This window comes from Pseudomonas sp. Soil_N_39 (assembly GCF_057655955.1).
This window is the reverse complement of sequence record NZ_JBDGLI010000014.1, coordinates 1-115343: the sequence shown is the minus strand read 5'-3', so window position 1 is coordinate 115343 and position 115343 is coordinate 1. Positions and strand designations below refer to the sequence as shown.

80 protein-coding genes (1 of these 80 running past the window's edge) are annotated in these 115343 nt (G+C 62.3%); 55 read left to right on the top strand and 25 right to left on the bottom strand.

Annotated elements, in window-relative coordinates; translation table 11 throughout:
- The 4 genes from AC3A5O_RS20405 to AC3A5O_RS20390 form a co-directional block, all read right to left on the bottom strand.
- A protein-coding gene (locus tag AC3A5O_RS20405; RefSeq protein WP_487753645.1) for a dermonecrotic toxin domain-containing protein crosses the window boundary here: on the bottom strand, window positions 1–1040 show its 5' end (the start). The gene continues 3661 nt to the left of window position 1, outside the view; the window shows 1040 of its 4701 coding nt (coding positions 1–1040); its start codon is at window positions 1038–1040; its stop codon lies beyond the left edge, outside the window.
- Between the two features lie 163 nt (window positions 1041–1203).
- Window positions 1204–5907 carry a dermonecrotic toxin domain-containing protein gene (locus tag AC3A5O_RS20400; protein ID WP_487753644.1) on the bottom strand — a complete coding sequence of 1568 codons (4704 nt, stop codon included), beginning with the start codon at window positions 5905–5907 and terminating at the stop codon, window positions 1204–1206.
- A gap of 140 nt (window positions 5908–6047) precedes the next feature.
- The gene (locus tag AC3A5O_RS20395) at window positions 6048–6767 is read right to left on the bottom strand and encodes a FadR/GntR family transcriptional regulator (RefSeq protein ID WP_053119770.1); all 720 of its coding nucleotides are present in this window, start codon (window positions 6765–6767) and stop codon (window positions 6048–6050) included.
- Window positions 6768–7031: 264 nt separating this feature from the next.
- Window positions 7032–8768 (bottom strand): IlvD/Edd family dehydratase, encoded by a 1737-nt coding sequence (locus tag AC3A5O_RS20390; RefSeq protein ID WP_487753643.1) that lies wholly within the window; start codon window positions 8766–8768, stop codon window positions 7032–7034.
- A 193-nt stretch (window positions 8769–8961) separates the two neighbouring features.
- Here AC3A5O_RS20390 and AC3A5O_RS20385 point away from each other — a divergent pair, with 193 nt between their 5' ends.
- The 3 genes from AC3A5O_RS20385 (at window position 8962) to AC3A5O_RS20375 (ending at window position 13062) form a co-directional block, all read left to right on the top strand.
- Window positions 8962–10284 carry an MFS transporter gene (locus tag AC3A5O_RS20385; protein WP_122565596.1) on the top strand — a complete coding sequence of 441 codons (1323 nt, stop codon included), beginning with the start codon at window positions 8962–8964 and terminating at the stop codon, window positions 10282–10284.
- Window positions 10285–10476: 192 nt separating this feature from the next.
- Window positions 10477–11469 carry an AraD1 family protein gene (araD1, locus tag AC3A5O_RS20380; protein ID WP_487753642.1) on the top strand — a complete coding sequence of 331 codons (993 nt, stop codon included), beginning with the start codon at window positions 10477–10479 and terminating at the stop codon, window positions 11467–11469.
- A gap of 12 nt (window positions 11470–11481) precedes the next feature.
- Window positions 11482–13062 (top strand): aldehyde dehydrogenase (NADP(+)), encoded by a 1581-nt coding sequence (locus AC3A5O_RS20375; RefSeq protein ID WP_305490521.1) that lies wholly within the window; start codon window positions 11482–11484, stop codon window positions 13060–13062.
- Between the two features lie 316 nt (window positions 13063–13378).
- On the opposite strand, the gene AC3A5O_RS20370 is transcribed toward AC3A5O_RS20375, so the two are convergent.
- Window positions 13379–14623 (bottom strand): acyl-CoA dehydrogenase family protein, encoded by a 1245-nt coding sequence (locus AC3A5O_RS20370; RefSeq protein ID WP_305481693.1) that lies wholly within the window; start codon window positions 14621–14623, stop codon window positions 13379–13381.
- A gap of 376 nt (window positions 14624–14999) precedes the next feature.
- Between AC3A5O_RS20370 and msuE the strand changes: the two genes are divergently transcribed.
- From msuE to AC3A5O_RS20330, 8 genes are all read left to right on the top strand, one after another.
- Window positions 15000–15563, top strand: coding sequence for an FMN reductase (gene msuE / locus AC3A5O_RS20365; RefSeq protein ID WP_305467224.1), 564 nt, complete (start codon window positions 15000–15002; stop codon window positions 15561–15563).
- Window positions 15564–15602: 39 nt separating this feature from the next.
- The gene (gene sfnG, locus AC3A5O_RS20360; protein ID WP_122565589.1) at window positions 15603–16700 is read left to right on the top strand and encodes a dimethylsulfone monooxygenase SfnG; all 1098 of its coding nucleotides are present in this window, start codon (window positions 15603–15605) and stop codon (window positions 16698–16700) included.
- 14 nt (window positions 16701–16714) lie between these two features.
- Complete coding sequence (locus AC3A5O_RS20355) at window positions 16715–17875, top strand: AMP-binding protein (RefSeq protein ID WP_487753641.1); 1161 nt, start codon at window positions 16715–16717, stop codon at window positions 17873–17875.
- Between the two features lie 14 nt (window positions 17876–17889).
- Window positions 17890–18672 carry an ABC transporter ATP-binding protein gene (locus tag AC3A5O_RS20350; protein WP_487753640.1) on the top strand — a complete coding sequence of 261 codons (783 nt, stop codon included), beginning with the start codon at window positions 17890–17892 and terminating at the stop codon, window positions 18670–18672.
- Window positions 18673–18739: 67 nt separating this feature from the next.
- Window positions 18740–19621 (top strand): branched-chain amino acid ABC transporter permease, encoded by an 882-nt coding sequence (locus tag AC3A5O_RS20345; protein WP_122565586.1) that lies wholly within the window; start codon window positions 18740–18742, stop codon window positions 19619–19621.
- Between the two features lie 11 nt (window positions 19622–19632).
- Window positions 19633–20700 (top strand): branched-chain amino acid ABC transporter permease, encoded by a 1068-nt coding sequence (locus tag AC3A5O_RS20340; protein WP_122565585.1) that lies wholly within the window; start codon window positions 19633–19635, stop codon window positions 20698–20700.
- Between the two features lie 72 nt (window positions 20701–20772).
- The gene (locus AC3A5O_RS20335; RefSeq protein ID WP_122565584.1) at window positions 20773–22098 is read left to right on the top strand and encodes an ABC transporter substrate-binding protein; all 1326 of its coding nucleotides are present in this window, start codon (window positions 20773–20775) and stop codon (window positions 22096–22098) included.
- Window positions 22099–22154: 56 nt separating this feature from the next.
- Window positions 22155–22949 carry an ABC transporter ATP-binding protein gene (locus AC3A5O_RS20330; protein WP_305481689.1) on the top strand — a complete coding sequence of 265 codons (795 nt, stop codon included), beginning with the start codon at window positions 22155–22157 and terminating at the stop codon, window positions 22947–22949.
- Between the two features lie 161 nt (window positions 22950–23110).
- On the opposite strand, the gene AC3A5O_RS20325 is transcribed toward AC3A5O_RS20330, so the two are convergent.
- The 5 genes from AC3A5O_RS20325 to AC3A5O_RS20305 form a co-directional block, all read right to left on the bottom strand.
- Window positions 23111–24214 (bottom strand): sigma-54 interaction domain-containing protein, encoded by a 1104-nt coding sequence (locus tag AC3A5O_RS20325; protein WP_305490516.1) that lies wholly within the window; start codon window positions 24212–24214, stop codon window positions 23111–23113.
- 328 nt (window positions 24215–24542) lie between these two features.
- Window positions 24543–25574, bottom strand: a complete 1032-nt coding sequence (locus AC3A5O_RS20320) for an HlyD family secretion protein (RefSeq protein ID WP_122565581.1) — start codon at window positions 25572–25574, stop codon at window positions 24543–24545.
- Between the two features lie 6 nt (window positions 25575–25580).
- A complete protein-coding gene (locus AC3A5O_RS20315; protein ID WP_305481686.1) occupies window positions 25581–27143 on the bottom strand; it encodes an MFS transporter in 1563 nt (520 codons plus the stop codon).
- Window positions 27140–28597, bottom strand: a complete 1458-nt coding sequence (locus AC3A5O_RS20310; RefSeq protein WP_487753639.1) for an efflux transporter outer membrane subunit — start codon at window positions 28595–28597, stop codon at window positions 27140–27142. Before AC3A5O_RS20310 ends, AC3A5O_RS20315 begins: the two co-directional genes overlap by 4 nt.
- Window positions 28598–29273: 676 nt before the next feature.
- Entirely contained in the window at window positions 29274–29654 is a 381-nt protein-coding gene (locus AC3A5O_RS20305) for a response regulator transcription factor (RefSeq protein ID WP_122565578.1), read from the bottom strand.
- Window positions 29655–30002: 348 nt separating this feature from the next.
- On the opposite strand from AC3A5O_RS20305, the gene AC3A5O_RS20300 reads away from it, so the two are divergent.
- The 6 genes from AC3A5O_RS20300 (at window position 30003) to AC3A5O_RS20275 (ending at window position 40928) form a co-directional block, all read left to right on the top strand.
- Window positions 30003–35486 (top strand): trifunctional serine/threonine-protein kinase/ATP-binding protein/sensor histidine kinase, encoded by a 5484-nt coding sequence (locus AC3A5O_RS20300; protein ID WP_487753638.1) that lies wholly within the window; start codon window positions 30003–30005, stop codon window positions 35484–35486.
- A gap of 134 nt (window positions 35487–35620) precedes the next feature.
- Entirely contained in the window at window positions 35621–36214 is a 594-nt protein-coding gene (locus tag AC3A5O_RS20295; protein ID WP_122565576.1) for a lecithin retinol acyltransferase family protein, read from the top strand.
- Between the two features lie 81 nt (window positions 36215–36295).
- Window positions 36296–36946 carry a response regulator transcription factor gene (locus tag AC3A5O_RS20290; RefSeq protein WP_122565575.1) on the top strand — a complete coding sequence of 217 codons (651 nt, stop codon included), beginning with the start codon at window positions 36296–36298 and terminating at the stop codon, window positions 36944–36946.
- Between the two features lie 123 nt (window positions 36947–37069).
- Window positions 37070–38332, top strand: coding sequence for a serine hydrolase domain-containing protein (locus tag AC3A5O_RS20285; RefSeq protein WP_305490512.1), 1263 nt, complete (start codon window positions 37070–37072; stop codon window positions 38330–38332).
- A gap of 115 nt (window positions 38333–38447) precedes the next feature.
- Complete coding sequence (locus tag AC3A5O_RS20280) at window positions 38448–39785, top strand: alginate export family protein (RefSeq protein ID WP_305481683.1); 1338 nt, start codon at window positions 38448–38450, stop codon at window positions 39783–39785.
- A gap of 39 nt (window positions 39786–39824) precedes the next feature.
- Window positions 39825–40928, top strand: a complete 1104-nt coding sequence (locus AC3A5O_RS20275) for a polyamine ABC transporter substrate-binding protein (protein WP_122565571.1) — start codon at window positions 39825–39827, stop codon at window positions 40926–40928.
- 51 nt (window positions 40929–40979) lie between these two features.
- Here the strand turns inward: AC3A5O_RS20275 and AC3A5O_RS20270 are convergent, their stop codons facing one another.
- Window positions 40980–41591 (bottom strand): TetR/AcrR family transcriptional regulator, encoded by a 612-nt coding sequence (locus AC3A5O_RS20270; protein WP_060742654.1) that lies wholly within the window; start codon window positions 41589–41591, stop codon window positions 40980–40982.
- 498 nt (window positions 41592–42089) lie between these two features.
- Here AC3A5O_RS20270 and gabP point away from each other — a divergent pair, with 498 nt between their 5' ends.
- The 4 genes from gabP (at window position 42090) to AC3A5O_RS20250 (ending at window position 48233) form a co-directional block, all read left to right on the top strand.
- Window positions 42090–43490, top strand: a complete 1401-nt coding sequence (gene gabP, locus AC3A5O_RS20265; protein ID WP_122565570.1) for a GABA permease — start codon at window positions 42090–42092, stop codon at window positions 43488–43490.
- A 306-nt stretch (window positions 43491–43796) separates the two neighbouring features.
- Window positions 43797–45518, top strand: coding sequence for a type I secretion system permease/ATPase (locus AC3A5O_RS20260; RefSeq protein ID WP_460078136.1), 1722 nt, complete (start codon window positions 43797–43799; stop codon window positions 45516–45518).
- Window positions 45511–46881, top strand: coding sequence for an HlyD family type I secretion periplasmic adaptor subunit (locus AC3A5O_RS20255; protein ID WP_122565568.1), 1371 nt, complete (start codon window positions 45511–45513; stop codon window positions 46879–46881). The genes AC3A5O_RS20260 and AC3A5O_RS20255 overlap by 8 nt, the downstream gene beginning before the upstream one ends.
- Before the next feature lie 2 nt (window positions 46882–46883).
- Entirely contained in the window at window positions 46884–48233 is a 1350-nt protein-coding gene (locus AC3A5O_RS20250; protein WP_305481680.1) for a TolC family outer membrane protein, read from the top strand.
- 591 nt (window positions 48234–48824) lie between these two features.
- Here AC3A5O_RS20250 and AC3A5O_RS20245 read toward each other — a convergent pair.
- On the bottom strand, window positions 48825–54437 hold the full coding sequence (locus AC3A5O_RS20245; RefSeq protein ID WP_487753637.1) for a putative Ig domain-containing protein: 5613 nt from the start codon (window positions 54435–54437) through the stop codon (window positions 48825–48827).
- A 409-nt stretch (window positions 54438–54846) separates the two neighbouring features.
- Here AC3A5O_RS20245 and AC3A5O_RS20240 point away from each other — a divergent pair, with 409 nt between their 5' ends.
- The 4 genes from AC3A5O_RS20240 to AC3A5O_RS20225 all read left to right on the top strand — a co-directional run bounded on the left by AC3A5O_RS20240 (window position 54847) and on the right by AC3A5O_RS20225 (window position 58975).
- Window positions 54847–55290 carry a CopD family copper resistance protein gene (locus AC3A5O_RS20240; protein WP_305481678.1) on the top strand — a complete coding sequence of 148 codons (444 nt, stop codon included), beginning with the start codon at window positions 54847–54849 and terminating at the stop codon, window positions 55288–55290.
- A 91-nt stretch (window positions 55291–55381) separates the two neighbouring features.
- Complete coding sequence (locus tag AC3A5O_RS20235; RefSeq protein WP_487753636.1) at window positions 55382–56755, top strand: oxygen-independent coproporphyrinogen III oxidase; 1374 nt, start codon at window positions 55382–55384, stop codon at window positions 56753–56755.
- Window positions 56752–58140, top strand: a complete 1389-nt coding sequence (hemN, locus tag AC3A5O_RS20230) for an oxygen-independent coproporphyrinogen III oxidase (protein WP_487753635.1) — start codon at window positions 56752–56754, stop codon at window positions 58138–58140. The genes AC3A5O_RS20235 and hemN overlap by 4 nt, the downstream gene beginning before the upstream one ends.
- 235 nt (window positions 58141–58375) lie before the next feature.
- Window positions 58376–58975: a LysE family translocator gene (locus AC3A5O_RS20225; RefSeq protein ID WP_487753634.1), complete on the top strand. Its 600-nt coding sequence runs from the start codon at window positions 58376–58378 to the stop codon at window positions 58973–58975.
- A gap of 50 nt (window positions 58976–59025) precedes the next feature.
- Here the strand turns inward: AC3A5O_RS20225 and AC3A5O_RS20220 are convergent, their stop codons facing one another.
- Window positions 59026–61683, bottom strand: a complete 2658-nt coding sequence (locus tag AC3A5O_RS20220; protein ID WP_487753633.1) for an excinuclease ABC subunit UvrA — start codon at window positions 61681–61683, stop codon at window positions 59026–59028.
- 194 nt (window positions 61684–61877) lie between these two features.
- On the opposite strand from AC3A5O_RS20220, the gene AC3A5O_RS20215 reads away from it, so the two are divergent.
- The 9 genes from AC3A5O_RS20215 (at window position 61878) to nahK (ending at window position 75379) form a co-directional block, all read left to right on the top strand.
- On the top strand, window positions 61878–63350 hold the full coding sequence (locus tag AC3A5O_RS20215) for a hypothetical protein (protein WP_487753632.1): 1473 nt from the start codon (window positions 61878–61880) through the stop codon (window positions 63348–63350).
- A gap of 301 nt (window positions 63351–63651) precedes the next feature.
- Window positions 63652–65802, top strand: coding sequence for a transcriptional regulator NosR (gene nosR / locus AC3A5O_RS20210; protein ID WP_487753653.1), 2151 nt, complete (start codon window positions 63652–63654; stop codon window positions 65800–65802).
- A 53-nt stretch (window positions 65803–65855) separates the two neighbouring features.
- On the top strand, window positions 65856–67775 hold the full coding sequence (gene nosZ, locus AC3A5O_RS20205; RefSeq protein WP_122565559.1) for a TAT-dependent nitrous-oxide reductase: 1920 nt from the start codon (window positions 65856–65858) through the stop codon (window positions 67773–67775).
- A 26-nt stretch (window positions 67776–67801) separates the two neighbouring features.
- Window positions 67802–69112 (top strand): nitrous oxide reductase family maturation protein NosD, encoded by a 1311-nt coding sequence (locus tag AC3A5O_RS20200; protein ID WP_122565558.1) that lies wholly within the window; start codon window positions 67802–67804, stop codon window positions 69110–69112.
- Window positions 69109–70026, top strand: a complete 918-nt coding sequence (locus tag AC3A5O_RS20195; RefSeq protein WP_122565557.1) for an ABC transporter ATP-binding protein — start codon at window positions 69109–69111, stop codon at window positions 70024–70026. The genes AC3A5O_RS20200 and AC3A5O_RS20195 overlap by 4 nt, the downstream gene beginning before the upstream one ends.
- Window positions 70023–70853, top strand: coding sequence for an ABC transporter permease (locus AC3A5O_RS20190; RefSeq protein ID WP_122565556.1), 831 nt, complete (start codon window positions 70023–70025; stop codon window positions 70851–70853). The genes AC3A5O_RS20195 and AC3A5O_RS20190 overlap by 4 nt, the downstream gene beginning before the upstream one ends.
- A 30-nt stretch (window positions 70854–70883) precedes the next feature.
- Complete coding sequence (locus AC3A5O_RS20185) at window positions 70884–71411, top strand: nitrous oxide reductase accessory protein NosL (protein WP_305467193.1); 528 nt, start codon at window positions 70884–70886, stop codon at window positions 71409–71411.
- A gap of 241 nt (window positions 71412–71652) precedes the next feature.
- Window positions 71653–72816 (top strand): nitric oxide-sensing protein NosP, encoded by a 1164-nt coding sequence (gene nosP / locus AC3A5O_RS20180; protein WP_122565554.1) that lies wholly within the window; start codon window positions 71653–71655, stop codon window positions 72814–72816.
- On the top strand, window positions 72746–75379 hold the full coding sequence (gene nahK / locus AC3A5O_RS20175; RefSeq protein WP_487753631.1) for a hybrid sensor histidine kinase/response regulator NahK/ErcS': 2634 nt from the start codon (window positions 72746–72748) through the stop codon (window positions 75377–75379). Before nosP ends, nahK begins: the two co-directional genes overlap by 71 nt.
- A 127-nt stretch (window positions 75380–75506) precedes the next feature.
- On the opposite strand, the gene AC3A5O_RS20170 is transcribed toward nahK, so the two are convergent.
- The 6 genes from AC3A5O_RS20170 to AC3A5O_RS20145 all read right to left on the bottom strand — a co-directional run bounded on the left by AC3A5O_RS20170 (window position 75507) and on the right by AC3A5O_RS20145 (window position 80723).
- On the bottom strand, window positions 75507–76172 hold the full coding sequence (locus AC3A5O_RS20170) for a response regulator transcription factor (protein WP_053122521.1): 666 nt from the start codon (window positions 76170–76172) through the stop codon (window positions 75507–75509).
- A 60-nt stretch (window positions 76173–76232) separates the two neighbouring features.
- On the bottom strand, window positions 76233–76766 hold the full coding sequence (locus tag AC3A5O_RS20165; RefSeq protein ID WP_122565552.1) for a PQQ-dependent catabolism-associated CXXCW motif protein: 534 nt from the start codon (window positions 76764–76766) through the stop codon (window positions 76233–76235).
- 254 nt (window positions 76767–77020) lie between these two features.
- Window positions 77021–77815 (bottom strand): ABC transporter permease, encoded by a 795-nt coding sequence (locus AC3A5O_RS20160; RefSeq protein WP_122565550.1) that lies wholly within the window; start codon window positions 77813–77815, stop codon window positions 77021–77023.
- The gene (locus AC3A5O_RS20155; RefSeq protein ID WP_122565549.1) at window positions 77812–78543 is read right to left on the bottom strand and encodes an ABC transporter ATP-binding protein; all 732 of its coding nucleotides are present in this window, start codon (window positions 78541–78543) and stop codon (window positions 77812–77814) included. Before AC3A5O_RS20155 ends, AC3A5O_RS20160 begins: the two co-directional genes overlap by 4 nt.
- Window positions 78540–79529: a YVTN family beta-propeller repeat protein gene (locus AC3A5O_RS20150; RefSeq protein ID WP_305467189.1), complete on the bottom strand. Its 990-nt coding sequence runs from the start codon at window positions 79527–79529 to the stop codon at window positions 78540–78542. The genes AC3A5O_RS20155 and AC3A5O_RS20150 overlap by 4 nt, the downstream gene beginning before the upstream one ends.
- A 27-nt stretch (window positions 79530–79556) precedes the next feature.
- Window positions 79557–80723, bottom strand: a complete 1167-nt coding sequence (locus AC3A5O_RS20145) for an ABC transporter substrate-binding protein (protein WP_122565547.1) — start codon at window positions 80721–80723, stop codon at window positions 79557–79559.
- 378 nt (window positions 80724–81101) lie between these two features.
- Between AC3A5O_RS20145 and AC3A5O_RS20140 the strand changes: the two genes are divergently transcribed.
- Window positions 81102–82355, top strand: a complete 1254-nt coding sequence (locus tag AC3A5O_RS20140; RefSeq protein ID WP_487753630.1) for a HAMP domain-containing sensor histidine kinase — start codon at window positions 81102–81104, stop codon at window positions 82353–82355.
- Window positions 82355–82993, top strand: a complete 639-nt coding sequence (locus tag AC3A5O_RS20135) for a response regulator (protein WP_305467184.1) — start codon at window positions 82355–82357, stop codon at window positions 82991–82993. Before AC3A5O_RS20140 ends, AC3A5O_RS20135 begins: the two co-directional genes overlap by 1 nt.
- A gap of 186 nt (window positions 82994–83179) precedes the next feature.
- Here AC3A5O_RS20135 and AC3A5O_RS20130 read toward each other — a convergent pair whose 3' ends face one another.
- The gene (locus AC3A5O_RS20130) at window positions 83180–83824 is read right to left on the bottom strand and encodes a pentapeptide repeat-containing protein (protein ID WP_487753629.1); all 645 of its coding nucleotides are present in this window, start codon (window positions 83822–83824) and stop codon (window positions 83180–83182) included.
- A 128-nt stretch (window positions 83825–83952) separates the two neighbouring features.
- Complete coding sequence (gene exaA, locus AC3A5O_RS20125; RefSeq protein WP_487753628.1) at window positions 83953–85818, bottom strand: quinoprotein ethanol dehydrogenase; 1866 nt, start codon at window positions 85816–85818, stop codon at window positions 83953–83955.
- Window positions 85819–86071: 253 nt separating this feature from the next.
- Here exaA and pedF point away from each other — a divergent pair, with 253 nt between their 5' ends.
- The 10 genes from pedF to mqo all read left to right on the top strand — a co-directional run bounded on the left by pedF (window position 86072) and on the right by mqo (window position 98155).
- Entirely contained in the window at window positions 86072–86533 is a 462-nt protein-coding gene (gene pedF / locus AC3A5O_RS20120) for a cytochrome c-550 PedF (RefSeq protein WP_122565541.1), read from the top strand.
- 5 nt (window positions 86534–86538) lie between these two features.
- A complete protein-coding gene (locus AC3A5O_RS20115) occupies window positions 86539–87414 on the top strand; it encodes a substrate-binding periplasmic protein (RefSeq protein ID WP_487753627.1) in 876 nt (291 codons plus the stop codon).
- Between the two features lie 10 nt (window positions 87415–87424).
- The gene (locus AC3A5O_RS20110) at window positions 87425–88180 is read left to right on the top strand and encodes a quinoprotein dehydrogenase-associated SoxYZ-like carrier (protein WP_122565539.1); all 756 of its coding nucleotides are present in this window, start codon (window positions 87425–87427) and stop codon (window positions 88178–88180) included.
- 16 nt (window positions 88181–88196) lie between these two features.
- Window positions 88197–89132 carry a quinoprotein relay system zinc metallohydrolase 1 gene (locus tag AC3A5O_RS20105; RefSeq protein WP_487753626.1) on the top strand — a complete coding sequence of 312 codons (936 nt, stop codon included), beginning with the start codon at window positions 88197–88199 and terminating at the stop codon, window positions 89130–89132.
- A 276-nt stretch (window positions 89133–89408) separates the two neighbouring features.
- Entirely contained in the window at window positions 89409–91184 is a 1776-nt protein-coding gene (locus AC3A5O_RS20100) for a PQQ-dependent methanol/ethanol family dehydrogenase (protein WP_487753625.1), read from the top strand.
- Between the two features lie 295 nt (window positions 91185–91479).
- Window positions 91480–93000, top strand: a complete 1521-nt coding sequence (gene exaC, locus AC3A5O_RS20095) for an acetaldehyde dehydrogenase ExaC (protein WP_122565536.1) — start codon at window positions 91480–91482, stop codon at window positions 92998–93000.
- Between the two features lie 273 nt (window positions 93001–93273).
- A complete protein-coding gene (gene pqqA, locus AC3A5O_RS20090; protein WP_003243383.1) occupies window positions 93274–93345 on the top strand; it encodes a pyrroloquinoline quinone precursor peptide PqqA in 72 nt (23 codons plus the stop codon).
- Window positions 93346–93478: 133 nt separating this feature from the next.
- Window positions 93479–94636 carry an alcohol dehydrogenase-like regulatory protein ErcA gene (ercA, locus tag AC3A5O_RS20085; protein ID WP_122565535.1) on the top strand — a complete coding sequence of 386 codons (1158 nt, stop codon included), beginning with the start codon at window positions 93479–93481 and terminating at the stop codon, window positions 94634–94636.
- Window positions 94620–95990, top strand: a complete 1371-nt coding sequence (locus tag AC3A5O_RS20080; RefSeq protein ID WP_122565534.1) for a hybrid sensor histidine kinase/response regulator — start codon at window positions 94620–94622, stop codon at window positions 95988–95990. Before ercA ends, AC3A5O_RS20080 begins: the two co-directional genes overlap by 17 nt.
- A gap of 521 nt (window positions 95991–96511) precedes the next feature.
- Complete coding sequence (gene mqo, locus AC3A5O_RS20075) at window positions 96512–98155, top strand: malate dehydrogenase (quinone) (protein ID WP_122565532.1); 1644 nt, start codon at window positions 96512–96514, stop codon at window positions 98153–98155.
- A 248-nt stretch (window positions 98156–98403) separates the two neighbouring features.
- On the opposite strand, the gene AC3A5O_RS20070 is transcribed toward mqo, so the two are convergent.
- Window positions 98404–98880, bottom strand: a complete 477-nt coding sequence (locus tag AC3A5O_RS20070) for an Rrf2 family transcriptional regulator (RefSeq protein WP_122565531.1) — start codon at window positions 98878–98880, stop codon at window positions 98404–98406.
- Window positions 98881–99025: 145 nt separating this feature from the next.
- Here AC3A5O_RS20070 and AC3A5O_RS20065 point away from each other — a divergent pair, with 145 nt between their 5' ends.
- A complete protein-coding gene (locus tag AC3A5O_RS20065) occupies window positions 99026–99922 on the top strand; it encodes an NAD(P)/FAD-dependent oxidoreductase (protein WP_122565530.1) in 897 nt (298 codons plus the stop codon).
- A gap of 61 nt (window positions 99923–99983) precedes the next feature.
- Here AC3A5O_RS20065 and AC3A5O_RS20060 read toward each other — a convergent pair whose 3' ends face one another.
- Complete coding sequence (locus AC3A5O_RS20060) at window positions 99984–100838, bottom strand: CAP domain-containing protein (protein WP_354336996.1); 855 nt, start codon at window positions 100836–100838, stop codon at window positions 99984–99986.
- Window positions 100839–101032: 194 nt separating this feature from the next.
- On the bottom strand, window positions 101033–101806 hold the full coding sequence (locus AC3A5O_RS20055; RefSeq protein ID WP_122565528.1) for an L-iditol 2-dehydrogenase: 774 nt from the start codon (window positions 101804–101806) through the stop codon (window positions 101033–101035).
- A gap of 474 nt (window positions 101807–102280) precedes the next feature.
- Here AC3A5O_RS20055 and AC3A5O_RS20050 point away from each other — a divergent pair, with 474 nt between their 5' ends.
- Together AC3A5O_RS20050 and AC3A5O_RS20045 are read left to right on the top strand one after the other, a co-directional pair.
- Complete coding sequence (locus AC3A5O_RS20050; protein ID WP_122565527.1) at window positions 102281–103210, top strand: AraC family transcriptional regulator; 930 nt, start codon at window positions 102281–102283, stop codon at window positions 103208–103210.
- Window positions 103194–103826 carry a hypothetical protein gene (locus tag AC3A5O_RS20045; RefSeq protein WP_305481663.1) on the top strand — a complete coding sequence of 211 codons (633 nt, stop codon included), beginning with the start codon at window positions 103194–103196 and terminating at the stop codon, window positions 103824–103826. Before AC3A5O_RS20050 ends, AC3A5O_RS20045 begins: the two co-directional genes overlap by 17 nt.
- 238 nt (window positions 103827–104064) lie before the next feature.
- On the opposite strand, the gene AC3A5O_RS20040 is transcribed toward AC3A5O_RS20045, so the two are convergent.
- Window positions 104065–105840, bottom strand: coding sequence for a sigma-54-dependent Fis family transcriptional regulator (locus AC3A5O_RS20040; RefSeq protein ID WP_122565524.1), 1776 nt, complete (start codon window positions 105838–105840; stop codon window positions 104065–104067).
- A gap of 285 nt (window positions 105841–106125) precedes the next feature.
- Here AC3A5O_RS20040 and AC3A5O_RS20035 point away from each other — a divergent pair, with 285 nt between their 5' ends.
- The 6 genes from AC3A5O_RS20035 (at window position 106126) to AC3A5O_RS20010 (ending at window position 115200) form a co-directional block, all read left to right on the top strand.
- Complete coding sequence (locus AC3A5O_RS20035) at window positions 106126–107598, top strand: benzaldehyde dehydrogenase (RefSeq protein WP_487753624.1); 1473 nt, start codon at window positions 106126–106128, stop codon at window positions 107596–107598.
- 69 nt (window positions 107599–107667) lie between these two features.
- A complete protein-coding gene (locus AC3A5O_RS20030) occupies window positions 107668–108435 on the top strand; it encodes a coniferyl-alcohol dehydrogenase (protein ID WP_122565522.1) in 768 nt (255 codons plus the stop codon).
- Between the two features lie 91 nt (window positions 108436–108526).
- Entirely contained in the window at window positions 108527–110176 is a 1650-nt protein-coding gene (locus AC3A5O_RS20025) for a DUF1302 domain-containing protein (RefSeq protein ID WP_487753623.1), read from the top strand.
- A gap of 15 nt (window positions 110177–110191) precedes the next feature.
- Entirely contained in the window at window positions 110192–111553 is a 1362-nt protein-coding gene (locus tag AC3A5O_RS20020) for a DUF1329 domain-containing protein (protein ID WP_122565520.1), read from the top strand.
- Between the two features lie 70 nt (window positions 111554–111623).
- Window positions 111624–112727 carry a WD40/YVTN/BNR-like repeat-containing protein gene (locus AC3A5O_RS20015; protein ID WP_487753622.1) on the top strand — a complete coding sequence of 368 codons (1104 nt, stop codon included), beginning with the start codon at window positions 111624–111626 and terminating at the stop codon, window positions 112725–112727.
- Window positions 112728–112779: 52 nt separating this feature from the next.
- The gene (locus tag AC3A5O_RS20010; RefSeq protein ID WP_460078156.1) at window positions 112780–115200 is read left to right on the top strand and encodes an efflux RND transporter permease subunit; all 2421 of its coding nucleotides are present in this window, start codon (window positions 112780–112782) and stop codon (window positions 115198–115200) included.
- Window positions 115201–115343 lie beyond the last annotated feature (143 nt).

Below are 115343 nucleotides of genomic sequence, written 5' to 3'. Positions count from 1 at the left end.
AGTTGAGCCGACGTTTTAGGCGTGAGGCGAGGGGCATCGAGCAGAGCGCGGGCCGGGTCGCTCAAGTCGTTGTAGAGCTTTTTCAGGTTTTGCAGGCCGATCCGAGCGGGCAGTTGTACGGTCTTGAGGTCGGCCAGTTGCTGTTCCAGCAGCATGGCTGCCTGGATTTCGAAGGTATTGCCGCTGATCTCGTAGCGCTGGCAGGTGACGGTGTCGACCACGTACCGACTGGCGATCCGTTCGCGCCAATGTTGGTTGAACGCCTCCAGGGAGGTGAAGGCGTGCACCGCGCTGCCGGGGCTGCACAACAGGAAGACGGTGGCGTCTGTGGTAGCGCGGGTCAGGAGGATGTCGCTGCCGATCAGCACGGTGCTGGTCGTGCCTTGGGTGACCAGGGTCTCCAGGCTGTAGGCGTATACCGGCGCCTGGCGGTTGTCACGCAAGCGTCTGTCACGGTCCGGCCAGCGGATCACTTGGTCCAGGGCTTCACGTGCCGGGTCGGTGAGCCCCGGTTGTTGCAGCCCACGGATATGCAGCATGTTCTTGAAGGTGTCGCTGAGCCATTGCCAGCGGCTGATAGGGCTGTTCGCCTCGGTGGGTGGGCTGGCATCGAGGTCGTCGCTCCAGTAGCGGGACAGCGCCTCTTCCAGCCCGATGGGTACGCTCCAGGACAGCTCACGCAATACCTTTTCGATGACCTTCATGTCCAGCGTTTGATTGCCTGACCAAAGACGGTGGGGAACGCTGTCGGAAAGGTAGTAATCCAGATTGCCCTGTGGGCTCAGATCCAGGGGGGTACCAAGCGCCAAATAGTTGAGGACCCATGCCATGAACGATTGAAAGTGCCAACCGCGCCCGACCACGTCCGGTGTTGCCAATTGGGTCTTGGCGAGGTCGAGGGTCAGCCAGGGGTATTTGTCCTTGAGGGCTTGCTCAAGCATGCGCTGGGCGACCTGTTCGAAGGTCGGGCGGCTGGCGAATTGCAGGCTGACCCGTTGTGCCAATGCGGCGGCGGTGTCAGCCGTGGGGAGGGCGGTCATGAGAAGTCCTTTTCATAAGTGCCATGGCCGTCGGAATGACGACCAGAAAAGTATCGACTTCGCGGTTCCGGGTGGGTGGTATATACATACCACCCTGTCGAATTCAGGTTGTGGCAGGTCTCGCCGCAGCCCGCAAAGCTGAGCCCTTGATCTTGCGCTGTGATCAGGGCGCCAGCGGCAGGAACTTGCTTTGCGCCAAGGATTTGCTGATCTGTCCTCGGTGTACGTTCACCACTGCGTAGGGGCTGTCCGCCTTGGCGAGGAGTGAGTGGTAGTGTTCCCGCCGTTGCTCCTTGGTTTTCAGGTGCGCGACGCTGTAGTCGGCTTTGGGTGTGTCAGCCTTTTCGTAGTGAAAGTGCGCATACCAAATGGGAAAACCGTCACGGTCGTTGACGGCGTATTCCTGGAGAAAATCCTTGCGATCGCCTTTCAAGGCCTGACGTTCGCCGAGTCGGGCGATTTGTATCAGTTGTTTTTCGAACAGGAACCGAAGGTTGCTATCGGTGGGCGGCAATTTCAGGCTCAATTCGATGCGCAGGGCACTGCCCTTGCTCCTCAGGCTGGAAACAGCGTCTGACAGTTGTTTGCTCAGTGCCTGGTCCGCGGGCGTAGGCGAGGTTTGCGCTGCGCTGAAGGCTCGGTCGAGTTCTCCGTGGAGCGCGCTGAATCGACTCGCCTCATTGTTCACGATTTCCTCGATTTCCTGAGGGTAGCGGCAATATTTCTTGTAGCTTTCAGCGCGGCGTAAACGTTCGGCCAATTCGTCCAGCAGCTTTCGCGCATCAGTCTTGATGGCTTTGACCGACCTCGTTCGGGGGGCGGGGGCGGGTACCGGCACCGGAGGCCGCACGTCAACGACATCCCAGACATCGTCGTGGCGCGAATAGGTGGCGATCACCTGGTCACTGGTTTCGGAACGCAGCTCGACGACTTCAATCGGCAAGGCCGTGCCGGCCGGTTTCAGGTCACCAATCAAAACACCGCTTTTGCGGGTCCTGATCACCTGTTTCTGCGGGCGCCCGGGCGCTGCCTTGGGGCGCCTGGGCGCACGCCTGCGTGGTTTTGGCTCGGGTTTGATTTCAACCGCCAGTTTCCCTGACACGTCCTGGTACAGACTCTCGACCACCTTGATGAACCGGTCGAAATAGGCTTCGTCGATATCGTCGGCATAGAGGGTTTTAATGCCCTGCAAGGCATCCAGGGATTGGCCATAGTGCTCGGTCAGGCTCTCCAGTACCTCCAGTTGTTCCGAAGGGAGTAGCTCGTAGAGTCGCAGCGCGACATGGGAGCGCATTTGTTCTCCCAGCGGCTTGACGATGCGTAGCAGGCTGCCGGACAAATCAGATTCAGGGTTCTTGATCGCCAGTTGTGGAAGCGTAGAGAGCTGCAAGGCTTTGCAGCCGGTCGCATCTCTTTCGCCCAATGGAAACTCCCTGGTCACGCGTTCAACCGCTTGGACTCCGGCTTCATCCAGGTTCAATAATCTTTCCAGGTAGTCGTCCTGGAGTTCCAGCCAATGAATCGATCGATCATTGATATCCGTCAGTGTGTCGAGGAACCTTCTGTGGGCCGGCAGATCACGGTTGGCAGCCTGCACTAGGTTGGGGTCTGTGAATTGGGGATGGGTGGCCCCGATGGCCGCATAGTCCCTTTCAGTGAGCAGGAAGGCTCTGCGGGCATTTCTGACCACGTTTTCCAAGAGAAAGCGCAAGAATGCAGGCGCAAGCGCGATACCCAGGCTGGCGCGTTCGGGCGCGCTGTTCACCAGGCGCATATACATGTCGGTCTGCTCCTGGAGCAGGTCATGGAGCACTTTGCGCTTCGGTGCGCGCTGCGCCTCGGTATAGTTTCCCTCCTCAAGCCTTGCCAGCACTCGCTGGGCAACATCCAAGGCTCTTTGTCGACCAGGCTCTTGCGCGGTGTACTGCTTTACCTCGTGGAGCAATTCGCTGGATCGTTGGGCATTGAGACGACGCTGTGCAGCCACGCGCTTGGGCGGCGCCCCTCCCAGCAGGCGCAGGCGCAGGTCCAGGATCCATTGGCCCTGGGTATCGACGCGTAACGGCGGACCTTTTTGGGTCGAGTCGAGCGGATCGACGATGGTGGCGCTGCCGTCCTCTTCCGGGGTGACTCGATACAGCAGGCCTTCAACATCGGCGTGCCATTTGTTGTCGATCACGTACAGGCCCTTGTAGGGCCCATAGGTGATCGGTTCGGGCAGTGAAGCCGGATGCGGTACTTGCAGGCGCTGCAGACGGGTGCGCTGTTCCGGCGTCAGGCGCTGACGGGGATTGGCGAAACTGAAATCCAGGGCCCTGCTCGCGGCTTCGGCGTGGGTGCCAGGCAAGCCAACGGCCCCCTCTATGATGTTTGGCGAGGCTGGCGCAGGCCACTGCTCGGCAACGGTCCGCGGCGCGGGTGGACGCATGGCGTGTTTCTTGACCGATTCGGGCACTGGGGCGCGAGCAGGCGCACGTCCGGAGGGGAACTGGCTCACCAGCATGGCCAGGTTGACCAGCAAATCGACGGCCGCCAGCTCCCGAGCCACCGGATCTTCATTGATCAGGGCCGGGATGTCGTTTCGGGCGCTGGCCATCAGGTTCCACAGCCAGACGGTGGTCATGGCCGGGCCACGCAGCAAGGGAAACAGCAGCGTGTTGAACAACAGGCTGCCACCCTCGAGCAGCACCGCCCAGCGGCTCTCGCTGTTGGAGACCGAGGCCCGGTCGGCCTGGGTGACCAGGGCCTGGGCGTTGCAGCCGTAGAGGTACTGCATGAGTTGGCCTTTTTGCAGCGATTGCAGCAGATCGTCGTGGCTGTCGTCGTTGGCGAGGGTCGCCGGGGCGGGCTTTTCAGGCTGCTCGAACTCGTCACCCGGGAAAAACCGCACGATGTGTGGCTCCAGGAAACCACCATTGGCATACACCGGGCGTGCGGCATCGGACAGCCAGGTCAGGACGCTGCCCTGCAAGTCCCCGGCAGCGGTGATGGCCTGCAACAGGGCCTCACGGGTCGCAAATTCCTGTAGGGCAGGCGCGTACAGCGGTCGATACAGCAGGTGCGGGCCGGTGGTGATGTCTTGCGCCTCGATGATGAACTGGTTGGCCACCACATCGGGCTGGGCCTGGGGTTTGCGCAGGAACGCCAGGTGCCGCATGACCACCTGACTTCCGTCGACCTGCTGGGCGTCTGCCGCGGGTTGGAGGACGGCTTCGACCAGGCGCAGGCCTTTGCGGGTCATGCCGTTTTCGTTGTCGAGCAGCTGTTTCAATGCCTCCAGCGCCAACTGCGCCGGCATCTGCTGGGCAAACATGTGTTGACGCCACTGTGCCCGAGGCGAACTGCCGAGCAACTTTTCTCGCAGATAACGAGGATAGTTCGCGCCTATGTCGACCTGTTCGATCAACCCGCCTTTGCGGGTAATGAAATCCGGCGTGATCCAGGCCGGCAACGTCAGGCCCAGGCGATGGCTGAGCTTCAGGTTCCCACTTGGCCGGGCGACGAGGTTGTTGATGGCCAGGTCGGTCAGGCTCATGTTGCGCTCTTCGCTGATACCGACGGCCCCGGGATAACCCGCCGAGACAGTGAACGTCAGGCGCACATCGTCGAGCTGGAAGTGGCTGGAGGGCACCTTGTCCGGGCTGCTGTCGTTCGTTTGTGTCATGCGGTTGAGCAAGGCGTTGGCGGTAAAGGCCCTGATGTCACTGGTGTCACTGAGAAAGGTCTGGCCCTGGTTGCGTTTTTTCGCGCTGGCCAGGGTCAGGCTGTAGCGCTGGAACGCGGTCTGATCGGCGATGGAGGCTGTTTGCAGCCATCCGGGCAATAGCGGTTCGAGTTGCGCCGACGTTTCAGGCGTGAGACGTGGGGCGTCGAGGAGGTAGCGGGCCGGGTCGCTCAAGTCGTTGTAGAGCTTCTTCAAGTCTTGTAGACCGATCCGAGACGGCAGTTGTACAGCCTTGAGGTCGGCCAGTTGCTGTTCCAACACCATCGCCGCTTGAATCTCGAAGACATTGCCGCTGATCTCGTAGCGCTGGCAGGTGACGGTGTCGACGATGTACTCGCCGGCGATCCGTTCGCCCCAATATTCATTGAAGGTTTCAATGGATGCAAAGGACTGCACGGGACCACCGGGGCTGCACAACAGAAGTTCGATGGCGCTGCGAGTGGGCCAGGTCAAAAGGATCTCGGTGCCGACCAGCACGGTGCTGGAGGTGCCTTGAGTGATCCTGGTTTCCAGGCTGTAAGCGTACACAGGCGCCTGATTGTGGCGACTGAAACGCAGGTCACGGTCCGGCCAGCGGACGATCTGGTCCAGGGCCGCACGTGCCGGATCGCTGAGGCCCGGCTGTTGCAGCCCGCGGATGTTCAGCGTGTTCCTGAGCACATCGCTGAGCCAGCCCCAGCGGGTGATGTTCGTACCGGTTTGGCCGCTGGTGTCGAGGTCGGTGCTCCAGTAGCGGGTTAGCGCATCTTCGAGTCCGATCGGCAGGCTCCAGGCCAGTTCAAGGAGCAATTTTTTGATGACTTTCATGTCCGGTTTTTCGTTGCCTGACCAGAGGCGGCGGGGAATGCTGTCGGAAAGGTAGTAATCCAGATTGCCCCGTGGGCTGAAATCCATGGGGGTGTCCGAGGCCAGGTAATCGAGGACCTGGGGCATGAACGGTTGGAAGTGCCAACCGCGCCCGACCACGTCCGGCGTTGCCAATTGGGTCTTGGCGAGGTCGAGGGTCAGCCAGGGGTATTTGTCCTTGAGGGCTTGCTCAAGCATGCGTTGGGCGACCTGTTCGAAGGTCGGGCGGCTGGCGAATTGCAGGCGGACCCGTTGTGCCAATGCGGCGGCGGTGTCAGCCGTGGGGAGGGCGGTCATGAGAAGTCCTTTTCATAAGTTTCATGGTTGTCGGAATGACGACCAGAAAAGTATCGACTTCGCTGTTCCGGGTGGGTGGTATATACGTACCACCCCGTTGCGGGCGGGGTATGGCAGGTCGCGCTGGAGTTCGGGGGATGTCAGGCGGGATCGCTGCCCAGCACCACATTCAGCGCGCTGCGGGCATCGTCCAGCTGCACCAGCGTGGCATGGCGGGCGCCGAGGGCGTCGCGGTTCTCGATGGCGGTGAGGATCGCCTTGTGTCGCGGCATCGCCAGCTCATGCAGGTTGGGCCGCTGGTTGGAGTGCTTGAGCGCTTCGGCGATGGCCACCGACAACATGTTGCAGAGGTTGGCGAGCAGGTCGTTGTGGGTGGCGTCGGCGATGCGGCTGTGGAAGTCCAGGTCCGGTTGCAGCACGGCCTCGGGGGTCGGGGCTGCCTCCATGCGTTGGTAGGCTTCACGGATGGCGGCGATGTCGGCTTCGTCGGCGAACTGGGCGGCGAGGGCGGCGGCGGCTGGCTCGATGATGCTGCGCACACTGGTCAGCAGGTTGAAGAATTCATTCTGCGGGCTGCTCTGCATCAGCCAATGCAGCACATCCGGGTCGAGCATGTGCCATTCCCGCCGGGCCTTGACCACCGTGCCCACGCGCGGACGCGAATACACCAGGCCTTTGGCGACCAGCACCCGCGTGGCTTCGCGCAGCACCGGGCGGCTGACCGCATACTCTTCGCACAACAGGGCTTCGGCGGGCAGTTTATCGTCCGGTTTGAAACGCCCGGAGACGATCTGCATGCCCAGTTCCTGGACGATGCGCGCGTGCATGCTTTTGCGGTCGGAGGGTTTGCGGTAATCCATGGGACGCGGCGCGATCCTGTGCGAGGGGAATGTTGCGCATGATAGCAGGCGCGGCGATGGCGGGTCGCTAATGCGATTTTTTGAGGTGGATGCAGACCCCATTGTAGGAGCTTATGTGGGAGCTGAGCTTGCTCGCGATGAGGCCCTTCCAGTCAATATCTCTGTTGTCTGGTGCACCGCAATCGCGAGCAAGCTCAGCTCCCACAAAAGCTTGCATCCCACAGGGGATGCCCACAGGGGGATGCCACAAGGGGATGGATGGGGTCAGTGGGAGTGGCGTGGCACCTCGGCGCCGCGGCAGCCGACCAGGAAGTCGAAGTCACAGCCCTGGTCCGCTTGCAGGACGTGGTCGATGTACAGCTGGCGATAGCCCCCCACGAGCAGTTGCTGCGGTGGCACGAGGTCGGCCAGGCGCGCGGCGAGTTCAGCGTCCGGGATGTCCAGATGCAGGCGGCCGCTGGCGCAATCGAGTTCGATCCAGTCGCCTTCCTTCACCGCCGCCAGGGGGCCGCCAGCGGCGGCTTCCGGTGCCACGTGCAGCACCACTGTGCCGTAGGCGGTGCCGCTCATGCGTGCGTCGGAAATCCGCACCATGTCCGTCACGCCCTGGGCCAGCAGCTTGGCCGGCAAGCCCATGTTGCCGACTTCGGCCATGCCTGGATAACCCTTCGGCCCGCAGTTCTTCATCACCAGGATCGAGCTGGCGTCCACGTCCAGTTCCGGGTCATTGATCCGTGCCTTGTACTCGTCGAAGTTCTCGAACACCACCGCGCGACCGCGATGCTGCATCAGTTCGGCGGTGGCGGCGGACGGCTTGAGCACCGCGCCCAGTGGCGCCAGGTTACCGCGCAACACGCAGATACCACCGTCGGCGCGGATCGGATTGTCCAGGGTGCGGATGACTTCGTCCTGGCCGTAGATCGGTGCGTCCTTGGTGTTTTCGCCGAGGCTCTTGCCATTGACGGTCAAGGCGTTCGGATGGGGAATCAGGTTGGCTTCGCCCAGACGCCGCAGCACGGCGGGCAGGCCGCCGGCGTAGTAGAACTCTTCCATCAGGAAGCGCCCGGACGGCTGCAGGTCGACGATGGTCGGCATGCCGCGACCGATGCGGGTCCAGTCGTGCAGGTCCAGTTGCACGCCGATGCGTCCGGCAATGGCCTTGAGGTGGATCACCGCGTTGGTCGAGCCGCCGATGGCCGCGTTGACGCGAATGGCGTTTTCGAAGGCTTCCTTGGTCAGGATCTTCGACAGTTTCAGATCTTCACGGACCATTTCCACGGCGCGCATGCCGGACATATGGGCCAGCACATAACGCCGTGCGTCCACGGCCGGAATCGCCGCGTTGTGGGGCAGGGAGGTACCGAGGGCTTCGGCCATGCAGGCCATGGTCGAGGCCGTGCCCATGGTATTGCAGGTGCCGGCCGAGCGGGACATGCCGCCCTCGGCCGCGAGGAAATCATCGATGGTGATCGTGCCGGCCTTGACCTGTTCGCTCAATTGCCAGACCACGGTGCCCGAGCCAATGTCCTGGCCCTTATGCTTGCCGTTGAGCATCGGCCCGCCGGTGACGACGATGGCCGGGACGTCGCAACTGGCGGCGCCCATCAGCAACGCCGGGGTGGTCTTGTCGCAACCGGTGAGCAGCACGACGCCGTCAATCGGGTTGCCGCGAATCGCCTCTTCCACGTCCATGCTCGCCAGGTTGCGGGTCAGCATAGCGGTGGGACGCAGGTTCGATTCGCCGTTGGAGAACACCGGGAATTCCACGGGGAAGCCCCCGGCTTCGATCACGCCGCGCTTGACGTGCTCGGCGATCTGCCGGAAGTGCGCGTTGCACGGCGTCAGCTCCGACCAGGTGTTGCAGATGCCGATGATCGGCTTGCCGTGGAACTGATGGTCGGCGATGCCCTGATTTTTCATCCAGCTGCGGTACATGAAGCCGTTTTTGTCGGCGGTGCCAAACCATTGGGCCGAGCGCAGGGAGGGTTTCTTATCAGACATGATCGATTCTCTTATTGTATGACTATATTGTTCTAGCTGAAGCGTAACATAAGCGCAATTTGTGCGGTTTGGAAGTGTTGTTGGGTAAATAGTATTACTATATAGTCCGATTCAACGGAGGGGTTGTCCTGGCGGTCATTCGCGAGAGAAATCCCCCGAGGTTCCATAACAACAACAATCGGAGACCGGTCCCATGAGCCAGGAATTGCGGCTTATTCGTCGCATCACGCTGAAACTGATTCCCTTCCTGATCCTGCTGTACCTGATCGCCTACGTGGACCGCTCTGCAGTGGGCTTCGCCAAGCTGCACATGGGCGCCGACCTCGGCATCGGCGACGCCGCCTACGGTCTGGGTGCCGGGCTGTTTTTCATTGGTTATTTCCTGCTGGAGATCCCCAGCAACCTGATGTTGGAGCGCTTCGGTGCCCGGCGCTGGTTTGCCCGGATCATGATCACCTGGGGCGCCATCACCATCGGCATGGCCTTCGTGCAGGGACCTCACAGTTTCTATGTGATGCGCTTCTTGCTGGGGGCGGCCGAAGCCGGGTTCTTCCCGGGCGTGCTGTACTACATCACCCAGTGGTTCCCGGTGCGCCATCGCGGCAAGATCCTCGGTCTTTTCATACTTTCCCAACCCATCGCGATGATGATCACCGGCCCCGTGTCCGGCGGCTTGCTGGGCATGGACGGGATCCTTGGCCTGCACGGCTGGCAGTGGCTGTTCATCGTCATCGGCCTGCCGGCGGTGCTGTTGACCTGGCCGGTGCTACGTTACCTGCCGGATGGCCCGCAACAGGTGAAATGGATGGACCAGGCCGAGAAGGACTGGCTGACCGGTGAGCTGAAAAAAGACCTGCAGGAATACGGCCAGACCCGCCATGGCAATCCGCTGCATGCCCTCAAGGACAAGCGTGTCTTGCTGCTGGCGCTGTTCTACCTGCCGGTGACCTTGAGTATCTATGGCCTGGGCCTGTGGTTGCCGACGCTGATCAAGCAGTTCGGCGGCAGCGACCTGGTGACCGGTTTCGTGTCGTCGGTGCCGTACATCTTCGGCATCGTCGGCCTGCTGATCATTCCCCGCAGTTCCGACCGTTTGAACGACCGCTACGGTCACCTGGCCGTGTTGTACGTGCTGGGCGCCATCGGCCTGTTCCTCAGCGCCTGGTTGTCGGTGCCGGTGTTGCAATTGGCGGCGCTGTGCCTGGTGGCGTTTGCGCTGTTTTCCTGCACGGCGGTGTTCTGGACCTTGCCGGGACGTTTCTTTGCCGGCGCCAGTGCGGCGGCGGGCATTGCGCTGATCAACTCGGTGGGCAACCTGGGCGGCTACATTGGTCCGTTCGTGATCGGTGCGCTGAAGGAGTACACCGGTAACCTGGCCTCGGGGCTGTACTTCCTGTCGGGCGTGATGGTCTTTGGCCTGGTGTTGACTGGCGTGGTTTACCGGTTGCTGGAGCGCAAGCATGTGCTGCCGGCGGATCAGTTCGCGGCCAGCGCCCGGGGGGCGACGCGTACCTGATGTGGAGTGGGCTGCCAGGAGGTTAAGTGTTGAGCCTGCTGACGCTTTCGCGAGCAAGCCCGCTCCCACACTGGATTGGTGGTGGTCACAGGATCTGTGTATTGCGCAGATCCAATGTGGGAGCGGGCTTGCTCGCGAAGGGGCCCTTATGTTCACCACACCTATTGATGTTTGTTTACAGGGAGAAAACCCATGCGTTTAGTTCAGTTCGAATTGAGTAACGGCGAACGCCGCGTCGGTGTGGTCGAGGGCGATCAGGTGCACGAAGTGCAGGGCGCCGGCACCGTGCGCGAGCTGGCGCTGGCGGCCATCGAAGCGGGCGTGAAGCTTGAACAGCAGGTCGGCAGCCTGGGCCTGGGGGCGAGTCATGACTATGCGCAGTTGCTCGATGAGCTGCGCATCCTGCCGCCGCTGGACCATCCGGACCCGGCGCACCTATTGGTCAGCGGCACTGGCCTGACCCACCTGGGCAGCGCCTCGGCTCGGGACAAGATGCACCAGCAGGCCGGCGACGAAGCGACCATGACCGACACCATGCGCATCTTCAAGTGGGGCGTGGAGGGCGGGAAACCCCAGGCCGGGCAGGCCGGCGTGCAACCGGAATGGTTCTACAAGGGCGACGGCAGCATTGTGGTCCGCCCGGGCCATCCGTTCCCGCTGCCACCCTTTGCCGAAGACGCCGGCGAAGAGCCGGAAATCAGCGGCCTGTATGTCATCGGCCACGACGGCAAGCCCTATCGCCTGGGCTTTGCCGTGGGCAACGAGTTTTCCGACCACGTGATGGAACGCAAGAATTACCTGTACCTGGCCCATTCGAAATTGCGCAGTTGCAGTTTTGGTCCGGAACTTCGCGTGGGTGAACTGCCTCAACATCTGTCCGGGACCAGTCGTATTCTGCGCAACGGCGAAGTGCTGTGGCAGAACGAGTTCCTCAGTGGCGAGGCGAACATGTGCCACAGCCTCGAAAACCTGGAATTCCACCACTTCAAGTACAGTCAGTTCCTGCGCCCGGGGGACGTCCACGTTCACTTCTTCGGCACCGCGACCCTGTCGTTCGCCGATGGCATCCGCACGCAGCCGGGGGATGTGTTCGAAATCAGCCAGGCTGAATTCGGTGCACCGCTGGTCAACGGCATTGCCCCGGTGGACGCAGTGTTCAACCCAGGTACTATCGGCACACTTTAAAGGAGACTTGCGATGACCCAGATCCTTGGCCACAACTACATCGGCGGGGCGCGCAGCGCGGCCGGCCAGACTCGCCTGCAAAGCGTCGACGCCAGCACCGGCGAGGCCTTGCCCCATGAATTCATCCAGGCCACGGCCGAAGAAGTCGACGCCGCCGCCAAGGCCGCCGCAGCGGCTTATCCAGCCTATCGCAGCCTGAGCGCGGTGCGCCGGGCCGAATTCCTCGAGGCCATTGCCGATGAATTGGATGCCTTGGGCGATGATTTCGTGGCCGTGGTCTGCCGTGAAACCGCGTTGCCAGCGGCACGGATCCAGGGCGAGCGCGGTCGCACCAGCGGTCAGATGCGCCTGTTCGCCAAGGTCCTGCGTCGCGGTGATTTCTACGGCGCGCGCATCGACCGGGCATTGCCTGAGCGCACGCCATTGCCGCGTCCAGACCTGCGTCAGTACCGCATTGGCCTGGGACCGGTGGCGGTGTTCGGCGCCAGTAACTTCCCCCTGGCGTTTTCCACGGCCGGTGGCGACACGGCGTCGGCCCTGGCGGCCGGTTGCCCGGTGGTGTTCAAGGCCCACAGCGGCCATATGGCGACCGCCGAGCACGTGGCCGATGCAATCATCCGCGCGGCTGAAAAAACCGCGATGCCGGTCGGTGTGTTCAACATGATCTACGGTGGTGGCGTCGGCGAATGGCTGGTCAAGCATCCTGCGATCCAGGCCGTGGGTTTCACCGGTTCCCTCAAGGGCGGGCGTGCCCTGTGCGACATGGCGGCCGCACGGCCGCAGCCGATCCCGGTGTTCGCCGAAATGTCGAGCATCAACCCGGTGATCGTATTGCCGCAGGCGCTGGAGACCCGCGCCGAGAGCATCGCTCGCGACCTGACCGCTTCGGTGGTGCAGGGCTGCGGTCAGTTCTGTACCAACCCGGGCCTGGTGATCGGTATTCGCTCGCCGCAGTTCACTGCTTTCACCCAGCAAGTGGCTGCGCTGATCGGCGACCAGGCGCCCCAGACCATGCTCAACGCCGGCACGCTGCAAAGCTACGGCAAGGGTCTGCAGAAACTGCTGGCGCACTCGGGCATCGAACGCCTGGCCGGGCGCGAGCAGCAGGGCAGCCAGGCCCAGCCGCAGTTGTTCAAGGCCGACGCCAGTCTGTTGATCAACGGTGATGAGGCGCTGCAAGAAGAAGTGTTCGGCCCAACCACGGTGTTTGTCGAAGTCGCCGACCAGGCGCAACTGACCGCCGCGCTGAACGGCCTGCACGGCCAACTGACGGCCACGATGATCGGCGAGCCGGCGGACTTCGAACGCTTCAGCGAACTGACGCCGCTGCTGGAACAGAAAGTTGGCCGCATCCTGCTCAACGGTTATCCGACCGGGGTGGAGGTGTGTGATTCGATGGTGCACGGCGGGCCTTACCCGGCGACATCCGATGCCCGTGGTACGTCGGTGGGCACATTGGCGATCGATCGTTTCCTGCGCCCGGTGTGCTTCCAGAACTACCCCGACAGCCTGTTGCCCGAGCCGCTGAAGAATGCCAACCCGCTGGGGATCCTGCGGTTGGTGGATGGGGTGCCGGGGCGCGAGGCGCTCTGAGGGTTGCGGGGAGGCCGTTGCATTCAAGTTGAATGTGTCGGCCTCATCGCGAGCAAGCTCGCTCCCACATTTTGATCTTCAGTGGACACAAAATTCGTGTTCAACACAGAACCGCTGTGGGGGCGAGCCTGCTCGCGAAGAGGCGGGCCCATCCAACATTTTCCTCGACTGGGACGCCGTCTTCGCGAGCAGGCACACCGAGCCTAAGCAATGTGCCGAGTGGTGGGGCAAAAGCGATTTGCTTACTTTTTCCTGGGCCGGCATTCCGGCTTTTCAGAAGTGAGCCGCTGTAAAAGCGGAACCGCCAGTAGCCGTCTCACAGCTGCTTCGACCCCCCGCCAATCTGCCAGACATAAGGCGGTTCCGTCCCGTTGATTTCCCAATCACCAATAATGCGCTCCTTGTAGATCAACGGATTGTGCGAGGCCGCGGTGCGGGCATTGCGCCAGTGGCGGTCGAGAGCCTTGCTGGTGCTGGTGGCTGAAGCACCGAGGGCATTGAACAGGTCGCTGGTGGCACGTAATACCAAGTCGGAGATGACCACCTGGGCCTGGGCCGACTCCAGCTCGGCGGCGATGTTAGCGGTGTGTTCGGTCTCGGCGTTCTGGCTGAAGCGGCTTTCATAGGCGCGTTGGGAGGCGCTCGCGGCTCGCAGGGCGGTGGCTTCGGCGGCGTAGACCTGGGCCGATGCCCTGCCGACCACTTGTTGCACCTGCACGTCCTGGCTCACTTCGCTGGCATTGCCGGTGCTGAAGACCCGCGTGCGTTTGCGCACTTGCTCGGTGATGTCGTGGACCGCAGCGCGGCCGGCGCCGGTCAACACGGCCAGCAACACCAATTGATAAAACGCGGTCTGGTATTTGAAGCGGGTGGAGAAGTCGATGAGGTTTTCCACCTCGACCAACGCATTCTCGAACAGCGACGTCCCACTGCCAGTGGTGCGTTGGCCGAAGCCGTCCCAGTCATCGTTTTGCTTGACGCCCGGCTGGTGCACGCGGACGGCGGCAATCACGTCGGCGCCGTTGTCGTCGCGCTGGGCATACACGTCGATCCAGTCGGCGAAAATACTGCCGGTGCTGTAGTACTTGGTGCCATTGACGACCCATTGATCCCCCAGGCGGGAAACCCGAGTAATGACCTCGCCGATTTTCACCGTGCCGACTTCCGTCCAGGCGTTGCCCACCAGCTCACCCTCGACAAAGCGCTTGAACCAGGTGTCCTGTGGGCTGCTGGCGTGGGCGTTGAGGCGGTCTTCGACAAATGCAAAGTGCCCGCGCAAGGCCTGGGGCAGGTTGGAATCGGCTTCGGCCAGTTCGATCAGCAATTGCAACAGCTGCGGCAACGAGGCCCCGGCGCCGCCATATTCGACCGGTACGCGGATGGCGCCAAAGCCGGCTTCCTTCAGCCATTTCACCTGTTCAAAGGGCAGGCTGCGCGTCTGCTCACGCGCCAGGGCGCCGGCCTGGATGCGCGCAAAGATCGGCCGGAAGCGTTCGGCCAAGGGTTCATAGTCGGCGCCCGTGGAAAGGATCGGCGGCAGGTGTTGTTGCTGTGCGGTCATGTTGATGTTCCTTCTGGATGGCGAGTAGGCGGGCAGGGTGAAAACCTGCCGGTGCCCAAGGCCATTGCACAGTCCATGCCCGGGGCCCGACGCCCGTAAATGCGGGGTCTTTAGGGCATTCATCGATGAAAGGCTGTGCTGGCTGCGGACAATCTGTTGCGCAACTGTGTGCCGGGCAACAGTTGCCGCGACGGGCATCGGCAGGCCAGGTGTTCGCCAGGCAACAGCGGACCAACAGCTTGCCCGTCAGGCGACAGTGCAGTGGTTCGATGATTCATGTAATCCATTGATTATTAAGGTGATATTCAACTGGCACGGTTGCTGCTCTACACCTCATGCAGACGCTGAGGTGGCGTCTCCAGGCATGGGGTAAACGATGAGCAAGCAATTCAAAGTGGTGGCGGTGTCAGGCAGCGTGCAGTACCCGTCACGCACCCTGGCACTGCTCCAGGCGTTGGTGGACCGGCTCGGGCAGCAATTGCCGATCGAGGTGCGCTTGATCGAACTGGCCAAGGTCGGTCCACAGTTCGCCGGGGTGTTGCGTCGCGAGGCGTTGCCGGCTGCCGTGCAGGAGGATCTGCATGCCATTGAATCGGCCGATCTGCTGATCGCCGCCAGTCCGGTGTACCGAGCGTCGTACACCGGCCTGTTCAAGCACCTGTTCGATTTCGTTCATCACGAAGCCCTCAAGAATGTACCGGTGCTGTTGGCCGCGACAGGGGGCTCGGATCGCCATGCCTTGATCATCGATCACCAGTTGCGGCCCCTGTTCGGTTTCTTCCAGGCCTTGAGCCTGCCGGTGGGGGTCTATGCCAGCGAAACCGATTTCAGCCAGTACCGAATCTCCAATGCGCAGGTGCTGGAGCGCATCGAGCGCGCCGTCGAGTCGGCGTTGTTGAGCCTGGACCCGAATGCCCAGCGCAACGCCAATGCCGCCTGATCCATTTTTCCTTTCAAAACGAGCCGTGGAGTACATGCAATGAGCCAGGACACGATCAAATTTGCCTACTGGGTGCCCAACGTCAGTGGCGGGCTGGTGGTCAGCAAAATCGAACAACGCACCGACTGGGGCATCGACTACAACCGCAAGCTGGCCCAGATCGCTGAGGCGGCCGGCTTCGACTACGCCCTGTCCCAAGTGCGTTTTACCGCCGGTTACGGCGCCGAATACCAGCATGAGTCCGTGGCGTTCAGTCATGCCTTGTTGGCCGCCACCACGCGCCTGAAAGTCATCGCCGCGGTGTTGCCGGGGCCGTGGACGCCGTCGGTGTTGGCCAAGCAGATCGCGACCATCGATCACCTGACCGGCGGCCGTGTGGCGGTCAACATCGTGTCGGGCTGGTTCAAGGGCGAATTCACGGCCATTGGCGAGCCGTGGCTGGAGCACGATGAGCGTTATCGCCGTTCCGAAGAATTCATCACTGCGCTCAAGGGCATCTGGACCACCGACAACTTCACCTTGCGCGGTGACTTCTACCGCTTCCACGACTACACCCTCAAGCCAAAACCACTGCAACAGCACCCGGAAATCTTCCAGGGTGGCAGCTCACGTGCGGCTCGGGACATGGCTGCTCGGGTATCGGACTGGTACTTCACCAATGGCAATACCGTGGAGGGCGTCAAGGCGCAGATCGATGACCTCCAGGCGAAAGCCGCGGCCAACCACCACAAGGTCAAGGTTGGCGTGAACGCCTTTGTCATTGCCCGCGACACCGAAGAAGAGGCCCGTGCGGTCCTCGCCCAGATCATCGACCAGGCCGATCCCGAGGCCGTCAATGCCTTTGGCGATGCGGCGAAGCAGGCCGGCAAGTCCAGCCCGGAAGGCGAGGGCAACTGGGCCAAGTCCAGCTTCGAGGACCTGGTGCAATACAACGATGGCTTCAAGACCAACCTGATCGGCACACCGCAGCAGATCGCCGAACGCATCGTCGCCCTCAAGGCCGTGGGTGTGGATTTGATACTCGCCGGTTTCCTGCACTTCCAGGAAGAAGTCGAGTATTTCGGCCGCAAGGTCCTGCCGCTGGTGCGTGAGCTGGAGCAACGCAAAGTGGCGGCCAAAACGGCGGCGGTCGCTTAAGCGCGGGAGGCAGCATGGGCACGTTCACCGAAACACTCGACGCGGTCCCGGCCAGCTTGCCCCAGTGGTTGCAGCGCCAGGCGCATCGGCACGGCATGGACGTCGCGCTGCGCCATAAGCACCTGGGTGTCTGGCAGGAGCGAACCTGGGCGCATGTGGCGGACGAGGTGCGTCGTTTGGCGAGTGCCCTGCAAACCCGTGGTTTTGCGGCGGGCGCGACCCTGACGATCATCAGCCGACCCAGGCCGCAGGCGCTGCTTGCCGCATTGGCTGCGCAGTGGCTGGGGGGCGTGGCGAGCCTGTTCGACCCGCTGGACGCAGCGGCCGAACAGGTGCAACGGCTCGCCACGCTGCAACCGGGTTTCGTCCTGGTCGAAGGCGTGGAAGAAATGCGGCGTCTGCATGCGGCGCGGGTGGCCGTGGGAGTGTGGGTCTACCTCGACAAGCGTGGCCTGTCGGATTCGGCGCCATTTGCGCAAGCGCTGGATTACGCCACGCTGGTTGCCGAGCGGCCAATCGATGGCCTGGCGCCGCAAGGGCGAGTGCTGCAAACGGCCTTTGTCTTTTATCGCGGGGCCGGTCAGGCGATTGAGGAGCAACGCGTCAGCCACGCCGAGCTGTTGCAGGAGGGCCAGCGGTTGGTGACGCGTGAAGGCCTGGGACGGCACGAAGAGGCATTGGCCGCACGGGCGTTCGCTTCGGGCGGGCAAGCTCGCTACCTGCTGGCGCCTTGGTTGATGGCCGGTTTTCGGCTGAACTTCCCTGAGAACCTGGCGACCCGTGATCGTGACCGGCGCGAGCTGGGCCCGACGCTGGTGGCCGGGACGCGGGAAACCTACGAGCGTTTGCACTGCTATGCGCTGGAGCGTTTGCCGGAGCCGGGCAGTTGGCCGCGCCGGCTGGTGGATTGGGCGTTGGCAACGCAAGCGGGGCCGCTGCAACGGCACCTGGGGGACTGGCTGGTTCGCCGGCCTTTGCGCGACGTGCTGGGCTTTTCCCGGACTCGTGCGCCGTTGCTGGTGGGCGATGCTTTGCCGCCCGAAACCCAGGCCTTTTTCCAGGTATTGGGTATCAGGGTTCGCCAGTGGGAGGACGCGGCCCACTGGGAAGCACCGTCGAACCTGGTGCAGCACACCACCGATGACTGGAGCGGACTCCAGTCGCAACTGGCCTGAGAGGAGACGCCCCCATGACCGAGACGGCCGTCACGCATTTGCTGGAGCTGGAGCATATTTCGCTGTCATTCAAAGGCGTCAAAGCGGTCACGGACATCAGCTTTCGCGTCGCCACCGGTGAGATCTGCGCCTTGATCGGCCCCAACGGCGCCGGCAAGAGTTCGCTGCTCAATGTCATCAGTGGCGTGTACCAGGCCCAGGATGGGCACATCCGTTTTGATCGACAGGAGCGGCGCCGGATGCGCCCCCACGACATGGCGGTCCGTGGCATTGCCCGGACATTCCAGAACATCGCGCTGTTCAAGGGCATGAGCGTGCTCGACAACGTGCTTACCGGACGCAACCTCAAGCGCCGCAGCACCTGGATCGAGCAGGCGCTGCGCATCGGTCGCGCCCGGGCCGAGGATGACAGCCAGCGCGAAGCGGCCGAACGGGTCATTGCGTTCCTGCATTTGCAGCCTTGGCGCGACGTCCTGGTGGGCACGCTGCCCTATGGTTTGCAGAAACGGGTGGAGCTGGCCCGCGCGCTGGCGGCGGAGCCCCGGCTGTTGCTGCTGGACGAGCCCATGGCCGGGATGAACGCCGACGAGAAGCAGCAGATGAGTCGCTTCATCGTCGACATCAACCGTGAGCTGGGCACGACGGTGGTGTTGATCGAGCACGATATCGGCGTGGTCATGGACATCAGCGACCACGTGGTGGTGCTCGATTACGGTCGCAAGATCGGCGACGGCTCGCCTGAAGACGTACGGCAGAACCCTGAGGTCATTTCGGCCTACCTGGGCACTCGCCACTGACACCGGATATTCGACGCCTTCCCGTCAGGGAGGGCAGGCAAGTTGCGCCCGCCGAATAGGAGCGACGATGGAATTTTTCTTTGAAGTATTGATTGGCGGATTGTTGGCGGGGGTGATGTACGCCTTGGTGGCCATCGGTTTCGTGCTGATCTACAAGGCCTCCGGGGTGTTCAATTTCGCCCAGGGCGCGATGGTGCTGTTCTCGGCGCTGACCTTCGTCAGCCTGCTGGAGCGCGGTGTGCCGTTCTGGCTGGCGTTCGTCATCAGCCTGGCGGCCATGGTGCTGATCGCCGTGGCGGTGGAGCGGGTGGTGCTGCGGCCCTTGGTCAACCGTTCGCCAATCACGCTGTTCATGGCCACCCTCGGGCTGTCCTACGTCATTGAAGGCTTCGCCCAGGCACTGTGGGGCGCCCAGGTGCATGGCCTGGAACTGGGTATCAGTGATGAACCGCTGGAACTGGGCGGGATGTTGTTGTCGCAGTTCGACATTTTTGCCGCATTGACTGCGGCGTTCCTGGTGCTGCTGTTGTCCTGGTTGTTCAACAAGACCCGGCTCGGATTGTCGTTGCGGGCGGTGGCCGATGACCCACTGGCGGCGCTGGCCGTGGGCATTCGTTTGCAGCGGGTCTGGGTGGTGGTGTGGGCGGTGGCGGGGTTTGTCGGGTTGGTCGCCGGCCTGCTCTGGGGCGCTCGCCTCGGGGTGCAGTTCTCGCTCTCGCTGGTGGTGCTCAAGGCCTTGCCGGTGTTGATCATCGGCGGCTTCACCTCCATCAGCGGGGCGATTGTCGGCGGCCTGATTATCGGTGCTTCGGAGAAGCTGGCGGAGGTTTACCTCGGGCCCTTCATCGGTAGTGGCATCGAGAACTGGTTTCCCTACGTGCTGGCGCTGCTGTTTCTGCTGGTGCGTCCGGCGGGGTTGTTTGGCGAACGGGCCATCGAACGGGTTTAGGGGAGCGCATCATGTTTTATCGAGAAGCAGGCCAGTTCAACACCCGTTATGCCCAGGACCGCCGGGTCTTCGCCCTGCGCCAAGACCGTCACGGACTGGCCGCGTTGCTGCTGTTTGCCTTCGTCGGGGTGCCCTGGTTGGGTAACGACTACTGGTTCAGTGCGATTCTGATTCCGTTTTTGGTGCTGTCCCTGGCCGGGTTGGGGCTCAATTTGCTCACCGGTTATGCCGGGCAGCTGTCCCTCGGTTCAGCGGCGTTCATGGCGGTGGGAGCCTTCGCCACCTACAACCTTGAAATACGGGTTACCGGCTTGCCGTTGTTGTTCAGCATCGCCCTGGGCGGGTTGGCGGCGGCGCTGGTGGCGGTGCTGTTCGGCCTGCCGAGCCTGCGCATCAAAGGTTTCTATCTGCTGGTCTCGACCCTTGCGGCACAGTTCTTCGTGACCTGGGCGCTGACCCGGTTCAGTTGGTTTTCCAACAACAGCGCCTCGGGCGTGATCAGCGCGCCGCGCCTGGATGTGTTCGGGGTGAATCTCGACGCGCCGGCCGGCCGCTATCTGCTGACCCTGAGCGTGGTAGTGGCGCTGTTCTGGCTGGGCAAGAACCTGGTGCGCAGCGAGTTGGGGCGCAACTGGATGGCGGTGCGCGACATGGACACCGCCGCCGCGGTCATCGGCATTGCGTTGGCGAAAACCAAGCTGCTGGCGTTCGCCATCAGCGGCTTTTTCCTCGGGGTGGCCGGCGCGCTCTGGGCCTTCGCTTACCTGGGGACGGTGGAACCCCATGGTTTCGACCTGAATCGGTCGTTCCAGATCCTGTTCATCATCATTATCGGCGGCCTCGGCAGCCTGCTGGGCAACTTCCTCGGCGCGGCTTTCATCGTGCTGTTTCCGGTGTTGCTTTCGAACCTGGTGTCGCTGCTGCCCGGCGGGCTGGTGGACGCCGGCCAGGTGGAGAACCTGCAGAAGATGATATTCGGCGCCCTGATCATCCTGTTCCTGATCAAGGAGCCAGAGGGCCTTGCGCGCCTCTGGCAGAGATTTCGCCAACGCGCACGGCTGTGGCCGTTGCGCTACTGAGCGATGCGCACAGCGCGGGTTTGCAGTTCCATTTTGTTGGCTTATCCATGGCTTCATAACAAGGAAAATCCGATGTTCAAACGATCATTCGCCAGCAGCCTGGCACTGGCCCTGAGCCTCACCGCCGCGGCCTTCACCGTCCAGGCGGACAACGAACAATACTTCCCGCTGCAAAGCTATCGCGTCGGCCCTTATGCGGCCGGCGGCACTGGTTTCTTCGGCGGCTTCATCGACTACCTCAAGTACGTCAACGCCAACGGCGGGGTGAACGGCGTCAAGCTGACCTGGAGCGAGTGCGAAACCGAATACGTGGTCGAGAAAGGTGTCGAGTGCTACGAACGCCTGAAGAAAGGCTTGAACGGCGCGCCGGCGGCGGCCACCAACCCGCTGTCGGTGGGCATCGCCTACGCCACCCTGGAGCGTTCGACGGCCGACAAACTGCCGCTGATCACCATCAACCATGGGCGTACGGATTCCACCGATGGCAGCGTATTCCCCTACGTTTTCCCGTTGCAGTTGAACCCGTATTCCGAGGTCTCGGCGATCATCAACTACATCGGTCAGCGCGCCGGCGGGTTGGACAAGCTCAAGGGCTTGAAGATCGTCACCCTGTATCACGGCTCGCCCTACGGCAAGGAAACCAACGAGGTCCTGCAAACCCTGGCCGACAAGTATGGCTTTGCGCTGACCTTGCTGGAGGTGCCGCACCCGGGCAACGAGCAACAATCGCAATGGCTGAATATCCGTCGGGAAAAACCCGATTGGGTGATCCTGCGCGGTTGGGGCGTGATGAACCCGGTGGCGCTGAAAACCGCGCAGAAAGTCGGTTTCCCGGCCGACCACATCATCGGCAATATCTGGAGCAACTCCGAAGATGATGCCGCGCCGGCCGGTGCCGCGGCCAAGGGTTTCATCGCAATCACCACGCACCCTTCGGGCACTGACTTTCCGGTGCTGCAGGGCATCAAGCAGCAAGTGGTCGACGCCGGTAAGGGCGACCTGGCCGATCCCAAGCGGTTCGGCACCGTGTATTACAACCTCGGCGTGGTCAACGGCATCCTCAACGTAGAAGCGCTGCGCATTGCTCAGCAGAAATTCGGCAAGCAACCCCTGACCGGCGAGCAGGTGCGCTGGGGCTTCGAAAACCTCAAGCTCGACGACGCGCGACTCAAGGAACTCGGGGCGTTGGGCCTGGTGCAGCCGTTGCAGTTGTCGTGCTCGGACCATGAAGGCGGCGGCGCGGTGCGCTTCCAGCAATGGGACGGGACCCAGTGGAAGCTGATCAGTGACTGGGTGCAGGCCGACCGCGCCCTGTTGCGGCCGATCATCGAAGCGTCTTCGCACCAATACGCCCGGGAAAAAGGCATTACCCCGCGTGATTGCAGCAAGGAATCCTGAGGCATCGCGGCGACCGGGCGCACGCGTCCGGTCGCTATCTGAAAAGGCGAAACAGTATGGCGACGAACGTGCCGATCCTGCAGATCGACGACATTGAAGTCCTCTACGAACAGACCATCCTGGCCGTGCGCAGCGTGTCGCTGAAGGTGGCGAAAGGGCAGGTCGTGGTGCTGCTGGGCGCCAACGGCGCGGGCAAAAGCACCACACTGAAGGCGGCTTCCAACCTGGTGCGCGCCGAACGGGGCGACGTGGTGCGGGGGCGGATTGTCTACCAGGGGCGCGAGGTGACCCACAGCGCGCCTCACACCTTGGCGGCGAACGGCCTGGTGCAAGTGCTGGAAGGTCGGCATTGCTTTGCCCAGTTGACCGTGGAGGAAAATCTTCTGGCCGGCGCCTTGACGCGACAAGTGCCGCGGCGCCAGTTGCTGGCCGACCTGGAGTTGGTCTATGGCCATTTCCCGCGCCTGAAATTGCGGCGCAAAAGCCTGGCCGGCTACACCTCGGGCGGTGAGCAACAGATGATCGCGATAGGCCGCGCGCTGATGGCCAGGCCGCAACTGGTGTTGCTGGACGAACCGTCGATGGGCCTGGCGCCGCAGATTGTCGAGGAAATCTTCGAGATCATCCGCCAACTCAATCAGAACGATGGCGTCAGTTTCCTGATCGCCGAACAGAACATCAACATCGCCCTGCGCTACGCCCATTATGGCTATGTGTTGGAAAGCGGTCGTGTGGTCAGTGAAGGCAGCGCCGAACAACTGGCGGCCCGTGGTGATCTCCAGGATTTCTACTTGGGTGCGCGGACGCGGGACCAGCAAGCGGCTGGGATGGAAGCACAGCGCTCCCCATAAAAGAGCCCTCGCCGAATCGCTTTTGTGGCGAGGGAGCTTGCTCCCGCTGGGCTGCGCAGCAGCCCCAAAGCCAGTCACCACGTTGTATCAGGTGGAGGTCATCAGCTTGATTGGGGGCGCTTCGCACCCCAGCGGGAGCAAGCTACCTCGCCACGGGGGACTCAGGTCGACAGGTTGACCACCTGGCCATCCCGCGTGTCCAGTGCCGGGCGGCGTCGATTGACCACCAGCTCGCCAATCCTGATCAGCAATGTGCGGGTGACGTTGCGACTCAGGCCCAGCAGGCTGGCGGTATGGACCTGATTGCAATTGGCGTATCGGTAGGCGGTGCGCAGCAACTCGGCCTCGACCTTTTCATACACATCGCCATGCTCCTGCTCGAGCAGTTTCTCAAAGGCTTTGTGCAAGAGTGCTTCTGCGCTTTGAGGGGCCGCCTCCGGTGGGTTGTCCTGGCGTTCGATACGGAGGTTCGACAGGTGCAGGTCCTGCGCGCCAATCACTTTGTTGCGGCAAATCAGCAGCGTGTGATGAATGACGTTTTCCAGCTCGCGGATATTCCCCGGCCAGGAGTAATCGAGCAACTTGCGTTGCGCCTGGGCGTCCAGCGTCACCTCGCCGTGACCGAGCCTGTGGCTGTACTGCGCAATGAAGTGGTGTATCAACGGCAGGATGTCGCCGGGACGTTCGCGCAGCGGCTTGAGCGCCAGGCTGACCACGTTCAGGCGGTAATAGAGGTCTTCGCGAAAGTGCCCGGCATTGATGGCTTTTTCCAGCTGTACGTTGGTGGCCGCCAACACACGCACGTCGATCTTGATGCTCTTGCGCGACCCCAGCCGGACCACTTCGCGTTCCTGCAACACCCGGAGCAACTTGACCTGGATCGGCAACGGCAAATCACCGATTTCATCGAGAAACAGGGTGCCGCCGTCCGCTTCCTCGAACCAACCGGCCTTGGCCGTCAACGCGCCGGTAAAGGCGCCTTTTTCATGGCCGAACAGCTCGGCTTCCACCAGAGTCTCGGAAAACGCTCCGCAGTTGACCGCAACGAATGGCTTGTGGCGACGGGCGCTGAGGTTGTGGACATGGCGCGCCACCAGCTCCTTTCCGGTGCCGGTCTGGCCGATGATCAACACGCTGGCCTCACTGGGCGCCACTTGTTGCAGATGAGCCAGCAAGGCGCGGGAAGTGGGGTCTTCGAAGACCTGGGCAGTGGCACGAATCGAGGTGGCCAGGCTGGGGGAGGGAGGTAGTGTTAGAAGCTGCATGACGGTGGCCCGTTAATGAGATTGCCGTGACTGAAGGTGGGGAGTGCCAACGCTCCTTGATGGCAGCACCGCGGGAAGCCATTGGGCTTAAGACTTAATCTAAATGATCTAAAAAAATGATAATAAATAACTTTAAGTTATTTGCTTAGGACTGAGCCTGCACATCGAATCGGTAACGAGGGGATTCACTGTCGGGTTCTGTAGGAGCTGGCGAAGCCTGCGATCTTTTGATCTTCGCTTGCGATTCAAGTGTCTGGGGAAAGATCGCAGCCTCGTTTCACTCGTCAGCTCCTACAGAACCCAGCTCGTCACAAAAGCCCTGAGGTATTTATCCGTCAGTACGGATATGTGGGGTAACGGACATCCCCACGCGCAGTTTCGCCGCCGCGGGCTGGTCGGGGTCGATGCGAATGCGCACGGGCAAGCGCTGGACGATCTTGGTGAAGTTACCGGTAGCGTTGTGCGGCGCAATGGCCGAGTAGCTGACGCCGCTGGCTGGCCCCAGGCTTTGCACGGTGCCGGCCAGCGACTCGCCCGGCAACGCATCGACCGTGATGTCCACGACCTGGCCCATCGCGACGCGTGCCAGTTGCGTCTCCCGGAAGTTGGCGGTGATGTAGACGGCGTCGAGCGGCACAATCGCGAGCAAGGGTTCCCCGGTATTCACGAACGCGCCGATGCGCACGGACTTCTGCCCGATCGTGCCGGCTATCGGCGCCGTGATGCGGGTATAGGACAGCTTCAGTTCCTCGATGGCCTGCGTGGCCTGGGCGTGGGTGAGGGTGGCCCCGGCTTTTTCCAGATCGGCCTTGAGGACATCCACTTGCTGCCGGGCCGCCTGTAGACCCGCCTCGCTCCTGTTGCGGCGCGCGAGCTGAATGCTCAATTGCGCCTCGGCCTGTTGTTGCGCTTGCACGGTGCCCGAGCCGTCGTTGGCCAGATTGCGATACCGCGCCTGGTTGGCACTGGCCAGCTTGAGTGCCGCTTCATCCGCAGCCACCGCCGCTTGTGCCTGGGCAATGGCGGTCTGCTGTCGGCTCAGGTGCGCTTGCAGGCTGGCGATGCTGGCCCGGGCACTGGCGACCTCGGCTTTGGCTGCGGTCACCGCGGCGACGAAGTCACGGTCGTCAAGTGTCGCCAACAGGTCGCCTTTCTCGACCCGCTGATTGTCTTCGATCAACACCGTCTCTACCGTACCGGATACTTTCGGCGCGACCGCGGTGAAGTCGGCGTGGACATAAGCATCGTCCGTTGACTGGGTCGAGGCATTGGATTCGGGGCGATTGAGGTAGAGCACCCCAGCGACTGCCACGGCGAGCAGTACGACACTGACGATTTGGGCTTTTTTCGGTAAGGCCATGATGAATTACCCCTGTGAGGAGGAAGATGAGGCGGCCTGCGTGACAGGTGCCGGGATGTAGGCCAGCCGAAGCACGAGGGGAATCAACAGCAGTGCCAGTAGGGCCAGCGCGTGATAGGCATCGGCGATCGACAACACCATCGACTGCTGGCCGACGATTCCCAGCAGGTGTGAGGGCTGCGGCGCAGAGGCCAGGGCATTGCTTGCCAGGGCCGCCTGGTCCAGCAACATTTCCCCATGGAAGCGGCTGCGCACCACCACGAACTGTCCGACCAGCGCCGCGCCGAACAACGACCCGAAGGCGCGCAGGGTGTTGATGGTGCCGGACACATAAGGGCCTTCGGCAGGCTGTACCACGCTGGTGATCAGAAACAGCATCGACACCACTGTCATTGGTTGCCCCAGGGCTTGCAGCGTTTGCGCCACGACGAACTGGTCGCGGTTCCACTCGCTGGTCAACTGCGCGCCGCAAAGGCAGGCCAGGGCGATCAGGCACAGCCCCAAGGCGAATACGAAGCGCGCATCGACCCATTTCTGGTAGAGCAGCAGCGCCACCAAGGCTCCGAGGATTAATTGCGGCAGCGCGACGATCAGCCCGATCGAGGCCATCTGCAACGGGCGATAGTCTTGCAGCGGCCCCAGGTAAATCGCCGGCAGCAGCGAGCTGGACATCAGCACCACCAGCAGCGATACGAACAGAATGCAGCCCAGTCCCAGGTTGCGGCGCCCCAGGATCTGCAACTTGATGAACGGCGAGGGATGAAACCACTCGGTCAACAAGTAGACCGCCAGCAAGGCTAGGCCAGCGACCATTGACGAGGTGATCAACGGCGAGTGAAACCAATCCAGCCGTATGCCTTGATCCAGGGCGACGGTCATCAGGCCAAGCGCCGGGACACCACAGGCCATGCCGGCCCAATTGGCCTGGCGAAAGCGTGGGCGCTGAACCGGTTCCCTTGGCAGCCCCCAGGCGATCAGGCCGGCAGCGATCAGGGCCAGGGGGATGATCTGCCAGTACACCCAGCGCCAGTCCTGCAGTTCATCTGTCCACTGTCCCGCCAGCCAGATGGCCAGGTTGGGCGCGAAGGTCGCGGTCATCGCGTACATCGCCAGACCGTACAACCGAATGGGCGGCGGCAGGAATTTCAGGGCCGCCATCATCAGCAGCGGGATCGTCGTGCCGCTGGCGACGCCTTGTATAAAGCGCAGGCTCAGCAGCAGGTCGAGGTCGTGGATGAACGGCAGGAGCAGCGCCAGCGAGGTACAGGTGGCGAGCATCCACAGCTCGAGGCGCCGGACCGAGAGCGTCAGGGCAAACCACGCCGAAAAGGGCATGGCGATCAGCTCCCCGGCGCTATACGCCGTGGTGAGCCAGGATGCATCGTCCAAGCCAAAGCCCAACGCGCCTCTCACGTCCGCCAGCGCCAACGCACCGACACGGGTGTTCAGCCCAGCCATCATGGCCGCGAGGAAGATGCCGACCAGGCCAACCAGCGGGCGTTTCGAAGACTGGGTCAAGGGGGCTTCTCGGGGCGCGATCTGCGCGGGCGACAAAGCGAGGCTGTTCATGGATGCAGCTCCGGGTCCCAGCCGCCACCCAGGGACTTATAGAGATTGACCACCGTCAACGTGGCGTTGGTGGCGCTGCTATTGAGGTTGGTCTGGCTGGCGAGCAGGTTCAGTTGCGCCGTGAGGACGCTCAGGTAGTCGGCTGCACCCTGTTGGTAGCCGCGTTCGGCTGCGTGTAGTGCTTGCTTGTTCTGCTCATACGAAACCCGCAACTCGTCGTGTTGACGCTGTTGCGCGGCCCAGGCGTCCAGGGCGTCGTCCACTTCGTGCCAGGCGCGCAATACGGTTTGCCGATAGGCAAGGGCGGCGGTTTTTTGCCGTGATTCGTTCAGGGCCAGGCGTTGCATCAAGCGACCGCCCTGGAAAATCGGCAGATAAACTGTTGGCCCGACGGAAAAGAAGCGAGAGTCCCAACTACTCAGGTCACCGCTATCGAACGCTTCCACGCCGATTCGCCCTTTCAAGCCGAGGCGTGGGTAGAAATCCGCCTTGGCCACGCCGATGGCCGCGGTGGCGGCGTGGAGCTGCGCTTCGGCGCGCAGGATGTCGGGGCGCCTGTGGGCCAGTTCCGACGGTATCCCGACCGGAACCCGGGTGGGCAGCGAGGGCAGGGGCATGGCTTGGCGCAGTTGTGCATCGAGTGCGCGGGGTGGTTCACCCATCAACAGCGCAAGGGCATTCATCTGGGCGTTGCGACGCTGGGCCAGGTCGGGAAGCAGGGCCTTGATCGTCGCCAGCTGTGCGCGAGCGGATGCGGTTTCGAAGCGTGTCGCCACGCCATTGCGCTCGCGGCTTTCGGCCAGGCCCAGGGTACGCTCGGCGATCGCCCGGTTCTGTTGGGCGATGTCCAGTTGCGCCTGGGTGCCACGCAGTTGCAGGTAGGTCCGTGCCACTTCGGCGGACAGGGCAATCCGAGCGGCTTCGCGATCATAGACTGTCGCCTCCAGGGTCGCCGCCGCACTTTCGCGCGCGCGACGGGCCCGGCCCCACAGATCGATTTCCCAACTGGCATCGAAGCCCTGCTGCCAAAAATTGCTGGGGGCCGTGGGAGCGCCCAGTGCGGCGAACTTGCCATGTTCGCTGAGCGCCTCCCGGGCGTAGCTGGCGTTGGCACCGACGCTGGGCAGCAGTTGCGAAGCGGTAATCCCCAGGTGCGCCCGGCTTTGATCGATGCGATCGGCGGCCATCTGCAAATCAAGGTTGCGGGCTTGTGCCCGTGATTGCAGTTGGGTGAGCAGCGGGTCGTTGAACAGTTGCCACCATTGGCTGGGGACGGCGGCAGGGAGCAGGGCAGTGTCGCTCCCGTGCTCGGGTCGGGGCGTCAGTTGTGCGGCGTCAAGTTCGCTCTCGGGCTTCATGAAGTCGGGGCCCACCGCACAGCCGGTGAGGAGGAGTGGGGTGAGCACGATCATGGGTTTCAAGCAGCGTTGAAGTAACTCGAAAAAAACCGACATGGGCAGTTCCCCGCAAGGTTGCAGCGCAGCTGCGCGAGCGTGCGCCTGGGCTCAATCGATCCTGGATAGCGAGTCGTCCGCTGTGGGGTCATGGTATTGAGCGATTGCGGCGAGGGCACTTCTACATCGGTTCAGCCAAGCCATACCTCAGTGGTGGGGATGTATACGAAGGTATGTGTTGGACCGGGGGGCAGGGTGTTCAGCCATCGTGGTTAATGGAGCACCGAGATCAATGTCCTGCGCGAGGCGGCCTGACAGCCGGCCTGGTTTTTGCGAACGCATTTAGCCTTTGGGAGCGAACCTGCTCGCGATGAGGCCAGCAAGCCCAACATCCATGTAACTGAGCCACCGCCATCGCGAGCAAGCTCGCTCCCACACTGGATCTCCAGTAGACACAAAACTCATGAGCACCACAAAACCTGTGGGGGCGAGCTTGCTCGCGATGAGGTCAGCAAGCCCGATATCGATGTGACTGAGCCACCGCCATCGCGAGCAAGCCCAACATCCATGTGACTGAACCACCGCTTTCACGAGCAGGCTCGCTCCCACAGGAGAAACGCGGTCTCACCAAGAACCAGGTCGGCTCTCAGGCCGCCTTGTGGCCCCCGGAGCAATGCCTTCGTTCGGGCATGCCGAGCCTAAGCGAGGCAGAAGCGCTTTGGTTACTTTCGTGCTTTCAGTGTGTCGGACGCAGCGCCACCTCGATGCAGTCCAGCAGCTTGTCGGCATCACAGGGTTTAGGCAGGCAGGCGACCAACCTCGGTATGTGTGCACCAAGGTCCGGGTAAGCGGTAATGAAAATGGTGGGGATCCGCAACCCCATGGCACCGAGCCGTTCATGCAGCTCAACACCACTCATGCCCGGCATCTGGATGTCGGAAATCAGGCAGTGCGTGCCTGCCGGGGCATTGGCGTCAAGGAACTCGATGGCACTGCAATAGGTTCGAACCTTGTAACCACTGGAACGCAACAGGCTATCCAGGGCTGTCCGAACGGATTCGTCATCGTCAACAACGGCGATAGTTGTCGTGTTGCGCATCTGCGTGGCTTGCGTCATAGGGGTCGCTCGTAACAGCGCCTGTCGTGACTACACGATACGCGGTCCCATAAGGCGCAGAAGTATACCTACGTATAACGCGCTAAAACCAAAGGGTTGGCGCCGGGTGCCGGGTATGTCGCCCGGCCACGAAAAAATTGTGAAGGGCTTTCGTGAAGCGCTAATCTAGAGGGCGCAACACGCCCCGTCCTGGATCCCGGCACACGCTTCACCTTCAGGCATCCAGCGCAGCCACGGAAGTCGCCTCCAGGCGACGACATCGGCAAGTGCGACATGACACTGGACGACAGCCGACGGCAAAGTGCGGCAGAACAGACAATAGTGTTCCTGTGCCGATGGAATAACAGCATGCAAATATTATGGGACGATGGTGAGCGTATCTTCTGTCGAGAATTGCGCTCGGGTACAGACGGCGACAACACGGTCCTGGTGGCCCGGCCCGCCACCGAACAACCTCGCCCCGGCTGCCTTGAGCGGCTCACCCATGAGTTCGGCCTGAAGGATGAACTCGATCGCGCCTGGTCGGTGCAACCGCTCGACATGGTGCGCGAAGGGCCCCAGGTGCAACTGGTGCTCGAGGATCCCGGTGGCGTGCCGCTCGTGCAACTGCTGATCGCACCGATGGAAACGGCGACGTTCCTGCGTCTTGCGGTGAGCATTGCCGTAGCGCTGGGCAAGCTCCACCAGCGCGGCATCGTCCATAAAGATATCAAGCCCAGTCACATCCTGGTGAACTGCGCCGATGGCCAGGCCCGACTTACCGGGTTCGGCTTGGCCTCGCGACTGCTGCGGGAACGACAGGCCCCCGAAACCCTGGCTGGCACGCTCGCCTATATGGCCCCCGAGCAGACCGGCAGGATGAATCGCTCGATCGATTCGCGCAGTGACCTCTATTCCCTCGGTATCACGCTGTACCAGATGTTGACTGGCTCGCTGCCGTTCACCGCGTCCGACCCGATAGAGTGGGTTCACTGCCATATCGCAAAAAAGCCCTTGGCGCCCAGCGTGCAGGTCGAAACCATCCCCGAGATGCTGTCCCGGATTGTCATGAAGCTGCTCGCCAAGACCGCCGAGGAGCGCTACCAGACGGCCGCGAGCGTCGAACATGATCTGCGCCGTTGCCTGGCGGAGTGGACGCAATCGCGGCACATCGAGGCCTTTGCGCTGGGTGAACAGGGCGCATCCGATCGGCTGTTGATCCCCGAGAAGCTCTACGGCCGTGAGCGTGAAGTCCAGACGCTGGTCACGGCGTTCGGTCGGGTGGTCGAAACCAGCGCGCCGGAACTGGTGCTGGTGACCGGCTACTCCGGTATCGGCAAGTCCTCGGTTGTCAATGAATTGCACAAGGTCCTGGTGCCGCCGCGGGGACTCTTCGCCAGTGGCAAGTTCGATCAATACCGGCGCGACATTCCTTATTCGACCCTGGTGCAGGCCTTCCAGAGCCTGGTGCGCACATTGCTGGGCAAGAGCGACACGGAGCTGGCGAGTTGGCGCGATACGTTGTTGGAGGCGCTGGACGTCAACGCGCGGCTCATGACCGATCTCATCCCCGAACTCAAACTCATCATCGGCGAGCCGCCGGCGGTCCTGACCCTTGACCCTCAACAGGAACAACGCCGATTCCTGTTGGTGTTCAGGCGTTTCATCGGGGTGTTCGCCCGCGCGGACCATCCGCTCGCCCTGTTTCTCGATGACCTGCAGTGGCTGGACGCGGCAACGCTGGACCTGCTGGAGGATCTGCTGATCAGCGCCGATGTGCGGCACCTGATGCTGGTGGGCGCCTACCGCAGCAACGAGGTGGATGCCTCGCACCCGCTGACGGGCAAGCTCAAGGCCATTCGGAATGCGGGGGGCAAGGTCAGTGAGATCACTCTGGCGCCCCTCGCCAAGGAGCATATCGAGCAGTTGATCGCCGAAGCCCTGCATGACGCGCTTCATCGCATCGAGCCGCTGGCGCAACTGGTGCTGGACAAGACTGCGGGCAATCCGTTCTTCGTGATCCAGTTCCTGCAGGCGCTTGCTGACGAGCGATTACTGACCTTCGACCACGAAGTCCGGCAGTGGTGGTGGGATCCGCAGCGCATTCACGCCAAGGGCTACACCGACAATGTCGTGGACCTGATGGTCGGCAAACTGGTCCGTTTGCCGGCCGACACGCAGCAGGCGCTGCAGCAACTGGCCTGCCTGGGAAACTTGGCCGGGCTCAAGGCGCTTGCCACCGTTTTGGACATCCCCGCGGCGCAAGTCCGGGCGGTGCTGTGGGAGGCGGTTCGCCAGGAACTGGTCGAGCGGCTCGACGATGCCTATGGATTCGTTCACGACCGTATTCATGAGGCCGCCTACTCGCTGATTCCCCAGGCCGCGCGTGCCGAGACGCACCTGCGCATCGGACGGCTGCTCACGGCGCAAACGGGCGCGCAAGCGCTTGAAGAGACGATTTTTGAAATCGTCGGCCAGCTCAATCGCGGCGCGGCATTGCTCACCGACCGGGTTGAGCGGGAGCAGTTGGCTGAATTCAACCTGATGGCCGGCCAACGGGCCAAGGCCTCGACGGCCTATGCTTCGGCACTCAACTACCTGGCCACTGGTGCGCAGTTGCTGGATGAGGATTGCTGGACATGTCGTCATGAATTGATTTTCGCGTTGGAATTGAACCGGGCCGAATGCGAGTTCCTTACCGGGCAACTCGGTGCCGCAGACGAACGCCTGAAGGCCCTTGCCGATCGCGCCTTGACGGTGATCGAACGGGCCAACGTGGCGTGCCTGCTGATGGACGTCTACCTGCTCCTGGATCGCAGCGATGGTGCGGTGGCTGTCTGTCTCGACTATCTGCGTCATGTGGGGATCGAGTGGTCGGCCCATCCGAGCGACGACGATGTGCGAGACGAGTACGACCGCATCGGCGAACTGCTGGGCGACCGGGCCATCGAGGACCTCATCGATCTGCCGTTGATGAAGGACGCGACGTCCCTGGCGACGCTCAACGCACTGGGCAAGCTCTTTGCGCCGGCGTTGCAGAGTGAAGCGAACCTGGCGGACCTGTTGATCTGCAAGGCGGTCACCCTGAGCCTGGAGCAGGGCAACTGCGATGCGTCCTGCGTGCTGTACGCCAATCTGTTCCGGGTCGCGGGCCGGCGGTTCGGGGACTACCAGCTAGGGTTCCGCTTCGGCCAGCTCGGTTGCGACCTCGTTGAAAAACGCGGCCTGAGGCGATTCGAGGCCAGCACTTATCTGTGCTTTTCCTGTTTTGCCGTGCGTTGGATGAAGCCCGTGGGGCAGTGCCGGGACCTGTTGCGTCGGTCGTTTGCGGCGGCGAACCGGATCGGCGACCTGCCGTACGGAGCGTATGCGGGCAATAACCTCACCGCCGATCTGCTGTTCGCTGGCGAGCCGTTGGCCGATGTACAGGGCGAAGCGGAGCGGGGCCTGGCCTACGCCAGGACGGTGCACTTCGGGCTGGTGACGGACTTTATCGTCGCGCAGTTGGCGCTGATCCGGATGCTTCGCGGCGTGACGCTGACCTTCGGCAGCCTGGACGATGGCCAGTTGAGTGAGCCGATCATCGAAACCCATTTGTCCAGCAACCCGGACCTGGTGCTGGCTGAATGTTTGTACTGGGTCCGCAAACTGCAGGCCCGCTACCTGGCTGACGATCCTGAAGCGGCCCTGGCAGCGGCGGCAAAGGCCCAGGGTCTGCTCTGGGTTTGCCAGTCGTTCTTCGAGGAGGCCGAATACCATTTCTACGGCGCCCTGGCGCGAGCTGCCTGTTGCGACCGTGTGCCGGTGGATGAGCGCGAACCTTACTGGGTAGCGATGGCGGTCGATCACCGTCAACTCCAGACGTGGGCGCAGCAATGTCCGGAGAACTTCGCGAGCCGCACCGCATTGGTCGGTGCTGAAATTGCCCGGGTCGAAGGGCGTGTCATCGACGCCGAGCTGCTGTACGAGCAAGCTATCCAGGCCGCACAGGACAGCGGTTTCGTCCATATCGAGGCGTTGGCCAATGAACTCGCGGCGCGCTTCTATGCCGCCCGTGGCTTCGGCAAAATCGCCCGTCTCTACCTCCAGGATGCCCGCTACGCCTACCAGCGTTGGGGCGCCGACGGCAAGGTGCGACAGCTGGAGAACACCTATCCGTCGCTGAGGACCGAAGCGGCTGTGCCCGGTCCAACGACGACGATGACGACACCGGTCGAGCACCTGGATCTTGCCACCGTGCTCAAGGTCTCCGAGGCGGTGTCCGGTGAAATCGTGCTGGATAAGCTGATCGACATGGTCATGTGCACGGCGATTGAACAGGCCGGCGCCGAACGCGGGTTATTGATTCTGTCGAACGAAGGCGAGCACCGTGTCGCGGCGCAGGTGACCACCGGCAACCACGCAACGCAAATCCACAATGCCCCAGTGAGCGCGGCACTGTTGCCGGAGTCGATTCTCTACCACGTCCTGCGCACTGGAGAGAGCGTTTTTCTTGACGATGCCCAGATCGCGGCGCCGTTTGCCGCAGACCCCTACATCCGCCAGCAGCATGCCCGCTCGATTCTCTGCGTGCCGTTGCTGAACCAGGCCAAGCTTGTCGGCGCGCTCTACCTGGAAAACAATTTGGTCGCCCATGTATTCAACCCAACCCGGATCGCCGTGTTGAACCTGTTGGCATCCCGTGCGGCCATTTCGTTGGAAAATGCCCGTTTGTACCGTGAGGTCGCCGGGCGTGAAGCGAGGATCCGGCGCCTGGTAGACGCCAACATCATTGGGATTCTGTTTTGGAACGCCGATGGCGACATTATCGAAGCCAACGATGCCTTTCTGCGCATGGTCGGCTACGAGCGCGAAGACTTGGCCTTGGGCCGCCTGGGCTGGCGGGACCTGACGGTGCCGGAATTCCGGGAACTGAGCGAACGCTCCTTGGCCCAGGCGCTGCTCACCGGGCACGCCCGGCCCTATGAAAAGGAATATTTTCGCAAGGACGGCAGCCGCCTGCCGGTCATCGTCGGCTTGGCGCTGTTCGAGCCCAACAGCCGGGAAGGGGTCGCTTTCGTGTTGGATCTGACCGAACGCAGGCAGGCAGAAGAAAAAATCCGCGAAAGCGAGCGACGTTATCGCGAGGTGCAAACCGAGCTCGCTCACGCCAACCGTGTCGCGACCATGGGCCAGTTGGTGGCTTCGATCGCCCATGAAGTCAACCAACCGATTGCCGCAACGATCCTCAATGCCGATGCCGCGCTGCGTTGGCTGAACACCCAGCCCCCTGAAATCGAGGAAGTCCGCCAGGTGCTGGGGCGTCTCATCTTCGACGCCAATCGCGCCGCGGACGTGCTGGGCCGGATCCGTGGGCATATCCGCAAGGCGCCACCGCAAAAAGGCCCAGTGGACATCAACGGTGCCATTGGCGAAATGATCGAGTTCACCCGTGGCCAGATCATCAAGCGTGGCGTCTCGATCCAGACGCAATTGGCCGCCGGCTTGCCGCTCATCGAGGGTGATCGGGTCGAGTTGCAACAGGTGTTGCTCAACCTGATCATGAATGCGCTCGAGGCGATGAGCAGCGTCAACGAGGGCGAACGGCAGTTGTGGGTCTGTGCAACGTTGGCGGAGGCCGGTTGGGTACTGGTGAGCGTGAGCGATTCGGGGCCGGGGTTCGCCTCGGAAAATGTCGATCAAGTGTTCACTTCGTTCTACACCACCAAGCCCACCGGCCTGGGCTTGGGGTTATCGATCTGTCGTTCGATCATCGAGTCCCACGGCGGCCGCTTGAAGGCCAGTGCCAACCAACCCCGTGGCGCTACCGTTCAATTCACGTTGCCCATCGTCCAGGGGCAAATGCATGCCTGAGGTCTGGACAGCGTCCGATTCATACTTAGGTTTAAAGGCCGCATATCAATAGATCACCGGCACCACTCCCACGTACAAATGCAACTGCGCGACCCCGGCGATAGATTGGCCTCAAGGGTTGCGGAGTATGCGCCATGATCGATTTAACTCACCGGGCAATGGATGGACTTTCTGCGCTTCGTTCGATCGCGCTGATTTTCATGACGCTCGTGACGTCGAGCGCTTTCTATCGCCTGGGGACGCCGATGCTTGACGGGCAGATGTGCGCAGCGGCCTGCAACCGCGGCCTGTCTGACATGGCCTTGAAGTGGGTGCATGTCGAACAGGCGGGGGACACGTTGCCGATCGGCGCGCACCTGATCAGTCCACGCGGATTCTACCTGCATCACGGGATCTACCTGGGCGGCGCGAAAGTCGCTCACTACTCCGGGTTCAGCGGTTCGCTGAGATCCGGCCCCATCGAAGTGATCGAGCTTGAACATTTCGCCCATGGCAAACCGGTCTGGATAGCGCAAGAGCCGTATGAATATTCCAACGATGAAGTCGTCAAGCGGGCGCGTTCACGACTCGGGGAAAACCAATACCGGATCCTGTCCAACAACTGCGAGCACTTTTGCAACTGGTGCATCAGCGGAAAACACTACAGCGCCCAAGTCGATGCCTACTTCCAGCGTCCCCGTTATCTTTTCGCTTTTATTTCGATGTTGGAACCGCATCTGATTGCCTAGTTTCTCCCCAGGGCACGGGGCAAGTCACGCAAGGTCGCTGTGCTACACTTTTTTTCGTTTCACTCGTCGGAAGGGGCGTGAATGAACGGTAATTCTTCATCCAATGAGCCGGGTTTCAAAGGTTCCATTGTGTTCGTGGTGGATGACGATGCCTCCATGCGCGATGCGTTGAGTAACCTGCTGCGCTCTGTCGGGATTCGCGTCGAGACATTTGCTTCCACGGCGGAATTTCTTCGGCAACCAAAGACCGAGTGCCCCAGTTGTCTGGTCCTCGATGTGCGACTGCAAGGCGCCAGTGGCCTCGACTTCCAGGCGCAGTTGGCGGAGTCGGATTCGAATATCCCGATTATTTTCATCACCGGCCACGGCGACATCGAGATGTCAGTCAAGGCGATGAAGGCCGGTGCCGTGGATTTCCTGGCGAAACCTTTCCGTGAACAGAACCTGTTGGATGCAGTGTCCGCCGCGCTTCAGGCGGATGTCCGGCGGCGGCAAGTCGAGCAACAGTTTTCCGATTTGCATGCCCGCTACCAGACACTCACCGTGCGTGAAAAAGAGGTCATGGGTTTTGCGGTCACGGGGCTGATGAACAAGCAAATTGCCGGGCAGATGAACCTGAGCGAAATCACCGTGAAGATCCATCGCGCCCACGCCATGAAAAAAATGTGTGCCAAGTCGTTTGCGGACCTGGTCCGGATGGCCGAAGCATTGGGCACGGGGCAGAGTCGATGAGGGTTCACGAATGGAAGGCTGATAAGTGATATCGATAAAAAGTTTTATTGACTAAAAAATTACATCGGATAATTATTCCCCTGCATCTGCTTTCACGCAGAGTCATTTCGCAGGGGCAACCCAATGAATCAGAACACCGTGCCTTCACTGGCCAGTCTTTACGTCGAGACTCACGAATCGCCCTCTGACGCGCGCCTGGCGCCTTCGCTCATGCAAGGCTTTCCCGCCGAACCCCACCACCGTGTCACCTGGCATAACTGGATGAGCCCACCCTTCAACCAATGGGGCTTCCGCAACCTGGCGCGCTTGCGCCCCTCCATCGACGTGCAGGCCGGCACCGGGCCGGTCAGTGCATTCAAACAGGCGCTCCAGCCGCTGGATGCGCTGCACTTCGACAGCGAGTGTGGCTTGAGCATCAGCGTGATCGATCACCTGATCGCCAGCCAGACCGATGCGTTCCTGGTCCTCAAGGGCGACACCGTCCTGTTCGAGCGCTACTTCAACGGCCAGCGCCCCGAGGACCGGCACATCATGTTTTCGGTGACCAAGTCGCTGATCGGCACCCTGGGCGAGCAACTGGTCTGCGAAGGCCTGCTGGACCCGACGTTGACGGCCGCTCATTACGTACCGGAACTGACGGGCAGCGCCTTCGGCGATGCGACCGTGCGCCAGCTGTTCGACATGGCTGTGGCCGTCGATTACAGCGAGGTCTATGAGGACCCGGATTCAGAGAGTTCCCAATACGGCTACGCCTGCGGTTTCCAGCCAGCGCCGGCGCAGTACACGACGTTCGAATCCCTGTACCAATACTTGCCGTCATTGAGAAAGCGCGGCAGTCACGGTGGCTTTTTCCATTACGTGACGGCCACCACCGAGGCGTTGGCTTGGGTCATGGAGCGGGCGTCTGGCAAGGCGTGTCACCAATTGCTGCAGGAGATCTGGAGCCAGTTGGGCTGTGAGCGTGACGGCTACTTCCTGGCCGATCCCTGGGGCCGTAGCGTGGCCGGTGCCGGGTTCAGCGCGACCTTGCGGGACATGGCGCGGTTAGGCCGCTTGCTGGCCAACGATGGCCGCCAGGGCGGGCGACAACTGCTCTCGGCCGAGGCGCTTGCCGGTATCGCCGCCGGGGCCGATCCCGCGATCTATGCCGCCTGCGCCGACTTCTCGAGTTGGACCCCCGGCGCGTCCTACCGCAGCCAGTGGTATGTCTTCAACGACCACAGCCAGGCGCTCATGGCCGGTGGCATCCACGGCCAATACCTGTTCATCGACAAACCGTCCGGCGTGGTGATCGTCAAGCAGTCGTCCCTGGGCGAAGCCGTGAGCCCGTTCGACGGTGACAGCGTGCGCATGCTGCGTGCCATCGCGGCGCAACTGACGCCCTGACTTCATCCGATAAACACAACAATTTCGTTCCGCTCACCTGGCCCGGCCAGGTGTTGGCGCGGGTTTGCGCCGCCATTCACTGCCCTGTAACAACAATAATCAACAGGAGCTTCATATGGTTTCCATGACGCGTTTGTCCCGAACGTTCCTCGTGCTCGGGTTACCCTTGACCGCCCAGGTTGCCTGGGCGGGCTACACCTTCGAGGAGGGCAACCTCAAGGGCGAGGTCAACTTAACGGCCGGTGGCGCAGCCGTGTCCACCCGCAACGTCAACTTTGGCGGCGGCGTGGTGGACATGCGCAGCGGCAAGAATGGCGGCACGAAAATCGACTGGCAGGAGTTCTACGTCAAGCCGGGCATCAAGTTGGAATACGCCGTACAGCCGGATTTCAGCCTGCTGGCCGGCGGCTCCCTGGTGGGAGCGACCACCTTCGGTGATGGCGATGCCGGTGGCTTCACCCGCAGTTCCGACGGCAAGGTGTCGACCGAAGAGTTCTATGGCGGTTTCCGGGCCGGCGAGTGGACGGTCACGGGTGGTCGCCAGAATTACATGATCGGCAACGGTTTCATCGTGATGGATGGCAACCTCGACCAGTTGAACGACGGCGCCTATTGGCTCGCCCCACGCACCGCCTTCAAGGATTCGGCGGTGGTCGCCTGGGACCATGGCGCGTGGAAGGTCCAGGGCTTCAGCCTGGGGACCGACAGCGACCTGGGTGACTTTCGCATGAGCGGCGTGAACCTGGACTACAACCTCGACGACCAGGTGACGCTGGGTGCCACCGCGTTGAAGGTCAAGGCCATGGGGCCCAAGGGCAGCACGTTGCCGCGTCGCCGCGATGGCATGCTGGTGTACAACGTCAGGGCGTTGGGCGCCAAATTCCCGGGCATCCCGGACCTGACCCTCAATGCCGAATATGCCTTGGAGCGAGGCAGCGGCGAAGGCGTGGACTACGACGCCAAGGCCTGGTACGGCCAGGCGGATTACACCTTCAGCACGCTGCCGTTGACCCCGGTGATCGGCTACCGCTACGCGAGTTTTTCCGGCGACGACAACCTCACCGACAACCGTCAGAAAGCCTGGGATCCGTTGAGCAAGGGCTTCGTCGACTGGAGCACCTGGCTGATCGGCGATGTCGTCGGCAACTACCTGATGTTCAACAGCAACGAAAACGTCCAGCAGTTCTCACTCAAGACCCACCTCAACGAAACCCTCACCCTCGGTGCGATCCACTACCAGTTCTGGCTCGACGAAAAAAACTACATGGGCACCGCCGTCAGCGACAAACGGTTTGCCGACGAGAGTGTAGTCTTCCTGGATTGGGCGCCGTCGAAGTCGTTGTCCACCTCGCTGTCGTATAACTGGGTCAAGCCCATGGCAGCGGCCAAACAGGTCTTCGGCGACGACCGGAAATTCAGCGCGCTGGAACTCTACTTCACCTATCGCTATTAAGTGCCGCGAGCCTTCGCGGCCGCGCTGGAGTGTTTGATCATGAACATGTTTTTGCGCAACACCTTGCTGGGCGCTGTCGTTTCGATGCTGGTCAGTGGCGCGAGCCTGGCCGAAGAGCGGACGGTGCGAATCTACAACTGGATCGAGTACCTGCCACCGGAAATCCTCAAGAGTTTCGAGGAGGAAACCGGCATCCGCCCCATCTATGACGTCTTCGACAGTGTCGAGACATTGGAGTCCAAGCTGCTGACCGGCAACTCCGGGTATGACGTGGTCTACCCGAGCAGTTCCAACGTCAGTCACCTGATTGCCGCCGGCGCCGTCCAGCCCCTGGACCGCAGCCAGTTGCCGAACTGGCAGCATCTGGACCCCGAGTTCATGAAGTCGCTGGAGGCGGTGGGTGATCCGGGCAACCGCTATGCAGCGCCGTACCTGTGGGGCACGACCCTGATCGGCTACAACGTCGACAAGGTACGCCAGGTGCTGGGGGCCGATGTGCAAATGAACACTTGGGACATCCTCTTCAAGGAAGAGAACATGGCCAAGCTGGCCAGTTGTGGCGTCGGCCTGCTGGACGCCGCCAACGAGATCGTGCCCATTGCCTTGCACTACGAAGGGCTGGACCCCAATAGCCAGAAACGTGAGGACTATGCAAAAGCACAGGCGGCCATGCTCAAGGTTCGCCCCTATATCACCTACTTCAATTCGTCGCGCTATGGCATGGACCTGGCCAACGGCGAGATCTGCGTAGGAGTGGGTTGGTCCGGTGGGGTGGCCCTGGCCAAGCGACTGGCCGAAGACGCAGGGAAGGGGGTCAAGGTGGAAATGGCGTTGCCCAAGGAAGGCGCGCCGATGTGGTCGGATGTCATGATGGTGCCCACCAACGCCCCTCATGCCAAGGAGGCCTACGCGTTCATCAACTACATCTTGCGTCCGGATGTCATTGCGCGAATCAGCAACAAGATCGGTTACCCCAACCCGAACAAGGAGGCCACGGCGTTGGTCAATGCCGACATTCGCAATAATCCCGCCATGTATGTGCCGGACGAGGCGCGCAAGACTCTGTTTGCCTTGGAGCCGGTGCCAGCCGCCGTGGAGCGGATCCGCACCCGCACCTGGACTGGCATCAAGACTCATCGCTGATCAGCGTGACCCGGCGTTGCGGCGCCGGGTCCGTATCGGTGGGTGACGCCCTCAGGCGCGCATGCCCAGGAAGAGCAATTCGGTGATCCGCCGGACCTGGGTGGAGTGTGCCTCAATGTCCGGTTGTTCCTGGTTGACCAGCCTGAACAGCTGCAAGTGCGAATAGTCGTTCAGCAGGAACGCGGCAAGGTCGACGTCCAAGTCGGCGCGCAGTTTGCCGGCCTGTTGCAATTCCCTGATCAGCCCACTGATTTCCGCCCTGAGCGCATCGTTCATGGCGCGATACCCCTCCGGCAGCCCGTTGTCGCCACCAAACAGGATCAGCGGCAGCAACTCGCGCCACAGGCTCGGGTGCATGACCTCCAGTGCGTAGCCGGTCAACAGCCGCTCCAGATAACACAACGCCTCGACCGGGTCTTCGATTTCAGGCATCTGGCTGCGGGTATCCGTGAGCGCGCGCTGGTCGGCGTCGTGGAGGATTTCCAGGATGATCTCCTGTTTGTTGCCGAAGTACTTGAACACCGTGGGCGCCGATACGCCGGCCTGGCTGGCGATCTGTTCGATGGTGGTGTTCTGGAAACCCTGACGCTCGAACAGTTCGACCGCCGCCTTGCTGATGGCTTGCCGGCGTTCGGCTTTTTGACGTTCACGCAGTCCGCTCACGGGAGGTCCTTGTTGGAAGAAGAGGTTAAGTGCCTTGGCGCAGCAACCCTGTGGGAGCGAGCTTGCTCGCGATAGCGGTGGATCAGTTGCATTGAAGTTGACTGAAACACCGCTATCGCGAGCAAGCTCACTCCCACAGGATTGCTGGTTGGCAGCAGGCCGGGTGTAGATAAGCAAAATACTTAACCCAGTAAAGTTTTTAAAGGGTTTATTTCATTACTGCCCCCATAGACTCGGCTGAATGCCGCGGTCCAGACGCCTGGCAGGAGGCAAAACGCCATGCCTTACTTGGCGAAATCAGGCACATAGGTGGCGCGTTCAGGTAACTAACTCGGGAGGGAAGGCAGGTAACGTGGCGCGACTTTTCACCGCAAGCGCGCACGTTCGCCCTGGGTGGATCAATACAACCAAGCGGTGCCGCTTCCAGGAGGGCGGCAAACCAGCAACACCGACTGTCCCTGCGCGCGTCTCAATGTTCGATCACAAGAGAATAAGAAAATGACCAGCCCCAGCTTCAAGGACTCGAACGGCCATCTGGCACAGGGCTTCAAGCCTCGTCACGTCACCATGTTGTCCATTGCCGGCATCATCGGTGCGGGTCTGTTCGTGGGATCGGGCCATGCCATTGCCGCCGCCGGCCCGGCGGTCATGCTGGCTTATCTGTTTTCCGGATTGTTGGTGGTCCTGGTCATGCGCATGCTGGGCGAGATGGCGGTCGCCAATCCGGACACCGGCTCCTTCTCGACCTATGCCGACCAGGCTATCGGACGCTGGGCCGGCTTCACCATCGGTTGGCTCTACTGGTGGTTCTGGGTGCTGGTGATTCCCATCGAAGCGCTGGCCGCCGGTCATGTTCTCAACCAATGGTTTCCCGCCGTCGATGCCTGGGTATTCGCCTCGGTGTCGATCGTTCTGCTGGCGGTGACGAATCTGTTCAGCGTGTCGAAGTACGGTGAGTTCGAGTTCTGGTTCGCCATGGCCAAGGTCGTGGCGATCATCGGCTTCATCTCCCTGGGGTTCGCGGTGCTGATGGGCTGGATTCCCGAGCGCGAAGCCAGTGGCCTGAGTCGGTTGATGGAGGAGCACGGCGGGTTCGCCCCCAACGGCCTGTCGGCGGTGGTGGGCGCGTTCATCACCATCATGTTCAGCTTCATCGGCACGGAGGCGGTGACCATCGCCGCCGCCGAATCCGATAACCCCGCGCAGAACATTGCCAAGGCCACCCGTTCGGTGATCTGGCGTATTGGTGTGTTCTACCTGCTGTCGATCTTCGTGGTCATTTCCGTGGTGCCCTGGAACGATCCGCTCCTGGCTTCAGTCGGTTCCTACCAGCGGGCGCTGGAGTTGATGAACATTCCTCACGCCAAATTCCTGGTGGATGTGGTGGTGCTGATCGCCGTGGCCAGTTGCATGAACTCCTCCATCTACATCGCCTCGCGGATGTTGTATTCCCTGGGGCGTCGTGGCGATGCGCCAAAGGCCTTGAAAGTGACGTCCTCGGCCGGTGTCCCGCGGTCGGCGGTGATTGCCAGTACCGTATTGGGCGCGGGCGTCACCTTGTTCAGCTACTTCATGCCCGCCGGCCTGTTCCAGTTCCTGCTCGCCAGCTCCGGCGCCATCGCCTTGCTGGTGTACCTGGTGATCGCCATCTCGCAACTGCGCATGCGCCGGATGTTGCAACGGCAGAATATCGAGCTGCCTTTTCGCATGTGGTTGTTCCCCTGGCTGACCTGGTTGGTCATCGTGTTCATCTCGGCGGCGTTGGCGGTCATGATGATCACGCCCGAGCACCGCAGCGAGGTCAGCACCACCCTGGGCCTGGCGCTGATCATTTCCTTTATCGGCCTGGCGACGTCGCGGCATCCGCCTCAACCCGAGCGTGTCGCTTCCCTCGGCTAGCCCCTCATTTTTTCCTGTTGACGCCACGTTACTGGCGTCAACAAAACTGCCTTTCAAGCCCATTCAAGAGGCAAAAACCGCCTTCTTGAAGCGCGGCCCTTCCGCCTGTCACCCACTTGCAAACCCAGCCTTGCGAAGCGGCACTAACCCGTGGCCGCGTTGTCAGTAATGGGCGCCTGTAGGGATGAGGATCGTCCCTGGTATCGGCACATCGGCTGAATAGTTTTTTCTCGAGCCTCCTCGGGAAAAAGAGCCTCGCGACGGATTGCGTCCTAGACCGACAATTTCTCTTGCAGGCTATTTCCCATGGGGTTTCTACTCGATCCGCGTCATGACATCGATGCTGCCTTATTGAGCTACCGCCGGGTGTTCTGGGCCCTGGCGCTGTTCAGTGGCGTGATCAATCTTTTGGTGCTGGTGCCGTCGCTGTACATGATGCAGGTCTACGATCGCGTCCTGACCAGTCGCAACGAAACCACCTTGTTCATGCTCACCTTGATGGCCCTGGGACTGTTCATGTTCAGTGCCCTGATCGAATGGGTGCGCGGCGAGGTGATGATTCGCATGAGCGCGGGGCTGGACGACGCCTTGGGCGAACGGATTTTCGACGCCGCCTTCGCCCGCAGCCTGCGCGAACACAACGCCAACCCGGCGCAGGTGCTCACCGACCTGGCGACGTTGCGGCAGTTGATCACCGGGCAGGGTTTGATCGCGTTGCTCGACGCCCCCTGGCTGCCGATCTTCCTGCTGGTGGCGTTCATCTTTCATCCCTGGTTCGGCGTGCTGACGGTGGTGCTCGCCCTGGTGCTGATCGGCTTGGCGCTGTGGGGCGAACTGGCGACGCGCACGCGCCTGGGCGAAGCCAATCGCCTGGGGGTGCAGTCGTCGATCTACGTCAACAGCACGCTGCACAACGCTGAAGTCATCCAGGCCCTGGGCATGCTCGGGCCGTTGCGCCAGCGCTGGAGCCTGTTGCAGCAACGCATCATTGCCGCCCAGGCCCATGCCAGCGACCGCGGCGCGCGCATCACCTCGGCGACGCGTTTCGTGCGGATCTCCGGGCAGTCCCTGGCCTTGGGGCTGGGCGCCTTGCTGGTGCTCGAAGGCCAACTGTCGGCGGGCATGATGATTGCGATGTCGCTGTTGCTGGGGCGAGCCCTGGCGCCCGTGGAAATCGCCATCGGTTCGTGGAAGCAGTTCAACGCCGGGCGCCAGAGCTACCAGCGCCTGAGCCAATTGCTGGCCCAGCACCCGCGCGAACGCCTGCGCATGCCGTTGCCGCCGCCCACCGGCGCGGTGCGCCTGGAGCAGTTGTATATCGGCCCACCGGGTGCTTCGCAGCCGATCCTGCGCGGGATCAATTTCAGCCTCGCCAAGGGCGACGTGCTGGCCGTGGTCGGGCCCAGCGCCAGTGGCAAATCGACGTTGGCCCGGGCCCTGGTCGGGGTCTGGCCGGCCATGGGCGGGTCGGTGCGCCTGGACGACGCCGAGATCAGCCAGTGGTCCCACGACGCCCTGGGCCCGCACCTCGGCTATCTGCCCCAGGACATCGAGTTGTTCGACGGCACGGTCGCCGACAACATCGCTCGTTTCGGTGAGCAGGACGCCGACCAAATCATCGCCGCCGGACGGCAAGCCGGTATCCACGAAATGATCCTGCGGTTTCCCAAGGGCTACGACACGCCGCTGGGCCCCGGCGGGCTTGGCTTGTCCGGTGGACAGAAACAACGCCTGGGCCTGGCGCGCGCGCTCTATGGGCAACCGTCGCTGATCGTGCTCGATGAGCCTAACTCCAATCTCGATGATGCCGGTGAGCTGGCATTGGTCCAGGCGATCAATGCACTCAAGGCGGCCGGCAGCACTGTGGTGTTGATCACTCACCGGCCCAGTGTGCTGGCGGTGGTCGACCACATCCTGGTGCTCAAGGACGGTACTCAACAAGCGTTCGGCCCTCGGGACCGAGTGCTCAAGGCATTGATGCCGGGGCCGCGACCGGCCGCGGTCAGGGAGGCGGGCGGGGATGCGTGATCTGACTCCAGGGGCACAAGCGTACAGCGAGCACGGGCTGAGCGTGCTCGGCACCACAACGCTGCCCAGTGCCAGGACCGACGCCGGGAACGCAGCGCGTTATGGCATGGGATTCCTGATCCTGACGCTGGGTGGTTTCCTGCTCTGGGCCTGCCTGGCACCCCTCGACCAGGGGGTGGTGGGCAGCGGCACCGTGGTGGTGGCGGGGGAGCGCAAAGCGGTGCAGTCGTTGGTCGGCGGGGTGGTGGAAAAACTGCTGGTCAGTGATGGCGACCGCGTCACCCAGGGGCAATTGCTCGTGCAACTCAACACGGTGCAGGCGCAGTCGCAACTGGACGTGACCCTGGGCAAGCTGCTCAACGATCGCAGCATCGAGGCGCGCTTGATTGCCGAGCGCCTGGGCAGTGCCGAGATCCAATGGCCCGCCGAACTGCTGGCCCACGCCGACGAGCCGCGAGTCAAGGCAGCCATGGCCTTGCAGAGCCAGTTGTTCATCACCCGACGCGCGGAGTTGGGCAGTCGCTTGCAGATCATCGAGCACGAAGCCGCGGCGTTGCAGCAACAGCTACTTGGCTACGAAGGCGTCAAGCGCAACTACGACGCGCAGATGCGTTTCCAGCAACAGGAGCTTGAAGGCCTGCGTGATTTGGCCCGGGAAGGCTACGTCCCTCGCAACAAACTGTTCGAGGCCGAGCGCAACGCGGCCCAATTGGCGGGGCAGATCGCCTCTGGGGTGGGCGATGTCGGCAGGACCCGGCAGGCGATCAACGAAAGCCGGCTCAAGGCCTTGCAGGCGCAGCAGGAATTCCGCCGCGATGCCGAAACCCAGCTCAGTGAAGTTTCGGCCGAGGCGGCCGGTTATGCCGATCAGATTCGGGCCTTGCAGTTTGAAGTCGACAACGGTGCGATCCGTGCGCCAGTGGCCGGGCAGGTCATGGACGTGAGCATTCATACGGTCGGCGGTGTCGCGCAGGCCGGGCAGACCCTGATGCAGGTGGTGCCGCTGGATGCGCCGATGGCGATCACCGCCCGCTTCGAGCCGCTGATGGCCAACAAACTGCGCCCGGGTCTGCCGGTGCACGTGCATTTCACCGCGCTGCAACGGGTGGATACGCCGACGGTCACCGGCACCGTGACGACGGTGTCGGCGGACCAGTTGATCAATGAACAGACGCACCAACCGTACTTCTCCGCCAAGGTCGAGATTCCTGCCGACACCGTGGCCGCGTTGCAGAGCGCCGGCCTGCTGGTACGCCCCGGCATGCTCGCCGATGTCACGGTGGTGACGGGCGAACGCACCTTGATGAATTACCTGATGAAACCTTTGCGTGAACGCTTGCTGGCAGCCTTCAAAGAGGAATGAGCATGGTCGACCGTTGCCGCTACCGTTGGCGTGTGTTGCTGGGCCTGTATACCGGTTGGGCGGTGATCAATCCGCTGTGGGCCGCCGAGGCTGGCCTGAGCCTGACCGCCGCCTACGACGCCTCGCGCCTTAACGATCCGACCGTGCAATCGGCGGCCCACGCTTTCGAAGCTTCGCGGCATGAAGAAGACATTGGCCGTGGTGGCCTCTACCCGCAAGTGTCGCTGACCTCACGCTACGGCTATGGCGGGCGTACCGATGGCGGCGATGACAGCACTTACGTCAACAGCAACGATTACCAGGCGAACAACGTCACCCTGGCGGCGCAACAACCGCTCTACGACAAGGCCCGCTGGGCGGCGTACCAGGAAGGCAAGGCGCGTGGGCAACTGGGCACCCAGGTGTTCGACGTGGCCGGCCAGACCTTGTATGACCGGGTGGCAAAGGGGTATTTCGACGTCGCCCGGGCCGAGAACGAGATCAAGTTGATCGCTCAGCAAAAGGCGGCCATCCAAGGCTTGGTCATCCAGAGCAAAAAGCTTTATGAGGGCGGCCAGGGCGCGATCACCGATATCGATGAGGCCCAGGCGCGGCTCGACCTGGTGCACGCCCAGGAGGCCGAAGCCCAGGCGCGCCGCGTGGCCGCCTTGCGGGCCTTGTCCGGACGGGCCAGCATGCCCATCGATGACATCCTGCCGATGCGCGAGGAATTGGCCGCCGGCAGCCCGATCCCGCCGGAGCAGGATTTACCGTACTGGACGGCGATTGCCCGCCAAGCCAGCCCCGAGCTGGCCGCCCGGCTGGCGGCGGTCAAAGTTGCTGAAGCTCAGGCCGACAGCCAGCGTGCCGGGCATTATCCGACCCTGTCGCTGACCACTCAGTTGACCCGCCGGGAAACCCGTCAATACCAGGAACTCGACCCGCGCCAGGACACCTATTACGTGGGTGTGCAGCTGGACATTCCGTTGTATCGCGGCGGTGCGGTGCGGGCCTCGGTGGCCAAGGCCGAAGCGCAACTGGCCGGCGCCCAGTCCGACTACGATGTGCAGCGCCAACAACTGGCCGAGGATATCGAGGCCGATTATCTGGGCGTCGTCGCCGGGTTTACCAAGAGCAAGGCCATGCAACGGGCGGTGGAGTCCAACCAGCGAGCACTGGCCTCGACGGAGAAAGGCTTCCAGGGTGGCGTACGTTCTACGGTGGATATTCTTGACGCCCAGCAGCGGCTGTTCCAGGCCCGTCGAGATCTGCTCAACACTAAGCTCGACATGCTGCAAAGCTATGTGAGCCTGCACACCCACACCGGCCAGATGAACCGCGCGGTGCTGGAGCAGGTGCAAAGCCTGTTCTAGACAATCCAGGGGGCAAGTTTGCACTTACCCCTGTGGTGAGGGGGTGGCCGCCGCGTCTTCGACGCTGCGCTGTCGCGCAGTGAACTTGACCCTGTGGCGAGGGGATTTATCCCCGCTGAGCTGCGCAGCGGCCCTAAAGCAGTGAACTCAATCTTCCTGGCGCACCGAGTTGGCTGGTTTGGGGGCTGCTGCGCAGCCCAGCGGGGATAAATCCCCTCGCCACAAAAACGGTCAGACCCTGTGCTTGCCTTCAACCTTTCAGGTACAACACGACCCCCCCTGTGGGAGCGGGCTTGCTCGCGAAAGCGGTGGTTCAGTCAGCATCTTTGTTGGAGGTGCCGACGCCATCGCGAGCAAGCTCGCTCCCACAGTTTGATCTGCGGTTGACCTGGATTTTTCAGGCACAGCACTGAACCGCCTGTGGGAGCGAGCTTGCTCGCGATAGCGGTGGGTCAGTCAACATCAATGCTGAATGTACCGCCGTCATCGCGAGCAAGCTCGCTCCCACATTTTTGATCTGCGGTTGACCTGGATTTTCTGGCACAACACGCTCCCTGTGGTGGGTTTCAAGCCCCCTAGTGGGGGCTTGATTCAGGCGGTGAAGTCGCTGGCGTGCAGCTCCTTGACGCCGACCAGTTCGAAATCGAACTCGGGGGTGGCGTCGGCGTTGGTGCTGCCGGAGAGGATGCCATCGACGAAGCGCAGCTGGCCGGTGGCGTTGGTGGCGTCGAAGGCGTTGCTGCCGATGAACGTGAAGGTATCGACCGTGGCGGTCAACGGGTTGGCATCCAGGCCGGTGAGGTCCAATTTGTCGAACTCCGCGCTCTTGAAGCCGTTGATCACATCGCGCAAAGCCCCGACGCCCATGTCCGACAGCGCACCAAACGCGTAGGTGTCCGCGCCGGTGCCGCCGGTAAGGTTGTCGGTGCCCGCGCCGCCGATCAAGCGGTCATCGCCGGAACCGCCCACCAACGTATCGTTGCCGGCCCCACCGTCGAGGACGTTCGCCGCACTGTTCCCCGACAGCGTGTCGGCGTAGGCGCCTCCTTTCAGGTTCTCGATGAATTTCAAGGTATCGAGCCCGGACCCCACGGTGTTTTGTTGCGCAGACGTCGAGAGGTTGACGGTGACGCCGGACAGCGCGCGTTCAAAGCTGGCTGTGTCAATGCCATCGCGTCCATCCAGGACATTGTTGCCGGCACCGGCGAACAGCGTATTGCCCAACGCGTTGCCGATGCCATTGGCGGCACCGGTACCATCGACATACAGGTTCTCGACGTTGTTGCCCAAGGTGTAGGTCGCCAGACTGCTGTGCACGCTGTCGATCCCGCCCGTCACCGTATTGCTGTTGGTCTCGATCACGCTGTCATCGGCATTGTCGACAAAGTAACTGTCGTTGCCATCGCCACCGCTCATGCTGTCGGCCCCCGCGGCGCCGTCGAGCACGTTGTTGGCGGCATTGCCGGTGATGAAGTTGCGCCGTTCATTGCCGGTGCCGTCGATGTCCGAAACCCCGGTGAGTACCAGGTTCTCGAGATTGGCCCCCAGCGTCCAACTGACCGAGGCCTGCACCGTGTCGATCTGTGAGGTCGAAGTGTTGGTTTCCACCACGCTGTCGAAGGCGTTGTCGACCACGTAGATGTCGTTGCCATCGCCACCGGTCAGGGTGTCCGCGCCGAGGTCGCCATCCAGGGTGTCGTTGCCCGCGCTGCCCACCAGGGTGTCGTCCTGGTCGGTGCCGGCGATCATCCCGCCCTGGTTCTGGCCTTTGTCGAAGATGTCCTGCACGCTGTTGTTGTCGTTGGGGTTGCCTTGGAAGCCCAGGTCATCGGCGATGTAGTCCGCCAGGCGCTGGCCGACGATTTCCGCCGATTCTTCGTGCAGGTGCCAGACGTCATCGGGGTACACCAATGGATCGACTTCATAGCGCAAGGGCAGGTCGGTGTAGTCCACCGCCAGCTTGACGTCGGCGCGTTCTGCGGCCATGGCTTCCTGGGCGGCGCGGACATAACCGACGCCTTCGACGATGGCAGCGATCTTCTCTTCCGAGTAACCCCGGGCCCGGGCCGCGTCCTCTGAGTAATGACCGGTTTCCATCAGGTACACGCTGAAATTGCCGAATTGGGCATGCAGGTAATCGAAGACTTTCAGGGTCGCGGCCTTGTACGCCGCCGCGGCTGCGGCCTTGTCCGTGGCGCGGGCGATTTCCTGGGCGGCTTCCTCGCCCTGGCCCCAGATGATGCCCATGGTGACGTTATCGATCGACTGCAGTTCGGTGCGCTGGTCGCGCAGCAACGTCACCGCCCGCAACAGCGCCTGCCCCGGTTGGTTGGTGTCGGTCAGCCACCAGCACAGCTTGAGTTCCTCGGCGCTGAGCGTGGACAGGCCGTTGACCGTGCTGCCGCCGACCGCGATGTCGATACCGTTGCCATCGGCATCGGTGAACTGGCTGCGCACGTCGTAGGTGGTGTAGCGGCTCAGGTCATTGACCAGCATCGAGGTGCCGGATTGGTTGTCGTCCTCGGTCATGCGCAGCAAACGCGCATTGGATTGGCCGAGGGTCGGCAGGTAGAGAATGTCCTGCTGGGCACGCTCACCGAAGACGAAATCGTTGGCGGTGAGGGTGTTGAGGTAGTTGCCGTTGAGGGCGATCTCGAAGCGATTGCCATCGGCGTCGGCTTCGGCGGACTTGACGTAGGTCTTGTCGCCGGCAGCGTTCAGGGTCATGTACAACGTGCCGTTGCTGCCATCGCCGAGGCCGAGCAAGCCCAGCCCCGAAACGTCGATTTTGTCGACGCCGACGGTGAAGTCATAAATCGTGTCGGTGGCCGTGACACCCCCGGTGTCGTAGTCGCGGTAGCTGTCGGACAGGTTGTTGTAGCGAAACGTGTCGGCGCCATCGCCACCGTACAACGAATCCCGTCCGGCGCCGCCGTCGACGATGTCCGCACCGGTCCCGGCCTTGATCGTGTCGTTGCCGCCGAGGCCGAGGATCAGGTCCGCTCCCGTCGTGCCGTTGAGGGTTTCGGCGTTGTTGGTGCCGGTGATGGTATTGGCGGGCGCATCGGCCACCACCAGGGTGAAGTTGTCGCTGACCGAGGCGCCCGAGGGATCGGTGGCCTTGACCAGGACGTCGTAGTTGCCCGCCGCGGTGCTGGTTGGCGTGCCGCTGAAGGTCAGGTTGGTGGCATTGAAACTCAGCCAGGCGGGCAGGGCGTTGCCGTTGGCGAGGGTCGCGGTGTAGGTCAGCACATCCTGGTTGGCGTCGGTGAAGCTGTTGCTCGCCACGGTGTATTGGAATGGCGTGCTTTCACTGGCGTTCTGGTCCAGGAGTGGGGTGGCCACGACTGGCGCCACGTTGGTGGGGTTGGTCTGGTCGGCGAAGACGAAGTGAGTGGCCGTCAGGCTGCTGACCAGGTTGCCCGCTAGCGACACTTCGAAGCGATTGCCGTTGGCATCGACCGTGAGGTCCTTGAGGTAGGTGCGGTTGGTCGACGAACTGTAAGTGACCTGCAGGGTGCCGTTGAGCCCGTTGCCCAGGCCGGTATAGCCCAGGGCTGACACATCGATCTTGTCGGCGGCCACGTCGAAGTCGAGGATCTGGTCACTGGCGCTGGTGGAGCTGGTGCGGTAGCTGTCGAGTTTCGAGGTGTAGCGGAACACGTCGGCCCCGGTGCCACCGGTGAGTTTGTCGACCCCGGTGCCGCCGACCAGGATGTCGTTGCCGGCGCCTCCATTAAGGGTGTCGTTGCCCGCGCCACCGAACAGTTGCTCATTGGCCGCGGTGCCGGTCAGCGTGTCGTTGTTCGGCGTGCCATTGATCACAATGGCGGCGGGGACGTCCTGCACGGCGAGAGTAAAACTGTCGCTGACGGTGGCGTTGCTGCCGTCGGTCGCCGTGACCTGGATCGAGTAGGTGCCCGACGCGGTGTCGGGCGGCGTGCCGCTGAAGGTGCGGGTGGCGGCATCGAAGATCAGCCAACTGGGCAGGGCGCTGCCATTGGCGAGCTTGGCGGTGTAGCTCAGGCTGTCGTTGTCCGGATCGGTGAAGCTGGTGGCCGGCACCACGTAGCTGAACGGGGTGTTTTCGCTGGCGTTCTGATCCACCAGCGGCGTAGCCAGCACCGGCGCCTGGTTGGTCGGCGACGTGGTGGCGAAGACGAAGTTGGCGCTGGTCAGGGTGTTGAGGTAATTACCGTCCAGCGCCACTTCGAAGCGGTTGCCATTGGCGTCGGCCTCCAGGGATTTGATGTAGGTCTTGGTGCCGGCACTGTTGAGCACCAGGTACACGGTGTTGTTCTTGCCATCTCCCAGGCCGGTGAAACCCATGGCCGAGAGGTCGATCTTGTCGGCGCTGACGTTGAAGTCGGTGATCAGGTCGCCCAGGTTGGCACCGCCGGTGTTGTAGTTACGGTAGCTGTCCAGGCGATTGGCGAACACAAAGGTATCCGCCCCAGCGCCGCCGGTGAGGGTGTCCATCCCGGCGCCACCGTCGAGCTTGTCATCGCCGGCGCCGCCACTGAGGCTGTCATTGCCCGCCAGGCCGAGCAAGGTGTCGGCCGCATCGCTCCCCAGCAGCGAGTCACTGCCGCTGGTGCCGGTGATCACCCGGTTGAAGATGAAGTTGTTGGCGGTCAGGGTACTGGCCAGGTTGCCCGAGAGGATCAGCTCGAAGCGATTGCCGCTGGCATCGGCGTCGAAGTCCTTGATGTAGGTGCGGTTGCTGCTGGCGTTGTAGCTGACTTGCAGGGTGCCGCCACGGCCATTGCCCAGGCCGGTGAAACCGAGGCCGGCGAGGTCGATCTTGTCCTGGGTGACGTCAAAGTCGGTGATGGTGTCATCGAAGCTGGTGGTCGCGTTGCGATAACTGTCCGACTGAGCGACGAAACGGAACGTATCGGCGCCGGTGCCACCGGTGAGTTTGTCGACGCCCGCGCCGCCTACCAGGATGTCGCTTCCGGCCCCGGCGTTGATGGTGTCGTTGCCCGCCGCGCCATAGAAAATCTCGCTGGCGCTGGTGCCCGTAAGGATGTCGTTGCCGGCCGTGCCTTGCACGGTGGTCATGGGCACCGTGGCGCTGACGTAGCTGCCGTCGCCATAGACCAGCGTGGCGCCCTTGCTGGTGTGGCTGATGGTGTTGGCGATGATGGCGTTGCGGTCGGTGCCGTCTTCATTGCGCTCTGCAACACCGTAGGTCGACAGGTCGCTGCCGCTGATGATGTTGCCCTGGATGAGGTTGTCGCTGCCGTTGAAGTACTTGCCGGACACGCCCAGGGTGTCGTCATAGGACTGGATGATGATTTCCGGTACGGCACTGCCCAGTGCGTTGTTGTTGAGGGTGTTGTCGATGACCTCGACGTGGTTGCTGCCGTAGATGCGGATCCCGGCGCTGGCGTTGTCATGGATATCGATGCCCGTGACGGTCACTTCGCTGGAGAGCTTGATCAGCACGCCTTCGGCGCCGTTGCCATACGCCTCGCCGCCGGTGATGGTGATGTTGCTGGGCGAGGGGATGTCCTCGCTGCCACGCTGGACCACGATGCCGTTGCCGCCGTTGTCGTAGGCGACGTTATTGGTCATGGTGAAGTCGTGGGTGCTGGTGACGACGTTGAAACCGTGGCGGTCGTTGTTGTAGGCGATGTTGTTTTCGAAGGTGCTGTCGCTGAGGAAGTCGGCGACGAAACCGTCCAGGCCGTTGCCGTGGGACACGCTGTTCTTGATGACCATGTTGACGGTTTGCTCGTGGGGGTCGAAACCGTACCCGGAGCAATCCTTGATCTCGACGCTGTCGAGGGTGACGTTGGAGTCGTAGCCTTCTTCGCCGGGAATATAGCCGTTGAACCAGCCGTCGACCTTGCCGGTGGTGCTGTCGCGGTTGCCGTCGATGGTGAGGTTGCTGACGCCGAAATCGTGGGTTTCCTCGCCATACGCCGAGCGGATGATGCCGGTGATCTTGGTGTCGGAGCCATCGGCCAGCTTGACCGTGGTGTCACCCATGCCGTCGCCGTACAGGTAGACGTTGCTCTTGAGCATCAGGCAGCCGTCGGAAGGTTCTTCGCCCCCCGAAACGATGTAGGTGCCGGTCGGCATGTACACCTGGCCTCCGCCGGCCGCAGCCGCCGCATCAATCGCACTCTGAATGGCTGCCGTGTCGTCGGTGATGCCATCTCCTTTGGCGCCAAAATTTTGTACGTTGAAAATCATGAGCTTATCTCCGTATCAGGCTTAAACCTCGGTAGACGCCAATATTCCATCGACGACCTCGGTGTTATGACCCAACGGAGCGCAAAAGTTGTGACCGCATATCGGGGAAAGTGTCAAAAAGCCGGACTAACTGATCAGCGGTTGTTTGGGGATGGGCAGGAACAACGTTCCGTTGACGCTTTCTTAACGCTAACGACGCCCTTTGTGGGAGCGAGCTTGCTCGCGATAGCGGTGTATCAGTCGCCATTGATGCCACTGAACCGACGCTATCGCGAGCAAGCTCGCTCCCACAGGGTTTGTGGTGGGGCGGACATACGGTTTCCTTGATTGGCATCAACCCCGCTTCAGGGACCGCGCGATAACCTCGACTAAACCATCGTCCCGCTGAAAGGGGCGGCCGAGGACGCTCATGAGTTATCCGCTGTTTCTGACCTTGCATCTGTTTGCCGCGCTGGTGTTCATCGGCACGGTGTTCTTCGAGGTCCTGTTCCTGGAAAGCATCCGCAAGCAACTGCCCGCCAAGGTCATGGTGTTGCTGGAACAAGGCATCAGCCGGCGCGCCCGGCAGTTGATGCCGTGGGTGCTGCTGGTGTTGTTTGGCGCAGGCGGTGGCATGGTCTGGTTGCGCTATTGGCCGGCGTTGTCGGCACCGTTGCAGTCGTCCTTCGGCGTGCTGCTGGGGCTGAAGATCCTGTTGGCGGGCAGTGTGCTGGGGCATTTTCTCTGGGCCATGTGGCTGTTCAGACGCGGGCGAATGAACGCCCGTTACGTGCACATCATCCATGTCAGCGTGTTCCTGCATATGGTCGCGATCGTGCTCCTGGCCAAGGCCATGTTCTACGTCACCTGGTAAGCGCTGGCGGGGGCGAGGCGCTTGATACAGGTCAAGGTGGCCCGGCGGGTTAGCGCGCAAACTGCCCCCGCACAGCTACTCGGAGATTGTCATGTTCGACCCGTTCCATACCCTCGGTGAGCGACCCTCGGAACGTGTCCCTGCGGTGGCTGATTTCGATTGTCCGGTTGGCACGCGCAGGTTCCATAAAGGTATCGGCTCCCTCGACCTGCTTCGAGGGTTGCGCACCAGTCGCCAGAAACGACGGCCCCTATCCGTGGCGGTGCACTTGCCTTCGCGCTTGCGGCTGGCGTCATGTTCGCCCCTTGCCAGCGACTGCCGATGCGGCGAGATCGAAGGCTATCTGCAACGCCTGGCGTATGAGATGGGCCTGGTCGGTTGCCACCTGGGGGCAGGGCGGCGGGTCGAGCAGTTCTGCCTGACCGGCGGCACGCCGGTGATCGCTCATTTGCAAAAGCTGATGAGTGATCTGCGCAAACGCTTCGACTTCAGCGAGTACGACGGCGCCGATCACAGCATCGAGGTGGACCTGCATCACACGGACTGGTCGACCATGGGGCTGATCCGTGACCAGGGTTTCACCCATGTCAGCATCGGCGTGCCCGACATTGGCGTCGACAGCGAGCTGCCAGTCGATTGCTACCAGAATCCGGCGCCGATCCATTCGCTGATCGATGCGGCGCGCACGTTTGGTTTTCGCTCCATCAACATCGATTTGGGCTACGGCCACGCCTGGCAGACGCCCAGCAGTTTTGCCCTGAAGCTGGCAACGTTGATCGAACTGGAACCGGACCGGTTGCACGTTTTCGACTATGCCCGCGCGCCTTATCGTTATCGCTCGAAGAACGCCGGGGTGGCCGGTTCCTTTTGCAGCCCGGCCGACAAGGACGCCATGCGGCGCATCTGTTGCGAACAGTTGATTGGCGCCGGTTATCACTACATCGGCCTGGGCCAGTTCGTCAGGGCCGACGATGACTTGGCGGTGGCCCAGGAGCATGGACGCCTGCACCGCAATTGTCAGGGGTTTACCCGTCACGGTTGCTGTGATCACGTGGGCTTCGGTTTGTCGGCCATCACTCAGATCGAGCACCTGTACGTACAGAACACCGACGACCTGCTGCACTATTGCCAGCAACTGGACGCCGGGCAATTGCCGGTGTGTCGCGGCTGGCGCTGTGAAGCGCAGGATCAGGTCAAGGCGAGCGTGACCGAGCAGCTTTCCTGTGATCTGGAACTGGATATACCCGCCATCGAAGCGCGTTTCGGCCTGGTGTTTCGCGAGCACTTTGCTTCCGTCTGGCCGTCGCTGGAAGCGTTGCAAGATCAGGGATTGATCGAACTGTCGAGCCGGTTTATCGGCATCCTGCCCGCCGGACGCTTGAGCGTGGATGCGATCTGCGATCTGTTCGATTCAGCGCCGGATGACGCAAGCCCACCCGTTTTTGAAAAGTTGCCCCCATCATGAAAACTGCTTCCGGTTTCAATCGGGCCCTGGTGGAGAAATACGACCGCCCGGGACCGCGCTACACCTCCTATCCGACAGCCCCGCAGTTCCACCAGGCCTTCGCCATGGACGAATACCGCCAGGCCGCCCAGCGCAGTCACGAGGCTGCGCTGCCCAAGCCGTTATCGGTGTACATCCACATCCCGTTCTGCCAGAGCCTCTGCTATTACTGCGCGTGCAACAAGATCATCACCCGCAAGACCCATCGCGCCGTCGAATACCTGGCCTACCTCAAGCGTGAAATAGCCCTGCAGGCCGCCTTGTTCGACCGCGCGCGCAAACTGACCCAGTTGCATTTGGGCGGCGGCACGCCGACTTACCTGACCCATGAGCAACTGGCCGACCTGATGGACTGCCTGCACCAGTCGTTCGATATGGACGACAGTGATGCCCATGAGTTTTCCATCGAGGTCGATCCGCGGACCATCGATGGGCAACAGATCCAAGGCCTGCGCCAGTTGGGGTTCAATCGCCTGAGCTTCGGCGTCCAGGACTTCGATGCCCAGGTGCAGCTCGCTGTCAATCGGGTGCAAAGCGAGGCCCAGGTCGTCGAACTGGTGGAGGCCGCGCGCCGGGCGCGCTTCAAGTCCGTCAGCGTCGATCTGATCTATGGCCTGCCGTTGCAGACCGTCGCCAGTTTCGATGTCACCTTGAGCAAGATCATCGCCCTGCGTCCGGACCGGATCGCGGCCTACAGCTATGCCCACCTGCCGCAACGGGTGCGGGCGCAGCGGATGATACGGCCCGAAGACATGCCGCCGCCCGAGCGCAAACTGGAGCTACTGGAGCTGACCATCAATCGCCTGACCGAAGCCGGCTATGTCTACATCGGCATGGACCACTTCGCCCTGCCGGATGATGAACTGGTGCGCGCTCGCGCCCAGGGTACTTTGCAGCGCAATTTCCAGGGGTATTCCACTCATGCCGATTGCGATCTGATTGGTCTGGGAGTGTCGTCGATCGGCAAGGTCGGTGACAGCTACAACCAGAACGTCAAGGAGCTTTCCCAGTATTACGCCCGGCTGGACCAAGGCCTGCTGCCGGTGCAGCGCGGCTATCGGTTGAGTGACGATGATCGACTGCGGCGCGAGGTCATCAATGAACTGATGTGCCATGGGCGCATCGACTTCGGTCGGATCGACAACGCCCACGGCATTCGATTCGGCGAATACTTCGCCGATGCCCTGGACCGGCTCCAGGAGCTGGTACGCGATGGGTTGCTGGAGATTCGCGACGCCGAGCTGGTGTTATTGCCCCAGGGACAATTGATGATGCGCAACGTGGCGATGGCGTTCGACGCGTACCTGGGGGCGGACCAGACGGTTCAGTATTCGCGTACGGTCTGATGTCCGAACCGCTCTTGTGGCGAGGGAGCAAGCTCCCTCGCCACAAGAGGTCGATTTTGTCCCGCCAGGACCATCCTGTATCCGGCATCTGGGAGATGGACGATGAAAGTTTGACCACCATCGTCTTGCCGCCGCAGTGTAAAGTGCGCGTTGTAAGCGGCGCTGGGGCTGCAGTGGTGATGGATTGACCTGCCCCTGAACGTTCGCCGTGCAGGTTTCTGGTATGGAAAATTCTATGGATTATGTTGCGCTTTCGTTGTTGGCCGTATTGTTGGTTCCGGGGCCGACGAACTCATTGTTGTTACAAGTCGGTGTGAGTCGAGGGCTCAATGCGCGCTCGATGCGTTTCGTCGCAGCCGAATGGTTGGCGTACGTTATCCAGACGACGATGTGGGGGGTGTTCATTGATCTGCTCATTGCGGAACACTCGTGGGTGGTGACCGCCACCAAGATTTTTGCCGTGTGCTTCTTGTTTCATATTTCCCTCAAGCTTTGGCTCTCGGTAAAAAATGACGCGCCTGGCGCAACTGCGGGTATTACCGTTGCGGATCTGTTTGTGGCAACGCTGACCAATCCCAAAGGGTTGTTTTTTGTTTCCTTCGTTGCTCCGGCGGGTACGTTCTTGTCGCTGGATAACTGGCTGTCATTCATGTTGCTGTTTTCAGCCATTGTTTTTCCGGTAGGGCTTGTGTGGATTGCGGCTGGCGCTTTTTGTGGCCGAAAATTTCACGCGATTGTGTCTGGACGATTTTTGAATCGAGCCATCTCTGTGGTGATTGGGTTGTTCGCTTGCAGCATGCTTTTCAATATCGCATCCCAGGTACATTTCGCCTGAATCTGGGCCGATATTGACGCCAGGGCGCCTGACAATTCGGAGTTGGACCTTCAATTTTCAAGCTGCAAAGCCCTTTCCAGGAACCCTGCCGTTCGACTCTCCCGGCATTTCGCTACAGTCTCCGGAGACCCGCAAACCACCACGTTTCCGCCCTGGGTGCCAGCCCCCGGGCCGATATCGATGACCCAGTCACTCTGCGCCACCACTCGCATGTCATGTTCCACCACAACCACCGTATGACCTTCTTCCACCAGGCGATTCAACTGCACCAGCAAACGGTCTACGTCCTGGGGATGCAACCCGTTGGTCGGCTCGTCCAACACGTACAAGGTTGCGCCACGAGCCTTGCGCTGCAGTTCTGTCGCCAGCTTGATCCGCTGGGCTTCGCCGCCGGACAGCTCCGTGGCCGGTTGGCCAAGGCGCAGGTAGCCCAGGCCGATATCTTGCAGCACTTGCAACGAACGCCTGGCCGCCGCTTGTTCGGCAAACACCTCGAGGGCCTGGTTCACGGTCAGTTGCAACACCTGGGAAATGTCCAGGCCCTGCCAGCGAACTTCCAGGGTCTGCGGGTTGTAGCGCGCGCCGTGGCAGGTGGGGCAGGGGGCGTACACGCTGGGCATGAACAACAACTCCACGCTGACGAAGCCTTCACCTTCGCAGGTCTCGCAGCGCCCCTTGGCGACGTTGAAGGAAAACCGCCCGGCATCGAACCCCAGCGCCTGCGCCTGCTCGGTCGCGGCGAACAGTTTGCGCACGTGATCGAACAGCCCGGTGTAAGTGGCGAGGTTGGAGCGCGGGGTGCGGCCAATGGGTTTCTGGTCCACCTGCACCAGCCGCTTGATCGCGTCGAGCCCCGCAGCCACGCGCCCAGTGCTGGTTTGCACGGGTTCGTCTTCCAGGCTTTGCTCATCGGGTTCGGCGTTGGGGCTGGCTTGACCCAGGTGGGCGCCGACCAGATCCAGCAGGGCCTGGCTGACGAGACTGGATTTGCCTGAGCCAGAAATGCCGGTCACGGCGGTGAAGCAGCCCAACGGGAAGGCTGCGCTCAGATTGTCGAGGTTGTTGCGGGTGATGCCTTCCAGGCGCAGCCAATCCTTGGGTGCTCGCGGGCTGCGTGTCGCGGCGTGTGCTTCGCCAAACAGGTAGGCGCGGGTGCGTGATTCAGGCACCTGGCCAAGGCCTGCCGGCGGGCCGCTGTAGAGGACTTTCCCACCTTGTTCGCCAGCGTCCGGGCCCACGTCGATGAGCCAGTCGGCGCGGCGCATGGTATCGAGGTCATGTTCGACCACAAACACCGAGTTACCCGCTGCCTTGAGGCGTTGCAGGGCACCAAACAACGCTTCGCTGTCAGCCGGGTGCAGGCCGGCGGAGGGTTCGTCCAGCACGTAGATCACGCCGAACAGTTGGGAGTTGAGCTGGGTCGCCAGGCGCAGACGTTGCAGTTCGCCGGAGGAAAGCGTCGGCGTGCTGCGCTCCAGGGCGAGGTAGCCGAGGCCCAGGTCGATCAGGGTGGTGATCCGTTCCAGCAGCTCGGCGGCGATGCGCTGGGCGGCCAGGCGTTTTTCCAGGGACAGATTGTGGGTGTGGCGTGCATCAGGCCCACCGACGTGGGGATTCTCGCCCCGGGCCGCGCGTTGCTCGCGGGCATCGCGGGTTTGCTGGTGGGTGAGGGTTGTTCCCGGTTCCTCGGCTTGCGCCAGATAATCGGGGGCGGCAACGCCCTTGAGCACCTCGGCCAGTTCCAGCAACGGCAGGTGGGACAGTTCGGCAATGTCCAGGCCGGCAAAGGTCACCGTCAGAGCCTGGCGTTTGAGGCGTTTACCTTCGCACACCGGGCAAGGGCTGGCGCGCATGTATTGCGCCACGCGCTTGCGCATCTGGGCGCTTTGGGAGTGCATGAACGTGTGCAGCAGGTAGCGTCGGGCGCCGCTGAACGTGCCCTGATAGCTGGGCTCGAGTTTGCGCTTGAGGGCGGTGCGGGTCTGGGCCGGCGTCAGTCCGGCGTAGACGGGAACGGTAGGGGTTTCTTCGGTGAAGAGAATCCAGTCCCTTTGCTTTTTCGGCAGGTCGCGCCAGGGGATGTCGACGTCATACCCCAGGGTCACCAGAATGTCCCGCAGGTTCTGGCCCTGCCAGGCCATGGGCCAGGCAGCCACGGCGCGTTTGCGGATGGTCAGCGATGGGTCCGGCACCATGGACGCTTCGGTCACTTCATAGACCCGACCCAGGCCGTGGCATTCCTGGCAGGCGCCCTGGGGCGTGTTGGGCGAGAAGTCCTCGGCGTAGAGCATCGGTTGGTCGGCCGGGTAGCTGCCGGCGCGGGAGTAGAGCATACGAATCAGGCTCGACAGGGTGGTGACGCTGCCCACCGATGAACGCGCACTGGGGGTGCCGCGTTGTTGCTGCAAGGCGACTGCTGGGGGCAGGCCTTCGATGCTGTCCACGTCCGGCACGCCCACCTGGTCGATCAGGCGCCGCGCATAGGGCGCGACGGATTCGAAGTAGCGACGCTGGGCTTCGGCATAGAGCGTGGAAAAGGCCAGCGACGACTTGCCGGACCCCGACACGCCGGTGAACACCACCAAGGCATCGCGAGGGATGTCCACATCGACATTCTTGAGGTTGTGTTCGCGGGCGCCACGCACCCGGACGAAACCGGTGGCTTGCGGCAATGAAGAGGCGGTGGCGGGGCCAGAGCTTGCGGGCATGGAGCGTTCCTTGTGGGCGTCTGCTTAACGCATTGAGGCTTTCAGGTGAAACGGCGTCACGGAGAGAATGGAACCTGGGTCACAGCGTTGACAATTATGCGACCGGGTTCGTCCATGCTCGTGCGATAAAAATTTACTCCGGACAAAAGAGATGAGAAAAGCTTCGCAGTTTTCCCCCGGATACGGACCTCCCCATGCCTCGTTCAAAACTGCTTTCTAGATTATTTGTCGCCCTGCTGGCCGGCGCGGCGCTGTGGTACATGTGGATGCTCACCAGTGCCAAGCTGGAGTGGGGTGGTGCCAGCCCCGATCAGCAGCAAGTGGGCGTCGTGAAGGATACCCGCTTGCGCGCGATGACCCAGTATTGCACGGGCGTGACGGTGACACCGCAGGGGACTTGGCTGGTGGGACGCCTGGAGGACGAGGCCCAAGCGCTTGAACCGTCCACTGATGTGGTGGACCTGGATGCGCTGGTCTATGGCAAGCCCGCCGAGCCTGAAGAACCGGAGATGCCCGGGACGTTTGCCCATTTGTTCTCTCGTCCCGAAACGGAAACCTCGTTCATTTCCCGCCTGGATGCCCAGGGGCAATTTCAGTTCGTGGCCCATGTCAGCGGCGCCGCCTGCCTGGTGGCGAGTCCGGACGGGAGCAGTGTGTTCCTGCTCACCGGCCTTCGTCGGCCTGAAACGGCGAATACCCATGAGCCCGATCAAACCGTAGTCTTTCGCAGTGATGACCAAGGCCAGCGCTGGACGTGGTTGACCCAGGGGTGGTTTCCCGAGGCCGATTCGTTGGCCTGGAGCCTGGTTCCCTATTTCCATGGCGCGAATGAAGTCTGGGCCGTGGGCAGGCCGGACGTGGTGGACACCGATGAAGAGAAACCGAGTGCCGTTTCCACTGGCGTCTTTTATTCGGCTGATCGCGGTGCGCACAGCTCGCCGATCATGGGCCCCGAGTCGTTGCTGGTGTCCGCCGAATACGCCCACGGCAAACGTCCTGACATCACTGAGTGGGGCACGAGTGCAGGTGAACACGGGGACATCCAGACCAGTGTCCTGCAGCTGGATGCACAGACGGCCTTTATCTGGGTGTCCCAACGCTTCTGGGGCGGCCATCCGGATGGCGTCAGCCACAATGTCGCGGTCAACGTCACGACACGGGCCCGGTTGCAAGCCCAGGCAGGGCAGTGGCAGGTGGTGGATAGGCAGCGTGACGACAACCTGTTCGTGAGCAAGCTGCTACAGAACGATGCCGGGCGGGTGATGGGGCTGATTGACCAGGGGGACCGCGGGCAAAATGTGGTCGCCGAACTGGATACCGCCGCGCTGACCTGGACGCTCTTGGGTGACCTGCCCAGTGTTTTTGCACCTTTGGCATCGGATACCCAGGTGCGTGGCAGCAACGTCTGGATGGGGCAAAACACCCTGCTGATCAACACCACCAGCGATCACCAACCACCGCGCTGGCTCTCCTGGTGGTCGGACGCGAACATCTCCGCCGATGGCGTGTTCTATTCCAAGGATTGGGGCCGCTCCTGGCAACGCCTCGCCATCGGCGGCTACCTGGGCATTCTTGGCTTTCAACCGGCGCAGGACCGGGTGTTCTGGGCCAACGGTAACTGGTACGACAGCAATGACGGCCGCATCTATTCCTATGGGTTGCGCTGAGTACCGGACCGCGCATTATTATTTGAATTGACACCAACTTGTGGCGAGGGGATTTATCCCCGCTGGGGTGCGAAGCGCCCCCAATGAGGCTGATCAGGATCAACCTGACAAACCGCAGGGACGGGTTTTGGGGCTGCTTCGCACCCCAGCGGGGATAAATCCCCTCGCCACAGACTTTTTGTGAGTCGGGTTTAGTCTTCCCAAGTTGATTTCAATCAAGGGCCCAAGCCAGGGGCGGCCCCCACAATGATCGCCAAGATCCTGCCTCCAAGCCCTGGCGCTCATGACCCCTCCCTTTGTGATGCTGCACCTATCCCGCTCCTGGCTCCCCGGGCTGTTCGTTCTACTGCTGATGTTCGCCGCAATCGTCCAGGCCAAGGACTACGGTGACCTCCCGCAACAGCGCATCCATCATGTCCTGAGTCCGGTCGATTCGATCTCCGAGCCCGACGGTTCCTTCAAGGTTCGCAAACTGTCCGCCGCCGGCAAGGTCGTGGGTTATGTCTTCCAGAGCTTGGACGTGGTGGACATTCCGGCGTATTCAGGCAAGCCGATCAATGTCCAGGTGATCCTCGATCCTGCCGGGGTGATCCTCGATGCCTACGTGCTTGAACACCACGAACCGATCCTGCTGATCGGCATCGCCGAAGAAAAACTCCACGCTTTCAGCGCGCGCTACAGCGGCATCAAGGTCAACCAGCGGGTGGTGGTTGGGCATTCCAGCGACCCGAATGCGGTGACTGTCGATGCGATCGCCGGCGCCACTGTGACGGCCATGGTGGTCAACGAAGTGATCATGCGCGCCGCTCACGATGTCGCGGTGTCCCTGGGCCTGGTCAAGGGTGACGCAGGGTTGGCCGTGGCGCCGGCCCGGGTGCGCGAGGATATCTACCAACCCGCCGACTGGAAGACCCTGACTGGCAACGGCGCTGTCCGTCGCCTGCACCTGACCCGTGGCCAAGTCGATGCGTCCTTCAAGGGCACCGAAGCCGAGCAGGTCGAAACCGCCAGCGGCGAGCAGGTGAATGACACCTTCATCGACCTCTACGCCACCCACCTCAACCCTCCCACCATTGGCCGCAACCTGCTGGGCGATGCGCAGTACCGCGCGCTGATGAGCGAGCTCAAACCCGGTGAACACGCCATCGCGGTGATCGGCAGCGGGCGTTATTCCTTCAAGGGCTCGGGATACGTGCGTGGCGGTATCTTCGACCGGGTGCAGCTGCGCCAGTCGGGCGACACCATCAGCTTTCGCGACCTGGATTTCCAGCGCCTGAATGATGTGGCCCTCGACGACATGCCGGACTTCGACGAAATGGCGATCTTTATCATCCGCGCCTCCCACCGTTTCGACCCCGGCTCGCCCTGGACGCTGGAGCTGCTGGTGCGCCGCCAGACCGGCCCGGTCAGCGGCACCTTCAGCAGTTTCGAACTGGCCTATCAACTGCCCGAACCCTACCTGGAACGGCCATTGCCAACCGCCGAGCAACTGGCGGCCGCCGAGGAAGCCAGCCGGCCAATGTGGCTGACGCTCTGGTATCAGAAAAGCGTCGAGATCTCCGTACTCGGAGCGGCGCTGCTGGCGCTCACGATGATCCTGTTTTTCCAGGACTCACTGGCCCGGCGACCGAGGCTGCTGCATTGGCTGCGTCGCGGTTACCTGTTGTTCACCGTGGTGTTCCTGGGCGGCTTTGCGCTGGCGCAACTGTCGGTGGTGAACGTGCTGACCTTCGTCCACGCCTTGTTCGAAGGCTTTCGCTGGGAGCTGTTCCTCACCGATCCGCTGATTTTCATCCTCTGGGTGTTCACCGCCGCCAGCATTCTGTTGTGGGGGCGCGGGGTGTTCTGCGGGTGGTTGTGTCCGTTCGGCGCGTTGCAGGAGTTGCTCAACGAACTGGCGCGCACGCTCAAGGTGCCGCAATACGAGTTGCCGTTCGCCGTCCATGAGCGGCTGTGGGCGATCAAGTACATCATCTTGCTGGTGCTGTTCGGCGTCTCGCTGGAGTCGATGTCCAGCGCCGAACGGCTGGCCGAAGTGGAGCCCTTCAAGACCGCCATCACCCTCAAGTTCGACCGCCAGTGGTGGTTCGTGGCGTACGCGGTGGGCCTGCTGCTGATCAATCTGTTCACCCGCAAAGTCTATTGCCGCTATGTCTGTCCGCTGGGCGCAGCCCTGGCGATGCCGACCCGGCTGCGGCTGTTCGACTGGCTCAAACGCCGCAAGGAATGTGGCAACCCCTGCCAATTGTGCGCCAAGGAATGCGAGATCCAGGCGATTCACCCCGATGGCCGGATCAATGCCAACGAATGCCATTACTGCCTCGACTGCCAGATGACCTGGCACAACGAAAACAAATGCCCGCCGCTGATCAACAAGCGCAAGAAGCGCGGCAAGGCGAGCGTGACCGATGCGCAACTGATTCCCGTGGTGCAGGTGAACCCGGCGCCTTGAGGCACCCCAATGGCCTGTCCCTTGACCGTTTCATTCTTCATGGAGCACACAGCATGAGCGACAAAAAAGACCAAACCCCTGGCGCGGTGGAGGAACCCCGGGGTTTCAGCCGGCGCAGTTTTCTCGGCACCGGTGCGGTAACGGGGGCGGTACTGGCCGGCGCGACGGCGCTGGGGGCCGGGACGTTCACCCGTGAGTCCTGGGCCGCGGCGGCCAAGGAGGCCAAGTCCAAGATCCACGTCGGCCCAGGTGAACTCGATGAGTATTACGGTTTCTGGAGCGGCGGCCACCAAGGCGAGGTGCGGGTGCTGGGCGTGCCGTCGATGCGCGAGCTGATGCGCATCCCGGTGTTCAACGTCGACTCGGCCACCGGTTGGGGCCTGACCAACGAGAGCAAGCGCATTCTCGGCGACAGCGCCAAATACCAGAACGGCGACTGCCACCATCCGCACATCTCCATGACCGACGGCAAGTACGACGGTAAATACCTGTTCATCAACGACAAGGCCAACTCCCGGGTCGCGCGCATCCGCCTGGACATCATGAAGTGCGACAAGATCCTCACCGTGCCCAACGTGCAAGCCATTCACGGCCTGCGATTGCAGAAGGTGCCGTACACCAAGTACGTATTCGCCAACGCCGAGTTCGTGATCCCGCACCCCAATGACGGCCACACCTTCGACCTGCAAGACAAAAACAGTTTCACGATGTTCAACGCCATCGATGCCGAGAAAATGGAAATGGCGTTCCAGGTGATCGTCGACGGCAACCTGGACAATTCCGACGCCGACTACACTGGCAAATACGCCGCCAGTACCTGCTACAACTCCGAGAAGGCCTATGACCTGGGCGGCATGATGCGCAACGAGCGCGACTGGGTGGTGGTGTTCAACATCCCGCGCATCGAGGCGGCGATCAAGGCCGGCAAATTCATCACCCTGGACGGCTCCAAGGTGCCGGTGGTCGATGGTCGCAAGACCGATGGCAAGGACTCCGAGTTTACCCGCTACATTCCAGTGCCGAAGAACCCCCATGGGCTCAATACCTCGTCGGACGGCAAATACTTCATCGCCAACGGCAAGCTGTCGCCGACGGTCTCGATGATCGCCATCGACCGCCTGGACGACTTGTTCGCCGACCGCTTCAAGGACCCACGCGAAGTGATCGTCGCCGAGCCGGAACTGGGGCTGGGGCCGCTGCACACCACCTTCGACGGGCGTGGCAATGCCTATACGACGTTGTTCATCGACAGCCAGGTGGTGAAGTGGAACATGGACGAGGCCATCCGCGCCTACAAGGGCGAGAAGGTCAATTACATCAAGCAGAAACTCGACGTCCAGTACCAACCCGGCCACAACCACGCGTCCCTCACCGAAACCAGTGAGGCGGACGGCAAGTGGCTGGTGGTGTTGTGCAAATTCTCCAAGGACCGTTTCCTGCCCACCGGCCCATTGCATCCGGAGAACGATCAGTTGATCGACATTTCCGGTGATGAAATGAAGCTGGTGCACGACGGGCCGGCCTTCGCCGAACCCCATGACTGCATTCTCGCGCGGCGCGACCAGATCAAGACCCAGAAAATCTGGAACCGCAATGATCCGTTCTTTGCCGACACCGTGGCCCTGGCGAAGAAGGACGGCATCAACCTGGAAACCGACAACAAGGTCATCCACGACGGCAACAAGGTGCGGGTGTACATGACCTCGATGGCGCCGGCCTATGGCCTGACGGAGTTCACCGTCAAGCAAGGCAACGAGGTGACGGTGACCATCACTAACATCGATCAGATCGAAGACGTGTCCCACGGCTTTGTCATGACCAACCACGGCGCCAGCATGGAGATCAGCCCGCAACAGACCTCATCCATCACCTTCACCGCCGACAAGGCCGGCTTGCACTGGTACTACTGCAGTTGGTTCTGCCACGCCCTGCACATGGAAATGGTCGGGCGCATGCTGGTTGAAAAGGCCTGAGTCGGTTCATCAAGGAGACAGGTGCAATGACCGGGAAAAAGCCGCAACACGCCCGCCAACCGGTCATTGCGCTGGTGCTTTGCCTGTTATCGGGCGGGGCGTTCGGCGCACCGCAGCCGATCACCGATTTGCCTTTGCAGGCCGAGGGCACCCAGCAATGGCGCCTGCCTGCGGGCCACTACCGGGGCTCGTTCAGCATCGACCAGCCCATGACCCTCACGTGCGCGCCGGATGCAGTATTCCAGGGGCAGGGCGAGGGCAATGGGTTGATCATTCGCGCCCCGAACGTCCAGGTCCAGGGCTGTACCTTCCTGGACTGGGGCCACGACCTCACGGCCATGAACGCGGCCGTCTTCATCCAACCGGTCGCCCAAGGGGCCGTGGTTCGTGGGAACCGGATGCAGGGCCAGGGCTTCGGTATCTGGGTCGATGGCACGCGGGACGTCAGCCTGATCGACAACCACATCCAGGGCGACCCCAGCCTGCGCTCCCAGGACCGCGGCAACGGCATCCATTTGTATGCCGTACACGGCGCCCGGGTCATCGGCAACCAGGTGCGCGAAACCCGCGACGGCATCTACATCGACACTTCCAGCGGCAACCTGCTCCAGGGCAACGTCCTCGAAGACCTGCGCTACGGCGTGCATTACATGTTCGCCAACGATAACCGCCTGCTGGATAACGTCACCCGGCGCACCCGCACCGGTTATGCCTTGATGCAAAGCCGCCAGTTGACGGTCATCGGCAATCGCTCCGAACAGGATCAGAACTACGGGATCCTGATGAACTACATCACTTATTCCACCCTGCGCGACAACTTCGTCAGCGACGTGCGCGACGGGTCCACCGGCGACACCATGATCACCGGTGCCGAGGGCAAGGCCCTGTTCATTTACAACTCGTTGTTCAACCGCATCGAAGGCAATCATTTCGAGCGCAGCGCCGTGGGTATCCACCTGACGGCCGGCTCGGAGGATAACCGCATCGCCGGCAATGCCTTCGTCCATAACCAGCGCCAGGTCAAATACGTGGCCACGCGGTTGCAGGAATGGTCGGCGGATGGGCGTGGCAATTACTGGAGCGACTACCTGGGCTGGGATCGTAATGGTGACGGTATGGGGGATGTTGCCTATGAACCCAACGACAACGTCGATCGCCTGCTGTGGCTGTATCCCCAGGTGCGATTGCTGATGAACAGCCCGGGGATCGAACTGCTGCGCTGGGTGCAGCGGGCCTTCCCGGTGATGAAATCCCCCGGGGTGATGGACAGTCATCCGCTGATGCAAACCCCTGTCCAGCCCCCGTCACGCAACAGTACCCAGGAGGACGCGTCTTGAACGTCGTCGAGATCGAAGGGGTCAGCCAGCGCTATGGCGATGTCACCGTACTGCGCGGGCTGGACTTGAACCTGGCCCAAGGCGAGGTGCTCGGGCTGTTCGGGCACAACGGCGCGGGCAAGACCACCACCATGAAGTTGGTCCTCGGTTTGCTGCGGGCCAGTGAGGGCGAGGTGCGTGTCTTCGGCCGCGCGCCCAGCGACCCGGGTGTGCGACAGATGCTCGGTTATCTGCCCGAGAACGTGATGTTCTACCCGCAATTGAGCGGGCTGGAAACCTTGCGCCATTTTGCCCGGCTCAAAGGCGCGGCACCGGAGCAGGTCGAGCGTTTACTGGACGAAGTGGGGTTGGCGGGCGCTGCTCAACGGCGGGTAAGGACCTACTCCAAGGGCATGCGCCAACGCCTCGGCCTGGCCCAGGCCCTGCTTGGCCAGCCGCGCCTGTTATTGCTGGACGAACCGACCGTGGGCCTGGACCCCATCGCCACCCAGGACCTCTATCAATTGCTCGACCGCCTGCGTTGGCAGGGCACCAGCATCATTCTCTGTTCCCACGTCTTGCCTGGTGTGGAAGCGCACATCAACCGCGCCGCGATTCTTACCCAAGGTCGCCTGCTGGCCCTGGGCAGCCTGGCTCGGTTGCGGGAGGAGGCGGGGCTGCCGACGCTGATCCGAGCCTCGGGCCTGTCACGGGCCGATTGGCTTCGCCAGCATTGGCGCAGCGAAGGGCATGCCACCCAGGGTTGGGGGGCGGAAGGGGTGCAAGTGTGCGCGCCGGACGGCAGCAAACTGAAATTGCTGCGCCAGTTACTGGCCCAGGACGACCCGACGGATGTCGAGATCAAGCCGCCGTCGCTTGAGGATTTGTACCGTCATTACATGCTCCGTGCCGCGGCCGAGGAGGTCAGCCTATGAATCCGGTCTGGAACATGGCCCGCAAGGAGTTCAGCGATGGCCTGCGCAATCGCTGGTTGTTGGCGATCAGTTTGTTGTTCGCGGTGCTGGCGATTGGCATTGCCTGGCTCGGCGCTGCGGCGTCCGGTCAACTGGGGTTTACCTCGGTGCCCGCGACGGTGGCGAGCCTGTCCAGCCTGGCGACCTTCCTGATGCCGCTGATTGCCTTGCTGCTGGCCTACGACGCGATTGTCGGCGAGGACGAGAACGGCACCTTGCTGCTGTTGCTGACCTACCCGTTGGGGCGCGGCCAATTGCTGCTGGGCAAGTTTGTCGGCCACGGCTTGATCCTGGCCCTGGCCACGTTCATCGGTTTTGGCTGCGCCATGCTGGCCATCGCCCTGTTGGTGGATGATGTCCAGTTGAGCCTGCTGCTCTGGGCTTTCGGTCGCTTCATGCTGTCCAGCACGCTGTTGGGCTGGGTGTTCCTTGGGCTGGCCTATGTGCTGAGCAGTTTGTCGGCAGAGAAATCCACCGCGGCCGGGCTGGCGCTGGGGGTGTGGTTCTTCTTCGTGCTGGTGTTCGACCTGGCGTTGCTGGCGCTGCTGGTGCTGAGCGAGGGGCGCTTCAGCCCGCAGCTATTGCCATGGCTGCTGTTGTTCAACCCTACCGACGTCTATCGGCTGATCAATCTGTCCGGATTCGATGCGGTGTCCAGCGGCGCCGCGGTGCTGACCCTGGGCAGCGACCTGCCGGTGTCGGGGCCTTGGCTCTGGTTGTGCCTGGGTTTATGGATGGCGGTCCCGTTGTGGCTGGCCTATCGGTTGTTCAATCGCCGGAGCCCGTGAATTTCAATCTTGATAAGGGAGCATGCAACGATGAACAAGGTGTACCTCAAGGGGGGCCGCCTCCTGGCCGGGTTATTGATGTGCCTGGCGCTGGCGGCTTGCGACAAAGCCGAGCCACCTGCGGCCAGCGAGGCGGCGCCAGGGTTCCATCCCAGTGACGAGTGTCATGTGTGCGGCATGATCATCACCGATTTTCCCGGCCCCAAGGGTGCGGCGGTCGGGGCGAGCGGCGTGAAGAAGTTCTGCTCGCCGGCGGAGATGCTGGGCTGGTGGCTGCAGCCGGAAAACCATCGGTCCGACGTCAAGCTATATGTCCACGACATGGGCCGCAGCCATTGGGACACGCCGGATGACGCCCACCTGATCGACGCTCGTAGCGCCTACTTCGTCATCGGCAGTGGGCTCAAAGGCGCCATGGGCGTGGTCCTGGCTTCGTTCTCCGATCCCCAGGCGGCACAAAAACTGGCGAGCGATACCGGCGGCCGGGTGCTGCGCCTGGAAGACATCGACCAGAAACTGCTGGGGCAGGCGAGCGCCATGGCGCCGATGAACCACTGATACTGCCTGCACACCGAACCGCTCTTGTGGCAAGGACGCTTGTGGAAGCAAAGCTTGCTCGCAATAGAGGCGCCTCGATTCTGCCAGACCGCATCGCCTTTATCGCGGGCAAGCCTTGCTCCCACATAGCGGGAGCAATCTCATCCCATGGAAGCGTCCACCCGCTACCCAAGTAGCATTCGTCGACCCGGCGCGGCTTCGTACACTCAGGGTTCCTATCACGCACCCGCCGGAGGCGACGATGCAGCAGGCCCAGAGCGAAGGTGTGGTGAGCGCCATGTCCCAGGCGACCGACGTCCAGCAGGTGGCCCAGGCGCTGGCGCGGCAGTTGTTGCACCCGCACCTGGGGTTCGTGCTGTTTTTCTGTTCCGCCGAATACGACTTGCCGGCCCTGGGCCAGGCGCTGTCCCAGAGTTTCGGCGGGATTCGCCTGGTGGGCTGCACCAGCGCCGGGGAAATCACCTCCCAGGGCTACGGCCGCAACTGCGTGACGGCGGTGGGTTTCGATCATCGGCACTTTTCCATCGCCGCCGAGTTGATCGGCGAAATGGAACACTTCAGCCTGATCGACGCCCAGCAAATGGTCGAGCGCCTGGCCAGCGGCTGTCGCAGCAACGCCTTGGCGCCGATCAAGGGGCACAGTTTCGCCTTGACCCTGCTCGATGGCCTGTCCAGTCGCGAGGAAATGGTGCTGGCGGCCTTGAGTGCCGCGTTGGGGGACATCCCGCATTTCGGCGGTTCGGCCGGCGATGACAACTACCTGACCCACACCCACGTCTACTTCGAAGGCCAGTTCCACAGTGGCGCCGCCGTGGTGCTGTTGATCAACACCTGGCTGGAATTCGAAGTCTTCACCACCCATCACATCCTGCCCAGGGAAGAGAAACTGGTGGTGACTGGCGCCGACAGTGCTTCGCGGCGGGTCTATGAGCTCAACGCCGAACCCGCCGCCGAGGAATACGCCCGGCACATCGGCGTGCCGGTGAGCGCCCTCGACTATCGGGTTTTTGCCGCCCATCCACTGGCGGTGCGCATCAACGACCAGTACTACGTGCGGGCGATCCAGCAGGTGCATCCGGACCTGAGCCTGAGTTTCTACTGCGCGGTGGAGAACGGCATCGTCCTCACCGCGATGACCCCCGGTCCCTTGCTGCACAACCTGCAAACGCTGTTCGAGGGCTTGCAGGCGCGCCTCGGCGATTTGCTGCTGACCATCGGCTGCGATTGCTTCCTCAGGCGCCTGGAGTTGGAAGATCGCGGCGGCCTGGAGCAGATCGGCCAGTTCCTGCGCGAACAACGGGTGATGGGGTTCAACACCTATGGAGAACAGTTCAATGGCATGCACATCAACCAGACGTTCACCGGAGTTGCCATTGCCCGACATCGCGTCCCCGGCCATCGCTGACCTACAGGCCCAGCTTGCCAGCCTGCAACATGAAAACCGCAAGTTGCGGCGCATCAACGAGGCGCTGATCGAGCGGGTGGAGTCCGGCGCCACCCGGGGCAACGACCCCTATGCGGCGTTCCAGCACTCGGTGGTGTTGGCCGAGCAGGTGCGTGAGCGCACCGACGCCCTGAACCAGGCCATGGCCGAACTCAAGGCCGGCAATCACTTGCTGGGCGAGGCGCGGCTGCGGGCGGAAACCGCCCACCGACACCTTATCGACGCCATCGAAAGCATCTCCGATGCATTTGTGCTGTTCGATGAGCAGCAACGTATCGTCCTGTTCAACAGCCGCTTCAAGGCCTTCTGGGCCAACAGCCGGGTGCGCATCATCGCCGGGATGCGCCTTTGCGAGGTCAAGCGCTTGATGACCGCCAACGGGCTGTTCAGCGAAGAACCTCGTGGCCAGGCCGACGAGCACGTGTTGTATCGCTTGCAGAACGGGCGCTGGCTGCAAGTCAGCGAGCGGCCGACCCAGGAAGGCGGGCGGGTGATCCTGTTTACCGACATTACCGACGTCAAGCTCAGCGAAACCGTGCGTCGCGAGCAGGCCATCGCGCAGAAATCCCACCTGTTGCAGCGGGCGGTGGACAACCTGTCCCAAGGCGTGGCGATGGTCAACGCCCAAGGCGTGCTGGAGCTGTGGAACCGGCGCTTCCTCGAACTCAGTGGCCTGGCACCGGTGGCGGCCCATCGACCATTCAATGAGGTGATCGGCGACAGTGAGTTGCAGCTGCTGACCCCGGCCAGTCGCGACAGCAACGGCCGGCTGGTCCACGAATGCGAGCAGCGCCTGTCCGATGGCCGGGTCCTGGAGATTCGCACGCATCCGTTGCCCACCGGCGGCTACGTCAACACCTTCACCGACATCACCGAGCGCTACCAGCACGCCGAGGCACTGAGCGAAAGCGAGCGCTGGATCCGCCTGATCACTGACCATGTGCCGGCGCTGATCGCCTACCTCAACGCCGACCTGGTCTACGAGTTCACCAACAAGGTCTACGAGCAATGGTATTGCTGGCCCCGTGGCGTGATGCTCGGCCAGAGCCTGCGCGAAGCCCATAGCGAGCAGCATTACCAGCGCCTGGAAGCCTATGTGGCGCGGGCGTTGGCGGGGGAGAGCGTCACCTTTGAATTCGCCGAGACCAACATCAACAACCAGGAGCGCTACATGCTGCGCTCCTACGTGCCTAACCGTTTGGCCAATGGCGAAGTGGTGGGGATTTTCGTGCTGATCCGCGACATCACCGAGCGCCGCCGCACCGCCGAAGCACTGCACCAGGCTTATCAGAACCTGGAACAGCGGGTCCAGGAACGCACGGCCGAACTGACCACCCTCAACGACCAGTTGCTACGCGAGATCGACGAGCGCAGCCGGGTGGAGTTGCGCCTGCGAGAGGCGAAGCGCGAGGCCGAGCAGGCCAACCTGTCGAAGACCAAATTCCTCGCGGCGGTCAGTCATGACCTGCTGCAACCGCTCAACGCCGCCCGGTTGTTCACCAGTGCCTTGCTTGAGCGCCGCGAACCGGTCGCCAATGCGCAACTGGTGCGCAACGTCAGCAACTCGCTGCAGGACGTGGAGAACTTGTTGGGCACCCTCGTGGACATCTCCAAGCTGGACGCCGGGGTGATCAAGGCCGATGTCGCGCCGTTCGGCCTCAGCGAGCTGCTGGACAATCTGGCCGCCGAATACGCTCAGATCGCCCGCAGCGAAGGGCTGGAGTTGCACTTTGTCGGCTGTTCGGTGCTGGTGCGCAGCGACATGCAATTGCTCGCGCGGATCCTGCGCAACCTGCTGAGCAATGCCATTCGCTACACCCCCAGCGGCCGGGTGGTGCTGGGCTGCCGCCGACATCGCCAGCGGGTGTCGATCCAAGTCTGGGACAGCGGCATCGGCATTGCCGAGAACCGCCTGGAGGAAATATTCCAGGAGTTCAAGCGCGGCGACGTCCAGCGTCCGAACCAAGACCGTGGGTTGGGCCTGGGCCTGGCAATTGTCGAGAAAATCGCCGGGATCCTCGGGCACCGGATCCAGGTGCGCTCCTGGCCGGGCAAGGGCTCGATGTTCGCCATCGACGTACCGCTGAGCGCCACCGCGCCCAAGCCGTTGCCGTGCCTGGACATGAGCGAGCCGATGCTCGAACGTCTGCGCGGGGCGCGGGTCTGGGTGCTGGATAACGACGCGGCGATTTGTGCGGGCATGCGCACCTTGCTGGAGGGTTGGGGTTGCCAGGTCGTGACCGCGTTGTCGGAACAGGACCTGGCCTGCCAGGTGGACAACTACCACGCCGAGGCCGACCTGCTGATTGCCGACTATCACTTGGACCATGATCAGAACGGCATGGACGCGGTGGCCCGGATCAATGCCCGCCGGGCTTCACCGATCCCGGCCATGATGATCACCGCCAACTACAGCAACGAACTCAAGCAGCAGATCCGCGAGCGCGGGCACACCCTGATGCACAAGCCGGTGCGGCCGATGAAGCTCAAGATCGCGATGAGTCATCTGCTAGGCCAGTCCTAGAACCATTAAGCCGAACGGCTGTGTGGGAGCAAAGCTTGCTCGCGATACAGGCGCCTCGGTTCCCTGGAAGACCGCGCCATCTTCATCGCGAGCAAGCTTTGCTCCCACAGCTACGGTGTGGTGCCTTTCACCGCCGCAAATAAGCCCCGAAATCAATATCCCCGGCACTGAGGATAGCCTGTACCCGGTTGTGCACATTGAGCTTGCGCAGGATCGCCGAGACGTGGGCCTTGACCGTGGTTTCGGCGATGTCCAGGGTGTAGGCGATCTGCTTGTTCGACTCGCCCTTGGTCATGCGTTCGAGCACCAGCAGTTGCTTGCGGGTCAAGGCCTGGAGCAGTTCCGGTGGGAAGGCCGGGGTTTCGTTCAGGCGGCGGCCCATCGGGCTTTTCTGCGTGCGGATGATGTCGGGCGGCAGGTACACGTTGCCGTTGAGGATCTGCTCGATGGCGTCGGTCATCTGCGAGCGTGGCGAGGATTTGGTGATGAAGCCCACCGCGCCATAGGTAATGGCTTGCAGCACCACTTGTTTGTCTTGCTCGGCGGAGACGATCACCACGGGGATGGTCGGTGCCTCGTTGCGCAGGTTGATCAGGCCATTGAGCCCGTGCATGCCGGGCATGTTCAGGTCCAGCAGGATCAGGTCCAGGTCGTCGTGCTCGGCGGTCAATGCCAGGGCACTGTCCAAGTCGGCGGTCTCCATGACCTCGCTGCCCGGAAAACCGTCGCTGATGACGTTGTGGATGGCTTCGCGAAACAGTGGGTGATCGTCGGCTATCAGGATTTTATACATGGCCATTCACCTCGTTATTGTCGTGTGGGGCAGGGCAGTTACGCGCATTTCTGTGCAAAATCAGGGAAAGGGTTCGGGCCGGGCCGCTTGCAGGGGCAGGTTGGCTGCCTCCCAGGCGTCGAGGCCATCGCGGTACCAATACAAATGCTTATAGCCCATGGCAGCGGCGCGTTTTACCGCGTTCCAGCTTAACCAGCAATCGGCGCGGCAATAAAAGACCAGCGGTCGATCCAACCGCCCGCCGGTGGCCGTGCGCAGGTGATGGCTGAAGTAGTCCTGCCAGGTCGGGTCGAGATCGCCGTCTCCGGTATTGGCCAGCCATAAGCTGCCGGGGAGGTTGGCATGGGGTTCGTTGTCGATGAAACGCCCCTGGACCCACGGGCGACGATAAACGTCGATCAGCTGCGGGGGTTGGGCTTGGTTGAGCAGGCGTTGCAGGGCCTGGGTGTCGAGGGTCTGGGCGCCGTCGACCGTGGCGGGCGTCGGGCTGCGGTATTGGGCGATGCGATAGCCTTGCGCCGAAAACAGTACGGTCTCGGCCTGGGCGACATTCAGCGCCAGGCCCAGCAAGAGGATCGCCAGCAAACGGGGCATAGGATTTATCCTTTTTGTTATGCGCCCATTACATGCCAGGGTCGAGGTCTTGTGAATGCGACCATAGACAGGAAAACCGGTACTAAAGTAGTAATTTGAGTGTTAACGACCCGCACGACATGGAGAACATGCACCGAACCCTGTGGGAGCAAAGCTTGCTCGCGATAACGGTGTGCCAGTCAACATCAATTCTGGATGAACCGCCGCCATCGCGAGCAAGCTTTGCTCCCACAGACTGTCTGTGCAACGAGGCGTCAGCTGCCGGCCTTGCGCAACGCCGCATGCTGCGGATTGAACGTCCACACCGCCAACAGCGCGAACACCAGGGTCAACCCCACGCACACCACCATCGCCAGCAGGTTGAACTGCTCATACAGCGCAAAACGCACCAATTCCACGCCATGGGTGAACGGGCTGACCGCGCAGAGCCAATAGAGCCACGGGCTGGCTTCCTGCATTTTCCACAGCGGGTATAGCGCCGAAGACAGGAAGAACAGCGGGAAAATCACGAAATTCATCACCCCGGCAAAGTTCTCCAGTTGCCGGATGGCATTGGACAGCAACAAGCCCAGGGCGCTGAGCATCAGGGCCACCAGCAGCAGGGCCGGCAAGGCCAGCAGCAGGCCCATGGCCGGCGGTTGGATGCCGTACAGCCAGGCGATGGCGAGAAAGGCGTAGACCTGCAACAGCGAGATCAGCGACGTCGCCAGCAACTTGCTCGCCAGCAGGAAAGCCCGCGGTAGGGGGCTGGTGAGCAGGACGCGCATGCTGCCCATTTCCCGGTCGTAGACCATCGACAGCGAGCCCTGCATGCCGTTGAACAATAGGATCATGCAGGCCAGCCCCGGTACGATGTACACCTCGTAGGGGATGTAGGTGTCGTAGGGCGCGATGATGGCGATGCCCAATGCCGCGCGAAAACCGGCGGCGAACACCAGCAGCCACAGCAGTGGTCGGACCAGGGCGCTGAGCAGCCGGGTACGTTGCAGCACAAAGCGCAGCCATTCGCGCATGACGATGCCGCTGAAACAGTGCCAATACGCGTTCATGGCCGGACTCCCGAGGCGGTCAAATGGGTGAAGGCCGAACCGAGGGTGCCACCGTGTTCCAGGCTCACCGCATCGGCCTGGCCGCTGGCGACCAAGCGGCCCTGGTGCACGATCAACAGGTCGTCGCTGGGCTGCACTTCGTCCAGCAGGTGAGTGGTCCAGAGCACACTGATGCCCTGTTCGCTGCACAGTTGCCGGATGTGCAGGCCCAAGGCGAGGCGGCTGGCCGGATCGAGGCCGACGCTGGGTTCGTCCAGCAGCAACAGGCGCGGCTCATGGAGCAGGGCGCGGGCGATTTCCACCCGGCGCCGATGCCCGCCATTGAGGTCGCGCACCCGCTCGTGGCGGCGCTCGATCAGGTGCTGGCGGGTCAGTTCGGCATCAAGACGGACGCTGCCCTGGCGCCGGGAAAAACCATGCAGCGCCAGGTGATAGCGCAGGTTCTGGTCGATGCTCAGGTCCAGGTCCAGGGTGCTCTGTTGGAACACCACGCCCAACTGGCGCAAGGCCGGGCGCGGTGATTTTTGCAGGGAGTGACCGCCGACGCGGATGTCACCGCGTTGCAGGTCGTACAGGCGCGTGAGCAGGGCGATCAGCGTCGACTTGCCGGCGCCGTTGGGCCCCAGCAGCGCTGCGAAACGTCCGGCGGGCAGGCTGAAGTTCATCTGCTTGAGGGCTTCGCGTGCGCCATAGGCAAAGCTCAGGTCGCTGACTTCCAGGGCGTTCATGGCGTGACCACCACGCCCCAAGGGTAGCGCCCGACTTTCACCGACTTCAGGACTTTGCGGCTCTCTACATCGATCACCGAAACATCGCCGCTCACGCCATTGGTCGCCAGCAATTGCTTCTGGTCCGGGGTGAACGCCAGTTGCCAGACCCGTCGACCCACCAGCAGGTAATCCAGTACTTCGAAGGTCTTGGCGTCGATCACCGCCACATGGTTGGCCGGGCCCAGGGCGACGAACGCCAGCTTGCCGTCAGCACTGAGCTTGATGCCCACCGGCTGCACTTTGTCCGGGTGCACACCCTTGATCTGGAACGTCAGGGTCTTGAGCACCTGGCGCGTGGCGACGTCGAGAATGGTCAACGACCCGCCGATCTCCGCCGAGGCCCAGAGCTGCGTGCCGTCGCGATTGAATTCGACGAAGCGCGGCCGTTGGTCGACGAGGGTGTTGTCGGCCAGGGTCTGGGTGCTGGTGTCGATCCAGTGCAACATGTTCGTGGTTTCACTGGTGTTGACCGCCCACTTGCCGTCGGGGCTGACGGCCATGCCTTCGGGCTCGACACCCACGCCAATCTGGCCCAGCACTTCGGAGGTCTGGGTGTCGATCACCGTGACCAGGGCGTCGTCTTCGTTGGACACGTAGAGCCAGCGGTCGTTGGGGTGCAGGGCGAACTGCTCCGGGTCCTTGCCGGAGGGCAGTTCCTTGATGATCTTGCGGGTGGCGACGTCCATCACCTGGACTCGGTCCGAATCGCTGGCGCAGATGTACAGCAGGCGACTGTCGTGGGACAGCAACAGACCCCGGGGACGCTGGCCCACCGGCAGGGTCTCGATGACTTCCAGGCTTTGCATGTCGATCAGGCTGAGGCTGTTGTCTTTCTCGTTGGACACCCAGGCGATGCTGGCGGCCGCGGGGCCGGCGGCGAGCAACGCAGCGCCCAGGGCGAGGGCTTTGCACAACTGGGCCGGTTGGAGCAGGGAGCGGCGCATGGCGGTTTTCCTTATTGTTGTTATCGATCAGGGGTAACGGCAGCTCACTTCGGGCCGGTCATGGCCCAAGCTGTCCATTTCATTGGAAGGGTGCAGGAAACCGTCCTGGGGCGAGGTGCTCACCAGTGCCCGGGGCTGGACCAGGGGAATCGGCTGGCGCAACTGGCCGTTCCACGGCCGGTAGCTGAGCTTGCGACCCTTGAAACCGTCCAGGGGCAACTGGTCGCTGAGGGCCAGTTGGCGGATGGCGAACGGGTCGTCCTGACGCAGTTTGCTCACGGCGGCGGCGATGCTGCGCACGGCGATCCAGGCGGCGAAGTCACGGTCGTTCATCCAGCGTCCGGCCAGGGCTTCGAAGCGTTTTTGCAATTGCGCCGCGCCGTAGGTTTCAACGGTCTTGTGCCAGCCGGTGGGCGTCAGCCCTTGGGTGCCGGCCACTGGGCGCGGGTACCAGGTCTGGTAGGGCAGGTATTCGCCGAAGTCGCCGCGCTCGTCGGCCACCAGCACCACATCGTACTCGGCAGTCTGGGTGAACAGCGGCATGTCGGCCTGGGCGCTGCGGCGCTGGTCGTTGTCGAACTGCCAGGCTTTCTCGGCGACGATCTTCATGCCGAAGCGTTTCATGGCTCGGCGCAATGCGGCGGCATAGGCCTGGTCCTCGGGCGTCTGGCCAACGATCAGCAAGGTCCGCTGCCATTTGCGCACCACGCTGAACTGCACCAGGGCATCGGCAAGCATGGCGCGGTCGGGCAGGCTGTGCAGCACGTTGCCCAGACAGTCGGTGGTGCGCAGGCTGTCGTCGGGGCTGCCGGCGTTGAACAGCAGGCTGTCGGGCAGGGCGGCGCTGAGCTGGCGCAGGCTGGCGGCCGGTGCGTTGACCACGAACAGCCGCAGGCCCTGGTCGTGTTGGGCACGGGCGGCCTGGAGCAAAGCTTCGGGACTGTCGACGCTGGCGCTTTCCAGGCGGTAGTCGTGCTTGAGAAAACGCCCAGTGCTGTTGCTGTCGACGATCGCCAGCTCAGCGCCGCGCAACCCGGCATCGGCCGGTTCGGCAATGACGTTGGAGAGCAGCGGGCCCGGGTCGGGACGATAACCCAGGTAGCCGATGCGCACTTGCAGCGGCGTGGCCTCGCCTGCGTGAGCGGTTGCCGCTGCCAGCAGAATAACCAGGGCGTAACTGACGAGCCGGCGCATGACGTCCTCCATTGCGGGTAGCGCCAGCATAGGAAGGCGATGGCCCTGGGGAAATATGCAGAAAGTACCGCCGGGGCAGTACCAAGGTAGTAACTCGCCGTGGAGGCCGGGGTTTTAGGATGCAAGGCAATCGTCATTGACCAGGAGGGGACAGACCATGCGGATTCTCAAGACCCTGCTGCTGCCGTTGCTGCTGATCCTGAGTTTGATCGGGGTTGACCGTCCCAAAACCTGGAAACCCCCAAGCCCCCCTGTGGGAGCGAGCTTGCTCGCGATGACGACGGCACAGCCAATACTGAGGCCGACTGAACCACCGCTATCGCGAGCAAGCTCGCTCCCACAGGGGGTAGGTATCAATTCAGGGGTGGAACGCTAGCCATGTCAGCCCTCTGGCGTATCAACCTCTGGGTGTCAGCCTTCTTCGCCCTGGTCACCCTGGCCTGTGCCGTCCTGTTGTTGCATCAGGCCACGGCCGATGTGAAACGAGAGCTGCAATCGGCCGAGTCGGTGGTGCATTACCTGCGCGAAACCGCCGAGCGCGACCCAGCCAGTCTCCAGCCGCGGTTGACCGGCAGCCTGCGTCATGTGCGGGTCCGTTGGCTGGCCCCTGGGGAGCGGTTCCGGGCGGATGAAGACGGGATGAAGGCCTGGTTCGGCCGCCGTCTACTGGACGACGGCCCCGCAGCCCAGGTGGTGGAGTTGCCTGACGGTCGACGGGCGTGGATTGCGGTCGATCCACGGGACGAAATCGACGAGATTATCGATTCGTTGGTGCAACTGTTGTACGTCTGCGCCTTGGCGTTGTTGCTCAGTTTGCTGGTGATCCGCTGGGCGGTCCGCCGGGGCATGCGTCTGCTCGATGAGTTGCTCCATGCGTTGCGTCAGGTGTCTGCCGGGAACCTGCAGGTGCGTCTGGGCTCTGACGGTCTCCCGGAAGCGCAGCAGCTGGCAGGGCATTTCAACCGCATGACCGCTGCCTTGGCCGAGGCCCAGGCCGATAACGCCCGGCTCACCCAGGCCTTGCTGGCCGTGCAGGAGCAGGAGCGCACCCGGCTGGCCCAGACCCTGCACGACGACCTGGGTCAATACGTGGCCGGCATTCGTGCCCGCGCCTGCCTGTTGCGGCTGGTGATGGATCAGCCGTCGGCGCTGGAGCAGACCGTCCGCCAGCTCGAAGACCATTGCGAGCATTTGCAACACGGTTTTCGGGCACTGGTGCATGACTTGTACCCGGTGGTGTTGCAGCACCTGCCATTGTGCGAGGCCATCGGGCTGTTGGCCGGGCAATGGCAGGCAACCCAGGGCATCGCCTGTCAGCTGCGGATCGACGAAGCCCTGCCGCCTATGTCCGGGGCGGACAAGACCCACCTGTATCGCTTGTTGCAGGAGGCGCTGACCAACGTTGCCCGGCATGCCGGTGCCACCCAGGTGCGGATTCGCCTGCAACATCGCGCCGGGCGCCTGCGGTTGCTGGTGCGCGACAACGGCCGCGGTGCGACACAACCATCGCGCGCCGGTGTGGGCTTGCACTCGATGTCCGAACGGGCGCGCAGCCTCGGCGGTGAGTTGCGCATCATCAGCCAGCCTGGCGCCGGTTGGGCGCTGGCTTTGAATATTGCCCTGGAGGCGTGATGAATATTTTGTTGGTGGATGACCATGCGGTGGTTCGGCAAGGCTACGCCAGCCTGCTGCGGGTGTTGATGCCGGACCTGCAGGTCCGCGAAGCGGCCAGCGGTGAAGAGGCGCTGAGCCAGGTGCAGGAACAGGTGCCTCACCTGGTGATCATGGACTTTGGCCTGCCCGGTATCAGTGGCCTGGAAACCACCCGCCGGCTGCGCCAGCGTCTGCCGCAATTGCGGGTGTTGTTCTTCAGCATGCATGACGAACTGCCGCTTGTGCGCCAGGCATTGGACGCCGGCGCCGCGGGCTACCTGACCAAGAATTCGGCGCCCCAGGTGCTGGTGGAAGCGGTACGCCGGGTGCTGGCCGGCCATGCCTACATCGAACAGTCCCTGGCCACGCAACTGGCCTGCGCCAGCTCCCGGCAGGCTGTCGACCCGCGCCTGCAATGCATGACCCAACGGGAGTTGGAGATCTTCGTCATGCTCGCCAAGGGCACCCCGGCCCGTACCATCGCCGAACAGCTATGCATCAGCGCCAAGACCGTGTCCAACCACCTGACGCTGCTCAAGAGCAAGTTGCGGGTCAGTTCCCATGCCGAGTTGGTGCATTTGGGGATTGATATGGGGGTGGTGCGGGTGGCGGGGTGAAAATGCGCACTCGAAAAGTGATGATGATCCCTTGTGGCGAGGGGATTTATCCCCGCTAGGCTGCGCAGCAGCCCCAAGACCACCACCTCACAGCGTCAGACTCACTCAATTGAATGTATCGGAGGCTGCTGCGCAGCCTAGCGGGGATAAATCCCCTCGCCACAGGGTTGTGTGTCTCTGGAGCCTTCACTGATCCCAGGAAGACGGGCACCCCGTACAGCCTTGCATATTCGCATCCTGGAAATTCCCATAATGCTGGCGAGAACCGCTCAAGTTGGCCTGTTCCAGGTTGCTTTCGCCGAGCTTGGCTTCCTGCAGGTTGGCGTCGCGCAGGTCGGCGCCCTTGAGGTCGGCCTTGCTCAGCCAGGCCATTTCCAGGTCCGCCGCCTGCAGATTGGCCTCGTGCAGGCGGGCGCCGGACAGGCGGGCAAACTGCAGGTAGGCCGCCGTCAGGTCGGCACGCTGGAACTGCGCGCCCTGGGCGAACAGGCCCCAACCCTGGATTGCCGTGAGCTTGGCACCGCTGAAGTCCGCCAGGCGCAGGTTGCTTTGCTGCAGGCTGGCACGGGTCAGGTTGGCGCCCTGTAGCCGGGCTTTCTCAAGGTTGGCCAGGTCCAGCCGCGCGTGCCGCAGGTCGGCATCACGCAGGTCGGCGCCGCTGAGGTTCATCTTGCGCAAGTCCTGGTTCGCCAGTTTTGCGCCCCGCAGGTTGGCGCCGGGGCATTGGCTGGATTCGGCGATGAGGCAGCCGTTGATTGTCAGCGGGGTGTCGGGGTCATCGGCATTGGCAAAGGCGCCGATGAACAGAAGCAGCAGTGGTAATGATTTCATGGCATGAACTCAGGCAATTGTGGGGCGGGCTTGCTCGCGATGGCGGTGTGTCAGTCAACATCATTGCTGAATGAGTCGCCGCTATCGCGAGCAAGCTCGCTCCCACAGGAGAGGGTGTTTTAGCTCAGTTACTTCTGCGCTGTGGCCTTATCCCAGCTCGGAATCTTGAACACCCAGAACGAGCCACCCTGGGCCACGGGTTTGGTCAGTTCGGCCATGTCGCCGCCCCACAACGGCACGGCGCCGCCATAGCCGACGGTTACGCCGATGAACTGCTCGCCGTCCTGTTCCCAGGTGATGGGCGGGGAGACAATGCCGCTGCCGGTCTGGAATTTCCACAGCTCCTTGCCCGTTTTCGCATCGAAGGCCTTGAAGAAGCCGTCGCCGGTGCCGGTGAACACCAGGTTGCCCTTGGTCGCCAGCACGCCGGCCCACAGCGGCAGCGGTTCCTTGTGCTCCCACACCACTTTGCCGGTGGTGGGGTTCATCGCCCTCAGGCTGCCAACGTGATCGTCGTACATGCGTTTGATACGGAAGCCCATACCCAGGTAAGCCGAGCCTTTCTTGTAGTTCACTTCCTCGGTCCAGTATTCCTCTTTCCACTGGTTGCCGGGGACGTAGAACAGGCCGGTGTCCTGGCTGTAGGCCATGGGGTTCCAGTTCTTGCCGCCGAGGAATGGCGGCGAGACTTCCACCGGCTTGCCCTTGGTCTCACCGGGCAATGGCTTGGCTGGACGCTGGCCGGGGTTTTCCACGGGGCGGCCGGTCTTCAGGTCGATGTGGCTGGCCCAGGTGATGTTGTCGACGAAGGGGAAGGCGTTCTGCAGCTTGCCGTTGTTGCGGTCGACCACGTAGAAGAAACCGTTGCGGTCGGCGTGGGCGGTGGCCTTGACCACCTTGCCGTCCTTGTCCTTGTAGTCGAACAGCACCAGCTCGTTGTTGCCGGAGAAGTCCCAGGCGTCGTTGGGCGTGTGTTGGTAGAACCACTTCACCTCGCCAGTGCTCGGGTCGACACCGACCTGGCCCGAGGTGTAGAGGCTGTCGTAATCGTGAGGGTTGCCGTCCTTGGCCGTGCGTGCCCAGGTGTTCCATGGGCCGGGGTTGCCCGCGCCGACGATGATGGTGTTGGTCTCGGGATCGAAACTGGCGCTCTGCCAAGGTGCGCCGCCACCGTGGCTCCAGGCCTCGACCTTGCCGGTCTCAGTGGTTTTGTCGTCGGGCCAGGAGGGTGCCTTGACGTCGCCGGTCGGCGTGCTGTCCTTGCCGTTGAGGCGGCCCATGTGGCCTTCGACGAACGGGCGCATCCAGACTTCTTCGCCGGTGTCCGGGTCGCGGGCGAACAGTTGCCCGACCACACCGAATTCGTCACCGGAACTGCCGTGGATCAGCAGGACCTTGCCACTGGTCTTGTCCTTGATCAGCACCGGGGCGCCGGTCATGGTGTAGCCGCCGGCGTGGTCGCCGAACTTCTTGTTCCACACCACCTTGCCGGTGTTTTTATCCAGGGCGACCACCCGCGCGTCGAGGGTGCCGAAGTAGATCTTGTCGCCATAGATGGCTGCGCCGCGATTGACCACGTCGCAGCACGGGCGAATGTTGTCCGGCAGTCGGTGGTTGTAGGTCCACAGGCGCTTGCCGGTCTTGGCGTCGAGGGCGAACACCCGCGAGTACGAGCCGGTGACGTACACCACGCCGTCGCTGACGATGGCCTGGGATTCCTGGCCGCGCTGTTTCTCGTCGCCGAATGAGTAGGACCAGGCCGGGGTCAGCTTGAACACATTCTTGTCGTTGACCTGGGCCAGCGGGCTCCAGCGCTGGGCGTTGGTGCCCATGCCGTATTGCAGCACGTCCTGGGTGGTCAGGTGATCGTTGGCGATGTCTTCCCAACTGACCCCTGATGCTGCGGCTTTGGCCAAGGGGCTCAGCGACAGACTGCCGGCCAGCAGCAAGGCAACGGTCAGGGCGGAGAGGACGGGTAGCGTTTTTATTCTCATGGTGGCAGTTCCCAGTGAAAGGTTTTGGCCTGACTAGGTTGGGTCGCGCCGGGGCCCGCCGATACGGAAAAAGTCCCGCCTTTGCCGGGAAAACTTCCCGAACCGCCTGTCTTTGCGACTTGCGTCGGATGGCCTGCTACCAAGGAACTAGACCCCGGCCACCAAAGCAGCATTCGGCTGGTGGCACAGGGTTCCTAAGATGACGGCACGGCCTCTGCCAAGAGGTCTTGCGTGCAATCCAGAGGGCATAACAATGACAACAAAACGCAACGCCATCATCGCGACCGCATTTCTGATGGGGCTGACCGGCGCAGGCTCCGCATGGGCCCATGGCAACGTAGTGCCCCAAGCAGTGGAAACCAAGGGTCTGACTCCGATCAAGGACACCAACTTGCCGTTGGATGCCGACGGATGGGCTGCCCAGAACCCGTATCGCAATTCCCCCGAGCGTGACAAGGCCGTGGAAATCGGTGCCTCGGCCTACAACCAGAACTGCGCGGCCTGCCATGGCCTGGAGGCCAAGTCCGGCGGGATCGCCCCGGACCTGCGCATGCTCGACGCCGCCGAAGCCGGCGATGAGTGGTTTGTCGAGCGCGTGCGCCACGGTGCGGTGCGCGACGGCCGGGTCTACATGCCGAAAATGGCCGACTACCTGAGCCAGGAAGCCTTGTGGGCGGTGCGCACCTATCTCGACAGCGTGCACGTCGAGGAGTGATCGCCATGCGCCTGTTCGCGTGGGTAATCTGCAGCCTGCTGCTATGTGTCCAGGCGGTGCAGGCGCAGGTGCGCAGCTACGACCAGATGATCGTCGCTGGTGAGTTGAAGGTCGCGGTTTACAAAGACTTCGCACCCTACAGTTTTGAAGACCAGGGCCAGCCCCGGGGTGTCGATGTTGAATTGGCGCAGGCTTTGGCCAAGGCCATGGGCGTGCGTCTGAAACTGATGTGGGCACCGCCCGGCGAAAAGCTCGATGACGATCTACGCGACTACATCTGGCGCAGCAGCCCGCTGCACGACCGACAACTGGCCGACTTGATGATGCGTGTGCCGTACGATCACGACTACGTGCAAAAACGCAACGATATCGGTGAGCTGGAAAATGCCCAGGTGGTGATGTTCGGGCCTTATCAGCAGGAGTGCTGGCAGGTCGCGTATGACCGTCGTCGACTGGATTCGGTGGGCAGCGTCGCGGTGTTCCAGCAACACCCCATCGGGGTGGAAGTCGACAGCGTGCCGTCGTTCTACCTGACCTCGGTGTTCAATGGCATGCTCAGCGCCAGGACCCGCCATTACCCCAGCGTTGCCAAAGCCTTTGGGGCCATGCAGGCCGGGGAGGTCGACGCTGTCATGGCCATGCGCGGGGAAGTCGACTGGCAAGTGCATGAGGCGGCCGATCCGCAACTGGCACTGGCGGAGAATGCCTATCCGAACATGGGCAAGCAACGCTGGGAAATCGGCATGGCGGTGCATGAAAGCAACCGTCAGTTGGCCTATGCGGTGGAAGAGGCGCTGGAAGGCTTGATCCGCGACGGCAGCCTCAAGGCAATGTATGCCCGCTATGGCCTGCGCTACGAAGTACCCGAGATGTACCAATAGGAGCGCAGGGATGAACTGGCGAGCGTATGGCCTGCTGTTGTGGTGCCTGCCGTGGCTGGCGATGGCGGTCGAGCCAGGGAAGGATCCGGTGCCGTCGGTGATGTGGGCCTTTTATCACAAACAATTGCTGGGGGACGCGCCGTTCGTGTTCGACGACCGGGTGCGACTGCTGGCGCCACCCTTTGCCGAAGACGCGCGCCAGGTGCCGCTGGAAATCGATGCCCGGGCATTTACTGGCGACGTTGTGCGGGTGCTGGCCTGGGCGGAGCTGAACCCGTTGCCGAAAATCGTCGACTTCCAACCGGGGGAGCGGGTGCTGCCCTGGCTGTCGATCCGCATTCGCATCGAACAGGCCACGCCGTTGCGCGCCGCCGTGCAGACCCGCGATGGCCTGTGGCACGTCGGTTCGACCTTGATCGACGCGGCGGGTGGTGGCTGCACCGCTCCTAGCGTGGTGCGCACCCAGCCGGGTTGGGAGGAGCATCTGGGCGAGGTGCTGGGCGGTCGTTATCCGCGAGGGGATTCGAGTCGCTTGCGCCTGCAAATTGCCCATCCGATGGACAACGGCCTGGTGAGCGGCATCCCGGAGTTCTTCATCAACCAGGCGCAACTGCTGGACGCTGACGGTCAGGTGTTGGCGCGCCTGGAGCTGTTCCCGGCGGTCAGCGAAAACCCCAACCTGGGCTTCGACATCCAAGGCCCGGGACAGACCCGCCTGGTGCTGCGCGACAACAGTGGCAACGCGTTCGAGGCGGCCATTCCCTGACCAGAAGGAGCGCACCATGCGCTGGCTGTTACTGATCTGTCTTGGCCTGTGCCTGCCGGCATGGTCCGCCACCGAGTATTCACTCAAGCCCCGGCAGATCGCCGAAGGCACCTGGCTGCTGGAAGGCAGCACCGAGAACTTTGCCAAGGCCAACGGCGGCAATATCGTCAATACGGCGTTCATCGTCACCGATGTCGGTGTGGTGGTGATCGACACCGGTCCGTCGAAACGTTATGGCGAGGCGCTGCGCCAGGCCATTGCGGTGACCACCGATAAGCCGGTCATCCAGGTCTTGCTGACCCATCATCACCCCGACCACGTATTGGGCAACCAGGCATTCAGCGACGTGCCCATCGGTGCCTTGGCGGGCACCACCGATCTGCTGCGACAACAGGGTGATGCGCTGGCGGAAAACATGTATCGGCTGGTGGGCGATTGGATGCGTGGCACTGAAGTGGTATTGCCGACCCAGGCGCTGGCGGCCGGGACGCTGACGGTGGGCAATCACTCGTTGCGCTTGTTGCAACTGGCCGGGCACACCGGGGCCGACCTGGCGATTCTCGACGAAACCACCGGCGTGCTGTTCGCCGGCGACCTGGTGTTCTACGAGCGCGCCCTGACCACCCCCAACAGCCCGGGGCTGGAGGTCTGGCTCAACGACCTGGACACCTTGCAGGCGTTGCCCTGGAAGCAGATCGTGCCCGGCCATGGCCCGGTTGCGACCAACGCCCGGCCTTTCTCGCAGATGCGCGACTACCTGGGCTGGCTCGACCAACTGATGCGCGACGGCGCGGCGCGGGGCGACGACATGGCCGAGATGATCCGCAGCCCCATCCCCGAGCGTTTTGCCGGGATCAGTTTGAGTCGCTATGAGTTGATTCGCAGCGTCAGTCATCTCTACCCACGCTATGAGCGGGCGGGGATGAAGCGGGTGGACACCCAACCCGAATGATTCCCGTGGCGAGGGAGCTTGCTCCCGCTGGGCTGCGCAGCAGCCCCTGTATCAGTCACCCCGGCTATCAATATTGACTGGGCCATTTTCAGGGCCGCTGCGCGCCCCAGCGGGAGCAAGCTCCCTCGCCACGGGGGGGCGCTGCTCCTCCACATGTACCAAGGAACTAGAAAACTCAACACAGCGGGCAATTGTTGGCGACGGCCCCGAGGCCAAGAATCTGTGGCAGACCGGGAAAATTTCCCGGGTATAACAATAACCGCAGAGGTAGCCGTCATGAGTCATCCCGCACGTCGCCAACCCTTCGCCGTGAGCCTGCTGCTCAGTGCCATGCTGCTGTCCGGTTCGGCCCTTGCAGCCGTGACCGATCAGGAAATTCTCCAGGACCCGAAAAACCCGCAGCAGGTCGTGACCAACGGCCTGGGCGTCCAGGGCCAGCGCTACAGCCCGCTCGATACCCTCAATGTCAATAACATCAAGGACCTGCGGCCGGTCTGGGCGTTCTCCTTCGGCGGCGAAAAGCAGCGTGGCCAGCAGGCCCAGCCGATGATCAAGGACGGGGTGATGTACCTCACCGGTTCCTATTCGCGGGTGTTTGCGGTGGATGCGCGCACCGGCAAGAAGCTGTGGCAATACGATGCGCGCCTGCCCGATGACATTCGCCCTTGCTGCGACGTGATCAACCGCGGCGTGGCCTTGTATGGCGACCTGGTGTTCTTCGGCACCCTCGACGCGAAACTGGTGGCCTTGAACAAGGACACTGGCAAGGTGGTGTGGAGCAAGAAGGTGGCCGACCACAAGGAAGGTTATTCCATCAGCGCCGCGCCCATGGTGGTGAACGGCAAGCTGATTACCGGGGTGGCCGGGGGCGAGTTCGGCGTGGTCGGCCAGATCAGCGCCTACGACCCGAAAAATGGCGAACTGCTGTGGACCCGTCCGACCGTGGAAGGCCACATGGGCTACGTCTACAAGGACGGCAAGGCGGTCGAGAATGGTATCTCCGGTGGCGAGGCCGGCAAGACCTGGCCGGGCGATCTGTGGAAAACCGGCGGTGCCGCGCCTTGGTTGGGCGGCTACTACGACCCGGAAACCAACCTGCTGCTGTTCGGCACCGGCAACCCGGCGCCCTGGAACTCCCACCTGCGCCCTGGCGACAACCTCTATTCGTCGTCGCGCCTGGCCCTGAATCCTGATGACGGCAGCATCAAATGGCACTTCCAGAGCACGCCTCATGACGGCTGGGATTATGACGGCGTCAACGAACTGATCTCGTTCAATTACAAGGAAGGCGGCAAGGACATCAAGGCGGCGGCGACCGCTGACCGTAACGGCTTCTTCTACGTGCTCGACCGCACCAACGGTAAATTCATCCGCGGTTTCCCGTTTGTCGACAAGATCACCTGGGCCACTGGCTTGGACAAGGAAGGGCGGCCGATCTACAACGAGGCCAGCCGTCCGGGCGCGCCGGGCAGCGAAGCCAAGGGCAGCTCGGTATTCGTGGCACCGGCCTTCCTCGGCGCGAAAAACTGGATGCCGATGGCCTACAACCAGGACACTGGGTTGTTCTACGTGCCGTCCAACGAATGGGGTATGGACATCTGGAACGAAGGCATCGCCTACAAGAAGGGCGCGGCGTTCCTCGGCGCAGGTTTCACCATCAAGCCGCTGAACGAGGATTACATCGGCGTGCTGCGGGCCATCGACCCCAAGACCGGCAAGGAAGTCTGGCGCCACAAGAACTTCGCGCCGCTGTGGGGCGGGGTCCTGACCACCAAGGGCAACCTGGTGTTCACCGGCACGCCTGAAGGGTTCCTGCAGGCGTTCAACGCCAAGACTGGGGAAAAGGTCTGGGAATTCCAGACCGGCTCCGGCGTGCTCGGCTCCCCCATCACCTGGGAAATGGACGGCGAGCAATACATCTCCGTGGTTTCCGGCTGGGGCGGCGCGGTACCGCTGTGGGGCGGCGAGGTGGCCAAGCGCGTGAAAGACTTCAACCAGGGTGGCATGCTCTGGACCTTCAAGTTGCCGAAGGACTTGGTGGCCAAGCGCTGAATTGAATCTGGGGCGGGTGCTGTCCTTGTGGCGACTGCTCTGTGGGAGCAAAGCTTGCTCGCGATGCAGTCGCCTCGGTTCCCTGGAAGACCGCATCGCCTTCATCGCGGGCAAGCCTTGCTCCCACAGGGGCGGTGCGTCGTTTCACCAAAAATCCTCGTCCCAATGCTTGAAACCTACGACCAAATAACGAGAGTCCCCCCTGCCAACGACGCATTCGTCCGGCTGGCGGGGCTCTCTACCATCGGCCTATCGCCTGTCCCGTGACAGGCATCGACCAGGCAGAGGCCCCATCATGATCTACGCACAACCCGGAACCCCAGGCGCCGTCGTTTCCTTCAAACCGCGCTATGGCAATTTCATCGGCGGCGAATTCGTCGCGCCGGTCAACGGCGAGTACTTCACCAACACGTCCCCGGTCAACGGCGAAGTCATTGCCGAATTCCCGCGTTCCAGCGCCGCCGACATCGACAAGGCACTGGATGCCGCCCATGCCGCCGCCGACGCCTGGGGCAAGACCTCGGTGCAGGACCGTTCCCTGGTGTTGTTGAAAATCGCCGACCGCATCGAGCAGAACCTGGAAATCCTCGCCGTCAGCGAAACCTGGGACAACGGCAAGGCCGTACGCGAAACCCTCAATGCCGACGTGCCGCTGTCGGCCGACCATTTCCGTTACTTCGCTGGCTGCATCCGCGCCCAAGAGGGTGGGGCGGCCGAGATCAACGAACTGACCACGGCCTATCATTTCCACGAGCCGCTGGGCGTGGTCGGGCAGATCATCCCGTGGAACTTCCCGCTGCTGATGGCGGCCTGGAAACTCGCCCCGGCCCTGGCTGCGGGTAACTGCATCGTGCTCAAGCCGGCGGAGCAAACACCGCTGTCGATCACGGTCTTCATCGAGCTGATCGCCGACCTGCTGCCACCCGGGGTGTTGAACATCGTCCATGGTTTCGGTCGCGAAGCTGGTGAAGCCCTGGCCACCAGCAAGCGTATCGCCAAGATCGCCTTTACCGGATCCACGCCGGTGGGTTCGCACATCATGAAGTGTGCGGCCGAGAACATCATCCCGTCCACCGTGGAACTGGGCGGCAAGTCGCCGAACATCTTCTTCGAAGACATCATGCAAGCCGAACCTGCCTTCATTGAAAAGGCCGCCGAAGGCCTGGTGCTGGCGTTCTTCAACCAGGGCGAAGTCTGCACCTGCCCGTCCCGGGCGCTGGTGCAGGAGTCGATCTACGAATCGTTCATGGCCGTGGTCATGAAGAAGATCGCCAAGATCAAGCGCGGCGACCCGCTAGACACCGAGACCATGGTTGGCGCCCAGGCGTCCCAGCAGCAATTCGACAAGATCCTGTCGTACCTTGAAATTGCCCAGCAAGAGGGCGCCGAACTGCTCACCGGCGGTGCTGCCGAGCGACTCGAGGGTGATTTGTCGAGCGGCTATTACATCCAGCCGACCCTGCTCAAGGGCCACAACAAAATGCGCGTGTTCCAGGAAGAGATCTTCGGCCCGGTGGTGGGTGTGACCACCTTCAAGGACGAAGCCGAAGCCCTGGCGATCGCCAACGACACCGAGTTCGGCCTGGGTGCCGGCCTGTGGACCCGCGACATCAACCGCGCCTACCGTATGGGCCGGGCGATCAAGGCCGGTCGTGTGTGGACCAACTGCTACCACCTGTACCCGGCCCATGCCGCGTTCGGTGGCTACAAGAAGTCCGGCGTGGGGCGTGAAACCCACAAGATGATGCTCGACCACTACCAGCAGACCAAGAACCTGCTGGTGAGCTACGACATCAATCCGTTGGGGTTCTTCTAACCCGAGACCACAGCACTACCCCCTGTGGGAGCGAGCTTGCTGTGGGAGCAAGGCTTGCCCGCGATACAGACGACTCGGTCAGCCGATCAGGCCGAGGGCGATTCATCGCGAGCAAGCTTTGCTCCCACAGCAGGCCCCACATTTGAATATGTATGCCCCTGAATTGATACCAACGCACCCCACCCACCGCTTCGAAAGTAGCATTCGAGCCCCAGGCTTGGCGTGCATTAATGACCTTGCCGGAATCGCCCGGTACAAGAAGAGGAAAGACCCATGTGGACTAAACCCGCGTACACCGACCTGCGTATCGGCTTTGAAGTGACGATGTACTTCGCTAACCGATGAGTGCCGGCCCGGCCTGGGACGTTCAGGCCGGGCTACCCCATTGGTCTGATTGCATTCACAGCGGGATGCTTTAGGCTCAAGGTATCCCCTGACAATAACAACAGGCTTACCGATGAGCCACGTAACTGAAAAGATGAGCCTCAGCCCGCTGCGCAAGTTCGTTTCTCCTGAAATCATGTTCGGTGCCGGTTGTCGGCACAATGTCGGCAACTACGCCAAGACCTTCGGCGCACGCAAAGTGCTGATCGTCACCGACCCCGGGGTCATCGCCGCCGGTTGGGTGGCGGACGTCGAAGCCAGCCTCCAGGCCCAAGGTATCGATTACTGCATCTACAGCGCGGTCTCGCCCAATCCGCGGGTCGAGGAAGTGATGCTCGGGGCCGACCTGTACCGGGAAAACCATTGCGATGTCATCGTCGCGGTGGGCGGTGGTAGCCCGATGGATTGCGGCAAAGGCATCGGCATTGTCGTTGCCCACGGCCGCAACATTCTCGAGTTCGAAGGTGTCGATACCCTGAACGTGCCCAGCCCGCCGCTGATCCTGATTCCCACGACGGCGGGGACGTCGGCTGACGTGTCGCAGTTCGTGATCATCTCCAACCAGCAAGAACGCATGAAGTTCTCCATCGTCAGCAAGGCGGCGGTGCCGGACGTGTCGCTGATCGATCCGGAAACCACCCTGAGCATGGACCCGTTCCTGTCCGCCTGTACCGGCATCGATGCGCTGGTGCATGCCATCGAGGCCTTCGTGTCCACCGGTCACGGCCCGTTGACCGACCCCCATGCACTGGAAGCCATGCGCCTGATCAATGGCAACCTGGTGCAGATGATCGCCAACCCGGCGGACATCGCCCTGCGGGAAAAAATCATGCTGGGCAGCATGCAGGCCGGGCTGGCGTTCTCCAACGCGATCCTCGGGGCTGTGCACGCGATGTCCCACAGCCTGGGCGGTTTCCTCGATTTGCCCCATGGCCTGTGCAACGCGGTACTGGTGGAGCACGTGGTGGCGTTCAACTACAACTCGGCACCGGAGCGTTTCAAGGTGATAGCCGAGACCCTGGGCATCGATTGCCGAGGGCTCAACCACCAGCAGATCCGCGGCCGCCTGGTGGAGCACCTGATTGCCCTCAAGCACACCATTGGCTTCCACGAGACCCTGGGCCTGCACGGCGTGAGCACCTCGGACATTCCGTTCCTGTCGCAACATGCGATGCACGACCCGTGCATCCTCACCAATCCTCGGGAGTCGAGCCAGCGGGATGTCGAGGTCGTCTATGGCGAAGCCCTCTGACGAGCAGCAAAAAGCCCTGGAGGGGCTGCTGGGACTGGGCAATCACTCGACGCGCAAGAGTCACTATCCGGAGCTGACGGCGCGCCTCGATGAGCTGGAACAGGCCCGGCGACACCTGCAACAGCTCAATGACCAACTGGAGCAGCGGGTGGCCGAGCGCACCGATGCGCTGTTGGAAGCCAACCACAACCTGCAGCAGCAGATTGCTCAGCGCGAGCTGGTTGAACAGCAATTACGCGACGCTCGGGACGTCGCCCAGGCCGCCAACCGCAGCAAGGACAAATACCTGGCCGCCGCCAGCCATGATCTGTTGCAGCCCCTCAACGCGGCCCGTCTGCTGATCGCCACGTTGCGTGAGCGCCAACTGCCTGCCGCCGAGCACGTGCTGGTGGAACGCACCCACCAGGCGCTCGAAGGCGCCGAAGACCTGCTCACCGACCTGTTGGACATTTCCCGGCTGGACCAGGCAGCGGTCAAGCCCGACCTGGCGCCATATAGGCTGGATGAGTTGCTGGGGCCACTGGTATCGGAGTTTCAATCGGTGGCCGGTGCCGCCGGGTTGGAGCTGCGGGCGCGGTTTGGTGACGAAGCGGTGCTGACCGACCTGCGGTTGATCAGCCGTATCCTGCGCAACCTGCTGAGCAATGCCTGCCGCTATACCGACCAGGGTGGCATTCTCCTGGCGGCCCGGCGGCGGGGAGGGCGCTTGAGCCTGGAAGTCTGGGACACGGGGCGCGGCATCGCAGCCGATTGCCTGGAGTCGATTTTCCTTGAATTCAACCAACTGGACGTCGGCCGGGCGGCGGATCGCAAGGGCGTGGGCCTGGGGTTGGCGATTGTCGAACGCATCGCCCATATCCTCGGCTATCGGGTGCAGGTGCGTTCGCGACCGGGGCGAGGCTCGGTGTTCAGTATCGTGGTGCCGCTGTCGGATGAAAAACCGCTGCCCATGGCGCTGGCCCCGGTACAGGCGGTCGCCGGCAACCCGCTGCCGGGGCGGCGCTTGTTGGTGATCGACAATGAGCTGAGCATCCTGCAAAGCATGGCCGCGCTGTTGGGGCAGTGGGGCTGCGACGTGTTGACCGCCACCGACGAGGCGGGTGCCCTTGACGTGCTGCAAGGCCGTGCGCCGGAGCTGATCCTGGCGGATTTTCACCTGGATCATGGGGTCGTAGGCTGTGAAGTGGTCAAGCACCTGCGCGAGCATTTCCACCAGGCGATCCCGGCGGTGATCATCACCGCCGACCGCAGCGACCAGTGCCGCCGCGCCCTGCGCAAGCTGGATGCACCGCTGCTCAACAAACCGGTCAAGCCTGGCAAGTTGCGGGCGGTGTTGAGTCAGATGCTTGGGTAGCGCCACTCCCGGAAATCCCATCAACCCTGAACCCCTGTGGGAGCGAGCTTGCTCGCGATAGCGGCCGATCAGTCAACATCATTGTTGAATGTCTCGGCCTCATCGCGAGCAAGCTCGCTCCCACAGGAGGTCTGCATCGGGCAAAGGGGATTGATATCAGGCTCACTGCCGATCAGGGCCATTAAAATGCCGTCATTTGGTCGGCGTTTTTGCCCAGAATGTAAAAATGCGCTTCGGTCTGTTTATTTCCTTATGTAAACTCCCCCCGCTGCGACAATCGGGCACGGCCACGTCAGGCCCGATGAGCACCGTTTGCAGCGTCCCTCACCCAGCTGAAGCCAAGACCTACAAGAAGTCAGCGCCGGAGAGACATAAACGAGAGGTCGACGAATGTGCTCGGCCCTGTAGGTCCATCCTCCAGTCCGTCTCGATCCCATCCCCCTGGCGTTGCTGGCCGTGGATGTGGTCTATCCTTGATCAGGACCGGTGGATGGAATGGCGTTCATCCTAGGGATACACACATGTTGAAGAAAACACACACGGCGCTACTGGGCCTGGCGATGGCGATGGGTCTTGCGACCACGCACGCCGCCGAGCCAAAAAAAGTGGATGTCTTGCTCATCGGTGGGGGCATCATGAGCTCGACACTCGGCGTCTGGCTCAATGAGCTGGAGCCGGGCTGGACCATGGAAATGGTCGAGCGCCTGGACGGTGTTGCCGAAGAGAGCTCCAACGGCTGGAACAATGCCGGTACCGGTCACTCTGCGCTGGCCGAACTGAACTACACGCCGGAAGACAAGAACGGCAAGGTTGATATCTCCAAGGCCATCGAAATCAACGAAGCCTTCCAGATCTCCCGCCAGTTCTGGTCCTGGCAGGTCAAGAACGGCGTGTTGAAGAACCCGCGTTCGTTCATCAACTCCACCCCGCACATGAGCTTTTTGTGGGGCGACGAGAACATCGCGTTCCTGAAGAAGCGCTACGAAGCCCTCCAGGCCAGCCCGTTGTTCGCCGGCATGCAGTATTCCGAAGATCGCGAGCAAATCAGCAAGTGGGTTCCGCTGATGATGCAAGGGCGTGACCCGAGCCAGAAAGTCGCGGCTACCTGGAGTCCCCTGGGTACTGACGTGAACTTCGGCGAAATCACTCGTCAATTCGCGGCTTACCTGCAAACCAAGCCGAACTTCTCCCTCAAGCTGTCCAGCGAAGTGGAAGAGATTACCCGCAACGAAGACGGTACCTGGCGCGTTTCGTACAAGAACCTGAAAGACGGTACCGAAACCGAGACCGACGCCAAGTTCGTGTTCATCGGCGCTGGTGGCGGTGCGTTGCACCTGCTGCAGAAGTCCGACATCCCGGAAGCGCGTGAATACGCAGGTTTCCCGGTGGGTGGTTCGTTCCTGGTCACCGAAAACCCGACCGTCGCCCAACTGCACCTGGCGAAGGCGTATGGCAAGGCTTCGGTGGGCGCTCCGCCGATGTCGGTTCCACACCTGGACACCCGTGTGCTCGATGGCAAGCGCGTGATCCTGTTTGGCCCGTTCGCAACGTTCTCCACCAAATTCCTGAAGAACGGTTCGTACTTCGACCTGCTGACCAGCACCACCACCCACAACGTGTGGCCGATGACCAAGGTCGGTATCGAACAGTACCCATTGGTCGAATACCTGGCCGGCCAGCTGATGCTGTCGGATGAAGACCGCTTCAACGCCCTGAAAGAGTACTTCCCGGAGGCCAAGCAAGAAGACTGGCGCCTGTGGCAGGCCGGCCAGCGCGTGCAGATCATCAAGCGTGACGAAGAGAAGGGCGGCGTCCTGAAACTCGGCACCGAAGTGGTCGCGTCCCAGGACGGCAGCATCGCCGGCCTGCTGGGTGCCTCGCCTGGCGCCTCGACCGCTGCACCGATCATGCTGACCGTGCTTGAGAAGGTCTTCAAGGACAAGGTCGCAAGCCCAGCCTGGCAGGAAAAACTGCGCCAGATCGTGCCGAGCTACGGCACCAAGCTCAACGAAAGCCCTGAGCGCGTAGCCCAGGAATGGGCGTACACCAGCGAGGTCCTGCAACTGGACCCGCCACCGGCGATCGGCAAGCCAGGCGCCCCAGCGGCACCGGCCAAGCCGGGCCCAGCCCCTGAGGCCAACCCAGCGGCTGACATGGCGCTGTAAGCCTGACGCTGTCTGGTGAGGCATAAAAACGCCGCTCATTGAGCGGCGTTTTTTTTGGGGTTCGGTAAACCCTGTGGGCGCGAGCCTGATCGCGATGACGGTTTACCTGAACAGGTGATGTTGAATGTGCCGGCGCTTTCGCGAGCAAGCTCGCTCCCACAATGTTCCCGGCTGTCTGCGAGTTTTGTATTGGCCACCGACCCCTTGTGGGAGCGAGCTTGCTCGCGATGATGCACGGTCAGTCAGCATCAATGCTCGATCTGCCCCCGGTGCGTCAGATCATCTGTGCTTGTTCCGCCTATCTCCCTGAACCGCGCATCAAAATCCTCCGCCAACTGCGCCAGGGTAATCGCCCCCAAACGCTTGAGCAGCAACGCCTGGGCCTCATCGAACGCATCCGTCAACGCCGCATTCACCGCTTGTTCCACCAGGCATTGCGGATGATCGGTGGACAGGCCAATGGCAAAGATCGACGTGCTGCCCAAGGCCTGGTGGATATCCAGCAACGTCATCTCCGACAACGGTTTGCTCAGGGTCCAGCCGCCGCGATGGCCTTTCTCCGAAGTGACATACCCCTGTTCCTTGAGCAGCGCCATGGTCCGGCGCACCACCACCGGGTTGGTGCCCAGCATCTGCGCGAGGGTGTCAGACGTGGCTGATTGTTGGTGGCGATCCATGTGGATCAGCACGTGGAGCATGCGGGACAGGCGGGTGTCGGTTCTCATGAGCGTTGCAGTGTTTTGTGGTGGAGACGGGCGTGAGTATCGCCTGTAATTGCAAAAGTTACGAGATCGTTGACAGCGGCTTTTCAAGGAACTTACGATGTGTCGAGACTTTTTCGATTCCGCCAAACCACCTTGGAGATTGATCATGCGCTACGACGTCATCATCGCCGGCGGCAGCTACGCCGGTATGTCCGCAGGCCTACAACTGGCCCGTGCCCGCCGCAACGTGTTGGTGATCGATGCCGGCCAGCGGCGCAACCGGTTCGCGGCCAGCTCCCATGGTTTTCTCGGGCAGGACGGTCGTGCCCCCGGGGACATTGTCGAAGAGGCCCGTCGCCAGCTATTGGCCTATCCGACGGTGGAATGGGTATCGAGTACCGCGATCGCGGCCAGCCAGGAGGCGGGAGGGTTCGCCGTGGAAACCGTCGATGGGCAACGCTACAGTGCCCAATGCCTGTTGCTTGCCTGCGGTGTCATCGATGAATTACCAGACGTGGAAGGGTTGACGCAGCGCTGGGGCAAAAGCGTCTTCCATTGTCCGTATTGCCACGGCTACGAGCTGGAACAAGGCCCCATCGGCGTGTTGGCGACCTCGCCGATGTCGCTCCACCATGCCTTGATGCTGCCCGACTGGGGCCCGACGACGTTCTTCACCCGTGGCGTGTTCGAACCCGATGCAGAACAACTGGAGAGCCTGGCGCGACGCGGCGTGGTCGTGGTACCGGAACGTGTCGAACGTCTTGAAGGCGAACGGGCCGATGTGGTGCTGGCCGACGGACGTGTGGTCGCCATTGACGGCCTGTTTGTCTTGCCGCGTATCCAGGTGGCCGGCTCACTCGCGGCGTCCTTGGGTTGCGCGCTTGAAGACGGCCCGCTCGGGGCGTTCATCCAGGCCGACCCGATGACGCGTGAAACCAGCGTCCGGGGGGTATTCGCCTGTGGCGATGCGGCGATGCCGTTCGGCTCGGTGGCGTTGGCGGTCGGCGATGGGGTGAGGGCGGGATCAGGCGTACATCGGTCGTTGATCTTCGGCGCGCACTGAGGGCATCCATGCTCCCACAGGATAGTGGCCTGTGGGAGCGAGCCTGCTCGCGATGGCGTCGCTACTGCTGAGTACCAAACATCGCCGTCCAATAGATCCCCGCATCGCTTTTCGGATCGGTCGCATACCCGGCGCCCAATTCGCGAAACTGTGGGTTCATCAGGTTGGCGCAGTGCCCCGGGCTGGCCAGCCAGCCGTCCACCACCTTGAGCGCAGTGTCTTGTCCGGCGGCAATGTTCTCGCCGATCAATTGGCCCAGATAGCCGGCCAGTTCGGCGCGGTCGCCCGGCGTGCGGTTGTCGCGGTCCTTGTGGTCGAAGAAGTTGTTGTTGGCCATGGCCCGAGTGTGAGTGACGGCGGCCAGGGCCAAGGTGGCGTTCCAGGCCAGCGGCGTGGTGGCGGCGAAGGCTTCGGTGCCGCAGCGACGCGGCTGGGCGCGGGCACTGTTGATCAGCTTCAGCAGTTTCTGGCCCTCGGCTTGCCAATCACCCAGGCGCGCCGACAACAACGGGCGCGCCAGCACGATGCGCCATTCGCGATCCAGGCGGCTGACGCCGATGTCGACGAACTGTGGGTCGAGCACCACCTGGCAGAAGCTTTCCTGCACGGCTTTCATGGCCGATTGGGCATCGCGGGGCCCGGACAGGCTGATGGCTTGCACGTTGACCATGGGATAGGCCGCCCGCGCCAGCGCCTGTTGCAGGTCGCCGATGCCATTGGCCGACAGGATCAGCCGGGAGTCCATCGCCAGCGGCGGCAACTCCAGCGAGGCCTGGCCGGCACAGCTTTGGGATTGGCTGCGGTAAAGGTTGATGGACTCGACCAGTTGCGTCTCTTCGGTGGCCGTCGCGCTGGTGGCGAATACCAGGCCCAGCGACAGCACGACAAGACCCATGACGGATGAAATGGCACGCATGTAAATCTCCCTTGAGCGGACGGCGCCTATGATGCGCAATTTTTGCCCCGCTGGGGCAACGGTATTCACGCTCTCTTGAAATCCCTTGAAACGGTACCGTTGGGTACCGTTCGGGACAATCCTCAAGTAGTGGGATCAATTTTTAAGCGAATAAGTCCATTTCCGTCGTTTCAAGGCCATAAAAACACAGATTATTAGCTCATCCAGTTACCGCCATCGACGTTATACGTCTGCGCCACCACGTATTCGCTCTCGGCCGAGGCCAGGAAAATCGCCATGCCGGTAAGGTCCTCCGCGGTGCCCATCCGGCCATAGGGTACTTGCTGGCCGACCTGGCGCTTCTTTTCCCCCAGCGGCAGGTTTTCGTGGCGGGCGAACAGCGCGTCCACGCCGTCCCAATGCTCGCCATCCACCACGCCGGGGGCGATGGCGTTGACGTTGATCCGGTGCTTGATCAGATCCAGCCCGGCGGACTGGGTCAGGCTGATCACCGCCGCCTTGGTGGCGCAATAAATCGCCACCAGGGCTTCGCCACGCCGGCCGGCCTGGCTGGCCATGTTGATGATCCGGCCGCCATGGCCCTGGCGGATCATCTGCCGGGCTGCCGCCTGCAGCGTGAACAGCGTGCCGGCGACGTTGATGGAAAACAGCCGCTCGTAGCTCTGACGGGTAATCTCCACGATGGGCGCCAGGTCGAACAGCGCGGCGTTGTTGATCAGGATATCCAGCTTGCCCGCCCGAGCCACCACTGCTTCGATGGCCTGGTCGATGGAGGCCTGGTCGGTTATGTCCATTTTGACCGCGTAGGCACCGTCGCCCAGTTCGGCGGCGGTGGCCTGGGCCCGCTCAAGGTCGATATCGGCGATCGCTACTGTGGCCCCTTCGTTGATATAGGCCTGTGCAAACGTCCTGCCGATACCACGGGCGGCGCCGGTCACCAGGGCACTTTTTCCTTCCAGTCGTTTCATGGGTTGGTCCTCTTGGAGTGAAATCAATAACGAGAGAGCGCTGATATCTTTTGTGGCGAGGGGATTTATCCCCGCTGGGCTGCGCAGCAGCCCCAGACCAGGCAATTGGTGTGTCAGGTTGATCAAGTCGCGCTTTTTTGAGGGCTGCTGCGCAGCCCAGCGGGGATAAATCCCCTCGCCACAGAGCGGGTACCAATCGTTATTGCTTTGGATACCCAGCCCGCTTCATCTCCTGCTCGGTACTCGATTGCGCCGAGGCCAGTGCCTGGTCGACAGTGATCTGTGGCACGCCGATTACAGCAGCGCCCGTGGAGGCCGACAAACGCAGGGAGGATCGCGGGCTGGTACTTTTTTAACGCCCTTGAGTGCGCCAGGTGTGGGTTAAAAAAGTATCGGTGGGCGGTCAGGCCGAGGCTGGCGAAACGCTGCGCACTCGGCGTAAGGTGCCCCCTATAACGATAAAAGAGGCGCGACATGCCTGATCACCGAACGCCCCTGTTCGAGCAGCGACCGGCCGAACTGGAAGTCATCCTGCCCGAGCCTGAACACAGTTTTCGCTGGTACGAGCATGACTACCCGTACCCGCTGGCGCGCTGGAACCATCATCCTGAATTTGAAATCCACCTCATCCGCCAGGGCAGCGGCAAACTGTTGGCGGGCGATTACATCGGCCCGTTTGGCCCAGGCCATGTGGCGATGATCGGCCCGGACTTGCCCCATGACTGGATGGGCGACCTGGCACCGGGCGAGTATTTGGCGGGGCGCGACGTGGTGTTGCAATTCGACGGCGCCACGCTGCTGACCTTGCGCCGCACCCTGCCTGAACTGGGGGATCTGCAGGGGCTGTTCGAACGCGCGCGCCGTGGCCTGGCCTTCGCTGGCAATACAGCGCAGCAAGCCGCGCACCTGCTGGAAGCCATCGGTCCGGCCCAGGGGCTGGCGCGGTTGACGCTGTTCCTGGAGCTGCTCCACATCCTCAACCAGGCTCCCGGCGACGAGGCCCTGAGCCTGGCGAGCCCTTGCTACGCGCCGATCCTGGATGCGCGCAGTTCCGAGCGCATCCATAAAGCGTTCGAGTACCTGCAAGCCGAACTCACTGGCGACCTGCGCCTGTCGGTGATCGCCCGCCAACTGGACATGAGCGAGCCGGGCTTCTCGCGGTTCTTCAAGCGCATCACCGGGCACGGTTTCATCGATTTGATGCGCAAGCTGCGGGTCCAGCGTGCCTGCCGTTTGCTGTTGCAGAGTGAAATGCCGGTGACTGACGTCTGTTTTGAAGTGGGCTACAACAACCTGTCCAACTTCAACCGCCATTTCCGCATCGAAATGAACCAGACCCCCAGCGAATATCGGCGGGGGGCTTTTGCCCTGCCTGACGGAGCCTGCCATGTTGACCGTCGTTGAACAGGCAGCCAGCGCATCCCTGCGCCAGCGAATGGAAAAGGCCGGGTGCGCCTTCGAATTCCTGGTGCTCGCGCCCGAGGCGAGTGAGGCGGTTGACGAGGCGCGCCATCGCCAGGCCGTGGGCCTGCTGTTCCAGCACATCGAGGCGCAATGGCTGGAGCGTCACCGTCAACTGACCCTGGACCCTCGCTATGTCGAGGCTGCGCCCCCGACCATGGATTGGGATTTGAACAAGGCTATCGCCAAGCCGTTGAATCGGGACGAAGTGACCCGACTCATGCGCGTCGACAAAGATGATCAGCAGCATACTTATGCCTTGTACGCTGCCTTCTGCGAACCGCCCTATGGCACTCGCTTCGCCGACGACACCCCGCAAGCGCTGTTCAAGGAATGGCTCGACCTGCTCGGGCTCGAAGACGACGCTGATGTCGTGGTGTTGAATTGGGTCGACAACTTCAACGTTAACTGGACCGCCAGCGACGAGCACGATTCAGCACGGGAGCCCTGGAGCGATTATTTCGAAGATGGCCTGGAGTGGTGGGGCGTCTGGTGCCTGAGCATCTGGAACCCCAAGCGCCGAACGCTTGCTGTGCTGGCGGCGAGCACGACGGATTGAGCGGCTTGGACACATACCTTGCAGTCACCCAGAAACCAATGTGGGAGCGAGCTTGCTCGCGATGATGTCAGCACAGCCAACCTCAATGCGAACTGACCCACCGCCATCGCGAGCAAGCTCGCTCCCACAGGTAATATTATTTACTTAAGGCCGTCGACAAACCTGTGGCGAGGGAGCTTGCTCCCGCTGGGTCGCGAAGCGGCCCCAAATTTTGCAGCATTCCCCCTTGGGTCGGTGTTTACTCTGGGACACCCCGTTGATGCTTCTTCAACCGATACGCGAACTGCGCCCGGCTCAGTCCCAACGAGCGCGCGGCCGCCGCCAGGTTGCCGCTGCTCAGTTGCAGAGCTTCGTTGATCAGGCGTGATTCCAGGCCGTCAATGGAGAAGTCCGAGTCCAGTTGGCTGAGGGACTGGAGCAGCGCCGGTTTTTCTGCGGCATCGTTGGCGGCCAGGCCCATCGGCGAGAGGCCGCCGAGGTGGTCCACGGAGTACGCATCCACCGGCAATTGCTCATTGCGAAACAAGTGGACCAGGTCAATCGCCTGGCCTTCCTCGCTGGCGATCAGGCCCCGTTCGATGAGGTTCTGCAATTCCCGCACGTTGCCCGGAAAGTCGTAGCGCAACAACACCTTCAACGCACGCATGGTCAGGCCCATCGGTGTGCGGCCGTATTCCTGGCAAAAGCGCGTGAGAAAGGCATTGATCAGCAACGGTATGTCATCACGGCGCTCGCGCAGGGGCGGCAGGGCGATGGGGTAGACGTTGAGCCGGTAGAACAGGTCTTCACGGAACGCGCCGTCCGCCACTGCCTTGCGCAGGTCGATGTTGGTGGCCGCCACGACCCGCACGTCGACCTTGATGCCGTGGCCGCCGCCGACCCGTTCGATTTCCCGCTCCTGCAAGGCACGCAGCAACTTGCTTTGCCCGGCCAGGCTCAGGCAGGTGATCTCGTCCAGGAACAACGTACCACCGTGAGCTCGCTCGAAACGACCGGGGCGTGAATGGGTGGCGCCGGTGTAGGCACCGCGCTCGACGCCGAACAGTTCAGCCTCGATCAGATTGTCGGGGATGGCCGCGCAGTTGAGGGCGATGAATGGGCCGTCACGGCGCCGGCTCAGTTGGTGCAACTGGCGGGCGAACATCTCCTTGCCCACGCCGGATTCGCCGCTGACCAGCACGGTGGCAGGGGTCAAGGCCACCCGTTGCAAAGCCTGGGTCGCGGCGTTGAAGGCGGCGCTGGCACCGATCAATGGCTGTTCGCTGTCCGGCAGCAGGGCGGCTCCGGCCACACTGTCGGACTGAGTGTCGGCGCGCGCGACGACCGTCGGCGGGGAGGCGTTGAGGTAATTCAGATCCTGCTCGATGTCACCCCATTGCTCGGCGGTCTTGCCGACGACTCGGCAGCGTTCGTGGCCCATGCCCCGGCATTCCACTTCGCGAAAGACCACCAGTTGCCCGAACAACCCGCTGACGAAACCGATGGCGTAGCCCAGTTCGGTCCAGCACACCGGATCCTGCCCGATGCCATAGGCGGCGACATGCTCGTCGGCCTCGCAGGAGTGATGCCAGAGAAACTCCCCCTCATAGAAGCCCGAGTCGGCGTCGAACTTGAAATGCAGCGGCTCGACCTTGGTCATGCCTTCAAGGGTATGCAGATGCGTGCCGGCGCGGAACACCGCCGCGGCATCGGCGTGAGGCCAGCGTTCACGAATCAGCCGGGCATCCCGGGCGCCGGAGGAGTAGCCGGTGCGGGTGAGCATGCCTCGGGCCTGCTCCAGCCCCTGGCGTTCGATGATTTCCCGGCGCAACGCACCGAAGGATGAACTGTGCAGCAGCAACATGCGTTGGTCGTTGAGCCAGATACGGCCATCGTCGGGGGAGAAAAACAGGCACGCGGTGAGTTCTGCCGTTGTGGGCGAACTGCTGTCGCTCAGCTCGTTGCTGTCACCCCGTGGATGGTAATGCTCGGTGGTGATCCGGTGATCCGGCAACTGGCAGTGGGGATTATTCATTGTTATGCCCCTGATGACGGGATGATCGAAATGATCACCTGGCGAGATAGTTATTAAGCATAACTTTATCAAATGGACAAGCGGCAGCTGGCCAACGGCCAGGTTGGCGCAGGCGTCCTGTGCGTCATACCTGGCGAAGAACCTTGAGCCAGAGCCTTTCGCCAGGTTTATCAAGGCCTGCGGGCAAAACCGGCACAGCGCTTGCTCAAGCACTTGCACGGCGTTTGCGTCGATACCTTCCAGGTGCGCCAAACGATGACAACAACAAAGAGCCGGGAGTGTTAAATGTCTGCACCCAAAAGCCACCTGCTGTCCCAGGTGATCGAATCGGAATGTGTCTTCAACGGGGATTGGGTGCCTGCCTCGGGCCCGCTGCAATCGATCATCGAGCCGGCTACTGGTGAGCGACTGATGCGCTGTGCCACCGCCGACACCGCCGACATTGCCAAGGCCAGTCGCGACGCCGCCCTGGCCCAACCGGCATGGGCGGCCCTGGGCCCGCGGCAACGGGCGGCGATCTTCCGCAAGGCCGCCGACGTGGCCGAGCAGTCCTTCGATGAGCTGGCGCTGTACGTGGCGCGGGAGACCGGTGCCGCGCTGTTCAAAGGCCAGCACGAAGTGCGCGAAGCCATCGTGCTGTTGCATCAGGCCGCCGGCCTGCTGTCCCAGGCCCATGGGGTGGTCCTGCCCAGCGAGGCGGGGCGTCTGTCCTTTGCGCGGCGCCAACCCCATGGTGTGGTCGGAGTGATTTCGCCCTTCAATTTTCCCCTGGTACTGTCCATGCGCTCCGTCGCGCCGGCCCTGGCGGCGGGCAACGCGGTGGTGCTCAAGCCGGATCCGCAGACCCCGGTGAGTGGCGGTTTCCTCATCGCCCGGTTGTTCGAAGTGGCAGGCCTGCCCAAGGGTTTGCTGCAAGTGTTGCCCGGCGCGGCGGATGCTGGTGAGGCGCTGTGCCGTGACCCTAACGTGCGCATGATCGCCTTCACCGGCTCCACCGGCGCGGGTCGCAAAGTTGCTGAGGTGGCCGGGCGCAACCTGAAGAAAGTCGCCCTGGAGTTGGGCGGCAAGAACCCACTGATCATTCTCGAAGACGCCGACCTCGACCTAGCCGCCCGAAACGCGGCGTGGGGCGCCTGGCTGCATCAAGGGCAGATTTGCATGGCCACCGGCTTGATCCTCGCCCATGAATCCATCGCCGCCGAGCTGACCCGCAAACTGGTGGAAAAGGCCCAGGCCATGACCGTCGGCAACGCCGCCCGGCAAGAAGCCGCGATGGGGCCGCTGATCAACCAGCGGCAGTTGCAACGGGTCCACGACATCGTCAGTGACACCGTGCGCGCCGGAGCCCGAATGGAAGCAGGCGGCGACCATGATCGGCTGTTCTACCAGGCCACCGTGCTCAGCGGCGTGAAGCCGGGCATGCGCGCTTTTGACGAGGAGGTCTTCGGGCCGGTGGCAACGGTGGTCAGCTTTGCCACCGATGACGAAGCCATCGAGTTGGCCAATCGCACCGAGTACGGTTTGGCGGCGGCGATCATTTCACCGTCGGTGGGCCGGGCCATGGCCATTGGTGAGCGGTTGCAGTGCGGCATGTTGCACATCAATGACCAGACCGTCGCCGATGAGTGCGTCAACCCGTTCGGTGGGCGCGGCGCTTCGGGCAATGGTGGCAGCGTCGGCGGCCCGGCGGACTGGGACGAATACACCCAATGGCAGTGGGTGACGGTCAAGGATACGGCGCCGGTCTACCCGTTCTGACAGGTCGGTTTTACCGGGCCCGATGAGCTGAGGGCCCGTGGGTACACAAAAATAATAAGAGGACTCAACATGAAACTCGACAACAAGATTGTGCTGGTGACCGGTGTCTCGTCGGGTATCGGTGCCGCCACCGCGAGCCTGCTGCGCGCTCATGGCGCCCAAGTGATTGGCGTGGACCTCAAGGCGCCCCACATGACCCTGGACGGTTTTGTGCAGGGCGACTTGAGTAGCGCCGAGAACATCGATCGGTTGCTGCCACAGCTGCCCGCACGGCTCGACAGCCTGTGCAACATTGCCGGCGTGCCGGGCACCGCCAACCCGCAACTGCTGGCGCGGGTCAACTACCTTGGGCTGCGTCACTTGAGCCGTGCGCTGCTGCCACGTATCAGCGCTGGCGGCAGCATCGTCAATATCGCCTCGATCCTCGGCGCCGAATGGCCGTTACGCCTGGAACAGCACAAGGCGCTGGCGCGCATCGACGATTTTGCCGCCGCGCAAGCCTGGCTGGCCGACCACCCGGTGGCGAATCAGACCTGCTACCAGTACTTCAAGGAAGCCTTGATCGTCTGGAATTACCTGCAGGCCCAACCCTGGTTCCTTGAGCATTCGGTGCGCATGAACAGTGTCGCCCCAGGCCCGGTATTCACGCCCATCCTCGACGACTTCGTGAGCATGCTCGGCGAGGCCCGGACCCAGGCCGATGCCCACCGCATGAAACGTCCCGCTTACGCCGATGAGGTGGCGGCGGTGATCGCTTTCCTGTGTGCCGACGAATCGCGCTGGATCAACGGCGTCAACCTGCCGGTCGATGGTGGATTGGCCTCTACCTACATCTGAAATGCGCACCCGTAGAAAGCGGCGCAAGCCGCGACCTGAGCGTGTTGGCTGCCAAAGCCATGCCCAAAAATAACAATAATGAGAAGCGTCCATGGATAACCTCAAAGATAGCTTTCGTTTCAAGCATTGCGCCCTGTTCCTGGCGTTATGCAGCACCGGTGTGATGGTCGATCGGGTCGAGGCCATGCAAATGGACCTGGGTGACTCCGATTGGAAATTGCGCTGGGACAACACCATCAAGTACAGCCAGGCCTGGCGCTTGCAGGGGCAGGACAGCCGCTTGGTCAACGCGCCAACCGCCAACGGCCTGTACCCCTCGATCCAGAGCCAGGGCGATAAGAACTTCAGCCGTGGCCTGGTCTCCAACCGCCTGGATCTGTTCTCCGAAATGGACCTCAGCCGGCAAAACTATGGCCTGCGCGTGAGCGGCGCGGCCTGGTACGACGATATCTATAACCAGGACAGCGACAGCAACGAGCAACCGCATTTTCTCAGCGAAACCCGCAAGCTCCACGGTCGCGACGCGGAAATTCTCGATGCCTTCGTGTTCTTGCGCGGTGACCTCGGTGAAGACTCCCAGGGCGTGGCGCGCCTGGGCCGACACAGCCTGATCTACGGGGAAAGCCTGTTCTATGGTGGCAACGGCATTGCCAATGCCCAAGGCCCGACCGACGTCGTCAAGTTGCTCAGCGTGCCGGGGACTCAGTTCAAGGAGATCCTGCGCCCGGTCAATCAAATCTCCGGGCAGTTGCAGATCAACCCGCAGCTGTCGGTGGGCGCTTACTATCAGTTTGAGTGGGAGCGTTCCAACCTGCCCGGTGCCGGCAGCTACCTGAGCGATGTCGATGCCATCGGTTACGGCAGTGGTCCGTTGCGCGAAGTGTTCGGTAACGACACGGTCAATGGCGGCGATCTGAAACCGCGCAATTCGGGGCAGGGCGGCATGCAGATTCGCTACAAGCCGAGCGGCACCGAACTGGAGCTGGGTTTCTACGCGGCCCAGTATCACGACAAGGCGCCGATCGGGTTGTACGCGTACTTGGACGGTCCGGCGGCAGCGGCCACCGGCTTGCCGATCCTGGGTTCCTATCGGCAGGTCTACGCCGAAGATATCAAGACCGCCGGCGTCAGTTTCTCCACCGCCTACGGCCCGTTCAACTTTGCCGGTGAAACGTCGGTGCGCTGGAACGCACCGCTGGTGAGCAACCTGCAAGTGGTGACCCCCGGCATGGAGGCCGATGGTGGCGACAATGAGTTGTTCGCCAGGGGCAAGACCGCCCATGCCAACCTGTCGGCGATTTACCTGTTATCGCCCACCGCGTTCTGGGACGGCGGCTCGGCCCTGGCCGAACTGGCTTGGAACCGCACCTTGAGCGTGACCAAGAACGCTGCCGCGCTGGATTCCAACACCACCCGCGATGCCACGGCGCTGCGGGTATTGATCGAGCCGGCGTACTTCCAGATTGTCGACGGGATCGACCTGACCGTGCCGATTGGCATGGGGATAGTGCTCGATGGGCGTTCATCGGCGGTCAACAAATCCGGCTTCGGCAACACCCATTCCGGTGACTGGAGTGTCGGGCTCAAAGCCACCTATCTGCAACGCTGGGATGTCGGCCTCAACTACGTGAACTTCTTCGGCGCACCGAAAGCCGGGCTGCGCGAGGACGGCAATTTCAGTTACGGACAGTCGTTGGCCGACCGCGACTTCGTCTCGCTCTACGTGAAAACCTCATTCTAATAAGGTGGATTCGCCATGCAGAACACAGCTTTCCTGAACACCTGCGTCCTGACCCTGGCCCTGGCCGGCATGGGGCTGGCGCAGGCGGCCGTATCGCCTGAACAGGCCGCACGTTTGAAAACCGATCTGACCCCCCTGGGCGGCGAGCGTGCCGGTAATGCCGATGGCAGTATCCCGGCGTGGCAGGGCGGTTACACCCAGGTCACGCCCGGCTACAAACCGGGAGACAAGCGCCCCGATCCATTCGCCAGCGAGAAACCGCTGTATTCGATCAAAGCCGCGAACATGGAGCAGTACGCCAACGAACTGGCCGAAGGCACCAAGCTGCTGCTCAAGAAGTACCCGGACTATCGCCTGGACGTGTACCCGACCCATCGTTCGGCCGCGGCGCCGCAATGGGTGTATGACAACACCAGCAAGAATGCCACCCGCGCCACGCTGGACGTGGACAGCGAGAAGGTTTCCAACGCCTACGGCGGCATCCCGTTCCCGATCCCGGAAAACGGTGCGCAGGTGCTGTGGAATTATCGTTTGTCGTGGCAGGGCGGCGACACCATCAGCTCGCCTTTCGATACCTGGCTGATGACCGCCGGCGGCAAGAAAGTCCAGGCGACCCGGGCCCAATACACCTACCAGTTTCCCTACTACGTCGAAGGCGGCAGCCTGGAAAACTATTCGGGCAAGTACCTGCTGGGCAAGCTGTTCACAGAGTTGCCATCGTCCAAGGCCGGCGAAGGCCTGATGACTCATTGGGACCTGGACCCGGCCAATCGGGCGGCCTGGCAGTATCTGGTCGGCCAGCGCCGGGTTCGCCGGGCGCCGAACATTGCCTATGACACGCCGGACTTCGTGACCTCCGGGGTTGGCCTGTTCGACGAGGCGTTCATGCTGTTCGGGCCGACCGATCGCTATGACCTCAAGCTGGTGGGCAAGAAAGAGTTGATCGTCGGCTACAACAATAACCGCGCCGCGCTCGCCAAGAGCGACGACCTGGTCAAGGCGAACTTCCTCAATCCTGATCTGGTGCGTTGGGAGAAGCATCGGGTCTGGGTGGTCGAGGCCACGCTCAAATCCGGCAAGCGCCATGTCGTGCCGCGTCGGACCTACTACGTCGACGAAGACTCCTGGCAGATCCTGATGGCCGACGGTTATGACGCCCAGGGCAAACTCGGCCGGCAGATGTACTCGCTGACGCTGCTGGCACCTGATCTGCCGGCCCTTACCGCACAGGTCATGTGGGGCAGCTACAACCTCGACACCGGGGCCTACTTCCTCAACTCATCGAGCAACGACCTGGCGGTTCAGTACCAGAAGGTCGCGAAGCCTTCGGCGTCCTATTTCACCCCGGATGCCATGGCCAACGAAAACATGCGCTGAACCTGTGGTGGCCGTGGCGAGGAGGAGGTTCGTCGCGGTCGCCCTACGATTCTCCAGGCGGAATAACGATATGAACGTTGAAAAAATCTTTGCGCGCCGCGGTTCGCTATGGGGTGCTTGCGCCCTGGTGGGGTGCTTGTTGGCAAGCGTGCCCTGGGGCGCACAGGCCGCGACATTGGCGGTGTTGCAGCAACCGGCACTGCCGACGGCCAAGGCCCCGCGCGCGGTATTGCTTGGGCTGGCCCGGGCCGGCGAACGCCTGGTGGCGGTGGGTGAGCGTGGGATCGTGCTGCTCTCCGATGACGCTGGCGTGAGTTGGCGCCAGGCCAAGGTACCGGTCAGCGTCAGCCTGACGGCGGTGCAATTCGTCGATGCCGAGCAGGGCTGGGCGGTCGGTCACCTGGGCGTGGTGCTGCACACCCAGGACGGCGGGGAAACCTGGCAAAAGCAACTCGACGGTGAGCGCGCCATCGCCCTGGCGGTGCAGGTCGCTGAGCGCGATGCCAATCAACCCGGCGGTGCCAGCCACCTGGCACAGGCACGGCACATGCTCGATGACGGACCGGACAAACCGTTTCTCGACCTGTATTTCAGTGACCGCCTGCACGGCTACGTCGTGGGTGCCTACAACCAGATCTACCGTACCGATGACGGCGGGCGAAGCTGGCAACCGTGGATGCGGCATGTGGAAAATCCCCAGGGCTTGAACCTGTATGGCATTCGCGCCGTGGGCAACGACCTGCTGCTGGTGGGGGAGCGCGGCCTGCTGTTGCGGTCGACCGATGCCGGGCAATCATTCCAGGCCTTGAAGTCACCTTATGAGGGCAGCTTTTTCGGCCTGCTCGGCACCCGCGATGGGGCCTTGATCATCTATGGCTTGCGCGGAAACGCCTGGTGGTCCGATGACCGTGGCGGCAGTTGGCGACGCCTCGATACCGGTATCGAATCAACCCTGGCGAGCGCCCTCGAACTGCGCGACGGCGGCCTGTTGCTGGCCAGCCAGAGTGGCGAGCTTCTCTTCAGTCATGACCAGGGCCGCAGCTTTGACAAGCGTCAGAGCCGCAGCGGCGGGACCGTCGCTGCCATGCAACAGGCGGTCGACGGCAGCCTGGCCAGCGTCGGTTTGACCGGCGTGGCCGCTGACCAGGATCCGCGGGCCTCCGGTCAACCTTGAAACTTCACGGTGTAGCGCTATCGGGCCACGGCTCGTGCAACAGGAGTCAAACTTGAAAGACGACAGAATCCAAACCGTGATCGGCCGCCAGGAAGACTTCGACCGGGCGTCAGGCAACTTCGCCGAGCGGGCGATCTTCAACCATCGCCCGCTGGTGATCCTGCTGTGCCTGCTGGTGACCTTGGTGCTGGGGTGGCAAGCCACGCGCATCGGCATCAATGCCAGCTATGAGAAGACCATTCCCACCGGGCATCCCTACGTCGCCAACTTCCTTGAGAACCGCAGTGAATTGAGCGGCCTGGGCAACTCGCTGCGCATTGCCGTGGAGGTCAAGCAGGGGAGCATTTTCACCAAGGACTACCTCGATACCCTGGCCAAGCTCAACGACGAGCTCTATCTGCTGCCGGGTGTCGACCGACCCTACATGAAATCGTTATGGACCCCGACCACGCGCTGGACCGCCGTGACCGAGGAAGGGCTCGACGGCGGCACGGTGATCCCTGACGACTACGACGGATCGGCCGCCAGCATCGAGCAGGTGCGGACCAATGTGGCCCGCTCCGGGGAAGTCGGTCAATTGGTCGCCGGCAACTTCAAGTCCAGCGTGATCTTCGTGCCGTTGCTGGAAATCAATCCGCAGACGGGCAAGGCGCTGGACTATGGCGAGTTTTCCCGGCAACTGGAGGCGTTGCGCGACAAGTACCAGACCGATGACCTGCGCATCCATATCACCGGCTTTACCAAGATCGTCGGCGACTTGATCGAGGGCATGACCCAGGTTCTGCTGTTCTTCGTGGTGGCGGTACTGGTGACGGTATTGGTGCTGTTTGGCTACACCCGTTGCGCGCGCAGCACCCTGGTGGTGGTGACCTGTTCTCTGGCGGCGGTGCTTTGGCAACTGGGGCTGCTGGCCTTGCTCGGTTATGAGCTGGACCCTTACTCGGCACTGGTGCCGTTCCTGGTGTTCGCCATTGGCATGAGCCATGGCGCGCAGAAGATGAATGGCATCATGCAGGACATCGGCCGTGGCACCCACCGGGTGGTCGCCGCGCGCTACACCTTCCGCCGACTGTTCGCTGCCGGCATCACCGCGTTGCTCTGTGACGCGGTCGGTTTTGCGGTGTTGCTGCTGATCAATATTCGGGTGATCCAGGACCTGGCGATCACCGCCAGCCTCGGCGTGGCGGTGCTGATCTTCACCAACCTGATCCTGCTGCCGATCCTGCTCAGCTATATCGGCGTCAGCCCGGCGGCGGCGCAACGCAGCCTCAGTGCGGAAACCACCGAGCAGCAGGCGCAGATCAAGCATCCACTGTGGCGCGTGCTCGATCTTTTCACCCAACGCCGTTGGGCCATGGGTGCCATGTTGGCGGGCTTGCTGTTGGCCGCGTTTGGTTTTGCCGTGAGCCTGCACCTGAAAATCGGCGACCTGGACCCCGGTGCTCCAGAGTTGCGTGCCGACTCGCGCTACAACCGCGATGCGTTGTTCATGACCCAAAACTACGCGGCCAGCTCGGATATTTTCGTGGTCATGATCAAGACCCCAGAAGATCAATGCACCCGTTACGCCAGTCTGTCCGCGGTAGATGCGCTGGCTTGGCAACTGGAGCAATTGCCCGGCGTGGAATCGACCACCTCGATGGCGGCGCTGAGCAAGATCGCCACGGCCGGTTATAACGAAGGCAACTTCAAATGGTATGAACTGATCCCCAACGACGGCGCACTGGGTGCCGTGCAGACCCGTGCTCCGCGAGAGTTGTTCAATCAGGGCTGCTCGATGCTGTCGTTGTACGTCTACCTGGCCGATCACAAGGCTGACACCTTGAACCGGGTGGTGGAGGCCAGCGAACGATTCATTGCCGGGCATCAGATGCCAGAGGTCAAGTTCATGCTGGCGGCCGGCAGCGCGGGGATCGAAGCGGCGACCAATATCGTCGTGAAGAAGTCCATGCGCGAGATGCTGTTCTGGGTCTACGGTGCGGTCAGTCTGCTGTGCTTGCTGACCTTCCGCAGTTGGCGGGCGACTCTGTGCGCGATGCTGCCGCTGATGCTTACCTCTATCCTGTGCGAGGCGCTGATGGTAGGGCTGGGCATGGGGGTGAAAGTCGCAACATTGCCGGTCATTGCATTGGGTGTGGGTATTGGCGTCGATTATGCGCTCTATGTGTTGAGTGTGATCCTGGCGCGGATGCGTGCTGGCGACACCTTGGCCCAGGCGTATTACCAGGCGCTGCTGTTCACCGGCAAGGTGGTGTTGCTGACGGGTATGACATTGGCGGTGGCGGTGTCGACCTGGGCGTTTTCGCCGATCAAGTTCCAGGCTGACATGGGGGTTTTGCTGGCCTTTATGTTTTTGGTGAATATGCTTGGGGCTTTGATTCTGCTGCCGGCCTTGGCTTGGTTGTTGCTGCCGCAGAGGGTGTTTTTAAAAAAGCCTGAGTTGAGTCGGCGGGAGCGGTGGGTTCAGGGGTGATGGCATTTTTTGTGGGGGGTGAATATCCGTTATTTAGGTAACGGCTGCTTAGGGTTCCGCCCTTACGGCCATCCCTTTCAAGGTCTTAGGTAAAATCCCCTGAAGTTTCTATCAGGGATACCCGAACGATGTGGGCCGATGTT

What these genes read in the sequence shown, in the direction of transcription:
- AC3A5O_RS20400 (WP_487753644.1), bottom strand. Translation starts at nt 5,907, where the DNA reads ATGACCGCCCTCCCCACGGCTGACACCGCCGCCGCATTGGCACAACGG.
- AC3A5O_RS20395 (WP_053119770.1), bottom strand. Translation starts at nt 6,767, where the DNA reads ATGGATTACCGCAAACCCTCCGACCGCAAAAGCATGCACGCGCGCATC.
- AC3A5O_RS20390 (WP_487753643.1), bottom strand. Translation starts at nt 8,768, where the DNA reads ATGTCTGATAAGAAACCCTCCCTGCGCTCGGCCCAATGGTTTGGCACC.
- AC3A5O_RS20385 (WP_122565596.1), top strand. Translation starts at nt 8,962, where the DNA reads ATGAGCCAGGAATTGCGGCTTATTCGTCGCATCACGCTGAAACTGATT.
- araD1 (WP_487753642.1), top strand. Translation starts at nt 10,477, where the DNA reads ATGCGTTTAGTTCAGTTCGAATTGAGTAACGGCGAACGCCGCGTCGGT.
- AC3A5O_RS20375 (WP_305490521.1), top strand. Translation starts at nt 11,482, where the DNA reads ATGACCCAGATCCTTGGCCACAACTACATCGGCGGGGCGCGCAGCGCG.
- AC3A5O_RS20370 (WP_305481693.1), bottom strand. Translation starts at nt 14,623, where the DNA reads ATGACCGCACAGCAACAACACCTGCCGCCGATCCTTTCCACGGGCGCC.
- msuE (WP_305467224.1), top strand. Translation starts at nt 15,000, where the DNA reads ATGAGCAAGCAATTCAAAGTGGTGGCGGTGTCAGGCAGCGTGCAGTAC.
- sfnG (WP_122565589.1), top strand. Translation starts at nt 15,603, where the DNA reads ATGAGCCAGGACACGATCAAATTTGCCTACTGGGTGCCCAACGTCAGT.
- AC3A5O_RS20355 (WP_487753641.1), top strand. Translation starts at nt 16,715, where the DNA reads ATGGGCACGTTCACCGAAACACTCGACGCGGTCCCGGCCAGCTTGCCC.
- AC3A5O_RS20350 (WP_487753640.1), top strand. Translation starts at nt 17,890, where the DNA reads ATGACCGAGACGGCCGTCACGCATTTGCTGGAGCTGGAGCATATTTCG.
- AC3A5O_RS20345 (WP_122565586.1), top strand. Translation starts at nt 18,740, where the DNA reads ATGGAATTTTTCTTTGAAGTATTGATTGGCGGATTGTTGGCGGGGGTG.
- AC3A5O_RS20340 (WP_122565585.1), top strand. Translation starts at nt 19,633, where the DNA reads ATGTTTTATCGAGAAGCAGGCCAGTTCAACACCCGTTATGCCCAGGAC.
- AC3A5O_RS20335 (WP_122565584.1), top strand. Translation starts at nt 20,773, where the DNA reads ATGTTCAAACGATCATTCGCCAGCAGCCTGGCACTGGCCCTGAGCCTC.
- AC3A5O_RS20330 (WP_305481689.1), top strand. Translation starts at nt 22,155, where the DNA reads ATGGCGACGAACGTGCCGATCCTGCAGATCGACGACATTGAAGTCCTC.
- AC3A5O_RS20325 (WP_305490516.1), bottom strand. Translation starts at nt 24,214, where the DNA reads ATGCAGCTTCTAACACTACCTCCCTCCCCCAGCCTGGCCACCTCGATT.
- AC3A5O_RS20320 (WP_122565581.1), bottom strand. Translation starts at nt 25,574, where the DNA reads ATGGCCTTACCGAAAAAAGCCCAAATCGTCAGTGTCGTACTGCTCGCC.
- AC3A5O_RS20315 (WP_305481686.1), bottom strand. Translation starts at nt 27,143, where the DNA reads ATGAACAGCCTCGCTTTGTCGCCCGCGCAGATCGCGCCCCGAGAAGCC.
- AC3A5O_RS20310 (WP_487753639.1), bottom strand. Translation starts at nt 28,597, where the DNA reads ATGTCGGTTTTTTTCGAGTTACTTCAACGCTGCTTGAAACCCATGATC.
- AC3A5O_RS20305 (WP_122565578.1), bottom strand. Translation starts at nt 29,654, where the DNA reads ATGACGCAAGCCACGCAGATGCGCAACACGACAACTATCGCCGTTGTT.
- AC3A5O_RS20300 (WP_487753638.1), top strand. Translation starts at nt 30,003, where the DNA reads ATGCAAATATTATGGGACGATGGTGAGCGTATCTTCTGTCGAGAATTG.
- AC3A5O_RS20295 (WP_122565576.1), top strand. Translation starts at nt 35,621, where the DNA reads ATGATCGATTTAACTCACCGGGCAATGGATGGACTTTCTGCGCTTCGT.
- AC3A5O_RS20290 (WP_122565575.1), top strand. Translation starts at nt 36,296, where the DNA reads ATGAACGGTAATTCTTCATCCAATGAGCCGGGTTTCAAAGGTTCCATT.
- AC3A5O_RS20285 (WP_305490512.1), top strand. Translation starts at nt 37,070, where the DNA reads ATGAATCAGAACACCGTGCCTTCACTGGCCAGTCTTTACGTCGAGACT.
- AC3A5O_RS20280 (WP_305481683.1), top strand. Translation starts at nt 38,448, where the DNA reads ATGGTTTCCATGACGCGTTTGTCCCGAACGTTCCTCGTGCTCGGGTTA.
- AC3A5O_RS20275 (WP_122565571.1), top strand. Translation starts at nt 39,825, where the DNA reads ATGAACATGTTTTTGCGCAACACCTTGCTGGGCGCTGTCGTTTCGATG.
- gabP (WP_122565570.1), top strand. Translation starts at nt 42,090, where the DNA reads ATGACCAGCCCCAGCTTCAAGGACTCGAACGGCCATCTGGCACAGGGC.
- AC3A5O_RS20260 (WP_460078136.1), top strand. Translation starts at nt 43,797, where the DNA reads ATGGGGTTTCTACTCGATCCGCGTCATGACATCGATGCTGCCTTATTG.
- AC3A5O_RS20255 (WP_122565568.1), top strand. Translation starts at nt 45,511, where the DNA reads ATGCGTGATCTGACTCCAGGGGCACAAGCGTACAGCGAGCACGGGCTG.
- AC3A5O_RS20250 (WP_305481680.1), top strand. Translation starts at nt 46,884, where the DNA reads ATGGTCGACCGTTGCCGCTACCGTTGGCGTGTGTTGCTGGGCCTGTAT.
- AC3A5O_RS20245 (WP_487753637.1), bottom strand. Translation starts at nt 54,437, where the DNA reads ATGATTTTCAACGTACAAAATTTTGGCGCCAAAGGAGATGGCATCACC.
- AC3A5O_RS20240 (WP_305481678.1), top strand. Translation starts at nt 54,847, where the DNA reads ATGAGTTATCCGCTGTTTCTGACCTTGCATCTGTTTGCCGCGCTGGTG.
- AC3A5O_RS20235 (WP_487753636.1), top strand. Translation starts at nt 55,382, where the DNA reads ATGTTCGACCCGTTCCATACCCTCGGTGAGCGACCCTCGGAACGTGTC.
- hemN (WP_487753635.1), top strand. Translation starts at nt 56,752, where the DNA reads ATGAAAACTGCTTCCGGTTTCAATCGGGCCCTGGTGGAGAAATACGAC.
- AC3A5O_RS20225 (WP_487753634.1), top strand. Translation starts at nt 58,376, where the DNA reads ATGGATTATGTTGCGCTTTCGTTGTTGGCCGTATTGTTGGTTCCGGGG.
- AC3A5O_RS20220 (WP_487753633.1), bottom strand. Translation starts at nt 61,683, where the DNA reads ATGCCCGCAAGCTCTGGCCCCGCCACCGCCTCTTCATTGCCGCAAGCC.
- AC3A5O_RS20215 (WP_487753632.1), top strand. Translation starts at nt 61,878, where the DNA reads ATGCCTCGTTCAAAACTGCTTTCTAGATTATTTGTCGCCCTGCTGGCC.
- nosR (WP_487753653.1), top strand. Translation starts at nt 63,652, where the DNA reads ATGCTGCACCTATCCCGCTCCTGGCTCCCCGGGCTGTTCGTTCTACTG.
- nosZ (WP_122565559.1), top strand. Translation starts at nt 65,856, where the DNA reads ATGAGCGACAAAAAAGACCAAACCCCTGGCGCGGTGGAGGAACCCCGG.
- AC3A5O_RS20200 (WP_122565558.1), top strand. Translation starts at nt 67,802, where the DNA reads ATGACCGGGAAAAAGCCGCAACACGCCCGCCAACCGGTCATTGCGCTG.
- AC3A5O_RS20190 (WP_122565556.1), top strand. Translation starts at nt 70,023, where the DNA reads ATGAATCCGGTCTGGAACATGGCCCGCAAGGAGTTCAGCGATGGCCTG.
- AC3A5O_RS20185 (WP_305467193.1), top strand. Translation starts at nt 70,884, where the DNA reads ATGAACAAGGTGTACCTCAAGGGGGGCCGCCTCCTGGCCGGGTTATTG.
- nosP (WP_122565554.1), top strand. Translation starts at nt 71,653, where the DNA reads ATGCAGCAGGCCCAGAGCGAAGGTGTGGTGAGCGCCATGTCCCAGGCG.
- nahK (WP_487753631.1), top strand. Translation starts at nt 72,746, where the DNA reads ATGGCATGCACATCAACCAGACGTTCACCGGAGTTGCCATTGCCCGAC.
- AC3A5O_RS20170 (WP_053122521.1), bottom strand. Translation starts at nt 76,172, where the DNA reads ATGTATAAAATCCTGATAGCCGACGATCACCCACTGTTTCGCGAAGCC.
- AC3A5O_RS20165 (WP_122565552.1), bottom strand. Translation starts at nt 76,766, where the DNA reads ATGCCCCGTTTGCTGGCGATCCTCTTGCTGGGCCTGGCGCTGAATGTC.
- AC3A5O_RS20160 (WP_122565550.1), bottom strand. Translation starts at nt 77,815, where the DNA reads ATGAACGCGTATTGGCACTGTTTCAGCGGCATCGTCATGCGCGAATGG.
- AC3A5O_RS20155 (WP_122565549.1), bottom strand. Translation starts at nt 78,543, where the DNA reads ATGAACGCCCTGGAAGTCAGCGACCTGAGCTTTGCCTATGGCGCACGC.
- AC3A5O_RS20150 (WP_305467189.1), bottom strand. Translation starts at nt 79,529, where the DNA reads ATGCGCCGCTCCCTGCTCCAACCGGCCCAGTTGTGCAAAGCCCTCGCC.
- AC3A5O_RS20145 (WP_122565547.1), bottom strand. Translation starts at nt 80,723, where the DNA reads ATGCGCCGGCTCGTCAGTTACGCCCTGGTTATTCTGCTGGCAGCGGCA.
- AC3A5O_RS20140 (WP_487753630.1), top strand. Translation starts at nt 81,102, where the DNA reads ATGTCAGCCCTCTGGCGTATCAACCTCTGGGTGTCAGCCTTCTTCGCC.
- AC3A5O_RS20135 (WP_305467184.1), top strand. Translation starts at nt 82,355, where the DNA reads ATGAATATTTTGTTGGTGGATGACCATGCGGTGGTTCGGCAAGGCTAC.
- AC3A5O_RS20130 (WP_487753629.1), bottom strand. Translation starts at nt 83,824, where the DNA reads ATGAAATCATTACCACTGCTGCTTCTGTTCATCGGCGCCTTTGCCAAT.
- exaA (WP_487753628.1), bottom strand. Translation starts at nt 85,818, where the DNA reads ATGAGAATAAAAACGCTACCCGTCCTCTCCGCCCTGACCGTTGCCTTG.
- pedF (WP_122565541.1), top strand. Translation starts at nt 86,072, where the DNA reads ATGACAACAAAACGCAACGCCATCATCGCGACCGCATTTCTGATGGGG.
- AC3A5O_RS20115 (WP_487753627.1), top strand. Translation starts at nt 86,539, where the DNA reads ATGCGCCTGTTCGCGTGGGTAATCTGCAGCCTGCTGCTATGTGTCCAG.
- AC3A5O_RS20110 (WP_122565539.1), top strand. Translation starts at nt 87,425, where the DNA reads ATGAACTGGCGAGCGTATGGCCTGCTGTTGTGGTGCCTGCCGTGGCTG.
- AC3A5O_RS20105 (WP_487753626.1), top strand. Translation starts at nt 88,197, where the DNA reads ATGCGCTGGCTGTTACTGATCTGTCTTGGCCTGTGCCTGCCGGCATGG.
- AC3A5O_RS20100 (WP_487753625.1), top strand. Translation starts at nt 89,409, where the DNA reads ATGAGTCATCCCGCACGTCGCCAACCCTTCGCCGTGAGCCTGCTGCTC.
- exaC (WP_122565536.1), top strand. Translation starts at nt 91,480, where the DNA reads ATGATCTACGCACAACCCGGAACCCCAGGCGCCGTCGTTTCCTTCAAA.
- ercA (WP_122565535.1), top strand. Translation starts at nt 93,479, where the DNA reads ATGAGCCTCAGCCCGCTGCGCAAGTTCGTTTCTCCTGAAATCATGTTC.
- AC3A5O_RS20080 (WP_122565534.1), top strand. Translation starts at nt 94,620, where the DNA reads ATGGCGAAGCCCTCTGACGAGCAGCAAAAAGCCCTGGAGGGGCTGCTG.
- mqo (WP_122565532.1), top strand. Translation starts at nt 96,512, where the DNA reads ATGTTGAAGAAAACACACACGGCGCTACTGGGCCTGGCGATGGCGATG.
- AC3A5O_RS20070 (WP_122565531.1), bottom strand. Translation starts at nt 98,880, where the DNA reads ATGAGAACCGACACCCGCCTGTCCCGCATGCTCCACGTGCTGATCCAC.
- AC3A5O_RS20065 (WP_122565530.1), top strand. Translation starts at nt 99,026, where the DNA reads ATGCGCTACGACGTCATCATCGCCGGCGGCAGCTACGCCGGTATGTCC.
- AC3A5O_RS20060 (WP_354336996.1), bottom strand. Translation starts at nt 100,838, where the DNA reads ATGCGTGCCATTTCATCCGTCATGGGTCTTGTCGTGCTGTCGCTGGGC.
- AC3A5O_RS20055 (WP_122565528.1), bottom strand. Translation starts at nt 101,806, where the DNA reads ATGAAACGACTGGAAGGAAAAAGTGCCCTGGTGACCGGCGCCGCCCGT.
- AC3A5O_RS20050 (WP_122565527.1), top strand. Translation starts at nt 102,281, where the DNA reads ATGCCTGATCACCGAACGCCCCTGTTCGAGCAGCGACCGGCCGAACTG.
- AC3A5O_RS20045 (WP_305481663.1), top strand. Translation starts at nt 103,194, where the DNA reads ATGTTGACCGTCGTTGAACAGGCAGCCAGCGCATCCCTGCGCCAGCGA.
- AC3A5O_RS20040 (WP_122565524.1), bottom strand. Translation starts at nt 105,840, where the DNA reads ATGAATAATCCCCACTGCCAGTTGCCGGATCACCGGATCACCACCGAG.
- AC3A5O_RS20035 (WP_487753624.1), top strand. Translation starts at nt 106,126, where the DNA reads ATGTCTGCACCCAAAAGCCACCTGCTGTCCCAGGTGATCGAATCGGAA.
- AC3A5O_RS20030 (WP_122565522.1), top strand. Translation starts at nt 107,668, where the DNA reads ATGAAACTCGACAACAAGATTGTGCTGGTGACCGGTGTCTCGTCGGGT.
- AC3A5O_RS20025 (WP_487753623.1), top strand. Translation starts at nt 108,527, where the DNA reads ATGGATAACCTCAAAGATAGCTTTCGTTTCAAGCATTGCGCCCTGTTC.
- AC3A5O_RS20020 (WP_122565520.1), top strand. Translation starts at nt 110,192, where the DNA reads ATGCAGAACACAGCTTTCCTGAACACCTGCGTCCTGACCCTGGCCCTG.
- AC3A5O_RS20015 (WP_487753622.1), top strand. Translation starts at nt 111,624, where the DNA reads ATGAACGTTGAAAAAATCTTTGCGCGCCGCGGTTCGCTATGGGGTGCT.